Source organism: Mycobacterium sp. 4858 (assembly GCF_900240975.1).
Classification (GTDB): Bacteria; Actinomycetota; Actinomycetes; order Mycobacteriales; family Mycobacteriaceae; genus Mycobacterium.
Genome location: NZ_LT968776.1, coordinates 1,908,825 through 2,023,140, shown reverse-complemented (window position 1 = coordinate 2,023,140; position 114,316 = coordinate 1,908,825). Strand labels below are relative to the sequence as shown.

At 68.7% G+C, this 114,316-nt stretch carries 109 protein-coding genes and 4 pseudogenes (2 of these 113 only partly in view); 75 read left to right on the top strand and 38 right to left on the bottom strand.

Annotated features, from left to right (window positions below):
- Positions 1-131 carry the 5' portion of a TetR/AcrR family transcriptional regulator gene (locus C1737_RS18050; protein WP_102419086.1) on the bottom strand. Its footprint begins 445 nt before the window's first position, so only the first 131 of its 576 coding nucleotides appear in the window; it begins with the start codon at positions 129-131; its stop codon lies off the left edge, out of view.
- A 28-nt stretch (positions 132-159) separates the two neighbouring features.
- On the opposite strand from C1737_RS18050, the gene C1737_RS18045 reads away from it, so the two are divergent.
- Together C1737_RS18045 and C1737_RS18040 are read left to right on the top strand one after the other, a co-directional pair.
- Positions 160-1,395, top strand: coding sequence for a sulfotransferase (locus C1737_RS18045; RefSeq protein ID WP_102419085.1), 1,236 nt, complete (start codon positions 160-162; stop codon positions 1,393-1,395).
- A gap of 29 nt (positions 1,396-1,424) precedes the next feature.
- The gene (locus C1737_RS18040) at positions 1,425-2,315 is read left to right on the top strand and encodes an alpha/beta fold hydrolase (RefSeq protein WP_102419084.1); all 891 of its coding nucleotides are present in this window, start codon (positions 1,425-1,427) and stop codon (positions 2,313-2,315) included.
- Positions 2,316-2,327: 12 nt separating this feature from the next.
- Here C1737_RS18040 and C1737_RS18035 read toward each other — a convergent pair whose 3' ends face one another.
- Genes C1737_RS18035 through C1737_RS18025 form a run of 3 tightly spaced genes read right to left on the bottom strand, consistent with a single transcriptional unit; the run spans position 2,328 to position 4,232 of the window.
- Positions 2,328-3,371 (bottom strand): zinc-binding dehydrogenase, encoded by a 1,044-nt coding sequence (locus C1737_RS18035; RefSeq protein WP_102419083.1) that lies wholly within the window; start codon positions 3,369-3,371, stop codon positions 2,328-2,330.
- A gap of 3 nt (positions 3,372-3,374) precedes the next feature.
- Positions 3,375-3,587, bottom strand: coding sequence for a molybdopterin-binding protein (locus tag C1737_RS18030; RefSeq protein WP_067923119.1), 213 nt, complete (start codon positions 3,585-3,587; stop codon positions 3,375-3,377).
- 39 nt (positions 3,588-3,626) lie between these two features.
- Entirely contained in the window at positions 3,627-4,232 is a 606-nt protein-coding gene (locus C1737_RS18025; RefSeq protein ID WP_102419082.1) for a TetR/AcrR family transcriptional regulator, read from the bottom strand.
- Between the two features lie 132 nt (positions 4,233-4,364).
- On the opposite strand from C1737_RS18025, the gene C1737_RS18020 reads away from it, so the two are divergent.
- Positions 4,365-5,690 (top strand): cytochrome P450, encoded by a 1,326-nt coding sequence (locus C1737_RS18020; protein ID WP_102419081.1) that lies wholly within the window; start codon positions 4,365-4,367, stop codon positions 5,688-5,690.
- Between the two features lie 12 nt (positions 5,691-5,702).
- Here the strand turns inward: C1737_RS18020 and msrA are convergent, their stop codons facing one another.
- Positions 5,703-6,215 (bottom strand): peptide-methionine (S)-S-oxide reductase MsrA, encoded by a 513-nt coding sequence (msrA, locus tag C1737_RS18015; RefSeq protein WP_102419080.1) that lies wholly within the window; start codon positions 6,213-6,215, stop codon positions 5,703-5,705.
- Between the two features lie 73 nt (positions 6,216-6,288).
- Here msrA and C1737_RS18010 point away from each other — a divergent pair, with 73 nt between their 5' ends.
- From C1737_RS18010 to C1737_RS17995, 4 genes are read left to right on the top strand one after another with little or no spacing between them, the layout of a single operon-like run.
- Entirely contained in the window at positions 6,289-6,795 is a 507-nt protein-coding gene (locus C1737_RS18010) for a nuclear transport factor 2 family protein (protein WP_067923108.1), read from the top strand.
- Entirely contained in the window at positions 6,792-7,817 is a 1,026-nt protein-coding gene (locus C1737_RS18005) for an NAD-dependent epimerase/dehydratase family protein (RefSeq protein ID WP_102419079.1), read from the top strand. Before C1737_RS18010 ends, C1737_RS18005 begins: the two co-directional genes overlap by 4 nt.
- A 51-nt stretch (positions 7,818-7,868) precedes the next feature.
- Complete coding sequence (locus tag C1737_RS18000) at positions 7,869-8,651, top strand: class I SAM-dependent methyltransferase (RefSeq protein ID WP_102419078.1); 783 nt, start codon at positions 7,869-7,871, stop codon at positions 8,649-8,651.
- A gap of 58 nt (positions 8,652-8,709) precedes the next feature.
- On the top strand, positions 8,710-9,090 hold the full coding sequence (locus C1737_RS17995) for a DUF427 domain-containing protein (protein WP_067923102.1): 381 nt from the start codon (positions 8,710-8,712) through the stop codon (positions 9,088-9,090).
- On the opposite strand, the gene C1737_RS17990 is transcribed toward C1737_RS17995, so the two are convergent.
- On the bottom strand, positions 9,087-9,482 hold the full coding sequence (locus C1737_RS17990; protein WP_067923099.1) for a nuclear transport factor 2 family protein: 396 nt from the start codon (positions 9,480-9,482) through the stop codon (positions 9,087-9,089). The two genes, C1737_RS17995 and C1737_RS17990, sit on opposite strands and share 4 nt — an antisense overlap.
- A 54-nt stretch (positions 9,483-9,536) precedes the next feature.
- On the opposite strand from C1737_RS17990, the gene C1737_RS17985 reads away from it, so the two are divergent.
- Together C1737_RS17985 and dps are read left to right on the top strand one after the other, a co-directional pair.
- Complete coding sequence (locus C1737_RS17985; RefSeq protein ID WP_067923096.1) at positions 9,537-10,448, top strand: DNA-3-methyladenine glycosylase; 912 nt, start codon at positions 9,537-9,539, stop codon at positions 10,446-10,448.
- Positions 10,449-10,542: 94 nt separating this feature from the next.
- Positions 10,543-11,091 carry a DNA starvation/stationary phase protection protein Dps gene (dps, locus tag C1737_RS17980; protein ID WP_067923093.1) on the top strand — a complete coding sequence of 183 codons (549 nt, stop codon included), beginning with the start codon at positions 10,543-10,545 and terminating at the stop codon, positions 11,089-11,091.
- Here the strand turns inward: dps and C1737_RS17975 are convergent.
- A complete protein-coding gene (locus C1737_RS17975; RefSeq protein ID WP_102419077.1) occupies positions 11,088-12,530 on the bottom strand; it encodes a chloride channel protein in 1,443 nt (480 codons plus the stop codon). The genes dps and C1737_RS17975 overlap by 4 nt on opposite strands.
- A gap of 136 nt (positions 12,531-12,666) precedes the next feature.
- On the opposite strand from C1737_RS17975, the gene C1737_RS17970 reads away from it, so the two are divergent.
- The 6 genes from C1737_RS17970 (at position 12,667) to C1737_RS17945 (ending at position 18,811) form a co-directional block, all read left to right on the top strand.
- The gene (locus C1737_RS17970) at positions 12,667-13,650 is read left to right on the top strand and encodes a pirin family protein (RefSeq protein WP_102419076.1); all 984 of its coding nucleotides are present in this window, start codon (positions 12,667-12,669) and stop codon (positions 13,648-13,650) included.
- 2 nt (positions 13,651-13,652) lie between these two features.
- Positions 13,653-14,288, top strand: a complete 636-nt coding sequence (locus tag C1737_RS17965; RefSeq protein ID WP_082972949.1) for a TetR/AcrR family transcriptional regulator — start codon at positions 13,653-13,655, stop codon at positions 14,286-14,288.
- 64 nt (positions 14,289-14,352) lie between these two features.
- Positions 14,353-15,294 (top strand): class I SAM-dependent methyltransferase, encoded by a 942-nt coding sequence (locus C1737_RS17960; RefSeq protein ID WP_068096309.1) that lies wholly within the window; start codon positions 14,353-14,355, stop codon positions 15,292-15,294.
- 49 nt (positions 15,295-15,343) lie between these two features.
- Complete coding sequence (locus C1737_RS17955; RefSeq protein ID WP_199182985.1) at positions 15,344-16,276, top strand: class I SAM-dependent methyltransferase; 933 nt, start codon at positions 15,344-15,346, stop codon at positions 16,274-16,276.
- Positions 16,277-16,468: 192 nt separating this feature from the next.
- Entirely contained in the window at positions 16,469-17,899 is a 1,431-nt protein-coding gene (locus C1737_RS17950) for an aldehyde dehydrogenase family protein (protein ID WP_102419074.1), read from the top strand.
- A 51-nt stretch (positions 17,900-17,950) separates the two neighbouring features.
- On the top strand, positions 17,951-18,811 hold the full coding sequence (locus C1737_RS17945; protein WP_067923075.1) for an SDR family oxidoreductase: 861 nt from the start codon (positions 17,951-17,953) through the stop codon (positions 18,809-18,811).
- Positions 18,812-18,819: 8 nt separating this feature from the next.
- On the opposite strand, the gene C1737_RS17940 is transcribed toward C1737_RS17945, so the two are convergent.
- Both C1737_RS17940 and C1737_RS17935 read right to left on the bottom strand, forming a co-directional pair.
- A complete protein-coding gene (locus C1737_RS17940) occupies positions 18,820-19,647 on the bottom strand; it encodes a tyrosine-protein phosphatase (RefSeq protein ID WP_067923072.1) in 828 nt (275 codons plus the stop codon).
- A complete protein-coding gene (locus C1737_RS17935) occupies positions 19,640-20,857 on the bottom strand; it encodes an acyl-CoA dehydrogenase family protein (protein WP_102420005.1) in 1,218 nt (405 codons plus the stop codon). Before C1737_RS17935 ends, C1737_RS17940 begins: the two co-directional genes overlap by 8 nt.
- A 146-nt stretch (positions 20,858-21,003) precedes the next feature.
- Here C1737_RS17935 and C1737_RS17930 point away from each other — a divergent pair, with 146 nt between their 5' ends.
- From C1737_RS17930 to C1737_RS17915, 4 genes are all read left to right on the top strand, one after another.
- Positions 21,004-21,465 (top strand): nuclear transport factor 2 family protein, encoded by a 462-nt coding sequence (locus C1737_RS17930; protein WP_102419073.1) that lies wholly within the window; start codon positions 21,004-21,006, stop codon positions 21,463-21,465.
- Between the two features lie 142 nt (positions 21,466-21,607).
- The gene (locus tag C1737_RS17925; RefSeq protein ID WP_102419072.1) at positions 21,608-22,705 is read left to right on the top strand and encodes a Re/Si-specific NAD(P)(+) transhydrogenase subunit alpha; all 1,098 of its coding nucleotides are present in this window, start codon (positions 21,608-21,610) and stop codon (positions 22,703-22,705) included.
- A complete protein-coding gene (locus C1737_RS17920) occupies positions 22,706-23,032 on the top strand; it encodes an NAD(P) transhydrogenase subunit alpha (protein ID WP_067919175.1) in 327 nt (108 codons plus the stop codon). It begins immediately after the preceding gene.
- On the top strand, positions 23,029-24,456 hold the full coding sequence (locus tag C1737_RS17915; protein WP_067919177.1) for an NAD(P)(+) transhydrogenase (Re/Si-specific) subunit beta: 1,428 nt from the start codon (positions 23,029-23,031) through the stop codon (positions 24,454-24,456). Before C1737_RS17920 ends, C1737_RS17915 begins: the two co-directional genes overlap by 4 nt.
- Before the next feature lie 6 nt (positions 24,457-24,462).
- On the opposite strand, the gene C1737_RS17910 is transcribed toward C1737_RS17915, so the two are convergent.
- Positions 24,463-24,588, bottom strand: coding sequence for a hypothetical protein (locus tag C1737_RS17910; RefSeq protein ID WP_007167223.1), 126 nt, complete (start codon positions 24,586-24,588; stop codon positions 24,463-24,465).
- 162 nt (positions 24,589-24,750) lie between these two features.
- Here C1737_RS17910 and C1737_RS17905 point away from each other — a divergent pair, with 162 nt between their 5' ends.
- Complete coding sequence (locus C1737_RS17905; protein ID WP_067919179.1) at positions 24,751-25,374, top strand: TetR/AcrR family transcriptional regulator; 624 nt, start codon at positions 24,751-24,753, stop codon at positions 25,372-25,374.
- Between the two features lie 110 nt (positions 25,375-25,484).
- Here C1737_RS17905 and C1737_RS17900 read toward each other — a convergent pair whose 3' ends face one another.
- On the bottom strand, positions 25,485-26,384 hold the full coding sequence (locus C1737_RS17900) for an alpha/beta hydrolase (RefSeq protein ID WP_102419071.1): 900 nt from the start codon (positions 26,382-26,384) through the stop codon (positions 25,485-25,487).
- 108 nt (positions 26,385-26,492) lie between these two features.
- Between C1737_RS17900 and C1737_RS17895 the strand changes: the two genes are divergently transcribed.
- From C1737_RS17895 to C1737_RS17880, 4 genes are read left to right on the top strand one after another with little or no spacing between them, the layout of a single operon-like run.
- Positions 26,493-27,593 carry a diacylglycerol kinase gene (locus tag C1737_RS17895; RefSeq protein ID WP_102419070.1) on the top strand — a complete coding sequence of 367 codons (1,101 nt, stop codon included), beginning with the start codon at positions 26,493-26,495 and terminating at the stop codon, positions 27,591-27,593.
- Positions 27,594-27,609: 16 nt separating this feature from the next.
- Complete coding sequence (locus C1737_RS17890) at positions 27,610-28,350, top strand: glucose 1-dehydrogenase (RefSeq protein WP_067919184.1); 741 nt, start codon at positions 27,610-27,612, stop codon at positions 28,348-28,350.
- Between the two features lie 22 nt (positions 28,351-28,372).
- The gene (locus C1737_RS17885; protein WP_102419069.1) at positions 28,373-29,713 is read left to right on the top strand and encodes an FAD-binding oxidoreductase; all 1,341 of its coding nucleotides are present in this window, start codon (positions 28,373-28,375) and stop codon (positions 29,711-29,713) included.
- 34 nt (positions 29,714-29,747) lie between these two features.
- On the top strand, positions 29,748-30,098 hold the full coding sequence (locus C1737_RS17880) for a hypothetical protein (RefSeq protein WP_068092968.1): 351 nt from the start codon (positions 29,748-29,750) through the stop codon (positions 30,096-30,098).
- Here the strand turns inward: C1737_RS17880 and C1737_RS17875 are convergent, their stop codons facing one another.
- From C1737_RS17875 to C1737_RS17865, 3 genes are read right to left on the bottom strand one after another with little or no spacing between them, the layout of a single operon-like run.
- Positions 30,099-30,638 (bottom strand): TetR/AcrR family transcriptional regulator, encoded by a 540-nt coding sequence (locus tag C1737_RS17875; RefSeq protein ID WP_102419068.1) that lies wholly within the window; start codon positions 30,636-30,638, stop codon positions 30,099-30,101.
- A gap of 28 nt (positions 30,639-30,666) precedes the next feature.
- Positions 30,667-31,503: a thioesterase family protein gene (locus C1737_RS17870; protein WP_102419067.1), complete on the bottom strand. Its 837-nt coding sequence runs from the start codon at positions 31,501-31,503 to the stop codon at positions 30,667-30,669.
- A 14-nt stretch (positions 31,504-31,517) separates the two neighbouring features.
- Entirely contained in the window at positions 31,518-32,336 is an 819-nt protein-coding gene (locus C1737_RS17865) for an SMP-30/gluconolactonase/LRE family protein (protein WP_102419066.1), read from the bottom strand.
- A 184-nt stretch (positions 32,337-32,520) separates the two neighbouring features.
- Between C1737_RS17865 and C1737_RS17860 the strand changes: the two genes are divergently transcribed.
- The 5 genes from C1737_RS17860 (at position 32,521) to C1737_RS17840 (ending at position 37,115) form a co-directional block, all read left to right on the top strand.
- Complete coding sequence (locus C1737_RS17860; RefSeq protein ID WP_102419065.1) at positions 32,521-33,405, top strand: acyl-CoA thioesterase II; 885 nt, start codon at positions 32,521-32,523, stop codon at positions 33,403-33,405.
- Between the two features lie 16 nt (positions 33,406-33,421).
- Positions 33,422-34,342 (top strand): LLM class F420-dependent oxidoreductase, encoded by a 921-nt coding sequence (locus C1737_RS17855; protein ID WP_068096726.1) that lies wholly within the window; start codon positions 33,422-33,424, stop codon positions 34,340-34,342.
- Entirely contained in the window at positions 34,342-35,523 is a 1,182-nt protein-coding gene (locus tag C1737_RS17850; RefSeq protein ID WP_102419064.1) for an acyl-CoA dehydrogenase family protein, read from the top strand. Before C1737_RS17855 ends, C1737_RS17850 begins: the two co-directional genes overlap by 1 nt.
- A gap of 82 nt (positions 35,524-35,605) precedes the next feature.
- Positions 35,606-36,334 carry a ZIP family metal transporter gene (locus tag C1737_RS17845; protein ID WP_102419063.1) on the top strand — a complete coding sequence of 243 codons (729 nt, stop codon included), beginning with the start codon at positions 35,606-35,608 and terminating at the stop codon, positions 36,332-36,334.
- A gap of 118 nt (positions 36,335-36,452) precedes the next feature.
- A complete protein-coding gene (locus C1737_RS17840; protein ID WP_102419062.1) occupies positions 36,453-37,115 on the top strand; it encodes a nitroreductase family protein in 663 nt (220 codons plus the stop codon).
- Here C1737_RS17840 and C1737_RS17835 read toward each other — a convergent pair.
- The 4 genes from C1737_RS17835 to C1737_RS17820 all read right to left on the bottom strand — a co-directional run bounded on the left by C1737_RS17835 (position 37,097) and on the right by C1737_RS17820 (position 40,650).
- Positions 37,097-37,780, bottom strand: a complete 684-nt coding sequence (locus tag C1737_RS17835; protein WP_102419061.1) for a DUF427 domain-containing protein — start codon at positions 37,778-37,780, stop codon at positions 37,097-37,099. The two genes, C1737_RS17840 and C1737_RS17835, sit on opposite strands and share 19 nt — an antisense overlap.
- Positions 37,781-37,830: 50 nt before the next feature.
- Positions 37,831-38,553 carry an SDR family NAD(P)-dependent oxidoreductase gene (locus C1737_RS17830; RefSeq protein WP_369807534.1) on the bottom strand — a complete coding sequence of 241 codons (723 nt, stop codon included), beginning with the start codon at positions 38,551-38,553 and terminating at the stop codon, positions 37,831-37,833.
- Positions 38,554-38,761: 208 nt separating this feature from the next.
- Positions 38,762-40,111, bottom strand: a complete 1,350-nt coding sequence (locus C1737_RS17825; protein ID WP_068091523.1) for a neutral zinc metallopeptidase — start codon at positions 40,109-40,111, stop codon at positions 38,762-38,764.
- A 2-nt stretch (positions 40,112-40,113) separates the two neighbouring features.
- Positions 40,114-40,650, bottom strand: a complete 537-nt coding sequence (locus C1737_RS17820) for a DUF4333 domain-containing protein (RefSeq protein WP_067922716.1) — start codon at positions 40,648-40,650, stop codon at positions 40,114-40,116.
- Positions 40,651-40,916: 266 nt separating this feature from the next.
- Here C1737_RS17820 and C1737_RS17815 point away from each other — a divergent pair, with 266 nt between their 5' ends.
- On the top strand, positions 40,917-41,312 hold the full coding sequence (locus tag C1737_RS17815) for a hypothetical protein (protein ID WP_067922715.1): 396 nt from the start codon (positions 40,917-40,919) through the stop codon (positions 41,310-41,312).
- Between the two features lie 4 nt (positions 41,313-41,316).
- On the opposite strand, the gene C1737_RS17810 is transcribed toward C1737_RS17815, so the two are convergent.
- Positions 41,317-44,382, bottom strand: coding sequence for an AfsR/SARP family transcriptional regulator (locus tag C1737_RS17810; protein WP_102419060.1), 3,066 nt, complete (start codon positions 44,380-44,382; stop codon positions 41,317-41,319).
- A gap of 126 nt (positions 44,383-44,508) precedes the next feature.
- Between C1737_RS17810 and C1737_RS17805 the strand changes: the two genes are divergently transcribed.
- From C1737_RS17805 to C1737_RS17755, 11 genes are all read left to right on the top strand, one after another.
- The gene (locus C1737_RS17805) at positions 44,509-45,678 is read left to right on the top strand and encodes a CaiB/BaiF CoA-transferase family protein (RefSeq protein ID WP_102419059.1); all 1,170 of its coding nucleotides are present in this window, start codon (positions 44,509-44,511) and stop codon (positions 45,676-45,678) included.
- 136 nt (positions 45,679-45,814) lie between these two features.
- Complete coding sequence (locus C1737_RS17800) at positions 45,815-46,405, top strand: hypothetical protein (RefSeq protein ID WP_102419058.1); 591 nt, start codon at positions 45,815-45,817, stop codon at positions 46,403-46,405.
- Positions 46,405-47,109 carry an NIPSNAP family protein gene (locus C1737_RS17795; protein ID WP_068091511.1) on the top strand — a complete coding sequence of 235 codons (705 nt, stop codon included), beginning with the start codon at positions 46,405-46,407 and terminating at the stop codon, positions 47,107-47,109. The genes C1737_RS17800 and C1737_RS17795 overlap by 1 nt, the downstream gene beginning before the upstream one ends.
- A gap of 17 nt (positions 47,110-47,126) precedes the next feature.
- Positions 47,127-48,338 carry a cytochrome P450 gene (locus C1737_RS17790; RefSeq protein ID WP_102420003.1) on the top strand — a complete coding sequence of 404 codons (1,212 nt, stop codon included), beginning with the start codon at positions 47,127-47,129 and terminating at the stop codon, positions 48,336-48,338.
- A gap of 1 nt (position 48,339) precedes the next feature.
- A complete protein-coding gene (locus C1737_RS17785; RefSeq protein ID WP_102419057.1) occupies positions 48,340-49,308 on the top strand; it encodes a zinc-binding dehydrogenase in 969 nt (322 codons plus the stop codon).
- On the top strand, positions 49,305-50,066 hold the full coding sequence (locus C1737_RS17780) for an HpcH/HpaI aldolase/citrate lyase family protein (RefSeq protein ID WP_102419056.1): 762 nt from the start codon (positions 49,305-49,307) through the stop codon (positions 50,064-50,066). The genes C1737_RS17785 and C1737_RS17780 overlap by 4 nt, the downstream gene beginning before the upstream one ends.
- Positions 50,063-50,797 (top strand): SDR family NAD(P)-dependent oxidoreductase, encoded by a 735-nt coding sequence (locus C1737_RS17775; RefSeq protein WP_102419055.1) that lies wholly within the window; start codon positions 50,063-50,065, stop codon positions 50,795-50,797. Before C1737_RS17780 ends, C1737_RS17775 begins: the two co-directional genes overlap by 4 nt.
- 80 nt (positions 50,798-50,877) lie before the next feature.
- Positions 50,878-52,071 (top strand): enolase C-terminal domain-like protein, encoded by a 1,194-nt coding sequence (locus tag C1737_RS17770; protein ID WP_102419054.1) that lies wholly within the window; start codon positions 50,878-50,880, stop codon positions 52,069-52,071.
- A 7-nt stretch (positions 52,072-52,078) separates the two neighbouring features.
- The gene (locus tag C1737_RS17765; protein ID WP_102419053.1) at positions 52,079-53,386 is read left to right on the top strand and encodes a hydroxyacid-oxoacid transhydrogenase; all 1,308 of its coding nucleotides are present in this window, start codon (positions 52,079-52,081) and stop codon (positions 53,384-53,386) included.
- 3 nt (positions 53,387-53,389) lie between these two features.
- Positions 53,390-53,863, top strand: a complete 474-nt coding sequence (locus tag C1737_RS17760; RefSeq protein ID WP_102419052.1) for a thioesterase family protein — start codon at positions 53,390-53,392, stop codon at positions 53,861-53,863.
- A gap of 52 nt (positions 53,864-53,915) precedes the next feature.
- The gene (locus tag C1737_RS17755) at positions 53,916-54,356 is read left to right on the top strand and encodes an SRPBCC family protein (protein ID WP_067922674.1); all 441 of its coding nucleotides are present in this window, start codon (positions 53,916-53,918) and stop codon (positions 54,354-54,356) included.
- A 40-nt stretch (positions 54,357-54,396) separates the two neighbouring features.
- Here C1737_RS17755 and C1737_RS17750 read toward each other — a convergent pair whose 3' ends face one another.
- Entirely contained in the window at positions 54,397-55,083 is a 687-nt protein-coding gene (locus C1737_RS17750; protein ID WP_082972876.1) for a GntR family transcriptional regulator, read from the bottom strand.
- 161 nt (positions 55,084-55,244) lie between these two features.
- Here C1737_RS17750 and fadD5 point away from each other — a divergent pair, with 161 nt between their 5' ends.
- The 14 genes from fadD5 to C1737_RS17680 all read left to right on the top strand — a co-directional run bounded on the left by fadD5 (position 55,245) and on the right by C1737_RS17680 (position 70,840).
- Positions 55,245-56,885 carry a fatty-acid--CoA ligase FadD5 gene (gene fadD5 / locus C1737_RS17745; RefSeq protein WP_068095124.1) on the top strand — a complete coding sequence of 547 codons (1,641 nt, stop codon included), beginning with the start codon at positions 55,245-55,247 and terminating at the stop codon, positions 56,883-56,885.
- A gap of 248 nt (positions 56,886-57,133) precedes the next feature.
- On the top strand, positions 57,134-57,949 hold the full coding sequence (locus C1737_RS17740) for an ABC transporter permease (protein ID WP_067922748.1): 816 nt from the start codon (positions 57,134-57,136) through the stop codon (positions 57,947-57,949).
- 1 nt (position 57,950) lies between these two features.
- Positions 57,951-58,820 carry an ABC transporter permease gene (locus C1737_RS17735; protein WP_067922669.1) on the top strand — a complete coding sequence of 290 codons (870 nt, stop codon included), beginning with the start codon at positions 57,951-57,953 and terminating at the stop codon, positions 58,818-58,820.
- A gap of 5 nt (positions 58,821-58,825) precedes the next feature.
- A complete protein-coding gene (locus tag C1737_RS17730; RefSeq protein WP_102419050.1) occupies positions 58,826-60,127 on the top strand; it encodes an MCE family protein in 1,302 nt (433 codons plus the stop codon).
- The gene (locus C1737_RS17725; protein ID WP_067918818.1) at positions 60,124-61,164 is read left to right on the top strand and encodes a virulence factor Mce family protein; all 1,041 of its coding nucleotides are present in this window, start codon (positions 60,124-60,126) and stop codon (positions 61,162-61,164) included. The genes C1737_RS17730 and C1737_RS17725 overlap by 4 nt, the downstream gene beginning before the upstream one ends.
- Positions 61,161-62,753: a virulence factor Mce family protein gene (locus tag C1737_RS17720; RefSeq protein ID WP_102419049.1), complete on the top strand. Its 1,593-nt coding sequence runs from the start codon at positions 61,161-61,163 to the stop codon at positions 62,751-62,753. Before C1737_RS17725 ends, C1737_RS17720 begins: the two co-directional genes overlap by 4 nt.
- A complete protein-coding gene (locus C1737_RS17715; RefSeq protein ID WP_102419048.1) occupies positions 62,750-64,363 on the top strand; it encodes a virulence factor Mce family protein in 1,614 nt (537 codons plus the stop codon). Before C1737_RS17720 ends, C1737_RS17715 begins: the two co-directional genes overlap by 4 nt.
- 158 nt (positions 64,364-64,521) lie before the next feature.
- Positions 64,522-65,682: a virulence factor Mce family protein gene (locus C1737_RS17710; protein WP_102419047.1), complete on the top strand. Its 1,161-nt coding sequence runs from the start codon at positions 64,522-64,524 to the stop codon at positions 65,680-65,682.
- Positions 65,676-67,226: a virulence factor Mce family protein gene (locus C1737_RS17705; RefSeq protein WP_067918810.1), complete on the top strand. Its 1,551-nt coding sequence runs from the start codon at positions 65,676-65,678 to the stop codon at positions 67,224-67,226. Before C1737_RS17710 ends, C1737_RS17705 begins: the two co-directional genes overlap by 7 nt.
- Positions 67,196-67,963, top strand: a complete 768-nt coding sequence (locus tag C1737_RS17700) for an Mce protein (protein WP_102419046.1) — start codon at positions 67,196-67,198, stop codon at positions 67,961-67,963. Before C1737_RS17705 ends, C1737_RS17700 begins: the two co-directional genes overlap by 31 nt.
- Positions 67,960-68,928, top strand: a complete 969-nt coding sequence (locus C1737_RS17695) for an RDD family protein (RefSeq protein ID WP_102419045.1) — start codon at positions 67,960-67,962, stop codon at positions 68,926-68,928. Before C1737_RS17700 ends, C1737_RS17695 begins: the two co-directional genes overlap by 4 nt.
- Positions 68,925-69,479 (top strand): mammalian cell entry protein, encoded by a 555-nt coding sequence (locus tag C1737_RS17690; protein WP_067918804.1) that lies wholly within the window; start codon positions 68,925-68,927, stop codon positions 69,477-69,479. Before C1737_RS17695 ends, C1737_RS17690 begins: the two co-directional genes overlap by 4 nt.
- Positions 69,446-70,147 carry an Mce protein gene (locus C1737_RS17685; RefSeq protein ID WP_102419044.1) on the top strand — a complete coding sequence of 234 codons (702 nt, stop codon included), beginning with the start codon at positions 69,446-69,448 and terminating at the stop codon, positions 70,145-70,147. The genes C1737_RS17690 and C1737_RS17685 overlap by 34 nt, the downstream gene beginning before the upstream one ends.
- Before the next feature lie 18 nt (positions 70,148-70,165).
- Entirely contained in the window at positions 70,166-70,840 is a 675-nt protein-coding gene (locus C1737_RS17680) for a YoaK family protein (RefSeq protein ID WP_068098668.1), read from the top strand.
- Here the strand turns inward: C1737_RS17680 and C1737_RS17675 are convergent.
- The 4 genes from C1737_RS17675 to C1737_RS17660 form a co-directional block, all read right to left on the bottom strand.
- Positions 70,833-71,942, bottom strand: coding sequence for a phosphodiester glycosidase family protein (locus C1737_RS17675; RefSeq protein ID WP_102419043.1), 1,110 nt, complete (start codon positions 71,940-71,942; stop codon positions 70,833-70,835). The two genes, C1737_RS17680 and C1737_RS17675, sit on opposite strands and share 8 nt — an antisense overlap.
- Positions 71,943-72,021: 79 nt before the next feature.
- Entirely contained in the window at positions 72,022-73,398 is a 1,377-nt protein-coding gene (locus C1737_RS17670) for a YhgE/Pip domain-containing protein (RefSeq protein ID WP_102419042.1), read from the bottom strand.
- A 26-nt stretch (positions 73,399-73,424) separates the two neighbouring features.
- Positions 73,425-74,159 (bottom strand): pirin-like bicupin family protein, encoded by a 735-nt coding sequence (locus C1737_RS17665; protein ID WP_102419041.1) that lies wholly within the window; start codon positions 74,157-74,159, stop codon positions 73,425-73,427.
- A 21-nt stretch (positions 74,160-74,180) separates the two neighbouring features.
- Positions 74,181-75,005, bottom strand: coding sequence for a MarR family transcriptional regulator (locus tag C1737_RS17660; RefSeq protein WP_102419040.1), 825 nt, complete (start codon positions 75,003-75,005; stop codon positions 74,181-74,183).
- 108 nt (positions 75,006-75,113) lie between these two features.
- On the opposite strand from C1737_RS17660, the gene C1737_RS17655 reads away from it, so the two are divergent.
- Complete coding sequence (locus C1737_RS17655) at positions 75,114-76,256, top strand: dihydrodipicolinate reductase (protein ID WP_102419039.1); 1,143 nt, start codon at positions 75,114-75,116, stop codon at positions 76,254-76,256.
- Here C1737_RS17655 and C1737_RS17650 read toward each other — a convergent pair.
- Both C1737_RS17650 and C1737_RS17645 read right to left on the bottom strand, forming a co-directional pair.
- Positions 76,253-77,662 carry an alpha/beta hydrolase domain-containing protein gene (locus tag C1737_RS17650; protein WP_102419038.1) on the bottom strand — a complete coding sequence of 470 codons (1,410 nt, stop codon included), beginning with the start codon at positions 77,660-77,662 and terminating at the stop codon, positions 76,253-76,255. The genes C1737_RS17655 and C1737_RS17650 overlap by 4 nt on opposite strands.
- A pseudogene (locus C1737_RS17645) lies at positions 77,659-78,789 on the bottom strand (sigma-70 family RNA polymerase sigma factor). The gene C1737_RS17650 and the pseudogene C1737_RS17645 overlap by 4 nt, the downstream one beginning before the upstream one ends.
- Here C1737_RS17645 and C1737_RS17640 point away from each other — a divergent pair.
- Genes C1737_RS17640 through C1737_RS17625 form a run of 4 tightly spaced genes read left to right on the top strand, consistent with a single transcriptional unit; the run spans position 78,782 to position 83,007 of the window.
- On the top strand, positions 78,782-79,576 hold the full coding sequence (locus tag C1737_RS17640; RefSeq protein WP_369807565.1) for a lysophospholipase: 795 nt from the start codon (positions 78,782-78,784) through the stop codon (positions 79,574-79,576). The pseudogene C1737_RS17645 and the gene C1737_RS17640 sit on opposite strands and share 8 nt — an antisense overlap.
- Positions 79,577-79,613: 37 nt before the next feature.
- On the top strand, positions 79,614-80,363 hold the full coding sequence (locus tag C1737_RS17635; protein ID WP_102419036.1) for a DUF2786 domain-containing protein: 750 nt from the start codon (positions 79,614-79,616) through the stop codon (positions 80,361-80,363).
- The gene (locus C1737_RS17630) at positions 80,360-80,872 is read left to right on the top strand and encodes a TIGR04338 family metallohydrolase (RefSeq protein ID WP_067924992.1); all 513 of its coding nucleotides are present in this window, start codon (positions 80,360-80,362) and stop codon (positions 80,870-80,872) included. Before C1737_RS17635 ends, C1737_RS17630 begins: the two co-directional genes overlap by 4 nt.
- The gene (locus C1737_RS17625; RefSeq protein ID WP_199182868.1) at positions 80,869-83,007 is read left to right on the top strand and encodes a beta-glucosidase; all 2,139 of its coding nucleotides are present in this window, start codon (positions 80,869-80,871) and stop codon (positions 83,005-83,007) included. The genes C1737_RS17630 and C1737_RS17625 overlap by 4 nt, the downstream gene beginning before the upstream one ends.
- 139 nt (positions 83,008-83,146) lie before the next feature.
- Here C1737_RS17625 and mymT read toward each other — a convergent pair whose 3' ends face one another.
- On the bottom strand, positions 83,147-83,293 hold the full coding sequence (mymT, locus tag C1737_RS17620) for a metallothionein MymT (RefSeq protein WP_073877879.1): 147 nt from the start codon (positions 83,291-83,293) through the stop codon (positions 83,147-83,149).
- A 146-nt stretch (positions 83,294-83,439) separates the two neighbouring features.
- Here mymT and C1737_RS17615 point away from each other — a divergent pair, with 146 nt between their 5' ends.
- Complete coding sequence (locus C1737_RS17615) at positions 83,440-84,096, top strand: O-methyltransferase (protein ID WP_102419035.1); 657 nt, start codon at positions 83,440-83,442, stop codon at positions 84,094-84,096.
- Here the strand turns inward: C1737_RS17615 and C1737_RS17610 are convergent.
- On the bottom strand, positions 84,093-85,076 hold the full coding sequence (locus C1737_RS17610) for a nitronate monooxygenase (protein ID WP_102419034.1): 984 nt from the start codon (positions 85,074-85,076) through the stop codon (positions 84,093-84,095). The genes C1737_RS17615 and C1737_RS17610 overlap by 4 nt on opposite strands.
- 159 nt (positions 85,077-85,235) lie before the next feature.
- Here C1737_RS17610 and C1737_RS17605 point away from each other — a divergent pair, with 159 nt between their 5' ends.
- On the top strand, positions 85,236-85,676 hold the full coding sequence (locus tag C1737_RS17605; protein WP_102419033.1) for an SPW repeat protein: 441 nt from the start codon (positions 85,236-85,238) through the stop codon (positions 85,674-85,676).
- Between the two features lie 34 nt (positions 85,677-85,710).
- Here the strand turns inward: C1737_RS17605 and ilvD are convergent, their stop codons facing one another.
- Entirely contained in the window at positions 85,711-87,426 is a 1,716-nt protein-coding gene (gene ilvD / locus C1737_RS17600; RefSeq protein WP_102419032.1) for a dihydroxy-acid dehydratase, read from the bottom strand.
- 129 nt (positions 87,427-87,555) lie between these two features.
- On the opposite strand from ilvD, the gene C1737_RS17595 reads away from it, so the two are divergent.
- The 4 genes and pseudogenes from C1737_RS17595 to C1737_RS26735 all read left to right on the top strand — a co-directional run.
- On the top strand, positions 87,556-87,846 hold the full coding sequence (locus tag C1737_RS17595; protein ID WP_067925010.1) for a metal-sensitive transcriptional regulator: 291 nt from the start codon (positions 87,556-87,558) through the stop codon (positions 87,844-87,846).
- A gap of 133 nt (positions 87,847-87,979) precedes the next feature.
- Complete coding sequence (locus C1737_RS17590; protein ID WP_067925013.1) at positions 87,980-89,212, top strand: MFS transporter; 1,233 nt, start codon at positions 87,980-87,982, stop codon at positions 89,210-89,212.
- Between the two features lie 118 nt (positions 89,213-89,330).
- A pseudogene (locus C1737_RS17585) lies at positions 89,331-90,201 on the top strand (L,D-transpeptidase family protein).
- Positions 90,192-90,488, top strand: a pseudogene (locus tag C1737_RS26735) (molybdopterin dinucleotide binding domain-containing protein); the annotation flags it as partial. The pseudogenes C1737_RS17585 and C1737_RS26735, both read left to right, overlap by 10 nt.
- On the opposite strand, the gene C1737_RS17575 reads toward C1737_RS26735, so the two are convergent.
- Positions 90,472-92,457 (bottom strand): M13 family metallopeptidase, encoded by a 1,986-nt coding sequence (locus C1737_RS17575; protein ID WP_102419031.1) that lies wholly within the window; start codon positions 92,455-92,457, stop codon positions 90,472-90,474. The pseudogene C1737_RS26735 and the gene C1737_RS17575 overlap by 17 nt on opposite strands.
- Before the next feature lie 41 nt (positions 92,458-92,498).
- Between C1737_RS17575 and C1737_RS17570 the strand changes: the two genes are divergently transcribed.
- A complete protein-coding gene (locus C1737_RS17570) occupies positions 92,499-93,158 on the top strand; it encodes a hypothetical protein (protein ID WP_102419030.1) in 660 nt (219 codons plus the stop codon).
- Positions 93,155-93,838 (top strand): hypothetical protein, encoded by a 684-nt coding sequence (locus C1737_RS17565; protein ID WP_102419029.1) that lies wholly within the window; start codon positions 93,155-93,157, stop codon positions 93,836-93,838. The genes C1737_RS17570 and C1737_RS17565 overlap by 4 nt, the downstream gene beginning before the upstream one ends.
- 3 nt (positions 93,839-93,841) lie before the next feature.
- On the opposite strand, the gene C1737_RS17560 is transcribed toward C1737_RS17565, so the two are convergent.
- Together C1737_RS17560 and C1737_RS17555 are read right to left on the bottom strand one after the other, a co-directional pair.
- A complete protein-coding gene (locus C1737_RS17560; RefSeq protein WP_067918931.1) occupies positions 93,842-94,363 on the bottom strand; it encodes a hypothetical protein in 522 nt (173 codons plus the stop codon).
- Positions 94,360-97,389 (bottom strand): MMPL family transporter, encoded by a 3,030-nt coding sequence (locus tag C1737_RS17555; protein WP_102419028.1) that lies wholly within the window; start codon positions 97,387-97,389, stop codon positions 94,360-94,362. The genes C1737_RS17560 and C1737_RS17555 overlap by 4 nt, the downstream gene beginning before the upstream one ends.
- Before the next feature lie 328 nt (positions 97,390-97,717).
- Here C1737_RS17555 and C1737_RS17550 point away from each other — a divergent pair, with 328 nt between their 5' ends.
- On the top strand, positions 97,718-98,251 hold the full coding sequence (locus tag C1737_RS17550) for a hemophore (protein WP_102419027.1): 534 nt from the start codon (positions 97,718-97,720) through the stop codon (positions 98,249-98,251).
- Here C1737_RS17550 and C1737_RS17545 read toward each other — a convergent pair.
- Entirely contained in the window at positions 98,248-99,417 is a 1,170-nt protein-coding gene (locus C1737_RS17545) for a TIGR00374 family protein (protein ID WP_068096485.1), read from the bottom strand. The genes C1737_RS17550 and C1737_RS17545 overlap by 4 nt on opposite strands.
- A 189-nt stretch (positions 99,418-99,606) precedes the next feature.
- On the opposite strand from C1737_RS17545, the gene C1737_RS17540 reads away from it, so the two are divergent.
- The gene (locus C1737_RS17540) at positions 99,607-100,764 is read left to right on the top strand and encodes an AI-2E family transporter (protein WP_067918935.1); all 1,158 of its coding nucleotides are present in this window, start codon (positions 99,607-99,609) and stop codon (positions 100,762-100,764) included.
- A gap of 6 nt (positions 100,765-100,770) precedes the next feature.
- Here the strand turns inward: C1737_RS17540 and C1737_RS17535 are convergent.
- From C1737_RS17535 to trmB, 3 genes and pseudogenes are all read right to left on the bottom strand, one after another.
- Positions 100,771-103,636, bottom strand: a pseudogene (locus C1737_RS17535) (MMPL family transporter).
- A 60-nt stretch (positions 103,637-103,696) separates the two neighbouring features.
- Positions 103,697-104,404, bottom strand: coding sequence for an NYN domain-containing protein (locus tag C1737_RS17530; protein WP_369804433.1), 708 nt, complete (start codon positions 104,402-104,404; stop codon positions 103,697-103,699).
- A gap of 3 nt (positions 104,405-104,407) precedes the next feature.
- Positions 104,408-105,187: a tRNA (guanosine(46)-N7)-methyltransferase TrmB gene (gene trmB / locus C1737_RS17525; protein ID WP_197516365.1), complete on the bottom strand. Its 780-nt coding sequence runs from the start codon at positions 105,185-105,187 to the stop codon at positions 104,408-104,410.
- A 171-nt stretch (positions 105,188-105,358) separates the two neighbouring features.
- On the opposite strand from trmB, the gene C1737_RS17520 reads away from it, so the two are divergent.
- The 5 genes from C1737_RS17520 to C1737_RS17500 all read left to right on the top strand — a co-directional run bounded on the left by C1737_RS17520 (position 105,359) and on the right by C1737_RS17500 (position 112,563).
- A complete protein-coding gene (locus tag C1737_RS17520; protein WP_102419026.1) occupies positions 105,359-106,453 on the top strand; it encodes a hypothetical protein in 1,095 nt (364 codons plus the stop codon).
- Entirely contained in the window at positions 106,450-108,027 is a 1,578-nt protein-coding gene (locus C1737_RS17515; protein ID WP_102420000.1) for a hypothetical protein, read from the top strand. Before C1737_RS17520 ends, C1737_RS17515 begins: the two co-directional genes overlap by 4 nt.
- Before the next feature lie 148 nt (positions 108,028-108,175).
- Positions 108,176-110,005 (top strand): phosphoenolpyruvate carboxykinase (GTP), encoded by a 1,830-nt coding sequence (locus C1737_RS17510; protein WP_102419025.1) that lies wholly within the window; start codon positions 108,176-108,178, stop codon positions 110,003-110,005.
- Positions 110,006-110,094: 89 nt separating this feature from the next.
- Positions 110,095-111,612: a fatty-acid--CoA ligase FadD4 gene (gene fadD4 / locus C1737_RS17505; RefSeq protein ID WP_102419024.1), complete on the top strand. Its 1,518-nt coding sequence runs from the start codon at positions 110,095-110,097 to the stop codon at positions 111,610-111,612.
- 3 nt (positions 111,613-111,615) lie between these two features.
- Positions 111,616-112,563 (top strand): enoyl-CoA hydratase/isomerase family protein, encoded by a 948-nt coding sequence (locus tag C1737_RS17500; RefSeq protein WP_102419023.1) that lies wholly within the window; start codon positions 111,616-111,618, stop codon positions 112,561-112,563.
- Between the two features lie 17 nt (positions 112,564-112,580).
- Here C1737_RS17500 and C1737_RS17495 read toward each other — a convergent pair whose 3' ends face one another.
- Positions 112,581-113,045, bottom strand: a complete 465-nt coding sequence (locus C1737_RS17495; protein ID WP_102419022.1) for a CD225/dispanin family protein — start codon at positions 113,043-113,045, stop codon at positions 112,581-112,583.
- Between the two features lie 117 nt (positions 113,046-113,162).
- On the bottom strand, positions 113,163-114,316 hold the 3' portion of the coding sequence (locus C1737_RS17490) for an acyl-CoA dehydrogenase family protein (protein ID WP_199182867.1). Its footprint extends 7 nt past the window's final position; the window shows 1,154 of its 1,161 coding nt (coding positions 8-1,161); the start codon falls outside the window, past its right edge — the gene reads right to left on this strand; it ends in the stop codon at positions 113,163-113,165.

Here is a 114,316-nt window from a genome sequence, read left to right as displayed (position 1 = left end):
GTGCCGGCGCGTTCGGCGATCGCGGACACCAGCAGCCCGGCGTAGCCGGTCTCGGCGAGCAGTTCCACGGTGGCGCTCAGCACCGCGCCGTCGATGCGTGGGTCACGGGGCCGGCCAAAATCCACTACCATTACGAAACCGAGAGTAACATAAGTCGCCGTGACCGACGCCGTTCTCCTTGACGACCTCGCCCGGCCCCGCTTCAGCCCCGAGGCGCAACAAATCCTCGACATGATGGCCTCGCTCGCGCCGGACTGCCCGCTGGATGCCGACGCGCTACGCGCGCGGGCCGCCGCCGACACCGGCCTGGACGACTTCGGTCCGTCGGACTATCGGGAGCGACTCGAGGCCTACCTCGCCGCGCTGCGCGACATCGAAGGGGTGCACGGGGCCGGGGTCGTGAACTTCTACGGGCAGCTGCTGCAACTGCTCAAGAACCGGCTGCTGCTCACCGACCTGCTGCGGCGGCATCCCGAGATCGACGACATCGAGCTGCAGCCGCCGGTGGTGATCGCGGGGCTGCCCCGCACCGGCACCACCCACCTGCACAACATGCTGGCCGTCCCGCCCACGTTCCGCAGCATGCCGTATTGGGAAAGCGTCGAACCGTTCCCGCTGCCGGCCGAGGCCGGGATCGAGCCGGACCCGCGGCGCGCGCGGATGGACGTCGCGATCGGCGTGATCAACACCGTGATGCCCCACTTCCCGCTGATGCACGAGATGACCACCGAGCACGTCCACGAAGAGATCCAGCTGCTCGCCAACGACTTTTCGACCATGCTCTTCGAGACGCTGGCCCACGTGCCGCGCTGGCGTGACTACTACCGGGCCCACGACCAGACGCCGCACTACGAATACCTCGCCCGGCAACTCAAAGCCATGCAGTTCCTGCGGGGCGGGCGGCGCTGGCTGCTCAAGTCGCCCCAGCATCTCGAGCAGGTGCCGGTGCTGAGGCGTGTCTTCCCCGGCGGCATCGTCGTGTTCACGCACCGCGATCCGGTGCCGGTGGCGCTGTCGATGATCGCGATGATCACCTACTCCGCGCGCATGCACCGAACGCCCGTGCCGGTGGCCGAGATCGCGGCCTCGTGGATCGACCGCCTGGACGACATGCTCTCCGCGCTCGTTCGCGACCGCGACACCATCGGCCCGGACCGCTCGATCGACATCCGTTTCGACGACTTCATGGCCGACGAGCTCGGTGTGGCCGAGCGGGTGTACGCCCTGGCCGGTGAGCCGTTCACCGACGAGGCCCGAACCGCGATCGACGCCTACCTGGCCGGCCATCGCCGCGGCCGGCTGGGCAATGTCGCGACGTCCTGCGAGATGTTCGGATTGGACGAGGCCGACTTGCGTGACCGGTTCGCGCCCTATGTCGAGCGGTTTCTGGCCTAACCCGCGGCAGCCCGCTAGCTTCTTTTGGCATGGTGACCATGCCCGCGCTGGACGGTGTCGAACACAGGTATGTGGATCTGGGAAGCGGGGTGACGATCCACGTCGCGGACGCGGGTCCGGCCGACGGGCCGGCGGTGATGCTGGTGCACGGCTTCCCCCAGAACTGGTGGGAATGGCACAACCTGATCGGGCCGCTCGCCGCCGACGGCTACCGGGTGCTGTGCCCCGACCTGCGCGGCGCCGGCTGGAGTTCGGCGCCGCGCTCGAGCTATACCAAGGCCGAGATGGCCGACGATCTGGCGGCCGTCCTGGATCGCTTGAACGTGAAGACGGTCAAGCTCGTCGCGCACGACTGGGGCGGGCCGGTGGCCTTCATCATGATGCTGCGCCACCCGGAAAGGGTGACCGGCTTCTTCGGGGTGAACACCGTCGCGCCCTGGGTGAAGCGGGGGCTGTCGACGGTCCGCAACGTCTGGCGGTTCTGGTACCAGATCCCGATTTCGTTGCCGGTCGTCGGCCCGCGGGTGATCAGCACTCCCAACTCACGCTTCGTCCGCCTGCTGGGATCCTGGGTCGGCGGCGGCTTCACGCTGCCCGACGACGACGTCGCCATGTACCTCGAGTGCATGCGCCAGCCCGGCCATGCCGAAGCCGGTTCGCGGTGGTACCGCAGCTTCCAGACCGGCGAGATGCTGCGCTGGATGCGCGGCGAGTACGACGACGCTCGCGTCGAGGTACCCGTTCGCTGGCTGACCGGCACCGAAGACCCGGTCATCACGCCCGACCTGACCGACGGATATGCCAACCACATCAGCGATTTCAAGGTGGAGCTGGTCGACGGCGTCGGCCACTGGATCGTCGACCAGCGCCCGGAGCTGGTGCTGGACCGGGTCAGGGCTTTCCTGCGCGGCGAAGGTTGAGCGTCCGCGCGCTCAGGGCCGCACCAGGATCCGGATGGGGTCGCCCTCCTGCCGCTCGAGCATCTCGATGCCGTGCGCCACGTCTTCCAGGGCGACGATCCGGCTGATCGACCGTGAAAGGTCAAGGCGCCCGGCCGAAACCAGCTTCGCCAGGGTTTCGATGTCGACGTTCTGATAGCCCAGGTGGCCCAGCACCTGCTTGCGGGTCAGACCGAACAGCGCGGTCGGTCCCACGGTCGGCGCCTCGGCGCTCATCCCGACGCCCACCAGCCGGCCGCCCGAGGTGAGGCAATCGAGGGCCTGCTCGAACGTCGCCTTCAGGCCGACGGCGTCGAAGGCCACGTCCAGCAGGCGGCCGCCGGTGACGTCCGCGATCTTGTCCCGCAGCCCGTCTTCGCGGGAGTCGAACGCGTAGTCCGCGCCTACGGCCAGTGCCCGCTCCAACACGGCGGGGTTGATGTCGACGGCGACGATCGGCACGGCGCCCACCAACCGCGCGAGCTGGACGATGTGCGTGCCGAGGCCGCCGACGCCCCAGACGCCGACCGACTCGCCGACCGCCACCTTGCCCGTGCGGACGACGGCGCCGAACGGCGTGGACACCGCGTCGGCCAGGATCGCGGCCTGCTCCAGCGGCACGTTGTCGGGCACCCGGGTCAGGCCCGCCGCCTGCGCCACCGTGTACTCGGCCCACGCCCCGTCGTAGGCGAAGGCCATCAACTGGATACGCAGGCAATTGACCACGTCGCCGCGCCGGCAGTTCGCGCAGCGTTGGCAGGGCCGGCCGGCGGCGACCACGACGCGGTCCCCCTCGGCCCAGCCGGCCACCTCCGGGCCCAGTTTGGCGATGGTGCCCGAGGCTTCGTGTCCCTGGGTCACCACGGGTTGCTGCGCCGGGAAGGTGCCGTTGATCAGGCTCAGGTCGGAGTGGCAGATGCCGCAGAAGGCGACCTTGACCAAGACCTCACCGGGGCCGGGCTCGGGTATTGGAACATCTTCGAGCGCAACCCTTTTGGTGTCGGCGTAGAAGCGCTCGGCGCGCATCGTCGTTGCCATGGGCTAGTCGACGCCGATGGTGACTTCCGTGGACTTGATGAACACGGTCGCCGGTTGGCCGACCTTGAGTCCGAGATCGATCGCGGCGTCCTTGGTCACCGACGACGTGACGACCTGATCGCCGCCGTCGAGCTTGACCTTCACGATCGCCATCACGGTGCCGAGGTCAACCTCGGTGATCGTCCCTTTGAGCTGGTTTCGGGTGGACAGCCGCATCGTGAGTCCTCCGTCTGGTTGAGGGGTCTGCGAGTGACTTTAGTGTCGCGGGCCGAGCAGGGCTATGGAGGCGTCTACGGCCGGCTCGACGATTCCCCGCACCGGGTTTCCGTCTTCGACGGCGAGGGCGGTCAATTCGCGCAGACCGCCCAGCAGGATGACCGCCAGCGGGGCGGTCAGCGGGGGCAGCTCGGCCCGCCGGAAGCCGGGGCTGGCACTGAGGTCGATCAGCAGGCTGGACAGCAGCCGCAGCCCGCGCCGCTGCACCGGGCGGGCGGCGGCGCCGAGGGACGGGAGCTCCCGGATCCAGCTCAGCGTGAGGGCGGGCCGCGACTCGATGTGACCGACGTAGGCCTCAACGGCCTGACGAATCTGCTGATGCCAGTCGGCCTCGGGATCGACCGCCGCCGCGATGCACTCGCCCAGCTTTTCGACGTCGGAACCCAGCAGCTCCAGGAAGCACTCCTCCTTGCTCGCGAACTGGTCGTAGAAGGTGCGCTTGGACGTCCGCGCGTGACGGACGACGTCGGCGACGGTGCTGGCCCGGTAGCCGCGCTCGGCGATCGAGGTGGCCAGGCCGTCGAGCAACCGGACCCGGAACGGGTCGCCGAGAACCGCGACCGTTGCCGTCGTCGGTGATGTCACGGCCGGCGCCCCCTTTCGATGGGTGCGGCACCCTTGTCAGGCTGTGGTACCACAGAGTACCGTATCCCCGAAAGGTCTGGTACACCACGGTACCACCCCCGGTGCCCGGGGTGAACAGGGGAGCAGCCCACCATGAGTGAAGTCGTCACCGCCCCGCCGGCCGCTGCCGCCGTCAGGTTGCCCCCGGCGACCCGGTTGCCGAAGTTGTTGCAGGGCCTGGGTTTTGCGGTGTCGCGGCGGGCGATGATTCAGCGGCTGGCGCGCCGGTACGGCGACGTCTTCACGCTGAAGCTGCCGATCTACGGCCCGGTCGTGGTGGTCGCCGACCCGCAATTGGCCAAGCAGATCTTCACCACCAGCCCGGACGAACTCGGCAACATCCAGCCCAACCTGAGCCGGTTGTTCGGCTCCGGCTCCGTGTTCGCGCTCGACGGGGAGGACCATCGCCGCCGGCGGCGGCTGCTGGCGCCGCCATTCCACGGCAAGAGCATGAAGAAGTACGAGGCGATCATCGAGGAAGAGACGCTGCGGGAGACCGCGGGCTGGCCGGAGGGCGAGGCGTTCGCGACGCTGCCGTCGATGATGCGTATCACCCTGAATGCCATCCTGCGCGCCGTGTTCGGGGCCGAGGGCGCCGAACTCGACGAGCTGCGCCGGCTCATCCCGCCGTGGGTCACGCTGGGTTCGCGAATGGCCACCATGCCCAAGCCGAAACGCAGTTACGGCCGCTACACCCCGTGGGGACGGCTCGACGAATGGCGGCGCCAGTACGACCTCGTCATCGACAGGCTGATCGAAGCCGAGCGGGCCGACCCGAACTTCGAGGAACGCACCGACGTGCTCGCCCTGATGCTGCGCAGCACCTACGACGACGGTTCGGTGATGTCGCGCAAGGACATCGGCGACGAACTGCTCACGCTGCTGGCCGCCGGTCACGAGACCACGGCCTCCACGCTGGCCTGGGCGTTCGAGCGGCTGACGCGCCACCCCGACGTGCTGGCGGCGCTGGTCGAGGAGGCCGACGGCGACGGTCAGGAGTTGCGTCAGGCGACCATCCTGGAAGTGCAGCGGTCCCGCACGGTCATCGATTTCGCCGCCCGGCGCGTCTACCCGCCGCGCTATCAGCTCGGGGAGTGGGTCATTCCGCGCGGCGAATCACTGTTGGTGAGCATCGCGCAAATCCACGAGAACCCCGACGTGTTCCCGAATCCGGAACGCTTCGATCCGCAGCGGTACATCGGGACCAAGCCGTCCGCGTTCGCGTGGATTCCGTTCGGCGGTGGCACCCGTCGCTGTGTGGGCGCCGCGTTCGCGAACATGGAGATGGACGTCGTGCTGCGAACGGTATTGCGGCACTTCACCATCGAGACCACGACGGCGCCGGGGGAGCGGTGGCACGGCCGGGGGGTCGCCTACACGCCCAAGGACGGCGGCCGGGTCGTGGTACACCGGCGCTGAGCTGCGCTCCGCCTACTGGTCCGCGGTGGCCCGGCGCGGCAGTTTCCAGCCCGGCCGGATGTAGTGGCAGGTGTACCCGCTCGGGTAACGCTGCAGGTAGTCCTGATGCTCGGGCTCGGCCTCCCAGAAGTCGCCGGCCGGGCTGACCTCGGTCACGACCTTGCCGGGCCACAGCCCGGAGGCTTCGACGTCGGCGATGGTGTCCAACGCGATGCGCTTCTGCTCCTCGTCGAGGTAGAAGATGGCCGACCGGTAGCTGGGGCCGCGGTCGTTGCCCTGCCGGTCCTTCGTTGTCGGATCGTGGATCTGGAAGAAGAACTCCAGCATCGTGCGGTAGTCGGTGACGGCCGGGTCGAAGGCGATCTCGATCGCCTCGGCGTGCGTGCCGTGATTGCGGTAGGTGGCATTCGGGACGTCGCCGCCGGTGTAACCGACCCGGGTGGAGACCACGCCTGGCTGCTTGCGGATGAGTTCTTGCATGCCCCAGAAACACCCGCCGGCAAGTATCGCTTTTTGGGTTGCCATTGCTCGTCCTCCTTAACCGGCCGCAATGCCGCCCAGGCTACACTCCGCCGATGAGCAGCAACGGTGCCGCGAAGTGACCACCCGTTCGTTCTCCCGCAGCGAACTGGCCGCCGCCTTCGAGAAATTCGAGGAAACGGTCGCCCGGGCCGCCGAGACCCGCGACTGGGACGCCTGGGTCGAGCAGTACACGCCCGACGTCGAGTACGTCGAGCACGCGGCCGGCACCATGCGGGGCCGCGACGAGGTGCGCGAGTGGATCAAGCAAACGATGACCACCTTCCCCGGCAGCCACATGATCGCGTTCCCCACGCTGTGGTCGGTGATCGACGAGCCCACCGGGCGGGTCATCCTCGAACTGGACAATCCGATGCGCGACCCGGGCGACGGCAGCGTCATCAGCGCTACCAACATCACGATCATCACCTATGCCGGCGACGGCCAGTGGAGCCGTGAAGAGGACATCTACAACCCGCTGCGCTTCCTGCGCGCCGGGATGAAGTGGTGCCGCAAGGCCCAGGCGCTGGGCACGCTCGACGACGACGCCGCCCGGTGGATGCAGCAAAACGGAGGATCTCAGTGAGCACCAGACCCAAACTCGTTATCGGCGCCAACGGATTCCTGGGTTCGCACGTAACCCGGCAACTCGTGGCCGACGGTCACCAAGTGCGGGCCATGGTGCGTCCGAACGCCAACACCCGCTCCATCGACGACCTCGAGCTGACCCGGTTCCATGGCGACGTTTTCGACGACGCCACCCTGCGCGAGGCGATGGACGGCGTCGACGACGTCTATTACTGCGTCGTCGACACCCGCGCGTGGTTGCGCGATCCGGCTCCGCTGTTTCACACCAACGTCGACGGCCTGCGCAACGTCCTCGATGTCGCTGTCGACCAACCCGACTTGCGCCGGTTCATCTTCACCAGCACCTACGCGACCGTGGGCCGGCGCCATGGGCACGTGGCGACCGAAGACGACGTGATCAGCCCGCGGGGGTTGACGCCGTATGTCCAGTCCAGGGTGCAGGCGGAGAACCTGGTGATGCGGTACGTGGCCGACGCCGGGCTGCCCGCCATCGCGATGTGCGTGTCAACGACCTACGGCAGCGGTGACTGGGGCGGCACGCCGCACGGTGCCTTCATCGCCGGCGCCGTCTTCGGGAAGCTGCCCTTCGGAATGAACGGCATTCGGCTGGAAGTCGTCGGCGTCGACGACGCCGCGCGGGCCATGATCCTGGCCGCCGAGCGCGGCCGGATCGGTGAGCGATACCTGGTCTCCGAGCGGATGATCGCGCTGAACGACGTGGTGCGGATCGCGGCCGACGAGGCCGGGGTGCCGCCGCCGCAACGCTCGATCTCGGTGCCGATGCTCTACGCCCTGGCGGCGGCGGGCACCCTCAAAGCGCGGCTCACCGGAAAGGACTCCGAACTCAGCCTGGCCTCGGTGCGCATGATGCGCGCCGAATCCGACGTCGACAGCAGCAAGGCGAAGCGCGAATTGGGTTGGCAGCCACGCCCGGTCGAGGAGTCGATCCGGGAGGCCGCCCGGTTCTGGGCGGCGATGCGGACCCCGCGGAAGAACGCTCCGGCCGCGCAGTCCGAATAGGCCCGGCCGGTGGACCGCATACGCGTCGATCTCCACGGGCCGCCACAGACGATGCTGGCGACGCTCTACGCCAAGGCGCTCGACGCTGACCTGCCGAACCCGATCCTGGGTGACCGTTATGCCAAGGAGGTCGTCGAGCGGATCGAGTACGACTGGGCGCAGACCACCATCACCGCGCGCAGATCAGCGTCGGTGACGACCCGCACCGCGCACTTCGACATCTGGGCTCGCCAATTCCTCGACGCGCATCCGAACGCCGTTGTCCTGCATGTGGGCTGCGGACTGGATGGCCGATACTTCAGGCTCCAGCCGGGCCCGCTGGTGGAGTGGTACGACATCGACTACCCCGACGTCGCCGAACTGCGCACCCGGCTCTACCCCGCTGCCCCGCACTGCCACGTCGTCGCCGCGTCGGTTACCGATCCGGCCTGGCTCGCGGAGATACCCAACGACCGGCCTGCGCTGATGATCGCCGAAGGGCTGACCATGTATCTATCCGAACAGAACGGCACAGCGCTGCTGCAACGGATCGTTGACCACTTCGAACACGGCGAGCTGCAATTCGACGCCTTCAACCGGACGGGTATCAAAACGCAGTGGATCAACGCGGTGGTGCGCAGATCGGGATCCAAGTTGAGCTGGGGCATCGACGGCCCGGACGAGATACTCGCGGCGGTGCCCGGAACTCGACTGCTTTCCTGGGTGCGGTGGTTTGAATCGGCCACCTTCGAGCGGCTTCCGCGGGCCTACCACCTGATGGGCAGGGCCATGTCCCTGGTTCCGGCCATGGCCAACATGGCGCAATATCACCGCTACGCATTCGGACCGCCCTGATCGGGAAGCGTCGGGCCCCGGCCCGTGTTGGACCGGTTATCGGCGTCTAGGAGGAACCATGAGCCATCCCGAAATCAAAGAGCCGAATGCCGGCCACCCGATCACCATCGAGCCGACCCGGGGTCGGGTGCAGGTCCGCGTCAACGGCGAGCTGGTCGCCGACACGACGGCCGCCCTCGAATTGCGCGAGGCGACTTTGCCCGCGGTGCAATACATTCCGATGAGCGACGTGGTGCAGGACCGGCTGACTCGCACGGACACCAGCACCTACTGCCCGTTCAAGGGGGAGGCCAGCTATTACAGCGTGACCAGTTCCGCCGGAGATACCGTCGAGGACGTGATCTGGACCTATGAGCAGCCCTACCCGGCGGTCGCGGCGATCAAGGGGCACGTCGCCTTCTACCCCAACAAGGCCGAAATCAGCGTCTCGGCGTCCTAGCAGATCCACCCGGGCAGAGCGGCCTCGTGAGCCCGGGTGTCGCTGTACAAACGCATCGAGACGATCAACCCGTCGCGGGTGTCGAAGATGCAGACGAACGGGCTGTCGTATTCGACGCCGCCGGTGGTGGTCCCGTTGGCCTGGGCCTCGACCACCACGGTTTCGCCCTCGTTGACGCAGCGCACCAGGTCGATGGTCAGCTCGAGTTCGGACTTGCGCCGCTCGACCGTTCGGCGGAAGGTCTCCTTGTCGCAGGAGTTGCGCGTGACCAGTGACCAGTAGGTGAAGTCGTCACTGAGCAGCGCGAAGCCTTCGTCGAGGTCGCCCCCCTCGCTCGTGCTTTGGAGGAACATCCAGGCCAGTTCGCCCTGCGGGTCATCGAACGGCGTCATCACACCGCAATATTGACTTGGCACCTCGTTAACGGTCAATTGGAGAGTCGGTCGGTGGAAGTCGCGCGCACGGTCACGTTCCCCGGGGCGGTCAGCTTCGGACACACGTTGGCGCCGCTGCGCCGCGGTTTCGGGGATCCGTGTTTCCAGGCGTCCGGTGACGGCGCGATCTGGCGGACCAGCTTGTTGCCGACCGGTCCCGTCACCGCCCGGATCAGCCGCGCTGCCGTCAACGCCGCCCATTGCCTGGCGTGGGGTGGCGGGGCTCCGGAGTTCGTCGAACGGCTACCCGCGCTGCTGGGCATGCACGACGACGCTTCGGATTTCGCGCCCCTGAATCCGGTGGTCGCCGACGCCCAGCGTCGGATTCCGCACTTGCGCCTGGGGCGCACGGGGCTCGTGCTGGAGGCCCTGATCCCGGCGATCATCGAGCAGCGGGTGCCCGGTGCCGACGCGTTCCGGTCGTGGCGCCTGCTGGTGTCCAAGTACGGCTCGCCGGCCCCGGGCCCGGCGCCGGCGCGGATGCGGGTGCCGCCATCGGCCGAAGTGTGGCGACGCATCCCGTCGTGGGAATTCCACCGCGCCAACGTCGATCCGAGGCGTGCGCAGACGCTGGTGGCGTGCGCGCGGCGGGCCGATTCGCTGGAACGGTTGATGGACCGTCCGGCCGCGCGGGCCCGAGAGGCGATGATGTCGTTGCCCGGGGTGGGGGAATGGACGGCCGCCGAAACGGCCCAGCGGGCGTTCGGCGACGCCGACGCGCTGTCGGTGGGCGACTATCACGTCCCCAAGATGATCGGCTGGACGCTCCTGGGCCGCCCCGTCGACGACGCGGGCATGCTCGAACTGCTCGAGCCGATGCGCCCACACCGCCACCGCGTGGTCCGGTTGCTCGAGGCCAGCGGGTTGGCATACGAGCCCCGGCATGGCCCCCGGCTGCCGGTGCAGCACATCAGCGAACTCTAAACGTGGTCATGGCCTCGCCGGGGCGGCGTTTTCAGCACCGGCCATCGGGTAACCCACAGCGAAGACGTGACCGTGTGCGAAACGGAGGAAATCGATGACACAGTTCACCATCCCGGGGCTCACCGACAAACAGGGAGCGCGGCTGACCGAACTGCTGCAGAAGCAACTGAGCACCTACAACGATCTTCACCTGACGCTCAAGCATGTTCACTGGAATGTGGTGGGACCCAACTTCATTGGTGTGCACGAGATGATCGACCCGCAGGTCGAGGCGGTCCGTGGCTTCGCCGATGACGTCGCGGAACGCATCGCGGCCCTGGGCGGCTCACCGCAGGGCACGCCCGGCGCGATCATCAAAGACCGCACCTGGGACGACTATTCGGTGGGCCGCGACACGGTCCAGGCCCACCTGGCCGCGCTGGACCTCGTCTACACCGGTGTCATCGAGGACATCCGCAAGTACATCGAGGAGACCGAGGAGCTCGACCCGGTCACCCAGGACCTGTTGATCGATCAGGCCGGAAACCTGGAGAAGTTTCAGTGGTTCGTCCGCGCGCACCTGGAGAGCGCGGGCGGGAAGCTGACCCACGAGGGTTCGACCACCGAGAAGGACGCCGCCAGCAGCGCGCGCGGCGCTTCCTAATCGCCGTCTTCGGTCCGACATTCGCGCTCGGCCGCGGCGGTATCGCGGTTCAGGCGCTGTGATTCGTAGATCGTGACGTTGGTGCGCGACATCAGCAGCGCGGCGATGCCGACGGAGAGGATCGCCCCGGGCACGACCGAGAACGAACCGGTCATCTCGGCGACCATGATCATGATCGCGAGCGGCGCCCGCGCCACGCTTCCGAAGCACGTCATCATGCCGACCACGACGAAGATCCCGGGATCGTGCGGAACACCGGGCAGGCCGGATAGCTCGCCCAGGCGCCAGACCGCGGCCCCGACGAAGGCGCCGATCACGATTCCCGGCCCGAAGAGTCCACCGGAGCCGCCGGTGCCGATCGACAGTGACGTGGCGACGATCTTGGCGACCGGCAGCACGACGACTATCCACAGCGGGATGGCCAATAGTGACCCCCGGTCGGCCGCCAGCTGCGCCCACCCGTAGCCGCTACTGAGGATCTGGGGAATCACCAGCCCCAGCAATCCGACGAGAAGCCCGCCGCTCGCCGGTTTCAGCACCGGGCCGCCTGGCAGTCGGCGGGTGAGGCGCACCGCGGCGTGGAATGTGCGCGCGTAGAGGTAACCGACCGCGAAAGCCGCCAGGCCGATGACGACGAACCACAGCAGGGGCCATGCCCTCTCGAATCGGTACTCGGCATCGATGTAGCCGAAGAGCGGATCGAAGCCGAGGAACGCGCCCAGCACCGCGTAGGCCGTGCCGGAGGTGATGAATCCCGGTAGCAGACAGCGATAGTCGAAATCGTCGCGGTAGGTGATCGACGCGGCCAGCACCGCCCCTCCGAGTGGCGCGGCGAAGATCGCCCCGATGCCGGCGCCGATACCCAGCGCCACCGCGATGCGGCCGTCCTCATCGGACAGGTGGAGCCGCCGAGCGAGTAAAGAACAGAAGCCCGCGGAGATCTGCGCCGTCGGACCCTCGCGCCCGGCCGAACCGCCCGATCCGATCGTCAGCGCGCTGGCCACCATCTTCACCAGCACCGCGCGGAAGCGGATGGCGCGCGGATCACCGTGCACGGCCTCGATGGCCTGGTCGGTCCCATGGCCGGTGGCCTCCGGGGCGAGCTTCGCGACGATGAAGGCGGAAATCAACGCCCCACCCGTCGTCACCAACGGGATGGCCCAGGCGCGGCGGAAAGTGGAGTCCCCGCGGCCGCCGCCCTCGCCCACGGGCGTCGGGATGTGGTAGCCCCCTAGATAGCCGAGTAGGAACTCGCCGGTGTACCTCAGCGCCAGATAGAAGACGACGGCTCCCAGGCCGGCGACGAAGCCGATCGTGACCCCCAGCAGCAACCACTTCTGCAGGTAGCCGGACCTCCTGATCGAGGCCCCGAATCGTCCGCCGGCGCCGGGGGTCGACGCCGCCGCGGGCTGGGTTTCGTCATCCGTCTGTTCGGTCACGGCGCGTTGCCGTCTCCCGGTCGTGGCACGCGTCCCCCGGACATCAAGCCATCCTATGCAGCCGCGCCGCACCACACCGCCGGAATAATCGGACCGCGGTCCGGTTATACGGGTAGTTCTCACTACGGAGGTTCACATGCCCGCCATCACCGCAAACACCCTCACATTGCCGCGCGTCGGAGCAGCCGCGCCCGCCGACATCGAGCGGCCGGTCCGATCGATCACCACCGGGCCGCGAGGCTACGAGGGCGAGGGCTTTCCGGTCGTCCGGGCCTTCGCCGGGGTCAGCGCCGCCGCCCTGGATCCCTTTGTGCACATGGACCAGATGGGCGAGGTGGAGTACCAGCCGGGCGAGCCGAGGGGAACGGACTGGCACCCGCACCGCGGGTTCGAGACCGTCACCTACATGATCGACGGCAAGTTCGCCCACCAGGATTCGCACGGCGGTGGCGGCCTGATCACCGACGGCGCGACGCAGTGGATGACCGCCGGTTCGGGCATCCTGCACATCGAGACGCCGCCCGCCGAACTCGTCGACAGCGGCGGGCTCTTCCACGGGATTCAGTTGTGGGTGAACCTGCCCAAGCGGGACAAATTCGCGGCGCCCCGGTATCAGGCCATCGAGGGGGGCGACTCGGCGTTGATCACCTCCGACGACGGCGGGACGCTGGTCCGCATCATCGCGGGCGAGATCGACGGTCACCGCGGGCCCGGCGTCACCCACACGCCGATCACGCTCGCGCACGCCACGATCGAACCCGGCGCCCGCATCAACCTTCCGTGGCGACGCGATTTCAACGCGTTGATCTATGTGCTGTCGGGCAGCGGATACCTCGGCCCGGTCGCTCATCCGATTCACGCTGGGCAATTGGCGGTGCTCGGGCCCGGAGATCGGATCACCGTGGGCGCCGACCGGGCACAGCAATCGGCGCGCATCACGGCCATGGATGTCCTGCTGCTGGGGGGCCAACCCATTCGCGAGCCGGTATTTCACTACGGGCCTTTCGTGATGAACTCCCGCGCGGAATTGGTCGAAGCATTGGAGGACTACCAGGCAGGCAAATTCGGCAGTATTCCGCCAAATGCGCTGATGCCGCACCATGGCGGTGGCACACTTTAACGGTGTCTTCACGGGTCAGCCGTCGGCCGGGACGGCCCCCTGCCGCAAAGGCGGACGAGACGCGACAGCGGATCATGCGGGCGGCTCGGCTGGTGTTCAGCGAACGCGGCTACGACGGCGCGACTTTCCAGGCCATCGCGGCCCGCGCCGACCTGACGCGTCCGGCGATCAACCATTACTTCTCCAGCAAGCGGGTCTTGTACCGAGAGGTGCTGGAGCAAACCAACGAAGCCATTATCGGGACCGGGATCAGAGAGGCCGAGCGGGAAGCCACGCTGCCGGCGCAGCTCGCCGCGTTCATTTCTGTTGCGGTGCGCGCCAATTCCGACACTCCCGCCGGGTCGGCGCTGATTATCACCGGAGTACTCGAGTCGCAGCGCCATCCGGAATGGAACACGACGGAAAACGATTCTGTCCGGATCGTCCGGGAGTTTTTAGTCCGGGCCGTCGATGCTGCAATCGGGCGGGGTGAGGTCCCGGCCGACTTCGACGCGTCGGCGTTGGTCGAGGCACTGGTCGTCCTGATGTGCGGGGTGGGTTTGTACGCCGGCTTCGTCCAGACCCCCGAAGCCCTGCTGGCCATCACCGGGATGATGCGCCGACTGCTTGAAGGCGCCTTCCGCGTGCCCGACGCGTAGCCGCAGTGAAGTTGCCCACAAAGCGTATAGGCTAACTAACTTATCCGGGTAGCATGGGCGGGTCATGACTGACCTGGACGCGTCGATACCGCCTTCTTTGAGATCAGCCGGGGACACCTGGACCATCACCGAACTCGTCGGTGCCACCGCGCTCGGCGTCGCTGCGTCGCGCGCCGCGGAGACGGCGGGAAACGATCCGCTGATCCGCGATCAGTTCGCCGGCCTATTGGTCTCGTCGGCCGGTCCGGCATGGGCCCGGCTTGCCGACCCCAACTTGGCCTGGCTCGACGGCGACGAGCAGGGACGCCGGGCGCACCGCATCGGTATCGACTACCAGGCCGTGCGGACGCACTTCTTCGACGAATACTTCGACGAGGCCGTCAAGGCCGGGATCCGGCAGGTGGTCATCCTGGCGGCCGGGCTGGATTCCCGGGCCTATCGCCTGAACTGGCCGGACGGCACCGCGGTGTACGAGATCGACCAGCCCAAGGTGCTCGAATACAAGACCGGAATCCTGCTGCAGCACGGCGCCGTTCCCACGGCGAGTCGCCGCCCGGTTCCCGTCGACCTGCGCGACGACTGGCCGGCGGCGTTGGCCGCGGCCGGATTCGACCGCACCCAGCCGACCGCCTGGCTTGCCGAGGGCCTGCTGCCGTACCTGCCGAGCGACGCGCAAGATCGCCTCTTCGAGATGTTCACCGCTCTCAGCGCCCCGGGGAGCCGGGTCGCCATCGAGGCGTTCGGCTTGAACTCCCGGAGCAATTCGCAGCGCTGGCTGCGGATGCGGGAACGGCTCGGGCTGGACGTCAACGTGCAGGCGCTGACCTACCACGAGCCGGACCGTTCGGACGCCGGCCAGTGGCTGAGCGACCACGGCTGGCAGGTGGAGACCGTCGACAACCGCGACGAGATGGCCCGGCTGGGCCGCCCGGTACCCGAAGACCTGGCCGAGGAGGCCGTGCGCAGCACGCTGCTGCGGGCGCGTCTCGGTGGGCCGGCCTCGTAAGACTTTCACCCTTTCGTCCCACGACCCGAGGAGCAACGCGATGAGCTCACTGCGCACCCACGACGACACCTGGGACATCAAGACCAGTGTCGGCAGCACGGCGGTCATGGTGGCCGCGGCCCGGGCCGTCGAAACCGAACGGCCAGACGCCCTCATCCGCGATCCCTACGCCAAGCTTCTGGTGACCAACGCCGGCGCGGGGGTGTTGTGGGAGCACATGCTCGACCCCGACGTCGCGGCCAAGATCGAAGCTCTCGACGCCGACTCCGCGGCGCAGCTCGAGCACATGCGCGGCTACCAGGCCGTGCGCACCCACTTCTTCGACACCTACTTCAAAGACGCCGTCGCCGCCGGAATCCGGCAGGTGGTGATCCTGGCGTCGGGCCTGGATTCGCGCGCGTACCGGCTCGACTGGCCTGCGGGCACGGTGGTGTACGAGATCGACCAGCCCCAGGTGCTCGAGTACAAGTCCGCGACGCTCGCGGAAAACGGCGTGACCCCGTCGACCGACCGCCGCGCGGTGGCCATCGACCTGCGGCAGGACTGGCCGGCCGCGCTGCGCGCGGCGGGCTTCGACCCGACGGCGCCGACCGCGTGGCTGGCCGAGGGCTTGCTGATGTACCTGCCGGCCGAGGCGCAGGACCGGCTGTTCACCCAGATCGGCGAGCTCAGCCCGGCGGGGAGCCGCGTCTCGGCCGAGACCGCGCCCGCGCACGCCGACGAGCGCCGCCAGCAGATGCGTGAGCGGTTCCGCAAGGTCGCCGACGAGCTCGGCATCGAAGAGACGGTCGACGTCGGGGAACTGATGTACCGCGACGAGCATCGGGCGGACGTCACGCAGTGGCTGAACAACCACGGCTGGCGGGCGCACGCGCAGCGCTCGACGGACGAGATGCGCCGGCTGGGCCGCTGGATCGCGAACGTCGCGCTGGCCGACGACGACGACGCCTTCTCCGACTTCGTCGTGGCCGAGCGGCTGTAAGTCTCCGCCCGCGGACAACTCCCGCTGCCTGACGATCTTCCGAGCCGCCGGCGGCTGCGCGACGGTCGTGGGGGTCGGCCGGATCCTTTCTACTGCTCTCCCAACCGGATGGTTAGGATCGCGGTTATCACCCACGAGCGTCGCGGGCCGCGAGCGCGGACGCCTCCGGGATGACCGAAGCAGGGAAGGACAATGATGACCACCGAATCGGTTACACCCACGACATCCGCCACCAATGGGGCGCCGGGCTCTCAGCCGGCGAACGTGCCCGCGACGGTGGAGCGGCTGCGCAAGACTTTTGCCACCGGCCGCACCCGCGACATCGAGTGGCGCAAACGGCAGTTGCTGCAGCTGGCCAAGCTGATGGAAGAGAACGAGGCGGCCATCGCAGACGCCCTCGCCCAGGATCTGGACCGCAGCCCGTTCGAGGCGTTCATCGCCGACGTCGCGACCACGGCCGGCGAGGCGAAGTATGCGGCCAAGCGGGTGCGCAGGTGGACGCGCCGCAAGTACCAGCTGCTCGAGATGCCGCAGCTGCCCGGCCGCGGCTGGATCGAATACGAGCCGTACGGCACGGTGCTGATCATCGGCGCGTGGAATTACCCGTTCTACCTGACGCTGGGTCCGGCGGTCGGTGCGATCGCCGCGGGCAATGCCGTCATCCTCAAGCCCTCGGAGATCGCCGCGGCGTCCGCGCACCTGATGGCCGAGCTGGTGCCCAAATACCTCGACAACGACGCGATCGCCGTCGTCGAGGGTGACGGTTCGGTCAGCCAGGAGCTCATCGCGCAGGGCCTGGACCGCGTGCTGTTCACCGGCGGCACCGAGATCGGTCGCAAGGTCTACGAAGGCGCCGCACCCCACCTGACGCCGTGCACGCTGGAGCTCGGCGGCAAGAGCCCGGTGATCGTGGCGGCCGACGCCGACGTGGACGTCGCGGCCAAGCGGATCGCCTGGATGAAGCTGCTGAACGCCGGCCAGACCTGCGTCGCCCCTGATTATGTGTTGGCGGACGCCAAGGTTCGCGACGAGCTGGTGAGCAAGATCGGCGCGGCCATCACCAAGTTCACCTCCGACAAGCCCAACGGCATGCGGATCGTCAACCAGCGTCAGTTCGACCGGATCAGCGGCTACCTGGCCGGCGGCGACGGCAACGTCATCGTCGGTGGCAAGTGCGACCCGTCGAGCCTGCGGATCCAGCCCGCCGTCGTGGTCGACCCCGACCCGGACGGCCCGTTGATGCAGAACGAGATCTTCGGGCCGGTGCTGCCGGTGATCACGGTCCAATCCCTGGACGACGCAATACGTTTCGTCAACTCGCGACCCAAGCCGCTGTCGGCCTACCTGTTCACCAAGACGCGGGAGACCCGCGAGCGGGTGATCAAGGAGGTGCCGGCCGGCGGCATGCTGGTCAACCACCTGGCCTTCCAGGTGTCGACGGCCAAGCTGCCGTTCGGCGGTGTCGGCGCGTCGGGGATGGGTGCCTATCACGGGCGCTACGGTTTCGAGGAGTTCAGCCACCGCAAGTCGGTGTTGACCAAGCCGACCCGGCCCGACCTGTCGAGCTTCATCTACCCGCCGTACACGGCGCGGGCCTTCAAGATGGCCCGCAGGATGTTCTGAGACCTCGAAATCGCTTGCTAGGACATCGTTTTCACCTTAGAGAGGAACCTGATGCCAGGAGTGCAGGACCGCGTCATCGTCGTCACCGGAGCCGGTGGGGGACTGGGGCGTGAATACGCCCTGACCCTCGCCCGTGAGGGCGCCAGTGTCGTCGTGAACGACCTCGGCGGCGCCCGCGACGGCACCGGCGCCGGCCACAACATGGCCGACCACGTCGTCAACGAGATCAAGGAGGCGGGTGGCCGGGCCGTCGCCAACTACGACAGCGTCGCCGAACCCGAGGGCGCGGCCAACATCATCAAGACGGCGCTCGACGAGTTCGGCGCGGTGCACGGCGTGGTGAGCAACGCGGGCATCCTGCGCGACGGCACGTTTCACAAGATGACCTACGAGAACTGGGACGCCGTGCTCAAGGTGCACCTGTACGGCGGCTACAACGTGCTGCGCGCCGCCTGGCCGCATTTCCGCGAGCAGAGCTACGGCCGGGTCGTCGTTGCCACCTCCACCAGTGGCCTATTCGGCAACTTCGGGCAGACCAACTACGGGGCGGCCAAGCTCGGCCTGGTCGGCATGATCAACACGCTGGCGCAGGAGGGGGCGAAGTACAACATCCACGCCAACGCCGTCGCGCCGATCGCCGCCACCCGGATGACCGAGGACATCCTGCCTAAGGAGGTGCTCGAGAAGCTGACGCCCGAGTACGTCGCGCCGGTGGTGGCCTACCTGTGCACCGAGGAAAACGCCAACAACGCATCGGTTTTCGTCGTCGGCGGGGGCAAGGTGCAGCGGGTGGCGCTGTTCCAGAACGAGGGCGCCAACTTCGACAAGCCGCCGACGGTCGAGGATGTCGCCTCGCACTGGGCCGAGATCGACGACCTCTCCGCGGCCAAGCAGGCCAACTTCAAGCTGTAGCGGCGGGATCAGGCGAGCAGTTCGTTGCGCAGGCGGTCGACATCCGCCTGCGCAATACCTGCGTCGCGCAGGTATTCGTCCAGCGAGCCGTGCGCCTCATCGATGGCTTGGCGCGCGGCCTCCAGGTACTCCGGCCGGACGCCGAGGACACCGTCAGCTAGCCGCGCCTTGGTGAACGTGACGACCTCCGGGGTCAGATCGACGTCGGAACGCTGTTGGATCATCTCGTAGATGTGGTCTCGCAGTTGCGGTACCGCGGCGTTGCTGCGCAGGTAGTCGGCGACGATGGTGTCGCGGTCGATGCCGACCGTTTCCAGCACCGTGGCGATCACAAAGCCGGTGCGGTCCTTGCCCGCAAAGCAGTGGGTGAGCACCGAATGCCCGGCCGCCAATAACGAAAAGACATGCCGCACAGCGCGTTGCGCTCCGTTGCGAAACGGGAATTGCCGATATTCGTCGATCATGTGGCGGACGGCGGCCTCGTTGACGGCCTCGTCGGATTGGTCGGGATCGCCCTGGAACAGCCGCCGAAACGCGGTTTCGTGTGGCGCGTCGTCGTCGCTCGGCTGGTCCTCGTCACCGAGGTCTGGGAACGGCAGTAGGTGGACGTCGACGCCGTCGGGAACCAGTCCCGGGCCGCGGCGTGCGACCTCCCGGGCGGCGCGCAGATCGGCCACGTCGGTGATACCCAACTCGCGCAGCGTCGCGCGGCCGGCGTCGTCGAGACGGCTCAACTCGCCGGAGCGGAACACCCGCCCGGGGCGAAGCCCGGGCGTCTCGTCGGCGACATCGCGAAAGTTCCATGCGCCGGACAGTTCCCGCAGTGTTTCAGTCATGTGTGACCGCCGCGGCGAGCGGAGACTTCTCCGCGCCGAGTTCGGCGCGCGCGATGGTCCGCATGTGCACCTCGTCGGGGCCGTCGAACAGGCGCATGGCCCGATGCCAGCCGTACGACCGGGCCAGCACCGTGTCCTCGCTGACCCCGGCGGCACCGTGCACCTGGATGGCGCGGTCGATCACATTGCAGGCCACCTGCGGCGCCACCGCCTTGATCTGCGACACCAACGTGTGCGCGGCCTTGTTGCCGTGCTGGTCGATTGTCCACGCCGCCTTGTGGCATAACAGCCGCGCCTGGTCGATCTCGTTGCGCGACTTGGCGATCGCCTCTCGCACCACGCCCTGTTCGGCCAGCGGGCGGCCGAACGCCACCCGATTCTGCACCCGGTCCACCATGAGGGCCAGCGCGCGCTCGGCCCCGCCGAGCGCGCGCATGCAGTGGTGGATGCGGCCCGGCCCGAGCCGGGCCTGGGCGATCGCGAAACCGCCGCCCTCCTCGCCGAGCAGGTTGGTGACCGGCACCCGCACGTTGTCGTAGATGATCTCGCAGTGGCCGGGCTGGTCCTGGTAGCCGAAGACCGTGGTGGAGCGGACGACCGTCACGCCGGGGGTGTCGATCGGCACCAGCACCATCGACTGCTGCTGGTGGCTCGCCGCGTCCGGGTTGGTGCGGCCCATGACGATCAGGATCTTGCAGCGCGGGTCCGACGCGCCGGAGGTCCACCACTTGCGGCCGTTGATGACGTAGTCGCCGCCGTCGCGCACGATGGAGGTCTCGATGTTGCGCGCGTCGCTGCTGGCGACCGCCGGCTCGGTCATGGAGAAGGCGCTGCGGATCTCGCCGCCCAGCAATGGCTCCAGCCACTGCTTGCGCTGTTCCTCGGTGGCGAACAGGTGCAGCGTCTCCATGTTCCCGGTGTCGGGCGCCGCGCAGTTGAGCGCCTCGGGCGCAATCTCCAGGCTCCATCCGCTGATCTCGGCCAGGGGAGCGTATTCCAGATTCGTCAGGCCCGACTCGGCCGGCAGGAAAAGGTTCCACAGCCCGCGCTCTTTGGCCTTGGTCTTCAGTTCCTCGACGATCGGCGGGACGGTGTGGTCGTCGGGGCCGGCCTCGTCCCGGTACTTGTCGTATTCGGCCTCGGCCGGGAAGACGTACTCGGTCATGAAGTCGGTCAATCGCTGGTGGTAATCGTTGGCTTTGTCCGACATCGCGAAGTCCATGCCGTCACGATAGGACACGTGTCGAGACGCCCTAGATGGCGAGCCTCATTGGTCACCTTCGCGACACTGAAACCACACACACGACACGCCGCGACGGGTGTGCGTGGATGCAGTCTCGCGGTAGACATGGCGCCATGACCGAATCCCGTCCGCCGTTCCCGCCGTTCACCCTGGAGACGGCCCTGCAGAAGGTGCAGGCCGCCGAGGACGCGTGGAACACCTGCGACCCGCACCGCGTCAGCCTCGCGTACACGCCCGACTCGCAGTGGCGCAACCGGGACGAGCACGTGGTCGGGCGCGACCAGATCGTGGCCTTCCTGACCCGCAAGTGGCAGCGCGAGCTCGACTACGCGCTGCGGAAAAGCCTGTGGGACTTCCACGACAACCGCATCGCCGTGCGGTTTCAGTACGAGTGCTACGACGCCAGCGGCCAGTGGTACCGCAGCTACGGCAACGAGCTGTGGGAGTTCTCCCCGTCCGGCTTGATGGCGCGCCGCGAGGCCAGCATCAACGACCTGCGCATCGACGAGTCCGAGCGGCGTTACTTCGGGCCCCGGCCGCCCGCGGAGCACGGCCAAGACATCCCGCTCTGGTAGCCGGCGGGCCACAACCCGGGGTATCCCGGCCCGGTCGGTCGCACGTCCGGGGCGGAATCCGGCAGGCGTTAAGGTAGCGAAGCGTGCGGCCCTAGCGGCGGCACATCCAAACGGCAGGAAAGTGGAAGCGGATGTACGCGCCATGACAGATGCGCAGACGACGGTAGGGGTGGTCGCCGAGTCCGGGGCCGACGAACGGCGGGTCGCGCTGGTGCCCAAGGCGGTGGCATCGCTGATCGGCAGCGGTGTGGCGGTGGTGGTCGAGTCCGGCGCGGGCGAAGGCGCGTTGCTGCCCGATCAGCTGTATACCGAGGCCGGCGCCAGCATCGGGGACGCCTGGTCCGCCGACGTCGTCGTGAAGGTGGCGCCGCCGACCAAAGAAGAGGTCGCCAGGTTGCGCCGCGGGCAGACCCTGATCGGCTTCCTGGCGCCGCGCAACGCCGACAACTCCATCGGCGCGCTCACCGAGGCCGGCGTGCAGGCGTTCGCGCTCGAAGCCATTCCGCGGATCTCGCGGGCCCAGGTCATGGACGCGCTGTCGTCGCAGGCCAACGTCGCCGGTTACAAGGCCGTGCTGCTGGCCGCCTCGGAGTCGACGCGATTCTTCCCCATGCTGACGACCGCGGCCGGCACCGTGAAGCCGGCCAGCGTGCTGGTGCTCGGCGTCGGGGTGGCCGGGCTGCAGGCGCTGGCAACGGCCAAACGGCTGGGTGCTCGAACCTCCGGATACGACGTGCGGCCCGAGGTGGCCGACCAGGTCCGTTCCGTGGGGGCGCAGTGGCTCGACATCGGCATCGACGCGGCGGGTGAGGGCGGGTACGCGCGCGAGCTCACCGAGGAGGAACGTGCCCAGCAGCAGCAGTCCCTGGAGAAGGCGATCGCCGGCTTCGACGTGGTGATCACCACCGCGCTGGTGCCCGGGCGGCCCGCGCCGCGCCTGGTGACCGCCGCGGCGGTGGAGTCGATGAAGCCCGGCAGCGTGGTGGTGGACCTGGCGGGGGAGACCGGGGGCAACTGCGAGCTGACCGAGCCGGGGCGCACGGTCGTCAAGCACGACGTGACCATCGCCTCGCCGCTCAACCTGCCGGCGACGATGCCGGAACACGCCAGCGAGCTCTACAGCAAGAACATCACCGCGCTGCTGGACCTACTGATCAAAGACGGCAAGCTCGCCCCGGACTTCGACGACGAGGTCGTCGCGGCGGCGTGTGTCACCCGTGCCGGGAAAGAAGGCGCATAGATGTACGACGAGCTATTGGCCAACCTGGCGATCCTGGTGCTGTCCGGGTTCGTCGGCTTCGCGGTCATCTCCAAGGTGCCCAACACGCTGCACACGCCGCTGATGTCGGGGACCAACGCCATCCACGGCATCGTGGTGCTGGGCGCGCTGGTGGTGTTCGGCGAGGTTGAGCACCCGTCGCTGGCCGTGCAGATCATCCTGTTCGTCGCGGTGGTCTTCGGCACGCTGAACGTCATCGGCGGCTTCATCGTCACCGACCGGATGCTGGGCATGTTCAAGGGCAAGAAGCGGGCGCCCGCCAAACTCGAGGAGCCCGCGGCGAAATGAACTACCTCGTCACCGTTCTTTACATCATTTCGTTCGCCCTCTTCATCTACGGCCTGATGGGCCTGACGGGCCCCAAGACCGCGGTGCGCGGGAACCTGATCGCCGCCGTGGGCATGGCCATCGCCGTCGCCGCGACCCTGATCAAGATCCGCCACACCGAATCCTGGGTGCTGATCATCGCCGGCCTCGTCGTGGGTGTGCTGCTGGGCGTTCCCCCGGCCCGGTTGACCAAGATGACCGCCATGCCGCAGCTGGTGGCGTTCTTCAACGGCGTCGGCGGTGGCACCGTCGCGCTGATCGCCCTGGCGGAATTCATCGAAACGAAGGGCTTTTCGGCCTTCCAGCACGGCGAATCGCCGACCGTGCACATCGTGGTGGCGTCGCTGTTCGCCGCGATCATCGGGTCGATCTCGTTCTGGGGCTCGATCATCGCGTTCGGCAAGCTGCAGGAGATCATCTCCGGGGCGCCGATCGGTTTCGGCAAGGCGCAGCAACCGATCAACCTGCTGCTGCTCGTCGGCGCGGTCGCGGCCGCCGTGGTCGTCGGGTTGCACGCGCACCCCGGCACCGGCGGAGCATCACTGTGGTGGATGGTCGGCCTGCTGGCCGCCGCCGGTGTGCTCGGCCTGATGGTGGTGCTGCCGATCGGCGGCGCCGACATGCCGGTGGTCATCTCGCTGCTCAACGCGATGACCGGGCTGTCGGCCGCCGCGGCCGGCCTGGCGCTCAACAACACCGCGATGATCGTGGCCGGCATGATCGTCGGCGCCTCCGGTTCGATCCTGACCAACCTGATGGCCAAGGCGATGAACCGCTCCATCCCGGCGATCGTCGCCGGGGGCTTCGGCGGTGGGGGCGTGGCCCCTGGCGCCGGCGGCGACGGTGGCGACAAACACGTCAAGGCGACCTCGGCCGCCGACGCCGCGATCCAGATGGCGTACGCCAACCAGGTGATCGTGGTCCCCGGCTACGGCCTGGCCGTCGCGCAGGCCCAGCACGCCGTCAAGGACATGGCCAGCCTGCTCGAGGAGAAGGGCGTGCCGGTGAAGTACGCGATCCACCCGGTCGCGGGCCGGATGCCCGGGCACATGAACGTCCTGCTGGCCGAGGCCGAGGTGGACTATGACGCCATGAAGGACATGGACGACATCAACGACGAGTTCGCCCGCACCGACGTCGCGATCGTCATCGGCGCCAACGACGTCACCAACCCGGCGGCCCGCAACGAGCAGTCCAGCCCGATCTACGGCATGCCCATCCTCAACGTGGACAAGGCGAAGTCGGTGATCGTGCTCAAGCGGTCGATGAACTCCGGGTTCGCGGGCATCGACAACCCGCTGTTCTACGCCGACGGGACGACGATGCTGTTCGGGGACGCGAAAAAGTCGGTGACCGAGGTCGCCGAGGAACTGAAGGCTCTCTGACCAGCTCTAGACGGGTGGGTAGGCGGGCGGCGGGTAGCCGTTGCCGTCGACCACCCCGCGCAGGCCCCACGGAACGTAGCGGAAGAAGAACTCGATCTCGTCGCTAGCGTCGTAGTCCGGACTCGGATCCATGAGGCCACCCCTCCAGTCGCGACTTGAGCTTTGACGGCGAGTCTAGTCCCATCCTCGTCGGGGCGACACCTGGCGTTTGCCTAAACTGTCCAACCAGTTGATTGATAATTGGCCGACCCCGGCATCCCGGCAACGGACGGGTAATGACGATAGCGAGTACCGATGGCATCCGAGAACGGACGAACGCGCCGCGAGGAGCTGCTGGCTGTGGCCACCAAGCTGTTCGCCGCGCGCGGTTATCACGGCACCCGGATGGACGACGTCGCCGACGTGATCGGGCTGAACAAGGCGACGGTGTACCACTACTACGCCAGCAAGTCCCTCATCCTCTACGACATCTACCAGCAGGCGGCCGAGCGCACCCTGGCCGCCGTCCACGACGATCCCTCGATGACGGCGCGGGAGGCGCTCTACCAGTACACCGTGCGCCTGCTCGACCAGATCGCCGCCAATCCCGAGGGTGCCGCGGTGTATTTCCAGGAGCAGCCCTACATCACCGAGTGGTTCACCGAGGAACAGGTCGCCGCGGTGAGGGAGAAGGAAACCCAGGTCTACGAGCACGTGCACGGCCTCATCGACCGGGGGATCGCCAGCGGCGAGTTCTACCAGTGCGACTCCCACGTCCTGGCGCTCGGGTACATCGGCATGACGCTCGGCGCCTACCGGTGGTTGCGGCCGAGCGGGCGCCGCAGCGCCAAGGAGATCGCCGCCGAATTCAGCACCGCGCTGCTGCGCGGCCTGATCCGCGACGAAGCGATCCGCACCAGTTCCCCGCTGGGTCCCTAGGTCCGACGGGGCGACCCGCTTCGCCCGGCTCCGCCGCGCTCGCGATCGCCCCCAGTTCCGATGGGGCGACCCGCTTCGCCCGGCTCCGCCGCGCTCGCGATCGCCCCTAGTTAGGCCCCCGCGCCTTTCAGGTGCCTGTCGAGGAAGGCGAGCTGGTCGGCGACGACACGGTCGAACGCCTCGTCGACGTAGATCGCGAAGTGCCCTTCGGGATACAGCTTGACCTCGCCGTGCGGGGCGTTGGCCGCGTAGCGCAGCGTCGGCGCCGCCGGTGCCACCGAGTCGGCTTCGCACACGCAGAACAGGATCGGACAGGGGATTCTCGCGGTGTCGCGGCCGGGGCGGTAGGCCATGATCGTCAACGCAATGCGGGCCGCCACCTCGTTGGTCAGTTCCTCACCTTCGGGCACGAGCCTGAGATAGCCGGGGTACGCGTCGGGCGTGGTCATCAACGCGACGTCCCCGGGTCTTCCGACCGTCGGCACCATCACCGGAGGCTTGCGCAGTCGGGCGGCCACCAGGTCACGTGCCGCCAGGAGGCCGACCCGCGCAAAGACCAGCGGGTTGCTGATCGTGCGCGCCGACGCGATGCCGTCGGTGAAGGGGCATTGGACGACTGCGGCGGCGATGCCCGGCAGCCGGGCCGCCGTGGCGATCACATGGCCGCCGGCAAAAGAGGTGCCCCACAAGGCGATTCGATTGGTGTCGATGCCCGGCAGGGTGCGCGCGTAGGTGACCGCGGCGGCCCAGTCGGCGAGCTGCAGGCCCACATCCAGCACCTGGCGCGGCTCGCCCTCGCTGTCGCCGAAATTGCGGTAGTCGAACACCAGGCAGGCGTACCCGGCCGCGCTGAACCGTTCGGCGTAGGCGTCGAGGCGCATGCTGCGCACCCCGCCCAGCCCGTGCGCCATCACCAACAACGGCGCGGGCGCGTCGCCGGCCGGACGGTAGAGCCATGCGCTGATCAGGTCGCCGCCGGACGAGAACCGGACGTCTTCTCGTTGTGTCATCAGCGAGCTATTCTGCCTGGGCCGCGGCGATCCGTCCGCCGGTATGTGCCACGGTTTTTATGGACTAGTGTCTAGAAACGTTTGAGCGCTCAACGAACGGAGACTCCCATGGCGATCCGCGTCGCGCACGTCGGTACCGGAAACGTCGGGGGGTTGGCCCTCACCGAGCTGATCACCAACCCGCAGTTCGAGCTGACGGGTGTGTGCGTGTCCACCCCCGAGAAGGTGGGTCGGGACGCCGGCGACCTGTGCGGAGTAGGCCTGGAACCCGGTGTCGTCACCGGCGTCACGGCCGTGGGAGACCTGGATGCGCTGTTGGCCACCAAGCCCGAGTGCGTCGTTTACTGCGCCATGGGCGACACCCGGCTGCCGGATGCCATGGCCGACGTCATGCGCATCCTGGCCGCCGGCGTCAACGTCGTCGGGTCCTCGCCGGGGCTGCTGCAATACCCGTGGGGCGTGATGCCCGACAAGTACATCGACCGCGTGGAAGACGCTGCCCGGCAAGGCAATTCGAGTATCTTCATCACCGGCGTCGACCCCGGGTTCATCAACGACCTCATCCCGTTCGCGCTCGCGGGCACCTGTCAGAGCATCGAACAGGTGCGTTGCATGGAGATCGCCGATTACGCCACCTACGACGGCGCGGAGGTCATGCACTACATGGGATTCGGCCGGCCGCTCGACGAGGTGCCGATGCTGCTGCAGCCGGGCATCCTCGGCATCGCTTGGGGGACGGCGATCCGTCAGCTGGCGGCGGGACTGGGCATCGAGGTCGACGAGATCACCGAGTCCTACCAGCGCGAGCCGGCGCCGGAAGACTTCGACATCGCGGTGGGGCACGTCGCCAAGGGCACCATGGCCGCGCTGCAATTCGAGATTCGGGGCATGTCCAACGGGCGGCCGGCCGTCGTCATCGAGCACATCACCCGGCTGCGGCCCGACCTGCGACCGGACTGGGCCCAGCCGGCCGCCGGTGGCGGCTCCTACCGCGTCGAGATCACCGGCGAGCCCTCCTACGCCGTGGACATCGTTCCCAGCAGCCGCAAGGGCGACCACAACCACGCCGCGATCGTGGGTGCCGCCGGGCGCATCGTCAACGCGATTCCCGCGGTGATCGCCGCGCCGCCAGGCATCCTTACCACGCTCGACCTGCCGCTGGTGACCGGGAAAGGCCTTTACGCACCAACCACTTTGGTGAGCACCTAAATCGAAAGGAGTCCCTGTGGGACGGGTAGAAGGCAAAGTCGCACTGATCAGTGGCGGTGCCCGCGGGATGGGCGCCGAGCACGCGCGGCTGCTGGCGGCCGAGGGCGCCAAGGTGGTGATCGGCGACATCCTCGACGACGAGGGCAAGGCGGTGGCGGACGAGATCGGCGACTCGGTGCGCTACGTCCACCTCGACGTCACGCAGCCCGATCAGTGGGACGCCGCCGTCGAGACCGCGGTCGGCGAATTCGGCAAGCTCAACGTATTGGTCAACAACGCCGGCACCGTCGCACTCGGCCCGTTGCGGAGTTTCGATCTGGCCAAGTGGCAGAAGGTGATCGACGTCAACCTGACCGGAACCTTCCTGGGCATGCGGGTGGCCGTGGACCCGATGATCGCCGCGGGCGGCGGCTCGATCATCAACGTGTCCTCGATCGAGGGGCTGCGCGGCGCGCCGATGGTGCACCCCTACGTCGCCTCCAAGTGGGCGGTACGCGGCCTGGCGAAGTCCGCGGCCCTGGAGTTGGCGCGGCACAACATCCGGGTCAACTCCGTGCACCCCGGGTTCATCCGCACCCCGATGACCAAGCATCTACCCGACGACATGGTGACCATTCCGCTCGGCCGCCCGGCCGAGTCGCGCGAGGTCTCGACGTTCATCCTGTTTCTGGCCAGCGACGAGTCGTCCTATGCCACCGGCAGCGAATTCGTCATGGACGGCGGGCTCGTGTGCGACGTGCCGCACAAGCAGTTCTAGCCGCGGTGCTATAACGGCGAGCATGCTGCGCCGCTTGGCCGATGTGGTGGGGTCCAACCACGTGGTCACCGATCCCGACGTGCTCGCGGGCCGCGGTGTCGACCACACCGGGCGCTACCGCGGGCGGGCCAGCGCGCTGGTGCGCCCGGGTTCGGCCGAGCAGGTCGCTGAGGCGCTGCGGGTGTGCCGGGACGCTGGAGCGCACGTGACGGTGCAGGGCGGCCGGACCTCGCTGGTGGCGGGCACTGTGCCCGAACACGACGACGTGCTGCTGTCCACCGAGCGGCTGCATGCCGTCGATGACGTCGACACCCTCGAGCGCCGCGTCCGCGCCGGCGCCGGCGCCACCCTGGCCGCGGTGCAGCGCGCCGCGGGCGCCGCGGGCCTGGTGTTCGGGGTCGACCTGGCGGCCCGCGACACCGCGACGGTCGGGGGGATGGCCTCGACCAACGCCGGCGGCCTGCGCACAGTCCGGTACGGCAACATGGGCGAACAGGTCGTCGGCCTTGAGGTGGCGCTGCCCGACGGGTCGCTGCTGCGCCGGCACAGCCGGGTGCGCAGCGACAACACCGGCTACGACCTGTCGGCGCTGTTCGTCGGCGCCGAGGGCACCCTGGGCGTCATCACCGCCCTCGACTTGCGGCTGCACCCCACCCCGTCGCGGCGGGTCACCGCGCTGTGCGGGTTCGCCGGGCTCGACGCTCTGGTGGACGCCGGCCGGACTTTCCGGGACGCGGACGGCATCGCCGCGCTGGAGATGATCGACGGCCGTGCCGCCGCGCTGACCGGCGAGCACCTCGGGGTGGGCTCGCCGGTCGAGGGTGACTGGCTGCTGCTGGTGGAGCTGGCCGCCGACCACGACCAGACCGAACGGCTCGCCGAGCTGCTCGACGACGCGCGGATGTGCTCCGAGCCCGCCGTCGGCGTGGATGTCGCCGCGCAGCAACGGCTCTGGCGGGTGCGGGAGTCGCTCGCCGAGGTGCTCGGCGTATACGGGCCGCCGCTCAAGTTCGACGTCTCCCTGCCGCTGTCATCCATCGACGGATTCGCCAGGGAGGCAGGCGAATTGATCGGCGCGCAGGCCCCGGAGGCGCTGCCGGTGCTGTTCGGCCACGTCGGGGAGGGCAACCTGCACCTCAACGTGCTGCGCTGCCCGGCCGACCGGGAGCATGCGCTGTACGAGCCGATGATGGAGCTCATCGCGCGGTCCGGCGGCAACGTCAGCTCCGAGCACGGCGTCGGCACGCGCAAGCGGCATTACCTGGGCATGTCCCGGGAGTCCGCGGACATCGCCGCGATGCGGACCATCAAGGCCGCGTTGGATCCGACGGGCTATCTCAACGCGGCCGTGCTGTTCGACTGATCGGACTTGCGCCGTCCGACATACGCTGGGATCCATGGCATCCGGAATCTTCAACACGCCCATTGTCGGAATCGTCAACAATCTATTCGGTGGCATGATCGATGCACCCGTCGTCGGACCGCTGGTACGACGCGGGCTGATCAAAATTCGCTACGTCGGCAGGCGTTCGGGTAAGACGATCCAGACCCCGGTCGGGTACCGCCGCTCCGGCGACGGCGTCGTCATCCACGTCATGTCGCCCGATAGCAAGACATGGTGGCGAAACTTTCTCGGCGAGGGCGGGCCGATCACGCTGCTCAACTTCGACGGCGCCGATCGCACCGGACACGCGATCGCCAGCCGCGACGAGAAGGGCCGCGTCAATGTCGCGGTCCAGCTCGACTGATCAGGAGCCGCCCTTGATTCCGACCGCGTGCCGCAGCTGCGCCAGGAACTGGTCCGCGTCGTCGCTGCGGACGATGTAGTGCGAGATGGCGATCCGGATCACGGTCGCCGCCTTCACCGCGGCGTTCGGCCCGGGCATATGCCGCTGCAGGCCCTCCCGCATCTGCGGGATCACCCACGAGAACTGGGCGATGGTGTGCTCGGGCTCGACGTCGACCATGCGCACACCGGAGTAGGAGTGCTGGTATTCGACGATGAACCGCAGCACCGCGTCGAGCTTGTCGACCCCCTTCAGGCCCGCGGTCGCCCGCACCAGGCCGCTTTCGAAGATCTGCCGCTCGTAGGCCGAAAAGGCCGACAGCAGTTCCTCTTTGGAGGCGAACCAGCGGTACAGCGTCGGGCGGGACACCCCGGCCTGGGCGGCGACGTCGGACAGGCTGAGCTTCGTCTTGCCGTTGCGGCCGAGGACCTCGGCGGTGGCGTCGAGGATGCGCTGACGCGTCGAGGTGTCGTGTTCCGCGGTCTGGGCCGGCCGGCTCATAGGTGCAACTCTACGAAGTGGTTCACCGTTATTTCGCTTCCCGGCCAGACTTGCCCGGGCGCGGCCGCACCAGCACCGACTGCTGGATGGAGCCGACCGCGCCCTGCTCGTCGAACAATGTGCCGATCGTGGTGCCGACACCGTCCGGGCCGTAGCTGGTCTCGGCGCGGATGCCGATCCAGTTGCCGTCCGGAACCCGGAACACGTGCACGGCCAGGTCGGTGTTGAGAAACGTCCACCGGGTGATGTCCAGCTTGCTGCCGATGCCGTTGGCGCAGTCGGCCACCGCGAACAGGCGCTCGAGCGGTGTCATGCTCTCGCCGGTGACCAGATCCACGGTCGGGTGGATCCACGATTCGCCGGGGCCCTTGCTCAGCGGCTCCGTCAGCCACAGCCAGTCCAGGCTGTGCACGTAGTTGCGGTCCCACTCCCGCGCCTTGAGGTTGCGGTTGCGCGCTTCGCTGCGCGGCCCGGGCATCGGGGCGGCGGCGTGGGCCAGCGCCCGCGTGTCCAGCGTCTGCAACCGCCACCCGCTCGCGCGCGCCACGGGCCGGGGCCGGCCATCGGGGCCGGGGGCCAGCATCTCGGCGCTGACCAGTTCGATCTGTTTCCCGCCGCGCTGCACCTGCGCGTTGACCCACAGGTCGCCCTCGGCGGGCACCCCGCCCAGCAGGTCGATGACGACGCGGGACAGGCGGGTGTCCTCGCGCTGCTCGCAGCGCTCCAGCGCCCGCACCAGCAGCGCCGACACCGGCCCGCCGTGCTGGATCGACGCCGACCAGGTACCCCGCGCCAGGTCGGTGGCCCGGAACTTCTCTCCCAACGGGTCGGTGCCGTCGATGAGCTCGTAGTAGGAGTCCGACATCGTCAACCTCTTCCTCAGGGCAGGCCGGCGCCGGGAGTGGTCACCGTGACGGCGTCCAGCCGCGACAGGCGGGTGCCGATCAGGCGCTGAGGGGACGCCTCGGTGCTCGACAACAAGAACAGCGTCCGGCGCTCCGGGCCGCCGAGCGCGCAAGCGATGGCGACGCGCTCGCCCATGTCGATGCGGTCGGTGACGGCGCCGCCCTCGACGACCCGCTCGAATTGGTGGGCCAGCGTCATCGCCGCCCACACCGCGCCGTCCGCGTCGAGCGCGATGCCGTCGGGTGGCCCGTCCAGGCCGTCGGCGAACACGCGCCGGCCGGTCAGCCCGCCGTCGGCGCCGACGGTGAACGAGGTCAGCCGCCGGCCGACCGACTCGGCCACGATCAGCGTTCGGCCGTCCGGGGTGATCACCATGCCGTTGGGAAAGTCGAGGTCCTCGGCCACGACCGTGGCGGGGCCGTCGGGATCCAACCGGATGATCGCGCCGCCGCTTCGCGCCTGGCATCCGATGTAGGCGCGGCCCGCGTCGTCGATGACCATGTCGCCGAGATCGGCCGGCGCCAGGCCGCCGAGATCGGCGATGGTGTCGACGGTTTCACCGTCGTAACGCAGCACGGTGCGGTCCTCGGCCGAGACGATCAGCAGCGATCCGTCGGGGCGGAAACCCAGGCCCGACGGGGCGTGCCCGGGCAGCGGCAACGTGGTCAGGGACCCGCCCATGGTGGAGGTGTGTACCGCCTCGCCCAGCATGTCGGAGAACCACAGGAGGCCCTCGAACCAGCGTGGCCCCTCGCCGAAGCAGAAGCCGTTGGCCAGCGGTTCGGGAATCATGCCCCGATGCCCTTCACCCCAGCTCCCGCTTTACAAAACACCGCCAAAGTGTCAGGCACCGCGGGTACCGGTGTCAATCGCGCAACCGGGGGATCGGTGTTGTTAGCCAAGCTTTACAAATCCTAGGCAAAGTGTCACGCTGGGCCGTGAGCTGCCGGCGCGAGAGGTGGAGTGCGAATTGACCATGGCTTCCGAGGAATCTGAGCAGACCGAGTGGACCGTGCAGGGCCTGCTGGATCTGTTCGACGTGCGCCCCGACAGGCAAGACCGGTACATCGGCGACACGGGCATCGCCGTCGGCGACGAACGGCAGGTCGTGGAAGGCACCCAGGTGCTCGCGCAGGCGATTGTCGCCGTGGCCAAACGATTCCCGGACAAGTCGGTGCGCTCGGCGCACGCCGTCTTCTCCCGCGCCGTCGCCGTCGGCCCGCCGATCGAACTCGTCCTCGACGTCGTCGCCGAGGGCCGGACCACCGCCACCGCGGTGGTCGCAGTGCACCAGAACGGTCGGCGCTGCCTGAGCATCACGGTGCTGGCCGACGTGCCGACCGGTGACGTCATCCGCCACCACCTGCCGCGCCCCGACGTGGCCCCGCCCGCCGAGGCCGTCCACTCATCGATGCCGATGGTCGGACGGGAACTTCGGCTGGTCGATGTGGTCGACGTCAACAGCCCCGACGAGGTCGGGCCGCCGGAGCTCTACGCGTGGCTGCACTACGACCCGATCCCCACCCGGGACGACCTCGCGAAGGCGCTGCTGGCGTACTTCACCGGGCACCTGGGGATCTCCACCACCATGCGGCCGCATCCCGGCATCGGCACCGCCCAGGCGCATTTGACCGTGTCCACCGCACCGATGAGCATCTCGGTGGCCTTCCACGAGCCGGTGCGCTGGGACGGGTGGCTGCTCTACACCCACGAAAGCACCCAGGTCGGCGCGGGAATGTCCTACGTGCGCGGCACGGTGCATTCCGAGGAGGGCGAGCTGCTGTGCTCGTTCGCCCAGGAGGCGCTGATCCGGCCGCTGCGCACCACCGACACGGCCATCGATTCGCGCGCACGGTTCTAGCGGACTGGTCGCGTCCATGCGCTTCACCATCACCCACCCGATGCACAGCCATCCGTACAACGCGGAGCTGGTGAGCGGGGACGGCATCGGGAAGGTGGCGGCGGCCACCGAGGCGGCCGGCATCCACGGGTTCGGCTTCACCGACCACCCGGCCCCGTCGCAGCGGTGGCTGGAGGCCGGTGGGCATGACGCGCTGGACCCCTTCGTCGCACTGGGTTTCGCGGCGGCGACGACGAGCACGCTGCGGCTGATTCCCAACATCGTGGTGCTGCCGTACCGAAACCCGTTCGTGGTGGCCAAGTCCGGCGCCACACTGGACCTGCTCTCCGGTGGCCGGTTCACGCTCGCGGTGGGCGTCGGTTACCTCAAGCGGGAGTTCGCCGCGCTGGGGGTCAGCTACGACGAACGGGCGGAGCTGTTCGAGGAAGCCCTGCAGGTGATCCGGGCGGTGTGGACCGGCGACGACATCACCTACGAGGGAAGGCATTTCACCGCGCGGGGGATCACCGCGCACCCCCGCCCCCTGAGCGACCCGCATCCACCGATCTGGATCGGCGGCAACACGTCGTCGGCGCGCCAGCGGGTGGCGCAATACGGTGACGGCTGGTGCCCTTTTCCCGCCCCGCCGCAGCTGGCGCAGACAGCCGGCACGGCGGTGATCGACTCGGTGGCACGCCTCACCGACGGCATCGACGATCTGCGGCGCCGGTGCGACGCCGCGGGCCGGGACTGGTCGGGGATCGACGTCACCTTCACCAACTTCGAGGGCGGCAGCCCCGCCAGCGACGAATTCAACGCCGACGCCTACCTCGACGGCCTGGAGAAGCTGGCCAAGGTGGGTGTGACATGGGTGAGCGTTCACCTCCCCGGCGACAGCATGGCCCACGCGCTGGAGACACTCGACCGGTTCCGGACCCACGTGATCGACGCGGCCTGATGGACTTCTCCCGCGTCGACCTCTCACCCGAGGACCAAGCCTTCCGCGACGAGACTCGCGCATTCATCGCGAAGCACGTGACCGAAGAAGTGCTGCACCGGCAGCTGGAGTTCGGCGAAAACTTCGACGAACACGTGCATTTGGCGCTGGGCGAGGCCGGCTACCTGGCATCGGACTGGAAGCCGGAGTCCGAGGGCGGATTCAGCCCGGTTCGGCGCCGCATCTTCCAGCTCGAGATCGCCCGGGCCCATACGCCGTGGTATCACTGGGGCACCACGTCCGTCGTCGCCCGGCTGGTGCGCCAATTCGGGGCGCCGGAGCTCGCCGACGGGGTCCTGCCCGGTGTGCTCGCCGGGGAGATCCGGCTGTGCCTGGGCTACACCGAGCCCGAGGGTGGATCGGACGTCGCCACGTGCAAGACGCGCGCCGTTCGGGAAGCGGATGGATCGAGCTGGATTATCAATGGCTCCAAGATGTTCACGTCGAACGCGCAGAACGCCCGCTACGTCTTCCTGCTCACCAACACCGATCCGCAAGGCCCGAAACACCGGAACCTGACCATGTTTTTGGTGCCGCTCGACTCGCCGGGCATCGACATCCAAGGCCTCCGCACCCTGGACGGTGACCGCACCAACATCGTCTACTACAGCGACGTCCGGGTCGACGACCTCTACCGGATCGGCGAGGTCAACGGCGGCTGGACCGTGATGCGCGCGGCGCTGGACTCCGAGCACGGCGTCGTGGATCCGGAAGACCATGGCCTGCAATACATTGCCGCGATGTCGGCGCACGGTGACCTGATGGCCGAAGTCGTCGACGCCGTCGCGGCGGTCGTCGCCCACCCCGGACCGGACGGCCGGCGGCCGCTCGACGACGACTCGGTGACATATCGGCTCGGGCGCGACGTCGCCCGGACGGAAGCGGCGCTATCCACACCCGGAATGTTTGGGCGGGTCGCGATCGCGCAGACGATGCGTGACATCACCCCTGACCTGATGGACATCCTGGGCACCGCGTCGGCGTTGCCCACCGAAACCCCCGGATCCGCGACCGACGGCGCGGCAGAACACCTTTACCGGCTGGCGCTGCCGCTGGGGATCTACGGCGGGACGCTGGAAGTATTCCGCAACATGATCGCCCAACATCAACTCAAGCTGGGACGGCCCAGTTACGGCGGCTGACTTCGGCGCGTTCAGGTGCGCCAACCTTCCCCGAGAGCGCTACCTTTTCACCGAGTACCGGTCGCAGAGAGGTAGGCCCGCAGTGGTTGTTCTCGTGGCTCTGGGCTCGTTCATCACCACGCTGATGGGCGGTTATGCCGCGCTGCGTATCGGTTCCTACCGCTATCTGGTGCTCGGGTTGGCGGCCGGGTTGATGCTCGGCGCGGTGGCCTTCGACCTGCTGCCGGAAGCGATGGGCCGGCAGTACTGGGTCCTCTTCGGCGTACCGGCTCCGCTGCTCGCGTTCGTCCTCGGCTTCTTGGTCCTGCACGTCATCGAGCACACGGTCGGCATCCATCGCGGTGACGGGTCGGGTGAGGCCGGTGATCTGGATGCGCCCGGCGTCGGGATCCTCGCCGCGTCGGGGCTGATCGGCCACAGCGTCATGGACGGGTTCGCCATCGGGGCCGCCTTTCAGGCGGGAGCCGCCGCGGGCGCGGTGGTGGCTGTCGCGGTGATTGGCCACGACTTCGCCGACGGCTTCAACACCTACACCGTCACGTCGCTCTATGGAAACGACCGGCGGAGGGCGCTCGCGCTGCTGGGCGCCGACGCCGTCGCACCGGTGGCCGGGGCCGCCCTCACACTGGCCGTGACGATTCCCCATCGCCTCCTCGAGGTGTATCTGGGATTTTTCGCGGGTTTCCTGATGTATCTGGCCAGCGCCGACATCCTGCCGAGGGCGCACGCCGGGCACCGCACCGCCGCGACCCTGGCCTGCACGCTTGGCGGGGTGCTGTTCATGCTGGCGATCGTCGGGCTGGCGAGCTAGGCGAGGCGGACAAGGGCCGAAAGGCTCTAGCTTCGCGAAGGCATCGGCGAATAGCGTTCCGAAACGCTTAGTTTCGTCCCGAAACACCTTCTGCCATCAGCATTTCGGGGGACAACCTATGGACGCCGCAAGAGAAGCCGTTGCCGGCAACGCCGCTGACGAGGGGTGGCTGCCACTTCCCGCCCCGGCCCGCGACCCCGACGATGCGATCGTCGCCGCATTCATGCGGAGGAAGACCACCAGGGAATCCGGTCCCGAACCGCTCTCGATCCGGGACCTCTCCGACCTGCTGTGGTCAGCGTACGGCGTCAATCGGGAAGCGGGTCCGTTCGGTGCGCCGGGACGCACGGCGGCGTCGGCCAGCAACTCTCAAGAGATCGATCTGTATGTCGCACTCGCCGATGGGACCTATCGGTACGACGGGCCCCGTCATCGCTTGGCGCGCATCACCGGTGGCGATGTCCGCGCCAGCGCCCTGACGCCGGGTGAGCCGGGCGTCACGGTGGCCCCGGCGATGCTGATCTACGTCGTCGACGTTGACCGGCTCACCCATACCGCCGGCTTCGGCGAGCCGGGACTTCACGACCCGGAAGTGCAGAAGTCTTACTACTACGTCGACGTCGGGCTGATCGCCGGGAATGTCTACCTTTTCGCCGCCGCCCACGGCCTCGCGGCCTGGTTTCACAACTGTGACAGGGCCGGGCTCACCGAGCACCTTGGATTGAAGGTCCACCAACGAGTCCTGTTCGCGCAGTCGGTCGGCTACCTACCGGCGGACTGATCGCCGCCTGGCAGGTCGGCAACGACGTCCGCTCGGGTGGGGTCGAAGCTGAGAAACCCTTTGATGGGCAGGCTTTCCGGCGGCGGGTCCGCGTAGCTCCACGCGACGTCGTCGGCATCACCCGCGGACCAGTACGTCGCGAAACCCTTGTAATTGCAGTAGCTCGACGTCTGTGAGCGGCTCAGCAGGTCGGTGCGTACGTGCGCCGGGTCAACGTAAAGTCTTGGCTCTAAAGCCGTTTCGAAAACGATCACGGTCTGGTCGGTGTCGACCAGCACGGTGCCCGCGACCGAGACCCGCAGGCGCCGCTTGGTGGGCCGGCAGTCGACGCGGTGGTAGGGATTCGGCGGGTAGTGCACGAGTTCGCGGCCCTCTTCGAGCCAGGTGTCGACGGCGTCCCAGGGCACATGCACGAAGCCCGGGGCTTCCGGCTCGGGCTCGGCGGGCAAGTCGCCGACCTCGCCGGCCCGGAAGGCATAGCCGAGCGGGTGGCCCCGCCGGTGCACCATCAGCGCCCCTTCGGTGTCGATCACCAGGCGCCCGTCCCGCCACGCCTGCACGCGGCGCGGATGAGGCTCGATGAAGACGACGTCGGCGGGCAGCGGGGGTGAGAATCGCCCGGCCGGATCACTGCTGAGTGGACCACGTCCGGCTACCAGGCTCATGGTGTGAGGCTAGACCTCTGTGCGCCGAGCCGGTACGCGCCGGGAGCGGGTCAGTCGTCCGCACCGAGCAAACCCGCGTACTGGCGCTCGAGCACCTTGGCGGAGCCACGCTCCCAGCCCGCGGCCAACGACCCGGACAACTGGTCGGGGAAGATCTCGTCGTCGTCGTTCTCCACCCCGTCGAAGATGGCTTGCGCCACCGATTGCGGCGACGATTTGGGGATGTCGAGGTCGCGGGTCATCTCGGTGTCCACGGGCCCGGTCAGCACCGCATGAACACGCACCCCCTGCGGCGCCAGGATGACACGCAACGATTGCGTCATGGAGAACGCGGCCGCCTTCGAGACGGAGTAGGCCGGGATGATCGGCAACGGGGCCAATGCGTTCACCGAAAGGTTGTTGACGATCGATCCCGCGGATCGCACCAACAGTGGCAAGAAGGTTTGGATCACGGCGTAAGTGCCGAAAAGGTTGACCTCCAGGTGTCGTTGGAGCGCGGAGGGGTCGCTCAAGTCGTCGTACAAAGCAAGGCCGGCGTTGTTGACGAGGATGTCGAGAGCATCGACCTGCTCAGCCGCCGCCCGACGATGCGCGGCGTTGGTGATGTCCAGGGTCAGCGGCGTCACTCGGGAATCACCGTTGTCCGCCAAGGCCTTTCGGGTACCCACGTACACGCGCCGAGCGCCTCTGTTCAATGCTTCCACGGCGAGCGCCCGCCCGATGCCGCGATTGCCACCGGTGATCAGAAGTGCTTTGCCTGAGACTGTCGCCACGAAGACCAACTCCTTCTCGTTTGGCGTTAACGGCAGACCGCACATCCTGTGCGGCTTACCGTGGCGAGCCATCGGGGCCCGCATGTATTCCGATGCACCGGGGCGTGCGGAATCATCGATCCGCAGATCAGGGCGCCGACCAGGCGCGCCATCCGGTCGGTGAGAGAGGGCGAGCGCTGGCGGGTCCGCGGGGCGGATGCGGGGCGGTTCAGTGAACCATGCAGGCTTGGGCCCCGTTGTAGACGCCGTCGCGGTAGGCGTCGATCCGGGCCGCGCCTTGCCCCTGTCGGGCCACATCGCCGTTGCCGCGGAACAGCAGTAGGGCGGCCACACCCTTGTCCAGGTCTCCGGGGGAGAGCCGGTAATTGCTCTCGGGGCGGTTCTGCAAGAGGATGCTTGCCGCCCACGCGCCGGCCATACAGTCGGCCCGCAGCGACACTTTCTTGTCGGCTGGATCTTGCCCGTCGCGGTACAACGCGGCGAGTCCATACTGTGTAGCGATCAGGGTGGCGACCGCGAAGTCACCGCCCTCAGCGTAGATCTTCGGCATCGCGGTGACGTTGTCGAATCCGACGTAATCCTCAGGCACGCAATAGAACAGCACATATCCGGCCGTCGATTGACCGGCACAGTCCGGCTGGCCCGCCGGTGCGAATGGCCGGGCCGGTGCCAGCGGGGCCCACGGCCTGCCGGTCAGCTGCGGGAAGACCTGCGAGTAGTAGTCCTCGAGGTCTGTTGGGACATTGTTGACGATGTCGTCGTATGGCGCATTGCCGCCAGCGGCCATGTCGGCGGCGTTGTTGAACGGAATCTCCACGACGACCGGGTCACGGTCGTTGTAACCCTTGCACGCCGCCGCCCCGTTGTCGAAGCCCCGACGGAAGGAGTTGACACGGTCGAATCCGCTGCCGTGGGCACGGGGATCCTGTTTCGCCGTGCCCGGCTCGTCGCGCAGGAAGAGGAAACCCGCCAGCGCCTGATCCAGCTCGTCGGCGTTCGGCCTGAACGTGTCGGCCTTTGCGTGCGCCGCCCACGCCCCGGCGAAGCAGTCGGCCTGAATCTCCTTGGTCACCGTTTGTCCGGTGAAGTTGGCGCGGGCCTGGACCGCGTGCCCCCACTCGTGGGCGAGGACCACCGGAATGACGAAATCACCGAATCGTTTACGCAAGCTCGGCAGCAATCCTTCGGAGTCCCAGGCTACGTCATCGGCTTTCGCGCAGTAGAAGGCGTTGCCGGCGACGTCGTCGGCCGCCGCCGCGCAGGGTGGCAGTGGCCCGGTTGATGGCCGGACCGCATAGAAGCCGCCCTTGACCGGTGCGTAGTCGCGGCCGTACAGCTTGGGAAATTCACCGGCCCAGTAGGTCTCGATGTCGGCGATGGCCTTCGCGGCGAGCGCGTTCGCCGGGTCGGAACCGTCACCGTGGATCTGCACCTGGGGCGCCGGGTTGAACGTGGGCACCGTCGCGGAGTGGGTGGACCTGCCGCCGCACCCGTCGCATGTCAGTACCGCCACCATCACGACGGCTGTCGCGCGGAGCCGCCATCGCCTGTCTGCCATCGTTATTGGATGGGCTTGTCGTCCACTTTGAAGTGGAAGTTCACGTCGGAGCCCTGCACGGTGTTGACGGTCACGGTGACGCCGTACTTCTGTCCGCTGTCGACGAGTTCGCAGCGCAGCGTGGCGCCCTCGGTGCCTTTCAGGTTGTCGGGGCACGTCACGGAGTCGGGTTTGGAACCGAACTGCTGCGTCAGCTGATCGCTGATTTGGCTGGCCACTTGGTTCTTGTCGATGGTGTTGACCATGTCGAATTTGACCTGGCTCCCGTCGACGGTGCTGACCGTTACGTTGACGGTGCTGGTTTGACCGTTGACCTTCATCGTGCAGTTGGTCTGCGCACCGACCTGAGCCTTGAGATCATCGGGACACGTCACCGACTCGGGCTTCTGTCCGTTGGGTGACGTCATCTTCGTGCTGATCTGGTTGGCGACATCTCCTTTGCTCACCACCTTGGGGCCACTCGAGCATGCGCCCACGCTCGCTGCGACCCCTGCGACCGCGCATGCCAAAACGACCTTCTGCCCTAACGAATTAGCCATGACACCAGCCTTCCGCGTTCACGTGACGGCCCAACCCCAGACCCGAGGCAGGGATGACACGTCCTCTTCACATTGCCGCCGGGAAAATTACTCACCGGTGTTGGAATTGGATTGGAACGTTCCTCCGACGGGGCGAGGACGGTCGGACCGTCCGTTTTCAAACGAATTCCAAACTGCCTCCATTAGGTTGACGTTCGGTCAGATCAGGGCCGGGTCGCCGGGCGGCTACCCGGTCGACATTCCGGCTTGGAATTGGAGCAGACGAAATGGCGAGTGCCCCACCGCATACCAAGGCTTACTTGTTGAAGAACCGCGGCAACTCGTGGTGGGTCAACGTCGAGCTCCATCTCACGGCCGCCAGTTTGCGGTGCACTGCCTCGGAGTACTCGAAGTGGGTCGACGAGGAGCTCGGCCTGACCGATTTCAAAGCGAAACTGTCCTCGGGTGAGCCGGTGGTGGTCTTCGACTTTCGCCGCGACGAGCTGACGATCAAATGGCTGCGGCAGTTCTACCGCGGTGGGTTCCGGGTGAGCAGGGGCGATTCCCGGCAGTGGTTGGTCTCGCTCGTCTACCCGAGCGGGTTCGGGACCCTGCTCGACCTGATGACCGACCGGGCAGTGTGGCGCCAGTGGCGTGAGGCGCTACCCGACACGCCCGGCTGAGCGTTCACCCCGGCCGGTCGGTTACCCGTGACAGGCCGGCCAGTCTTGCGGCGATCAGGGAGTCGGAGGCGTGTTCTCCCGTCGCATCGGCCACGCGCTGCGCCCTGCCCAGCAATTCCCGGGCGTTGTCCGACCGGCGATGGTGATTTTCGATGTCGGCCAGCAGGGCGAGAAAGAAGGGGGTCATCGCGGTGGACCCGTCACTGGTGAGCGCGCCGAAGGCCTCAAACGCGGCGTTGCGGTCGCCCTCCCCGTTCTCGAGGGTGCGTGCCCACACGCTGATGATCCTCGCCGCGGCCCCCCACTGCTGGCCGCCGGCCGCACAGAATTCGCGGTCCACGGCGTCGGCCAGTTCGGCGGTGCCTTCGACGTCACCCAGGATCGCGGCGCATTCGACGAATGTCAGCTTCGCCGCAAGGATATTGAATACGTCGCCGCGACTCTGTGCGAGATGTAATGCCCGTCGGTGATATTCCCGCATTGCGTCGCGGTCCCCGCGGATCGCCTCGCCCAGCGCCATCCAGCAGTACACCCGGGGGTGGAAGAAGTGCATCGGGTCGGTGACCGTCTCGGGAGGCGGGAACGTGTCCATCATGTGGCGGCCAGTGGCGATGAGCGCTTCAACATCACCGCGCAGGGAATACACCATGATGTGCGCGAAGTCATTGACGACACCGATATCGGGATCCCCTGTCAGGTCGTATTGCTCCCGGAGCCCGTTGGCAATGATGTGCGCCTCGTCGATGCGCCCGTGCCCACACAGCATGAGGCATTGCAGCGCGATCGCCCCGTAGAAGCTTCGGCCCTTGACCTGACTGCCGATCTCGAAGGCACGTTGCACGGCATCCGCCGCGGCCGCGCTGGTCTGGCCCTCGAGGATGCCCTTGGCTCCGGCCAGATGCAGCCAGAGGGTGGCTTGACGTTCGAGCTCTTCGGGTTTGGCCGGGAGCTTGCGACAGATCTGTAGCGCATGGTCGGCGAGGCTGGCTACGTCGTCGTAGGCGGAGCGGGTCAGGGCCCGCTGAATGACCGTTTCGTGCAGCTCCAGGGCTGTCTCGGGGTGCAGCTCCGTGCCGGCGCGCCACGCGTGATCGGCCGCGGCGATCCCGTCTTCATACGCGGCCGCCGCCAGCCCGGCCGCGCGCGCGGTGGCGACCGCGGCGTGCACGGTGGTGCGTTCCGTGGTGTCGAGCTGTGCGAGCAGCGCGTCGCGGAGAAGTCCATGACTGAAGCGGTACATACCCGGCCGGCCGGGCACTTCGTCGAGCAAGCCGGCCTGGTAGGCCGGGCGGAGTCGGCGCTGCACGGCGGAACTCGTCAAGTCGACGACGTCGGCCAATTCGGCGACGTCAAACTCGGGGCCGATGACCGCCGCCGCGGCGACGAGGCGCCGGGACGCCCGTTCCAACGCGGCCAGCCGGCGCCCGACGACGCCGACCACAGCGTCAGACAGGTTGGACGACGCGATGTCGGCTCCACCTCGACCGGCGCTGGCGGCCTGGAGAGTGCGGGCAATCTCCTTGAGGTAGAAGGGATTACCGCCAGCCTGCTGCCACACTTGTTCCGTAACGGCGCGGGAGGTCGCGACGCCGGCTATCGAGTCGACCAGCAGCGCGGCGGCCTCGCGGTCGATACCGTTGAGGTGCACCACGCTGGTGTCATTCGATCTGATCAGGCGCTCGAACGATGAGCGGTTCACCGGTCGATCGACCCCGTGATAGGTCCAAGTACCGATGACTTGAATCGGTACCCGGGGGAACATCGCCGCCAGCAATGACAATGCGTTCCGTGAGGTGCCGTCGGCCAGCTGCAGGTCGTCGAGGACGATCAGGAGCGGTTTGATCGACGACAGGGCCTCCAGCGCCGTGACGATACCTTCGACCACCGCAAATCCCGTCGCGGCGACCCGAGTGGACGGCGCGAGCGGTTCGATGTCATTCCATTCGGGAACAAGTGTGTCGACGACCCCGGGCGCCGCCCGCTTTACCGCCCGGCGTCCGGCGTCGCCCAGGTCGGCGCCCAACTGTCGCAGGAGTTGGATCCAGGTCCACAACAGCGGCAGCTTGATGGCGCTGGGGTGACTGGCCCACGACACGGCTACGTCGTCCGCGCGGACCTGGTCCGCAACAGTTTGTGCTAAAGCGGTTTTCCCGATTCCACTTTCGCCGGTGATCAGGGTCAGCCCGCCAACGCCGGCGGCGGCCAACCGGGCCGTCGAGAGGACCGCGCCAAGTTCCGCGTCGCGGCCGACCAATCCCGGGACCGCCAACCGGCCGGACGCGGCGCGTGCCCGGCCCGCTGGCCACTCATCCCGAATCTCGTTCGGCTCCGCACTGATTCGCCGGAAGAGATTCTGCAGGTCCTCTCCCGGCCGGGCGCCGATCTCGCGCTCAAGCGTGGCACTGGCCCGATGGAATGCACGTGTTGCATCGGCGGTTCGACCGGCGCGGTGCAGAGCACGCATCAGGTGTTCCCACAACCGCTCCTGCAGCGGGTATTGCGCCAACGCCGCCTCGATCTCCGGGATCAGCTCGGTGCCGGAACCGAGCCGCAGCGCAGCATCGAAGCGAGCCTCGATCGCGGTGGTCCGCAATTCGGCGTAGCGCAAGGCGTCGGGCGCGGCGAAGTCTCGATAGGTGAACTCGCCGAACGGGTCTCCGTGCCACAACGAAAGGGCAGCGCCGAAGGCCTCGACCGCGCACGTGGGGTCATCGCGCAGCAGGGCTGACCGGCCCAGCGACACCCGCTGTTCGAAGTGGTGCAGATCAATGGAATCCCCGTCGAGCAGGTTCAGCTGGTAGCCATAGGGCCGCGACTGCAACCGCTGTTCAGCAGCGTCGGCCGGCCCCAGCGTTCGGCGCAGGTTGGCGACGTAGGAGCGTAGCGATGCCAATGCCTTCGGCGGCGGGTCGTCCTCCCACACCGAATCGATCAGCCGGTCGATGCTGACGACAGCTCCGATGTTCGCCAAGAGCACCGCGAGCACACACCGCTGCTTCGGGCCACCGAGCGCCGCCCTCGCGCCGTCGACACGGGCCTCCACGACGCCCGACAGGAAGTACTCGACCACCTCACCCGACCCTTAGCAAACCTTTGCTCACGTCAGACAATAGCTTTGGCTGCCAGGACGCGTGGGCGGAAATCGATCGGCAACCCGGCTTCCGACCCCGGGGCGGCACGGAGTAGGAACGTAGCCATGGCGGGACCGATGGAGGGCGTCAAGGTTGTCGAGCTCGGGGTGTGGGTCGCCGGACCCGCCACCGGCGGCATCCTGGCCGACTGGGGTGCCGACGTCGTCAAGATCGAACCGCCGAACGGCGACCCGGGCCGGATGTTCGGCAAGATGCTGGGCTGCGACCTGGGGGTGAACCCGCCTTTCGAAATGGACAACCGCTCCAAGCGCAGCGTCGTGCTCGACCTCGCGGAGGAGGCGGGGCGCGAAACGGCGTTCGAATTGCTCGCTGACGCCGACGTTTTCGTGACCAACGTCCGGCCGGCCGCGCTACAGCGGCTGGGGCTGGACTTCGAGTCGGTCGCGGCCCGCAACCCCCGCCTGGTCTACGGACTGATCACCGGATACGGCGAGACCGGGCCCGACGCCGACCGGGCCGCCTACGACGTGGCCGCCTTCTGGTCGCGCGCCGGCGTCGCGCACCTGCTCACCCGGCCCGGCGACACCCCGCCCTTCCAGCGCGGCGGCATGGGCGATCATTCGGCCGGCATGACGCTGGCGGCCGCCGTGTGTGCGGCGCTGGTCGCCCGCGCCCGCACCGGCGCCGGCCAACTGGTGAGCACCTCGCTGTATCGCCAGGGCGCCTACACCGTGAGCTTCGACCTCAACACCTATCTGCTGACCGGCCAGCCGATCGCGATCGGGCAACGCGAATCGATGGGCAACCCGTGCATGAACAACTACGCGACCGCCGACGGGCGCCGGTTCTGGATCGTCGGGCTCGAAGGCGATCGGCACTGGCCCCCGCTGTGTCGCGCCGTCGGCCACCCGGAATGGCTGACCGACCCCCGGTTCAGCGACGCGTACTCGCGGTTCGTCAACGCGGTCGAGCTGATCGCCGAGCTGGACGCGGTCTTTGCCACCCGCACCCTCGACGAGTGGGCTCAGGCGTTCGCCGCCGAGCCTGATTTCTTCTGGTCGCCGGTGAACAGCCTCGAAGACGTCGTGGCCGACGAGCAATTCCACGCCGCGGGCGGCATCGTCGACGTCCCGGACGGGCAATCCAGCGTTCCGATGGTGGCCACGCCGGCCGATTTCCACGGCACACCGTGGGCACCGCGTTCTCCGGCACCGGAACTCGGGCAGCACACCGAAGAAGTGCTCGCCGAACTCCGGGCGCGCCGCGACTCGTGACCAGCGGTCGTACCTTTACAAATTTGCTCGCAAGTGTCACGCTGTCCGATGTGTCGCGCTAGCGGCGCCAGCCCAGGACAAGCGTTGCGGTAAACGCCAATGCACCGATTCGGTGCGGCGGTGAGGAACGGATTCAATGGTCACGTCAACGTTCGACATCAGGGAAGGCAGCCGGGTCGGCGCCCGAGCGGGCCGTGCTGACCGGGAGTGTCTGCGATACCGGCTCGACGTCATCGCGGTGAGCGCTCTCGACGTGGTCCGGTCGGCAGGAGGTTGGCTCTACGACCGGGCGATGGCCGGCTGGCAGGTGACGGTGCTGCTGCCGAGCGGCGGCGACGCCCTGTCCCTGCGGATCCTCGGTGTGCAGGGGGTGGACTTCGAGGATCACTTCGCCGCGGCGGGTCCGGGCTCGATGAGCCAGAGCCTGGCGGTGAGCGCCGAGGCGTTCGCCGCCGATGCCCGCGTGCGTGACAAGGTGCTCGCGTCGCTCGACGATCGGCTGACCGAAGTCGCTCTGTGGGGCAGGGCGCCCTCCGGGTGGCCCCTGCGGGTGGATCGGGGGGTGGCCAAGGCGCAGTACGTGCCCAGCGCCGCCGCGCGCAGATTCAAGGGCCATGCGCTGGCTGCGGCCGGGATCGACTGCGCCGCAGTCTATTCCACCGAGACGCTGCTCTGTGATCTGGCGACCTGTGAGCGCGGTGATTCGGGGCTGGTCCGGCTCGACTGATGAAGAAGTACTACCGGCACACGCTGCTCTATCTGCACGAGACCATCTCGCTCGGCTCCGGGCGAAGCGAATGCTTCACCGAGGTCTTCACCGACACCTACCGGCCGATGATGGACGAGCTCGGTGCGCGGCTGTTCGCGATCTGGGAGACCACGCCCTACAACGGTCACTGGCCCCAGGTGACGATCATCTGGGAGATCGACGGGTTCGCCGACTACGCCCGGATCGGGGCCGCCCAGGCCCGCGGCGGCAGTCACGAGGCCGCGGCGGGGAAATGGTCGGCCTTTCTGGCCGACATCGGCGCGGCCGGGGAGGGCCGGATCATGTACCCCGGGCCCAGCAACAAGACCCTCGCCCAGCTGCGTGAGGCCAATTTCACTGCGCCGCTGGTGATTCAGGAGATCATGCAGACCAAGCCGGGGCGTCAGGACGACTACATCCGCGAACTGGAGCGGCTCTACGTCCCCTGGTCGGAACGCACCGGTAAGCGCTGGCTGGGTTCGTTCACCACGACGTTCCGCTATAACGAGGTCATCCACTACTGGGCGCTGGACGGCGGCTGGCAATGCTTCGCCGACCACTACCCCTCGTGGAAGGACAGCCCGCCCGCCGAGATCGTCACCTGGATGAGTGTGGCGCCCGCGCTGCGCGACGGCTGGGAGGATTCGATCCTGCAGGCCCTACCGCCGTCGCCGCTGCAGTGATGCGGCAGCAAGAGGCCGTGAACTTCGCCTACGACCCCTTCGACGCGCAGGTGATGGCCGATCCGCTGCCGTACTACCGGATCCTGCGCGACGAGTATCCCGTCTACTACATGCCCCAGTGGGACACCTTCGCGCTGTCCCGCTTCGAGGACATCTGGCAGGTGCTGGAGGTCAACGACGGGACGTTCGTCGCGTCGGAAGGGACCCTGCCGGCCGCATCCGTCCTGGCCAAGCACAACACCGGACCGGTCGCCGACCCGCCGCTGCACCCGCTGCCGTTCCACGCCGTGTTCGACACGGACCTGTACGCGGAGATCCGGCGCGCGCACTCCCAGCCGCTGCGCCCCAGGGCCGTCACCGGCTTGGAGGCCCGGATCCGCGAGCTGGCCAACGAGCGCCTCGACGAGTTACTGCCCCGCGGTTCGTTCGACCTGACGCAGGATTACGGCGGCATCGTGGTGGCGTCCGTGGTATGCGAACTTCTCGGCATACCAGTCGATTTCGCGCCACAGGTGCTGGCCGCGGTCAACGCCGGCAGCCTCGCCGAGCCCGGCGTCGGGGTGGACACCGCCGAGGCGCGGCCCAACTATTTCGAATACCTGCTCCCGGCGGTCCGGCGCCGCCGCGCGGACCCCTCCGGGCGGCCGCTGGCCGTCGTGGACGGCCTGCTCGCTTACCGTCTGCCCGACGGCAGTCCGCTCGACGACGTCGAGGTCGCCACCCAGATGCTGTGCATCTTCATCGGCGGCACCGAGACGGTACCCAAGATCGTCGCGCACGGGCTGTGGGAGCTCGGCCGCCGGCCCGACCAGATGGCCGCGGTCCGCGCCGACCCCGAGAACACCGTGCCGACCGCGCGCGAGGAGATGATCCGGTTCTGCGCGCCGGCGCAGTGGTTCGCCCGAACCGCGCGCAAGCCGTTCACCATTCACGGCGAGACCATCCGGCCGGGGCAGCGTGTCATCACGCTGCTCGCCTCGGCCAACCGCGACGAACGCGAGTACCCCGAACCCGACGAATTCCTCTGGGACAGGCCCATCCGTCGCTCGCTTGCGTTCGGCCGCGGCCAACACTTCTGCATCGGCTACCACCTGGCCCGGCTGGAAGTCGCTGTGCTGCTGCAGGAGTGGCTGCGCAGGGTGCCCGATTTCGCGATCCAGTCCGACGCCGCCCGGCGGCTCCCCTCCAGCTTCCAATGGGGATGGAACACCATCCCGGTGGAGGTCTGACGTGTGGTCCTACCGGATCGTCGCCCCCTACATGTTCGAGCGGACAACGATTCCCGAGAAGACACCCGAGTGCCTCGCCGACGGCGAGGTGCTGCTGCGATTCACGGCGGCCGGCGTCTGCGGCAGCGACCTGCCGGCCTTCCACGGCGCCCGCGGCCGGCTTCCGGGCGATGACGGCGCCAACGCGGCCGAGAAGGACGGCTTCCCGATCCATGAGGTCGCCGGCGAGGTGATCGCCAGCCGGCACGCCGACCACCGTCCCGGTGACCGCGTGGTGGGCTGGGCTTCCGGGTTCGACGGCATGATGGAACGCGTGATCAGTGACGGCGACGGGCTGGCGCCCTACGACCCGGCGCTGACCCCGGCGCAGGCAGTCGGCCTGCAACCGCTGGCATGCGTCCTGTACGCCCTCGAGCAACTGCCGGACCTCGCCGGCAAACACGTCGCGATCATCGGCCAGGGCTCCATCGGCCTGCTGTTCTCCTGTGTCGCCAAGGCGGCCGGCGCGCGTCGCGTCACCGGCGTCGACCCCGTCGACCGGTCAAGTCTGGCAGCGGCATTCGGCGTCGACGACGCGGTACGCGCCACCAGCGACCGCTGGGTGAGTCAGCTCGCGGCCTCCGACCGGGCCGACGTCGTCATCGAGGCCGTCGGTCACCAAGTGGCCACGCTGGGCCACGCCCTCGCGGCCGCCGCGCCCGGCGGCACGGTCTTCTATTTCGGCGTCGCCGACGACGACGCCTATCCGATCAGCATGCGCACCATGCTGCGCAACAACCTGACGCTGAAATCCGGTGTCACACTGGACCGCCGGCGGATGCTGGAGTTCGCGGGGAAGTTCGTCGCCGAACATCCCGAACTGCTCGCCACCTACCTGACGCACACGTTCGGCGTCGACGACGTCCAGGCCGCCTTCGAGTTGGCCTGCCGCCCGGTCCCCGAGCGCGTCAAGATCGCGATCGCGCAATGACCGACGACTCGCGGAGCGCTTTGCGGCGGGCGCTGAACCGGGCCACCCCGATCTGGGGCGGCTGGATCACCGGGCCCACACTGCTCGGCCCCGAGGAATTCGCGCGCGCCGGTTACGATTACGTGGGTTTCGACGCCCAGCACGGCTACCTCGACGACGCCGACATCGCCGGCATGCTGCGCCAAACCGAACACCTGCCCATCGGCACCGTGGTGCGGTTGCCCAACGCCGACGCCGCGCCGATCGGGCGCGTGCTCGACGCCGGAGCCGACGCCGTCGTCATCGCCATGATCGAGTCGGCGGACCAGGCCGCCGCGGCGGTGGCCGCCACCCGCTACCAACCCACGGGCATCCGCAGCTTCGGTCCGCTGCGCGCCGGCCTGGGCCGCGACACCGCCGCGCTCGAGTCGCGGGTCAGCGTGTTCGCGATGATCGAGACGACCGCGGCGCTGTCCGGCCTCGACCAGATCTGCGCCGTCGACGGGCTCGCCGGGCTCTACGTCGGGCCCGCGGACCTGGCCCTCTCGCTGGGTGTGGGCGTGGACGGCGCGACCAGAGATCCTGCCGTCCTGGATGCCATCGTGCGAATCCAGCGGGCCGCCAACGAGGCCGGGCTGGTGACCGGCATTCACGCCGGGAACGGCACTACGGGGCGCGCCATGGCGAAGCTGGGGTTTTCCATGATCACCCTGACCGCCGAATCGCACGCGCTGCGGCGCGGGGCCGCCGAGCACCTGCGAGAGGCGACGGAACCATGAGCGCCGATCGACGCGTCGCACTGGTGACCGGCGCGGCCGGCGGCCAGGGCTGGGCCATCGCCAAACGCCTACGCGCCGAAGGCTATTCGGTGGCCGCCTGCGATCGGCGCGCGCACGAACTTGCCGCCGCGGTCGACGAATTGGGCGACGAAGAGGTGATCGCGGTCGAGCTCGACGTCACCTCGGAGTCAGGGTGGCAGTCGGCCGTCGACACCGTGATCGACCGCTTCGGGGCGCTGACCACGCTGGTCAACGGCGCCGGCGTGCTGCACCGGGCATCGCTGGCCGACGAGACCGCGGAGGGCTTCGAGAGTTCCTGGCGGGTCAACTGTTTCGGGGCCTTCCTGGGTATCCACGCGGCCCTGAATCACCTGCGCGCCGCGCAGCACGCCGCGATCGTCAACATCTGCAGCACCGGGGCCATCCGCCCGTTCCCGCACCACGCCGCCTACGGTTCGGCGAAGTGGGCCCTGCGCGGCCTGACCCAGAACGCGGCCGCGGAACTGGCGCCGCTGGGCATCCGGGTCAACGCCCTGTTCCCCGGGCCGGTCGCGACCCCGATGCTCGACGACGCCACTCAACTGCGGCTCGCCGCGTCGTCGGCGTTCGGGCGCATCGGCCGGCCGAGCGAGATCGCCGACGCCGTGGCGTTCCTGGTCTCCGAGCAAGCGTCGTTCATCACCGGCTCGGAACTGGTGGTCGACGGCGGCCAATGCGTGCAGATCCGGTGACGGCCCCCACAATGGCGATCCTCGGCGCGGGACCTTCGCCCCTACTCTGAGCGCGCGGGCCCTCGGCAGAATGTGTTGCCATGAAGATCACCGGCCTCGAGGTCGTGCCGTTCGAGTCGTTCGTCGATCGAATCTCGTTCGGCCAGCTGATGACCGACTACCGCGTGGTGCAGACCGTGACCAAGGTGCTGACCGACGAGGGGATCGAGGGCTACTACTTCGGCGGCCACTTCCATGGCGACCAGGACGGCCTGCTGCCCGGGGATCAGGCGATCATCACCCAATTTCTGAGCCCGCTGCTGGCCGGCCATGACCCGTTCGACCGCGCGGAGATCTGGCGGCAACTGTGGGCGGCGAAACTGCCCGAAAACGTTTGCAGCGTCATCGATCTCACGCTGTGGGACCTGGCCGGCCGGGTGGCCGGGCTGCCGGTGCACAAATTGCTGGGCGGTGCTCGGGACCGGGTCAAGGCCTACGCCAGCAGCTTCAACAACCTCGGATCTCCCGACGCATACGCCGCCCACGCCGTCGAATGCAAGCGGCAGGGCTACGCCGCCTACAAGATTCACCCCTACCACTACTGGAACCCCGCGACGGGCGAGCCCGCCCTGCCGCGGCCCTCCTATGTGGACTGGGACATCCGGGTGTGCCGCGAGGTCCGCGCCGCGGTGGGCGACGAGATGGTGCTGATGTTCGACCCCTGGGGCACCTACCACACCTATGAGGACGCGCTGCGCGTCGGCCGCGAACTCGAGCGGCTGGGCTTCTACTGGTACGAGCACCCGATGCCGGAATACCGCGTCGAGGCCTACCGGCGGCTGGGCGACGAACTCGACATCCCGATCTGCTCTCCCGAGATCGCCGAGGGCGGCATCTACACCCGGGCCGACTGGATCCTGCGCGGCGCCTCCGACATCAGCCGCATCGACGTCCTGCGCGGTGGAATCACCGGCGTGATGAAGCTGGCCGGAATGTGCGAGGCCGTCGGCATGCGGTGCGAACTACACATGAGCGGCTTCGGCAACCTGGCGGTCCTCGGCGCCACCAGCGAAGACGTCTGCCAATACTACGAGCGCGGCCTGCTCGGGCCGGGGGCCCGCTACGACACCGCGCCTCCGTACCTCAAGGCGCCGTGCGACCCGCTCACGTCGGACGGATTCGTCGAGATACCGTCGGCGCCCGGGCTCGGCTACGACATCCGCTGGGACTACATCGAAGCTCACCGCCTCCCGGATGAGGTGGTGGAACCCGTCGCGCCGCTGCACCCGAGATAATGGCCGGATGGCGTGCTGTGATTACCCGACTCCCTCAGCAGGCTGCGACGGGGCCTTCACCGTCGACGCGTCACGGGTGACGTTCGGGCGCGGCTGCCTCGCGGAGGTGGGTGACCGCGCCGCCGCGCACGGAGTGCGGCGGGTGGCGCTGTTCTCCGACGCCGGTGTGGCCGCGCTGCCGGTCTTCGCCAAGACGCGCGACTCGCTCGCCGCCGCCGGACTGGACGTGGTCACCTACACCGACGTCCACGTCGAGCCCACCGACGCGTCCTTCCGGGACGCGGCGGATTTCGCCCGAGAGCTCGAGCCGGACGGCTACGTGTCGCTGGGCGGCGGCTCGGTGATCGACACGTGCAAGGCCGCCAATCTGTATGCGACCTATCCCGCCGACTTCCTGACCTACGTCAACGCGCCCGTCGGTGACGGCAAACCCGTCCCGGGTCCGCTCAGGCCGCACATCGCGTGCCCCACCACGGCCGGCACCGGCAGCGAGGTGACCGGCATCGCGATATTCGATCTGGTGTCGCTCTCGGCGAAGACCGGCATCGCCTCTCCCGCGTTGCGTCCCACGCAGGCGCTCGTCGACCCCGACTGCACGGCGAGCCTGCCGGCCGAGGTCGTCGCCTCGGCGGGCCTGGACGTGCTGTCTCACGCGTTGGAGTCCTACACCGCGCGACCCTACGTCCGGCGTCCCGCACCCGAGCGGCCCAGCCTGCGGCCCATGAGCCAGGGCGCCAATCCCTGGAGCGATCTCGGTTGCCGCGAGGCGTTGGGCGTGCTGGGGCGGTTCTTGGAGCGTGCGGTAGACGACCCCGCCGACAGTGAGGCACGCGAGCAGATGATGTGGGCCGCAACGCTTGCGGGCATCGCGTTCGGCAACGCGGGCGTCCACGCGCCGCACGGGATGGCCTATGCGGTGGCGGGGCTGGTGCAGGGCTTCCGTCCGACGGGCTACCCGGGCGACGAGCCGCTCGTGCCGCACGGCATGGCAGTCATCCTCAATGCGCCGTCGTCGTTCCGCTTCACCGCCGAAGTCAGCCCGGAGCGGCACCTCGAGGGTGCCAGGCTGCTCGGCGGCGACACCCGCGGTGCCGGCCCCGAGGATGCGGGCGAGGTGCTCGCCGCCGAACTCATCCGCATCATGCGGGCGGTCGGCATGCCCAACGGCCTTGGCGGGGTGGGTTACACCGAAGACGACGTGGTGGCGCTGACCGAGGGCGCCCACCCTCAGCAGCGCCTCCTGCAGAACGCCCCGAGGGAGATGAGCAAACCGGTTCTGGCGGAGCTGTTCCGGCAGGCGATGCGGTACTGGTAGACCATGACTTCAGCTCCCGCGGTCCCGACCCCGCCCGACGGGCTTACCAGCGACGACTTCCCGGTGCGCTGGCCGGTGGGTACCCGGTGGGCCGACAACGACATGTTCGGCCACCTCAATAACGCCGTGTACTACCAGTTGTTCGACACCGCGATCAATGCGTGGATCAACACCGGCACCGGGCTGGACCCGCTCACCACGCCGGCACTGGGCATCGTCGCCGAATCCGGCTGCCGGTACTTCTCGGAGCTGCATTTCCCCGAAAGCCTCGCCGTGGGCGTGGCGGTGACCCGGCTGGGCCGCAGCAGCGTCACCTACCGCCTCGGCGTGTTCCGGGCGGCCCGGGGCGAGCGGGCGCAGCCGATCACCGCGCTGGGCCACTGGGTGCACGTCTACGTCGACCGGGTCAGCCGCAAGCCGGTGTCGATTCCCGATGCCGTCCGCACCTTGCTGTCGACGGCGGTCGTCGACCGGTAGGCCGAGATCGCCCGTCGCAGCGGCTCTTTCGCGCCCCGGCTATGCTTCGCCAATGCCAGTTATGAGCAAGACCGTCGAGGTCCGCGCCGACGCCACCAGGATCATGGCGATCGTCGCCGACTTCGAGGCCTACCCGCAGTGGAACGAGGAGATCAAGGGCCTGTGGGTGCTCGCCCGCTACGACGACGGGCGCCCCAGCCAGCTGCGGCTCGACACCGACTACCAAGGCATGCAGGGCATGTTCATCCAGGCCGTCTACTACCCGGGGGAGAACCAGATCCAGACCGTGCTGCAGCAGGGGGACCTCTTCACCAAACAGGAGCAGCTGTTCAGCGTGGTGGAGCTGGGCGACTCGAGCCTGCTGACCGTGGACCTGGACGTCGAGACCTCGATGCCGGTGCCCGCGCCGATGGTCAAGCAGCTGCTCAACAACGTTTTGGACCACCTCGCCGAGAAGCTCAAGCAGCGCGCCGAGCAGCTGACCGCGGGCTAGGTCCGATGGCGGCGACCCGCTTCGGCCGCGCTCGCGATCGCTAGGGGCCGGTGCGGTCCCGCATCTCGGTCAGCCGGGCCGCCGCGTCGGTGAACTGCCAGACGGTGTGCTCGATCACCGCCGCGGCGTCCCGCCGCCGCAGCGCGGCGATGAGCTGCCGGTGATTCTCGACGGCGGCCGCACCCCACTGCTGATCGGCCGCATACACCAGCACCGGCATGTAGCGCGCGGCGTTGAGCAGGAACCAGGCCAGCTTGATCCGGCCGCTCGCCTGATTGAAGACCCGATGGAACGCGAACTCGATGCCCGCGATGGTCTCGGCGTCGCTTGACCCGACGGCCGCGGCGAGGGACTCGTTGATGCGCTCGAGCTCGCCGATCTCGGCGTCGGTGATGTGGTCGGTGGCGGCGGCCGCCAGCTCCCTGGCGATGGTGGCCTGCAACCAGAAGATGTCCTCGATGTCCTGGCGCGTCAGAGGAAGCACGACGTGACCGCGGTGCGGTTCGAGTTGCACCATGCCCTCGCCGCGCAGCTTCAGCAGGGCCTCGCGCACCGGCGTGACGCTGACGCCGAGCTCGGCCGCGGTCTCGTCCAGGCGGATGAAGGTGCCCGGCCGCAGGGTCCCGGACATGATCGCCGCCCGCAGGTGTCCCGCGACCTCGTCGGACAACTGGGCCCGGCGCAGTGGCCGTCGGCTCCTCAGTCGCGTGGATATCGGTGCGTTCACGGGGGCTGCCAGGGCTTTCGGGGCTTCGTGGAGGTCGGTCTGAAACTTTTGTCGGGGCTTGTCAGCAGGGCCTTAAGGCCATAATGTGACCCAGACAACACCATGTTTTATCAAATATCAACCTGGCGCAAGCGGTGCGCGAGTGAAGGGGAAGGGTTGACTTGACCGCGCAATTGGCGAGCCATTTGGCACAGGGAACCGAACAGCCGTATCTGGCCAGGCGACAGAACTGGGTGACCCAGCTCGAGCGGCACGCCCTGATGCAGCCCGGCGCGACGGCGTTGCGGTTCCTCGGGAAAACCGTCACGTGGGGGGAACTGCGGGACCGGGTGGCGGCGCTGGCCGATGCGTTGAGCCGTCGGGGAGTCGGCTTCGGCGATCGCGTCATGGTCCTGATGCTCAACCGCACCGAATTCGTCGAGTCGGTGCTGGCGGCCAACATGCTCGGCGCCATCGCCGTCCCCCTGAACTTCCGGCTCACCGCCGCCGAGATCGCCTTCCTGGTTCAGGATTGCCAGGCGCGCGTCATGATCACCGAGTCGGTGCTCGCCCCGGTGGCCACCGGGGTCCGCGACGTCGAGCCCCTGCTGGGCACGATCGTCGTGGCCGGCGGCCCGACCGACGGCAGCGTGCTGGGCTACGACGACCTGATCGACGAGCCCGGGCCCTCGCACCGGCCCGTCGACATCCCGAACGATTCGCCGGCGCTGATCATGTACACCTCGGGCACCACGGGCCGCCCGAAGGGCGCCGTGCTGACCCACACCAACCTGACCGGCCAAACGATGGCCGGGCTGTACACCAACGGCGCCGACATCAACAGCGACGTCGGGTTCGTCGGCGTCCCGTTCTTCCACATCGCGGGCATCGGCAACATGCTGACCGGGATGCTGCTCGGCACGCCGACGGTGATCTACCCGCTCGGCGCGTTCGACCCGGGGCAGCTGCTCGACGTGCTGGCCGAGGAGAAGGTCACCGGGCTCTTCCTGGTGCCCGCGCAGTGGCAGGCCGTCTGCGCCGAGCAGCAGGCGCGCCCGCGCGACCTGAGGCTGCGGGTGATGTCGTGGGGGGCCGCGCCGGCGCCCGACGCGCTGCTGCGCGAGATGTCAGCGACATTCCCCGGAACCCAGATCCTCGCCGCGTTCGGCCAGACCGAGATGTCGCCGGTCACGTGCATGCTGCTGGGCGAGGACGCGATCCGCAAACGTGGATCGGTCGGCAAGGTGATCCCGACCGTGGCCGCCCGCGTGGTCGACGAGAACATGAATGACGTGCCGGTCGGCGAGGTCGGCGAAATCGTTTACCGCGCACCAACTTTGATGAGCGGCTACTGGAACAACCCGCAGGCCACCGCGGAGGCGTTCGCCGGCGGCTGGTTCCATTCCGGAGACCTCGTCCGGATGGACTCCGAAGGCTACGTGTGGGTGGTGGACCGCAAGAAGGACATGATCATCTCGGGTGGCGAGAACATCTACTGCGCCGAGGTGGAAAACGTGCTGGCCAGCCATCCGAACATTGTCGAAGTCGCAGTGATCGGGCGTTCCCACGACAAGTGGGGCGAGGTGCCGATCGCGGTGGCCGCCGTCGCCGGCGACTCGCTCCTGCTCGACGAGTTGGAGGAATTCCTGACCGAGCGGCTGGCGCGGTACAAGCATCCCAAGGCGCTCGAGATCGTGGACGCGCTGCCGCGCAACCCCGCCGGCAAGGTCCTCAAGACTGAGCTACGGATTCGTTACGGGTCCGCAAATATCGACGAAAATCGTTCCACTACAAAAGGTTTCACTGCCAGAGAGGAAAGCTGACGGAAACTGTAACGTTTGCCCGTTGTTGACGAAGGGTTAATTGTGCAGATGCAGTTCACACGTGCATGGCCATCGGGTACATTCCTGTGGTCTCCGTTACTACTTGCCAGTAGGGAGCCGATGGTCACACACGGTGGTTGGGGCGAGGCGGGGGCATCCCTCGACCGCGAAGCGGCAAGGGGGCGAGGCGTGCGACACGACCCGCCGTGGCGCCGGGAGGCGCGCGGTACCAGCTGGAGGGGGCAGCGGTGACTTCAACGTCGGCTAGTCGGCAGGGCCCCTATTTGGTGGGTTACCTGCGCGACCAGCTGCAGACACCGCTGACGCTCATCGGCGGGTTTTTCCGGATGTGCGTGCTGACCGGACGGGCGCTGTTCCGCTGGCCGTTCCAGTGGCGCGAGTTCGTCCTGCAGTGCTGGTTCATCATGCGGGTGGCATTTCTGCCGACCATCATGGTGTCGATCCCGCTGACCGTCCTGTTGATCTTCACGCTCAACGTGCTGCTGGCGCAGTTCGGCGCCGCCGACCTCTCGGGCGCGGGCGCGGCGATCGGTGCCGTCACCCAGCTCGGTCCGCTCACCACGGTGCTGGTGGTGGCCGGCGCCGGTTCGACGGCGATCTGCGCGGATCTGGGTGCGCGCACCATCCGCGAGGAGATCGACGCGATGGAGGTGCTCGGCATCGACCCCATCCACCGGCTGGTCGTCCCCCGGGTGATCGCCGCGACGCTGGTCGCCACCTTGCTCAACGGCCTGGTGATCACCGTCGGCCTGGTCGGCGGCTACCTGTTCGGCGTCTATCTGCAAAACGTCTCGGGTGGCGCCTACCTGGCGACCCTGACCACCATCACCGGCCTGCCGGAGGTGGTCATCGCGACGGTCAAGGCAGCGATCTTCGGTCTGATCGCCGGGCTGGTCGGCTGCTACCGCGGGCTGACGGTGCGCGGCGGCTCCAAGGGCCTGGGCACCGCCGTCAATGAGACCGTCGTGCTCTGCGTCGTCGCGCTGTATGCGGTCAACGTGGTGCTGACGACCATCGGCGTGCGGTTCGGAACGGGCCACTGACATGTCGACCGCTGCCGTATTACGCTCCCGCTTCCCCCGGGCGGCCGAAAACCTCAACCGCTACGGCGGTGCCGCGGGGCGCGGCCTCGACGACATCGGCCAGATGGCCTGGTTCGGGGTGGTGGCCCTCGGGCACATCCCGCACGCGCTGCGCAACTACCGCAAGGAGACACTGCGGCTGGTCGCCCAGATCGGCATGGGCACCGGCGCGATGGCCGTCATCGGCGGCACCGTCGCGATCGTCGGCTTCGTCACCCTGTCAGGTAGCTCCCTGGTCGCCATCCAGGGTTTCGCCTCGCTGGGCAACATCGGCGTCGAGGCGTTCACCGGCTTCTTCGCCGCGTTGATCAACGTGCGCATCGCCGCCCCGGTCGTCACCGGCATCGCGATGGCCGCCACCGTCGGCGCGGGCGCGACGGCCGAGTTGGGCGCCATGCGTATCAGCGAAGAGATCGACGCCCTGGAAGTCATGGGCATCAAGTCGATTTCGTTCTTGGCGACCACCCGGATCATGGCCGGTCTGGTGGTCATCATTCCGCTTTACGCGCTCGCGATGATCATGTCTTTCCTGTCCCCGCAGATCACCACCACGGTGCTCTATGGGCAGTCCAACGGCACCTATGAGCACTACTTCCGGACGTTCCTGCGTCCCGACGACGTGTTCTGGTCGTTCCTCGAGGCCATCATCATCACGGCGGTCGTGATGATCACCCACTGCTTCTACGGCTACAACGCCGGCGGCGGGCCCGTCGGCGTCGGCGAGGCCGTCGGCCGATCGATGCGTTTCTCGCTGGTGTCGGTGCAGGTCGTTGTTCTGGCTGCCGCGTTGGCGCTCTACGGCGTCAACCCCAACTTCGCGCTCACGGTGTAGCCGCCATGACATCGCCAGTGAAGGTCAACGCCCCCCGGAAGCCGCCGTACAAGCTGGCCGGCGCCGCGGCGCTGATCATCGCCCTGGTGGCGCTGGCCCTGGTCTACGGGCAGTTCCGGGGGAACTTCACGCCCAAGACCGAGTTGACGATGTTGGCGTCGCGGGCCGGGCTGGTGATGGATCCGGGTTCGAAGGTCACCTACAACGGGGTGGAGATCGGCCGGGTGGGCAACATCGCCGAGACGGTGCGCGATGGCAAGCCGGCCGCCAAGTTCACCCTGGAGGTCTATCCGCGGTACCTGTCGCTGATTCCGTCCAACGTGAACGCCGATATCAAGGCGACCACGGTGTTCGGCGGCAAGTATGTGTCGCTGACCACCCCGAAGAATCCGTCGCCGCAAAAACTCAGCCCGCACACGGTGATCGACGCGCGGTCGGTGACCACCGAGATCAACACGCTGTTCCAGACCGTCACCTCGATCGCGGAGAAGGTGGATCCGGTCAAGTTGAACCTGACGCTGAGCGCGGCCGCGCAGGCGCTGACCGGGCTGGGTGACAAGTTCGGGCAGTCGGTGGTCAACGCGAACGCGATCCTCGATGACGTCAATCCGCAGATGCCGCAGGCGCGTCATGACATCCAGCAGCTGGCCGGGCTGGGCGACACCTACGCCAACGCGGCGCCGGATCTGCTGGACTTCTTGAACAATGCGGTGATCACCTCGCGGACGATCAATGCGCAGCAGAAGGATTTGGACCAGGCGTTGTTGTCGGCGGCCGGGTTCGGCAACACCGGCGCCGACATCTTCAATCGGGGCGGGCCGTATCTGGCGCGCGGGGCCCAAGACCTGGTGCCCAGCGCCCAGCTGCTGGACACCTACAGCCCCGAGATCTTCTGCACGCTGCGCAACTACCACGACATCGAGCCCAAGGCCTCCTCGTTCCTGGGCGGCAACGGCTACTCGCTGGTCGCCCACACCGAGGCGCTGTCCGGGCTGGGGTTGCTGGCCAACCCGGTGTCGGCGGTGGCCACCCTCGCCAGCCTGGTCGGCGGGCTGGCCGGCGTGGTCGGCGGTGCACCCAACCCGTACACCTACCCGGAGAACCTGCCGCGGGTGAACGCGCGCGGCGGGCCGGGGGGCGCCCCCGGCTGCTGGCAGCAGATCACCCACGACCTGTGGCCCGCACCCGAATTGGTGATGGACAGCGGCAACAGCATCGCGCCGTACAACCACCTCGACACCGGTTCCCCGTACGCCATCGAGTACGTCTGGGGCCGCCAAGTAGGGGATAACACGATCAACCCATGAAAATCACCGGAACCATCGTCAGGCTCAGCATCTTCTCGTTGGTGCTGCTGATCTTCACTGTGATGATCATCGTCGTGTTCGGTCAGATGCGTTTTGACCGCACGACCTCGTACTCGGCCGAGTTCGCCAACGCCAGCGGGCTGCGGGCGGGCCAGTTCGTCCGCGCCTCCGGGGTGGAGATCGGCAAGGTCGACTCGGTCGAGCTGGCCGACGGCGGCAAGCGGGCGCGGGTGAAGTTCAACGTCGACCGCTCGGTGCCGCTGTACCAGTCGACGACGGCGCAGATCCGCTACCTCGACCTGATCGGTAACCGCTACCTCGAGCTCAAGCGTGGCGAGGGCGAGGGCGCCGACAAGATCCTGCCCAAGGGCGGCTTCATCCCGATGTCGCGGACCTCGCCTGCGCTGGACCTGGACGCCCTGATCGGTGGTTTCAAACCGCTGTTCCGCGCTCTGGACCCGCAGAAGGTGAACACCATCGCGACGTCCCTGATCACGGTGTTCCAGGGACAGGGCGGCACCATCAACGACATCCTCGACCAAACCGCGCAGCTGACCAACCAGCTCGGTGAGCGCGACCAGGCCATCGGCGAGGTCATCAAGAACCTGAACATCGTGCTGGACACCACGGTCCGCCACCGGCAGCAGTTCGATCAGACGGTCAACAACCTCGAGGTGCTCATCACCGGGCTGAAGGATCACGGCGACCAGTTGGCAGGCGGGACCGCGCACATCAGCAACGCCGCCGGTACGGTTGCCGACCTGCTCGCCGAGGACCGCGGGCTGCTGCACAAGACGCTCAACTACCTGGATGCGATCCAGCAGCCGCTCATCGACCAGCGCGACGGCCTCGACGACTACCTCAAGAGGGTGCCCACCGCCTTGAACATGATCGGACGCGCCATCGGCTCCTACGGCGACTTCGTGAACTTCTACGCCTGCGACATCACGCTCAAGATCAACGGTTTGCAGGGCGGCGGCCCGGTCCGCACGGTCCGGCTATTCCAGCAGCCGACGGGTAGGTGCACGCCGCAATGAGAACACTGGAACCGCCCAACCGGGTTCGCATCGGGCTGATGGGCATCATCGTGACCCTGCTCGTCATCGGCGTGGGTCAGAGCTTCACCAGCGTGCCCATGCTGATGGCGAAGCCGCACTACTACGGCCAGTTCACCGATACCGGGGGCATCGGGGTCGGCGACAAGGTGCGCATCGCCGGCGTGGACGTCGGCAAGGTCGAGGCCATCAGCATCGAAAACGACCACATCCTGGTCAAATTCAACCTCGGGACCGCGTCCATCGGCACCGAGAGCCGGCTGGCGATCAAGACGGACACGATCCTGGGGAAGAAGATCCTCGAGGTCGAGAACCGGGGCAATCAGCAACTGAGGCCAGGAAATTCGTTGCCGATCGGGCAGAGCACGACGCCCTACCAGATCTACGACGCGTTCTTCGACGTCACCAAGGCCGCGCAGGGCTGGAACATCGACACGGTCAAGGAATCGCTGCACGTGCTGTCGCAGACCATCGACCAGACCTACCCCCACTTGAGCGCGGCGCTCGACGGGGTGGCCAAGTTCTCCGACACGATCGGCAAGCGCGACGAGCAGGTCAAGCACCTGCTGGCCCAGGCCAACCAGGTGGCCAGCGTGCTGGGTGACCGCAGCGAGCAGGTGGACCGGCTGCTGGTCAACACCAAGACGCTGCTGGCCGCCTTCAACGAGCGCGGGCAGGCGATCAACGCGTTGCTGGCCAACGTCGCCGCCTTCTCCGAGCAGGTCAAGGGCTTCATCAACGACAACCCGAACCTCAATCACGTGCTCGAGCAGTTGCGTCAGGTCAGCGACATCCTCAAGGAGCGCAAGGACGACGTCGCCGCGGGGCTCACCGAGGTCGGCAAGTTCCTGCCGTCGCTGAACGAGGCCATCGCGTCGGGGCCGTTCTTCAAGGTGGTCTTGCACAACCTCGCGCTGTACCAGATCATCCAGCCGTGGGTGGACGCCGCGTTCAAGAAGCGCGGCATCGACCCGGAGAACTTCTGGCGTAGCGCCGGCCTGCCCGAGTTCCGGTGGCCCGACCCCAACGGCACCCGGTTCCCCAACGGCGCACCGCCGCCGGCGCCACCGGTGCTCGAGGGCACGCCGGAGCATCCGGGGCCGGCCGTCCCGCCGGGGTCGCCCTGCTCCTACACCCCGGCCAACCCGGGCGGCAACGTCACCGTCGGCGACGAGGGCCTGCCGCGGCCATGGAATCCGCTGCCGTGCGCAGGTGGGGGTATCGGTCCGTTCGGCGGCCCGGGCTTCCCGGCACCGGTCGACGTGATGACCTCGCCGCCCAACCCGGGCGGTCTGCCACCGACGCCGGGCATCCCGATCGCCGGACGGCCGGGTGACCCGCCGCCGGATGTTCCGGGGACGCCCGTTCCGTTGCCGGCCCAGGCGCCGCCGGGTGCGCGCACCGAGAACCTGGCGCCGGCCGGACCGACGCCGCCGCCGTCGACGTTCGCGCCCGGCCTCCCGCCGGGGCCGGCGGCACCACCCGGGCCCGGCGAACAGTTGCCGGCACCCTTCATCAACCCCGGCGGATCGGGAGGCAGCGGCGCAGCCGGGGGAGGTAGCCAGAATTGAGCACCGCCTTTGACATCCGGAACATCCGGCTACCGAAACTGACCCGGGCGACCGTCATCCTCGGCTCGCTGGTGATCGTGCTGGCCATCGTCGTCGGGTTCGTCGGGTGGCGGCTCTTCGAGAAGCTGACCAACAACACGGTGGTGGCCTATTTCCCGGCGGCCAACGCGCTGTACCCGGGCGACAAGGTCCAGATCATGGGCATGCGGGTGGGCGCGATCGACAAGATCGAGCCGGCCGGCGACAAGATGAAGGTCACCTTCCACTACGAGAACAAGTATCGGGTGCCGGCGAACGCCAACGCGGTGATCCTGAACCCGACACTGGTGGCCTCGCGGGCAATCCAGCTGGAGCCGCCCTACAAGGGCGGCCCGGTGCTGGCCGACAACGCGGTGATCCCTGAGGAGCGCACCCAGGTCCCGGTGGAATGGGACCAGTTGCGCAACAGCATCACCAACATCATCTCCAAACTGGGCCCCACGCCGGAGCAGCCGACGGGACCATTCGGCGAGGTCATCGAGTCCTATGCCAACGGGCTGGCCGGCAAGGGCAAGGAGTTCAACACCACGCTGAGCAACCTGTCGCAGGCGCTCACCGCGCTCAACGAGGGCCGCGGTGACTTCTTCGCCGTGGTGAAGAGCCTGGCGCTGTTCGTCAACGCGCTGCACAAGGACGACCAGCAGTTCGTCGCGCTGAACCAGAACCTGGCGGAGTTCACCACGCGGCTCGCGCACAACGACAGCGACCTGTCGAACGCCATCGAGCAGTTCGACGGCCTGCTGTCCACGGTGCGCCCGTTCCTGGACAAGAACCGCGAGGTGCTGACCTACGACATCAACAACCTGGCGACCGTGACGAACACGATCCTGCAGCCGGATCCGCTCAACGGGCTGGAGACCGCGTTGCACGTCCTGCCGACGGCGGCGGCGAACATCAACCAGATCTATCACCCGTCGCACGGATCAGTGGTCGCCATCCCGGCGATCACGAACTTCGCCAACCCGATGCAGTTCATCTGCAGCTCGATCCAGGCGGGCAGCCGGCTCGGCTATCAGGAGTCCGCGGAGTTGTGCGCGCAATACCTGGCGCCGATCCTCGACGCCATCAAGTTCAACTACCTGCCGTTCGGCGCCAACCTGTTCAGCACCGCCGAGACCCTGCCCAAGGAAGTGGCCTATTCGGAGGACCGGCTGCACCCGCCGAACGGATACAAGGACACCACCGTGCCCGGCATCTGGGTCCCGGACACCCCGACGTCGCACCGCAACACCCAGCCCGGCTGGATCGTGGCGCCGGGGATGCAGGGCCAGCAGGTCGGGCCGATCACCGCGGGCCTGATGACGCCGGATTCGCTGGCCGAACTCATGGGAGGCCCCAACATCGCGCCGGTCCAGTCGAACCTGCAGACCCCGCCGGGACCGCCGAACGCCTACGACGAGAACCCGATCGTGCCGCCCATCGGCCTGAACGCGCCGGTGCCGATCCAGCCGCCGCCCCCGGGACCCGGCGTGGCCCCGGGCCCGGTGGCCCCAACGCCGGCGCCGGTCGCGGCGCCCGCACCCAACGCGGGTGGGCCGGCGGTGCCGACTGACGTCGGGGGTGGCCAGTGAGGCGCGAGACGAGCGCGGAACGCGCGAGGAACAAGCCGAACCGTCTAGCACTGAGGCGCGAGACGAGCGCGGAACGCGCGAGGAGCAAGCCGAACCGTCTAGCACTGAGGCGCGAGACGAGCGCGGAACGCGCGAGGAGCAAGCCGAACCGACGGCCAGTGAGGTCGTTGAGTCTGGTTCGCCGCGGGGCCTGGCAGGGGTTGGTGCTGCTCGTGGCCGCGCTGGTGTTGAGTTCGTGCGGCTGGCGTGGGATCTCCAACGTCGCGATCCCGGGTGGCCCCGGCAGCGGCTCGGGTGCCATGACGCTCTACGTGCAGGTCCCCGACACGCTGGCGATCAACGGCAACAGCAAGGTGATGGTGGCCGACGTCTTCGTCGGGTCGATCAAGAAGATCGAGCTGAAGAATTGGATTGCCACGCTGACCCTGGGCATCGACAAGAGCGTCAAGCTGCCCAAGAACGCCACCGCCAAGATCGGCCAGACCTCGCTGCTGGGCTCCCAGCACGTCGAGCTCGCCTCGCCGCCGAACCCGTCGCCGCAGCTGCTCAAGGATGGCGACACCATCCCGCTGAAGAATTCCTCGTCGTATCCGACCACCGAGCAGACCTTGGCGAGCCTGTCGCTGATCCTGCGCGGCGGCGGCATCCCCAACCTGGAGGTGCTGCAGAACGAGGTCTACAACATCTTCAACGGCCGCGGCGAGGCGATCCGGTCCTTCCTGGGCAAGCTGGACACCTTCACCAGCCAGCTCAACGAGCAGCGCGACGACATCACCCACGCGATCGACTCGACCAACCGGCTGCTGGGCTACGTCGGCAACCGGGCCGACGTCCTCGACCGGGTGCTGACCGACATCCCGCCGCTGGTCAAGCATTTCGCCGACACCAAGAACCTGCTGATCAACGCCGTCGACGCGGTGGGACGCCTCAGCCAGGCCGCCGACCAGTACCTGTCGGAAGCCCGCGGGCCCCTGCACACCGACCTGCAGGCGCTGCAATGCCCGCTCAAAGAGCTGGGCCGCGCCTCGCCGTATCTGATCGGTGCGCTGAAGCTGATCCTCACGCAGCCGTTCGACATCGACACGGTGCCGAAGATCTTCCGCGGCGACTACATCAACATCTCGCTGACGCTCGACGTGACCTACAGCTCCGTAGACAACGCGTTCCTCACCGGCACCGGATTGTCGGGGGCCCTGCGCGCGCTCGAGCAGTCGTTCGGGCGTGATCCCGAGACGATGATCCCCGACGTCCGCTACACGCCGAACCCGAATGACGCGCCCGGCGGGCCACTGGTGGAAAGGGGGGACAGGAATTGCTGACTCCTTTCGTCAGACGCCAGCTGATCGCGTTCGGGATCCTGACCGTCATCTCGCTGCTCGTGCTCGGGGTGTACTACCTGCAGATCCCGAGCCTGGTCGGCGTCGGCCGGTACACGCTGAAGGCCGAGCTGCCCGCGTCGGGCGGCCTGTATCCGACGGCGAACGTGACGTATCGCGGCATCACCATCGGCAAGGTCACCGACGTCGAACCGACCGAGCGGGGCGCCGAGGCGACGATGAGCATCGACAGCCGCTACAAGATCCCCACCGACGCGACGGCCAACGTGCACTCGGTGTCGGCCGTCGGTGAGCAGTACCTGGACCTGGAGTCGACCGGGAACCCGGGCAAGTTCTTGTCGGACGGTCAGACGATCACCAAGGGCACGGTGCCGGCCGAGATCGGTCCGGCGCTGGACACGGCCAACCGCGGCCTCGCCGTGCTGCCCAAGGACAAGATCGCCCAATTGCTCGACGAGACAGCGCAATCCGTGGGCGGACTGGGTCCGGCCCTGCAGCGGCTGGTGGACTCCACTCAGGCGATCGTCGGTGATTTCAAGACCAACATCACCGACGTCAACGACATCATCCAGAACTCGGGACCGATCCTGGACAGCCAGGTCAAGTCCGGTGATGCCATCGAGCGCTGGGCTCGCAACCTGAACAGGCTGGGCGCGCAGTCCGCCCAGGAAGACCAGCACGTGAAAAGCGTGCTGCGCCAGGCGGCGCCGACGGCCGACCAGGTCAACGAGGTGTTCAACGACGTGCGGGATTCGTTGCCGCAGACGCTGGCCAACCTCGAGGTGGTGTTCGACCTGCTCAAGCGGTACCACACCGGCGTCGAGCAGGTACTGGTGTTCCTGCCGCAGGGCGCGTCGATCGCCCAGACGGTGGCGGCGCCGTTCCCGAACATGGCGGCACTGGACCTGGCGTTGTCGATCAACCAGCCGCCGCCGTGCCTGACCGGCTTCATCCCGGCATCGGAATGGCGGTCCCCGGCCGACACCAGCATTCAGCCGTTGCCGTCGGGCACCTACTGCAAGATTCCGATGGACACCCCGGCCAACAGCGTGCGCGGGTCGCGCAACATCCCGTGTACGGACATCGAGGGCAAACGGGCGGCCACACCGCGGGAATGCCGCGACCCCAACCCGTACGTTCCGGCGGGAACCAACCCCTGGTACGGCGATCCCAATCAGATCCTGACCTGCCCCGCGCCCGCGGCCCGCTGTGACCAGCCGGTGAAGCCGGGCCAGGTGATCCCGGCGCCGTCGATCGACACCGGCCTGAACCCGGCCCCCTCGGACCGCGTCGCCGGGACCCCTCCGCCGACCAGCGACCCGTTGTCGCGGCCGGGGTCGGGTACGGTGCAGTGCAACGGCCAGCAGCCCAACCCGTGTGTTTACACGCCCAGCGGGCCACCAGTGGCGACCTACAGCCCCCAAAGCGGTGAACTGGTAGGGCCAGACGGGGTTAAATACTCTGTCGAAAACTCGGCCAGAACAGGAGACGACGGATGGAAGGAGATGCTGGCACCAGCCGGCTGAACCCCCCACCGATGCCGAAGTTTCCCCGTCTGGGCAGACGGCGTCCGAAGAACGAGGACACGGCGGCCGCCGCCGAACCGACCAGCCCTGAGGTGAGGGCCGAGGATTCGCCGGAATCCGAGGGCGGAGCCGAACCGACCAGCCCCGCGGTGACGACCGAGGAGCCCGCCGAACCGGAGGACGCAAGCGAGGAGACCGGTCCCGAGGCCGCACCCGAAGAGGCCGCCGCCGCACGCCGCCCGTCGCGGTTGGGGCGGGGCTGGCTGGCCGGCATCGCTGCGGTGCTCGTGCTCTGCGCCGCGGCCGCCGGCGCCGGCGGCTACTTCGCGTTGCGCTACCACCACGAAAGCCAGGCGATCGCCCGCAATGACGCCGCGGCGCTCAAGGCCGCCGTCGACTGCGTCTCGGCGACCCAGGCCCCCGACACCAACGCGATGGCCGCGAGCGAACAGAAGATCATCGACTGCGGCACCGACGCTTTCCGCTCCCAGGCGCTGCTCTATACCAGCATGCTCGTCCAGGCGTATCAGGCCGCCAACGTCCATGTCCAGGTGTCCGACATGCGGGCCGCGGTCGAACGCAACAATCCCGACGGTTCCGTCGATGTGTTGGTGGCGGTGCGCGTCAAGGTCGCCAACGATCAGACGCAGAACGAGACCGGCTACCGGCTGCGGGTGAAAATGGCTCTGGCCGAAGGCCAATACAAGATAGCCAAGCTCGACCAGGTGACGAAGTGACGGTGGTGGTCGAGAAGCCACCGGCTACGGCCGCCCAGGAGCCCACGCCGAATGCCTTGGCGCCCTGGCATCTTCGTGCCGGTGCGTTCGCCGTCGACGTGCTGCCGGGTGCCGCCGGGGTGGCCACGCTGGCGCTGGTCTTCTTCACCGTTCCGCCGCGAGGCGTGTGGTGGTGGCTCTGCGTCGCGACCATCGGGATCGTAATCCTGCTGGTGTTGGCGAACCGGCTGCTGTTGCCGACGGTCACCGGCTGGAGCGTGGGGCGGGCCCTCTTCGGCGTGGCGGTCGCGCGGCGCGATGGCGAGCCCGTCGGGCCGTGGACGCTGCTGCTGCGCGACCTGGCCCACCTGCTCGACACCGTCTCGGTGGTGGGATGGCTTTGGCCGCTGTGGGATTCGGGGCGCCGCACCTTCGCCGACATGCTGTTGCGCACCGAGGTGCGACGTCGGGAACCCGCCGAGCCGGCATTCGGCGTGTGCCGGTGGACGGCCGTCGTGGTGCTGGGCGCGACCGCGCTGTGCATCGCCGGCGCGGCGATCAGCTACGCGGCGGTGTTCGCCCCCGATCGGGCCACCGACCGGGCCCGGGCCCAGCTCGACACGCAGGGGCCCAAGATCGTCGCGCAAATGCTGACCTACGACCCCAAGTCGTTGCACGATGACTTCGCCCGCGCCCTGGCGTTGGCGACCGACAAATACCGCAAGCAGCTGGCCGCCCAGCAGGACATGGTGCAGAAGGGCACCCCGGTCATCAACGAGTACTGGGTGACCGACCACGCGATCCAGTCGGCGTCGCCGGATCGGGCGACGATGCTGATGTTCATGCAGGGACGGCGCGGCGCCGCACCCGACGAACGCTACATCTCCGCCACCGTCCGGGTCACCTTCACCAAGGACGGCGGCCGTTGGCTCGTCGACGACCTCACCGTGCTCACCAAGCCCAAACCGGCCGGGACCGAAAAGTGAGCCCGCGCCGCAAGTTCACGCCGGACGAGCAACCCCTGCTGGTCCCGAGCCCGGTGCCGCCGGGGCGGCCCTGGGGCCTGGCGTGGGCCAGCGCCGTCGCCGCCGTTTTCATGGCGGCCGCGATCACGGTGTGCAGCCTGATGCTCGCCGACCATGAATCCCGCGAGCGCGCCGCGTCGAGGAACCGGGAGGTGCTCAGCTACGTGACCGGCTTCATGACGCAGTTCACCTCCATCGACCCGTTCCATGCCAACGACTACGTGACACGGGTTCTCGCCCAGGCGACCGGCGACTTCGCCAAGGAGTACCGCGACAAGGCGAACGAGATCCTGCTACAGGTGGCCCGCGCCGAACCGGCCACCGGCACCGTTCTGGACGCGGGGGTGGAGCGATGGAACGACGATGGCAGCGCAACAGTCATCGTGGCGACCGCGGTCAGCACCAAATCGCCTGACGGTAAACAAGTTTGGGAAAACGCCAACCGGTGGACGGCGACCGCCGCGCAGGAAGGGAAGCAGTGGAAGATCAGCAACCTGCAGCAGGTGATCTAGCCGCCGACGAGACCGCCCCGGAGGGGTCGGCCTCGGAGGGGCGCGCGGATTCGCCAAACGCCGACGAAGCCGCCTCTGTCGCACAAGAATCCACGACGGACGTCGATGCCGCCGCCGATGCGCGACCCGGCGGTCGCACGAAGCGGCGATGGCTGGCCGGCAAGCGGCTGGCGATCGCCGTCGTCGCGGCCGCGGTGCTGTTCGTTGGATCGGCGGCATTCGCTGGTGCGACCGTGCAGCCCTACCTGGCCGATCGTGCCGCCGCGGCAACCAAACTCAAAGTGGCGCGGACCGCGGCCGAGGCGATCACCACGCTGTGGACCTACACGCCCGAGAACATGGACACCCTCGCCGACCGCGCGTCGCGCTACCTCAGCGGGGATTTCGAGGCGCAGTACCGCAAGTTCGTCGACGCCATCGTGGCGCCCAACAAGCAGGCCAAGATCACCAACCACACCGACGTCACGGGCGCGGCCGTCGAGTCGATCGATGACGCCAACGCCGTGGTCATCGTGTACACCAACACCACATCCACCAGCCCGTTGACCAAAAACGTGCCCTCGCTGAAGTACCTGTCCTACCGGCTGTTCCTCAAGCGCGCCAACAACCGGTGGCTGGTGACCAGGATGACGACCATCACGTCGCTGGATTTGACGCCGCACGTCTAGCGCGGTCTGCTACGACCCATGGCCGTTACCTCGCCGGTGTCGGAGCGCTCGACCGTCGCGGCTCTGCTGTTGTTGACCTTCGCCACCGGCCTGGCGGACGCGATCAGCATCCTGGTGCTCGGACACGTGTTCGTGGCCAACATGACGGGAAACGTTATCTTCCTGGGCTTTTGGCTGGCGCCTCGAACGAGCATCGACCTGACTGCGGTCGTGGTAGCCCTGCCCACCTTCGTCTGCACCACGATCCTCAGCGGCCGGGTGTCGCGGCATTTCGCCGACCGGGCGCGGGCGTGGATCACCACCGTATTGGCAACGGAGATCGCCCTTTTGCTGGCGTTGGCGACGCTGGCCGGCACCGGCATCCTGCGGTATCACGACAACACCAAGCTGGTCATGATCGGCATTCTCGCGGTCACGTTCGGCCTGCAGCACTCCAGCGCGCGCCAGTTCGGCATCCAGGAATTGTCCACCACCGTGCTGACGTCGACGATCGTCAGCCTCGGCCTGGACAGCCGCCTGGCCGGCGGCACCGGCGCCCGTCAGGCGTTGCGCCTCAGCGTCGTGTCGACGATGTGCGCCGGCGCGTTCCTGGGCGCGACCATGTCACGATTCGTCGTCGCGCCGGTCTTCGCGGTCACGGCGGCCGTGGTGGCGGCCAGCCTGTTGATCTTCCGCTTCGGGCCGGCTAGTTGAAGGCCAGCCAGCTGGGCAGCGCCCGTTCGTGCGAATCGCAGAGCACCTGCCGGGTGTCGCACGACCCGCGCGGCGAGCCCGCGCCGGCCCACATGCCGCCGGTGTCGCGGCGCAACACGATCGCCGACGACCCGCCGCCGTCGAGCAGGACGGCGTTGTCGCTGCCAAGCCCGCGGAACAGGTCTTGCATGTTGTCCGGTGTGTAGCTGCCGCCCTCGAAGATGTACATCTCGTCTTTCTGCCTCGAATACGCCAGGGCCGTTCGCGCGGCGCTGGGTCCCCCGTCGTGCAGCTGCCCATTCTGGCCGGGGGCCAGCAGCCCGATCCCGGACACCGCGACGAACCGCTCGTTCTTGTTCAGCAGGTCGGCGACCACGGGCGTGGCGGAGTCGTAGTCGTTCTTGGTCCTCGGCCACACCACGTACGGCGCCCCGCCGGACGGCAGGATCATCGTCGTCAGCGCGCTCCAGCTCTCACCGCCGCCCGAGAGGCCTTGCTTGCCGGGGTAGGCGACGGTGCCGGTGACGGCCTGGTTGGCGCGGCCCTGGCCGTGGGTGTTGTCCACGAAGGCGCCCAGCGGTGAGCTGCAGCCGGTCTGCCGCCACGAACCGCCCTTCTGGCCGCGCACGTCGAAGAAGTTGGCGTTGATCGCGATCGTGGGCTGGCCCATTCGCTGCCACGCCTGCAGCGGCGCGTAGAGCTCCGACGCCTGCCACAGCCCCTCGGCGGTGCGGGCGCCGGGATTGCTCTCGCAGCGCGCCTGATCCCCTTGGTGGGTGTCGACCAGCAGGTGGGGCGACAGCCGCCCGGCAGCGTTCTTGATGATCATCAGGTGGCCGCCGTTGTTCATCTCATACCAGCTGCCGCCGGCGTTGAGCATCGGCGCGGGGTGACCGGGCCCGAAGTTGTAGACCAGGTACGAACCCTTGGTGGTGTCGATGGCGTTGGCCAGCAGGTCGCGGCCGTCGGCGGCGCGCGCCACCGGCAGTCCGGTGCTGTTCGCGAGGGCGACGCACGCGACCATGGCGGTGCAGCCGGCCACCAGCCGGCGCAAACTGGCGCGTCGGGTCAGCACGATCGCCCTTTCGGCCCGGATCTGGATGCAACATCAACATCATCAGTCACACCAGTCACACTGTCAATCTAGATAACGGGCCGATGACGCTCGGGCGGCGTTCGAATTACGTTTTCTCGCTTGAGCTTTCGGGCTCAGGCTCGGTCGCGTCGGTCCGCTCGTGCTTGCCCTGGCGCGCCTGGTGTTCCATCGCGATCGCCATCTCGGCCGCCCCCGCGACCCGGTGGTAGCCCTTGCGGTCGTAGAGGTGGGTGATCACGCCGCCCAGGAGCAGCCCGATGACGAGGCCGATCGAGGTCATGACCAGCGCCTGCGATATCCCGGTGTCCGCGCGCCCGTGGAAGTACAGCAGCGACCGGGTGCCCAGGAAGACCTGGTGCATGGGCTCGAATTCGGCCAGCCAGCGGAAGAAGGGCGGCGTGGCCTCCAGGGGCACGGTGGCGCCCGCCGACGGCAGCCCGAGGATCACGAAGATCAGCATGCTGACCAGCAGGCCGCCGGTGCCCAGCACCGAGAGCAGCGAACTGGAGGTGATGCCCACCGCGACGATCGCGAACATCCCGTACGCCCAGAGCTGCCAGCCGAGATCGATGGGCATGCCCAGCCCGTGGGCGATCGCCAGATACACCGCCGAGGTGAGCAGCCCGAGCAGCACCATGATGGCCCACTTGAGCAGCAGCGTCTGGAAGCGCGAGATCCTGACCTGTTCGGCGAAGCGGTACACCGGCCCGAATTCGGCTGGTACGTAACCGAGCAGGGCGTCGACCAGGGTGCTGACCACGATGCTGCCGGTGAACCCCGCGAGCAGGAGCAGGAGGGCGTAGTAGAAGGCCGACAGCCCGTTACCGGTGCCGTCGGGCAGCGGGTTGTACACGGTCGATTCGATCTCGATCGGAGTGGACAGGCCCTCTTCGGCGGCCCCGGCGAGCGGGGCGCCGCCGGTCTGCGCCTTGACCTGCGCGAGAAGTCGTTCGCCCACTTCGCCATTGGCCACGCCCATCGCCATGTTCAGGGTCTGGCCGGCGATGCTGGCGCCCAGCGTGCCCGCGCGCGGATTCGTCGAAATCGTGATCACCGGCCGCTCCGCGGGACCGGGAAGCACCGCGCTGGCGCCCAGATCCCGCAGCTTCGACGAGAAGCTCGGCGGTATCAGCACCGAACCGTATACGTGTCCCGTCTCCAGCTGATGCTTGGCGGCGTCGCGGGTGAGCACGCGGACGTCGAACTTGTTCTTGTCCAGGCCGTTGACCAATCGACCCGTCAGCTCCGCCCCCGCCGGCCCGGCGTCCTCGTTCACCACGGCGATGGGGAAGTGCCGCAGGTTGGTCATCGGGTTCAAGATCCCGCCGAGGTAGAGCGCGCACAACGCCGACATCAGGGCCAGCGTGATGACCAGCGGCGCGGCCCAGAATCGCACCGTGCGGACCGCCTTGATGCTCCGGTCGGGGTTGGGCGCCGCGTGCTGCGGCCGCGATTGAGACATGCCGGCTCCTGTCTGTCACGCCCACTCTATGGGCTCGGGGCGCCCAGCTCAGCGTGCATCTCCCAGACCAGCAGCTCCGACGGTTCGGTCGCGGTGACCAGCCGGCCGCCGGCGTCGGTGAACCGGACGGCGTCACCCTCCCGCAGCTCGCCGACGCCTTCGCACGTGACCGCGCCGCGCGCGACGAACAGGTGCAGGTAGGGCGCCTGCGGAAGGGTCACCGCGGCGCCGGCGGGCAACCGCGTGGCGTGCAGCGCGGCGTTGCGGTTGTGCAGGGCGATGGCTCCGGGCCGGCCGGGGATGCCCGAGGCGATCGTCACGAGTGCGCCCTCCAGCGCGTCCGCCTCGATCTCGTGCTGTTCATAGGCCGGGGTGATGCCGGCCTGGTCGGGTACCACCCACATCTGCACGAAATGCACTGGCTCCGTGGTTGACTCGTTCTTCTCCGAATGCAGGATTCCGCTGCCCGCCGACATGCGCTGGGCCAGGCCGGGATAGATCACGCCGCGATTACCGATGGAGTCCTCATGCGCCAGTTGGCCCTGCAGGACCCAGGTCACGATCTCCATGTCCCGGTGCGGATGCGTGCCGAATCCGGTTCCGGGCGCGACGATGTCGTCGTTGTTGACCAGCAGCAGCCCGTGATGGGTGTTGTCCGGATCGTAGTGGTCGCCGAACGAGAACGAGTGCCGGGAGGTCAGCCACGGCGTCGTGGTGACGGCACGTTCGGCCGCACGCCGAACGTGCGCGTGGGCGGACATGTGCTCACTGTAATCGGGTGGTCAGGCCACTGTCGCGGCGAGCAGCCCCTGCGCGTGCCGCAGTGCGGCGTCGAGTTCGGGCAGGGTCAGTCCGGGGGAGCGGCCCAGGTGGATCTCGACCTGGTACTCCGGCTGGCCATCGTGGGCGAAGATCGGCAACACCACGAATTCGGCTGCGGCCAAGTCGGTTTCGAGCACATCGGTGACCGACTGCAGCGTCACCATGGTCATCAGCGTGGTGAGCTGGCGGGTGACCTGGGCCGTCGGCTCCAGCGAAGCGAGCAGGTCGGTCAGCCGGTCGTGCAATGACTGGTGGGTGTCGTCGAACCGCCAGGCGCCGTACCCGCGGTCCCGGATGTCGGCGAGCACCCGCTGGTGTTCGGCGATCTCCGTCCGGGTCAGCCGTGGCGTCACCCGCTGCAGCCACGCGTGGACGAATTCGTCGTCGCGCCAGGCCATCGCGACCAGACCGAACGGCGGGTCGATGGGGAAGCGCTGACCCACGGCCTGCCCGCCGTCGGTGCCGTGACCGACCGCGTCCACGGTGGTCAGGTGCCGCCGGCCGATCTTCGACATCGAGCAGCCCGCGCCGAGCGTCTCGTGCAGGAACCGCAGCGCCTCGCGGCCGCGGTCGAGCAGCGGGAACTGCAGGCGCAGCCCATGCACCAGACCGAACAGGCCACTGCCCAGGACGTAGCGGCGATCTTCGCGGCGCGCCACCCAGGCGCGGCCCTCCAATTCGGCCAGGACGAGGGCGCAGGTGGAGGTGCTGATCGCGCAGCGCTTGGCCACCTCGGCGGACATCAGGCCGGTTGGCGAATCCGCAAGAGCGGCAAGCACATCCATTACCCGGGCGGTCGGCGGTGATTTGGCGGTTGACGTGCTGATGTCCACCTCCCTACGATCCGTCCAAAATACAAGGATAACCGTCCTAATATTAGGAGATGGTCCAAAGTGATCAAGGTGGGAGTGTGGGGGCCGGGTTCCATGGGCGTGATCGCCTTACGCGGCGTGATCGACCACCCGGAGTTGGAGCTGGTTGACCTCGTCGTGCACAGCGCCACCAAGGCGGGCCGCGACGCCGGGGAGCTGTGCGGAACGACGCCGGTCGGGGTGGTGGCCACCCAGGATCCGGCGGCGCTGCTCGCCGGCGACGCCGACGCGGTGGTGTATGCCGCCGGTGCCAACCTGCGGCCGCTGGAGGCGGTCGAGGACATGGCCTCGATCTTGCGGGCCGGAAAGAACGTGGTGTCGTGTTCGGTGGTGCCGCTGGTGTTTCCGGACGGCTTGGGTCCGGCGGGCGCGGTGTTCACCGATCCGCTGCGGCAGGCCGCGCTGGACGGCGGGGTGTCGTTCTTCACCACCGGCATCGACTCGGGCTTCGCCAATGACGTTCTGCCGCTGGTGCTCACCGGCGTTGCGCGGGCCATCGACTGGGTGCGAGTGACCGAGATGTTCAACTACGCCACCTACCCGGACCGGGCCGCCGTGTACGAGATCCTCGGGTTCGGCCAGCCGCCGGAATACCAGGCGTTCGCCGCCCAGCCCGGAATGTTCACCTTCGGCTGGGGCCCTGTCCTACATCAGCTCGCGGCCGGCTTGGGTGTCACGATCGACGACATCGAGGAGAGCAACGAACGCATTCCCGCCGCGGAGTCCTTCGACGCGCCCACCGGCCACGTCGCCGCCGGCACCATCGCGGCCATGCGCTCCACGCTGACCGGATACGTGGGCGGCAAGCCGACTTTCGTCCTCGACCACGTGACCCGGATGCGCGACGACATCGCCCCGGACTGGCCGCAGCCCCACATTTCGATCCCGCCGAAGGACCTCGGCTACGGGCAGGCCTCCGGCCGCGGCCTCTACCGGGTGGAGATCGAGGGATCGCCGACCATGCGCTGCGAATTCGAGATGGCCGAAGACCACGACCACGACCTGGGTGCGCGCATCGCGGGGGCATCCCGGATGGTCAACTCCATCCCGGCGGTCTGCGCGGCCCCGCCCGGGCTGCTCTCGGCGCTGGACCTGCCGCTGGTCACCGGGGCCGGACTGGTCCGCCCGGTGGCGGGGCCGCCGCCGGACAGCCGGCTGTTCTAAGGCCGGTCGCCGGGATAGGCCGCGGCGGCCAGCTCGAGGATCTCGGCCCGGTCGGCGGCCAGGATGAAGCCTGATCGGATCGACGCGTCGAGCGCGGCGGTGAAGCGTTCCAGGTACTCGGCGACGCCGCCCGGGTAGAGCAGGCGCAACGTGTCGACGTCGAAGAGTTCCCCGGAGCCGAACAGCGCGGCCATGACGCCTTCGTCGCCGCCGCGACCCGAGGTTCGCGCCACCGGCACGTCCACCCACGGAGTTCTGACGCCGCCCTGAGCCAGGCCGTTGGCATCCGGAACGGGTTGCGGCCCATAGGCATCGCGCACCTGCATGGGCGCCGCTCCGGGCGCGGGCGGGCCGCCGCGCACCCACGTGTTCAGCGCGGCGAGCGCCGCCTGCACCACGTAGTGGTGTTGCGGGGCGAAGTTGATGTGATGTGAAAGTTGCTGGCCCATCAGCGTGTTCGTGGGCGCGTACGCGGCGACGAGGTCCGCCAGCGGCGCCGAGCCGCTGTCGATGGGTGCCACCTGGATGGTGTAGTTGTCGGCGTGCGCGGCCCCGGGAATCTCCCAGACCCGCAGCCATGGGTTGTCGGGCTGACGCGCGAAGTAGTAGCCCTCCCGGGCGCCACCGAACAGGTCGGTTTCGGTGATGATCGTCAGCAACGGCACCCGCAGGTCCGGGCGAAATGCGACGGCCTGCGGTGCGCCGGCGTCGTCGAAGATGGACGCCCCGTCGAGCGGGGCCGCGGGGCCGAAGCGGGAGTGAACGAAAAACCCGTCGTACGTCTGGGCCAACGGGTCGACGGCGTTGACGTAGGTGGTCAGGAACATGGCGGACTGCGACTCGCCCAGCGCGATCACGCGTTGGGCGCGCAGCTCACCCAAAACGCGGGTGTCCCAGGCGGTTTGGACGAGCCCGCCGACCTGGGAGAAGATGTCGTAGGCGAAGGCGTCGCCGGGGTGGTGCAGCGGCGCGTAGCGGGCCGGGTCCTGGCTTTTCAGCGACATGTCCACGCCGAGCAGGCTCGCGCCGCCGTCAACGCCCACCTTCTGCGCCGAGACCGCGAGGTACGCGTAACCTGCGCGCACGATTTCCCGGTGCCCCATCATCCACACCGCGGGCGCGTCGATGCCGCCGCTCACGTTGAGCCACTCCACCAGCGCCGTGCCGTTGAACCGCGCCGGATCCGTCGGCGTCAGCACCACGACTCGGGTGGTGTAATCCGCCGTGCCCGAGGGCGACACGCTCCACTGCCCGTCGTGCGCGAGCGGCGCCGTGGGCGCGTAGGAGGTGGCCGTCCCGGACACGAAGAACTCCCTCGCCGTGTAGCCCACCTCGGCGAGGGCGTACGAGCCCAACAACAGGCGCGGCCGCCCGGGCGCGGGTGTGATCTCGGGCGCATCCGTCACAGCGAACCGGGCAGCCCGAACTTCGCGAACAACGCCTCGTCGAGGAACGCCACCACGTGCGACACCCGGTCACCCCGCACGTCGAGCACGTGCAATTGGAAGGGCACGTGGATTTCACCGGCGCGCATGTACATGGCGGCGCCGGGCTGGCCGTTGGCGACCAGCGGCAACAGCCGCATGTCGCCGGGGGACTCGGCGGGGCATTGTTGATGAATGAGGGTGACGATGTCCCGCGCGCCCCGGTACCAGCCGGCGTACGGTGGCATCTCCCAGATCGCCTCGGCGGTGAACAATTCCACCAGGCGGTCGATGTCGTAAGTCTCGAAGGCGGCGATGTAGCGGGCCAACAGATCCTGCGTTTCCGGGGAATCCGGCGCGTCCAACCGGTCGCCCTGGCTGGGGCCCACCGCGTCGAGCTGGGATCGGGCCCGCTGCAGCAGGCTGTTGACGGCGGTCGTGGTGGTGCCGATCGCCTCGGCGACTTCGGCGGCCCTCCACTGCAGCACGTCGCGCAGCAACAGCACCGCCCGCTGCCGGGGCGAAAGGTGTTGCAGCGCAGCGACGAAAGCCAACCGCACCGACTCACGCGACCCGACAATGACCGACGGGTCGGCCGGGTCGTTGGCCAGGTCCGGCAGCGGCTCCAGCCAGGGCACCTCGCGGCGCTCGTGGAGCTCGGCGGTCGGGTCGGAACTGGGTGCGCCCAGGCCGGTCGGCAGCGGCCGGCGTTGCCGCCCCTCCAGCGCGGTCAGGCAGGTGTTGGTGGCGATGCGATGCAGCCACGTCCGCATCGAGGACTTGCCCTCGAAGCGGTCGTAGGCCTTCCACGCCCGCAGCAACGTCTCCTGAACCAGATCCTCCGCGTCGTGCAACGACCCGGTCATCCGGTAACAGTGCGCCAGCAGCTCACGACGGTACGGCTCGGCGTGTGCCGAGAAATCCCCGCCCGCCGCGGGGACGAGTTCTGAGTCGGCGGTATTTTGCGCAAGCAGCCCCACAATGGGAGAGCCTACGACAGTGTCTGGCGGGGCGACCTGCGCCGAGAGCCATTACGCTGCCCCTAATGACTAGGACCGTGCAGTGAACCGCGACGAACGGAACTTCGACGGATTCGGCGGCGTGCGCATCGTTTACGACGTCTGGACGCCCGACACGGCGCCGCGGGCGGTGGTGGTCCTCTCCCACGGCCTCGGCGAGTACGCCCGCCGCTACGACCACGTCGCACGGTGTTTCGGTGCGGCGGGCCTGGGTACCTACGCGCTGGATCACCGTGGGCATGGCCGCTCGGACGGCAAGCGGGTGCTGGTGCGGGACATCTCCGAGTACACCGCCGACTTCGACAGCCTGGTCCGCATCGCCACCCGCGAGCATCCGGGCCTCAAGTGCGTCGTGCTCGGGCACAGCATGGGTGGCGCCATCGTGTTCGCCTACGGCGTCGAGCGCCCGGACGACTACGACCTGATGGTGCTGTCGGGCCCCGCCGTGGCGGCCCAGGATCAGGTGTCGCCGCTAATGGTCCTGGCCGCCCGGGTGCTCGGCGCGGTGGTGCCCGGGCTGCCGGTGCAGGAGCTGGACGTCGACGCGATTTCCCGGGACCCCGAGGTGGTGGCGGCCTACAAGAGCGACCCGCTGGTCTACCACGGCAAGGTCCCGGCCGGGATCGGCCGGGTCCTGTTTCAGGTCGGCGAGACTATGCCGCAGCGCGCGCCGGCGCTGACCGCGCCGCTGCTGGTGGTGCACGGCTCCGAGGACCGCCTGATCTCGGTCGCGGGCAGCCGGCGCCTGGTCGAGTGCGTGGGGTCGACGGACGTCGAACTGAAGGTCTACCCGGGGCTTTACCACGAGGTCTTCAACGAGCCGGAGCGCGAGCAGGTGCTGGGCGACGTCGTCTCGTGGATCACCGCGCGGCTCTGAGGCGAAGCTGTCGTATCGCTTGAGTAGTTTGGCGCACATGACCGACGACAAAATGCTGGCCCGCATCGCCGCACTGTTGCGTCAGGCCGAGGGCACGGACAACCCGCACGAGGCGGACGCTTTCATGAGCGCCGCCCAGCGGCTGGCGACGGCGTCCTCCATCGACCTGGCGGTGGCGCGGTCCCATGCGGCCACCCGCTCGCCGGCCCAGGCCCCGACGCAGCGCACCATCACGATCGGAAACGCGGGCACCAAGGGTCTGCGCACGTATGTGCAGCTGTTCGTGCTGATCGCTCGTGCGAACGACGTGCGCTGCGACGTGGCGTCCAACTCGACGTTCGTGTACGCCTATGGGTTCGCCGAGGACATCGACGCCACCCACGCGCTCTACGCCAGCCTGGTGGTCCAGATGGTGCGGGCGTCGGACGCCTACCTCGCGTCGGGCGCGCACCGGCCCACACCGACCATCACCGCGCGGCTGAACTTTCAGCTGGCCTTCGGGGCGCGGGTGGGCCAGCGGCTGGCGGAGGCGCGCGACGAGGCCCGGCGCGAGGCCACCAAGGATCGTCGGCGCCTACCGGGCACCGCTATTGCGCTGCGGGACAAGGATGTCGAGCTGCACGACTACTACCGGGGCGCTTCGAAGGCGCGCGGCACCTACCAGGTCAGTCGGGCGACGGCCGGCTACTCCTCGGCGGCGCGGCGCGCGGGTGACCGGGCGGGCCGGCGGGCGCGGCTGGGCAACAGTCCGGAACTGCCCGGCGCGCGCACCCCGCTGGGCCGGTGAGCCCCGGGCCGTCGGCTACGCGGGACTCCCAGCGAGCGAAGGTGTACGCGGCCGAGGAGTTCGTCCGGACGCTGTTCGACCGCGCCGCCGAGCACGGGTCGCGCGCCGTGGACTTCTTCGGTGCGCAGCTCACCCTGCCGCCTGAGGCGCGATTCGGCTCCGTTTCGGCCGTGCAGCGCTATGTTGACGACGTGCTCGCGTTGCCGTCGGTGCGCCGGCGTTGGCCCTCCGTCCCGCCGTTGCGCGTGCGGCCGCGGCGGGCCGCGACGGCGGCCCATTACGAATACCGCGACGGCGCAGGGGTTATCGCGGTGCCCGACCGCGACACCGCCGACTGGGCGCTGCGCGAGCTGGTGGTGCTCCACGAAGTCGCGCACCACCTGTGCCAGGTCGAGCCGCCGCACGGGCCGGAGTTCGTCGCGACCTTCGGCGAACTGGCGGAGCTGGTGATGGGCCCCGAGCTCGGGCACGTGCTGCGCGTCGTCTACGCCAAAGAGGGTGTGCGGTGAGCTCGTCCGGCGACGCCGACGCCCGGGCGCGCGAGGTCGAAGCCCGGCTGACCGATGACGAGCGATTCGCGCTGCTGGTCGGCGTGATGGGCGCGGGGGAGATGTGGCCGCTGCGCGACGGGCGCATCCCGCCGGACGTCCCGATGAGCGCGGGTTACGTCCCCGGCGTGCCCCGCCTGGCCGTCCCGGCGTTGCTGATGAGCGACGCCGGCCTCGGGGTGACCAACCCGGGCTACCGGCCGGGCGACACCGCGACCGCGCTGCCCGCCGGTCTGGCGCTGGCCGCCAGTTTCGACCCGCCCCTCGCGCGCGCCGCGGGCGAGGTGATCGGCCGGGAGGCCCGCAGCCGCGGGTTCAACGTGCAGCTCGCCGGAGCCATGAACCTCGTGCGCGACCCGCGCAACGGCCGCAACTTCGAATACCTGTCCGAGGACCCGCTTTTGACCGCGACGATGGCCGCGGAATCGGTCCACGGGATCCAGCAACAGCAGGTCATCTCGACGGTCAAGCACTACTCCCTGAACTGCAACGAGACCAACCGGCACTTCCTGGACGCGGTCATCGATCCCGGTGCGCATCGCGAATCCGACCTGCTGGCCTTCGAGCTGGCCATCGAGCGTTCGCAGCCGGGCGCCGTGATGACCGCCTACAACAAGGTCAACGGCACGTATGCCGCCGCCAACGACGTCCTGGTCAACCAGGTGCTCAAGGGCGCCTGGGGGTACCGCGGCTGGGTGATGTCCGACTGGGGGGCCACCCCGTCCTGGGAGTGCGCGCTGGGCGGGCTCGACCAAGAATGCGGGGCCCAACTCGACGCGCTGCTGTGGCAGGCGGAGGCGTTCGGGGCGCCCCTGCGTGCCGCCCATGCCGACGGCAGGCTGACCGGCGAACGGCTCTCGGACATGGTCCGGCGGATTCTGCGATCGATGTTCGCGGTCGGCATCGACCGGGCCGAAGACCGGGCCGAAGTCGCGCCCGTACCGGACATGGCCGCCCACAACGAGATCGCGTTGCGGATCGCCCGGCAGGGGATCGTGCTGTTGACCAACCGCGGGCTGCTGCCGCTGGCGCCGGAGGCGTCCGCCCGGATCGCCGTCATCGGCGGATATGCACACGTCGGGGTGCCGGCCGGCTACGGGTCGAGTGCCGTCGTCCCGCCGGGCGGCTACGCGGCCGTGATACCGATCGGCGGCGCGGGACTGGAGGCCGGCCTGCGCAAGCTGCAGCTGTTGCCGTCGAGCCCGCTGGACGAGCTGCGCAAGCAATTCCCGCATGCCCGAATCGATTTCGATCCCGGCATCAACCCCGCGGAGGCGGCGCTGGCGGCGCGCAACGCCGACATCGCGCTGGTGTTCGCCGTCCGCGCCGAAGGGGAGGGGTTCGACATTCCCGACCTGACGCTGCCGTGGGGGCAGGACGAGGTGATCACCGCCGTGGCCACCGCCAATCCCAACACCGTGGTGGTGCTCGAGACCGGCAATCCGGTGACCATGCCCTGGCGGGACTCGGTGCAGGCGATTGTGCAGGCCTGGTATCCGGGGCAGGCCGGCGGCCGGGCGATCACGGAAATCCTTGCCGGCCAGGCCAACCCGTCGGGCCGGTTACCGATCACGTTTCCGGTCGACCTGGGACAGACGCCCCGCCCGGAGCTGCCGGGCCTGGGCGCCGAGTGGGGCGAGCCGACCACGATCGACTACACCGAGGGATCGGATGTCGGCTACCGCTGGTTCGCCGCCACCGGCGAGGCCCCGATGTTCGCCTTCGGTCACGGGCTGTCCTACACCGACTTCGACTACCGCGATCTGGTGGTGGGCGGCGGGAACACGGTCACCGCGAGTTTCACCGTCGTCAACGTCGGTGACCGCGCGGGCGCCGACGTCCCGCAGCTGTACCTGACCGCGGCCCCGGGCGGGCGATGCCTGCGGTTGCTGGGGTTCGAGCGGGTCGAGCTCGAGCCGGGCGCCGCCCGCCGGGTCACCATCGAGGCGGACCCGCGCCTGCTCGCGCGCTACGACCGCGGCGTGGGTGGCTGGCGTATCACCGCGGGCGATCACCGGGTGGCGGTGAGCGCCTCGGCGGTCACCCCGCGGCTGGAGGCGACGGCCGAGCTCGCCGGCCGTACGTTCGGACGCTGATCGGCGACCGCCGTCGAGTGTGCGTGCAGGGCTTTGGCTGTGCGCTCAGGGTGGGGTTCCCCGGCGTGTCGCCGCCCTGGACGCACACTCGACGCTGAAGCGCGAAGGATCCGGCCCGAACGGACGACCGGCGCGCGGACTACTTGACCGGCGTCAGCTCGTCGCCGCAGGTGCAGCGGTACGGCTCACCCGAACCGGAGCAGTGGCAGGGCACCTCGATACGAACGCGACACCCGCAGCCCTCGTGGCCACAGGTCAGCTCCGTGCCTGCTTCGTAATTTGCCATTTCGCTCACCTTTTCCTTGTCGTGGACTTCTGCGGCTGTGATCGGCCACGCCGCCCACTTTATACCCCCCATGGGTATCTGGTAAATGGCCGTGACCGCTCCGATACCGATCGCGCCGTCGGCTCCCGCGCGGCTAGCGTTGTGGCATGACCCAGAAACCAACCCCCCAAGACGTCGACGACTTCCTCAACGACACCGTGGTCGGCGACGACCCGGCCCTGAGCGCGGCGGTACAGGCCAGCGACGCGGCCGGCCTGCCGCAGATCGCCGTGTCGGCCCAGCAGGGCAAGTTTCTGAGCCTGCTGGCCGGTGCCATCCAGGCGCAGCGCATCCTTGAGATCGGCACGCTGGGCGGCTACAGCACCATCTGGCTGGCGCGCGGCGCCGGCCCGCAGGGCCGGGTGGTGACCCTGGAATACGAGCCCAGGCACGCCGAGGTGGCCCGGGCCAACTTGGAGCGGGCGGGCCTCGCCGACCGGGTGGACGTGATCGTCGGCGCCGCACTGGACACGTTGCCGACGGTGGACGGCGGTCCCTTCGACCTGGTGTTCATCGACGCCGACAAGGAGAACTACGTCGCGTACCTGGACTGGGCGGTCCGGCTGGCCCGTCCCGGCGCACTCATCGTGGTGGACAACGTAATTCGAGAGGGCCAGATCCTCGAGCCGCAAGGCAACGCCCAGGCGGACGCGGTGCGCCAGACGTTGCAGCTGATGGGTGAGCACCCACGGCTGGACACGGCGGTGATCCAGACGGTCGGCGCCAAGCGCTGGGACGGTTTCGCGCTCGCGCTGGTGCGCTAACGCGGGCTGAGCTCGGCGACCGCCTGTGCGGCGGAGGTGAGTTCGCGGATGCGAAGCGCGGTTTCACCGGCGTACAGCGCCGAACGGTCCACCCATGCATCGGGCATGGTGGCGAGCGGCGCGAGCGGCGTGAGCAACGGCCGGGTCGGCGACTGCAGACGCATCAAGGCGCCGGCGTCGAAGTAGCCCAGCGCGGTCAGGGGGCGGCTGGCCGAGTTGATGGCCGCCGGTAAGGCCTTCGCCCAGCCGTCGTCGCGGCACCAGCGCAGCGTTGCGGCGTTGGGCACGACGCGATGACGCAGCGGCCAGCTCAGGCCGAACAGGTTGGTCTCGATCGTCTTGTCCGCGTTGGCCACTCGCCGCTGGTATTCCCGGTTGGCGTTGGCCTCGTGCGTCATGAGGAACCGCGTACCCGCGACGACCCCACCCGCGCCCGCGGCCAGGGCGGCCGCGGTGTCGGCGCCGGTGGCGATGCCGCCGGCGAGAAAGACGGGGCGGCGGCCGGCCGCCGCGAGCGCCCGCGGCAGGAACTGCAGCGCCGGCATGGTCCCGACGAGGTGGCCGCCGGCCTCGCGGCCCTGAGCGATCAAACCGTCAGCGCCCCAACCGATCGCGGCGCCCGCCTGCGCCGCGGTGCCGACCATCACGAACACGAAGATGCCGGCGTCGCGAAGGTGCGCGACGAGCCCCCGCTTTTCGCCGAACGCCAGCACGACCACGTCGACGCCGGTCTCGACACAGACCGCAACGTGCGCGCGGTGAACGAAGGGCATCAACAGGTTCACCGCGACCGCGCGGCCCCGGGCCCGCTCGCGGACCTCGTCGATGGCCGCGCGCAGCTGGCGGGGCGTGGCCAGGCCCAGGGTGCCCAGGCCGCCCGCTTCGGCGACCGCGGCCGCCAGCGCCGCACCCGCCAGCCCACCGCCCATGCCGGCCTGCGCCACCGGAACGTCAAGGCGCAGGCGGTCGGCGATGTCCATGTCTTACGACGCTACGCGGCCGGTCAATTTCCCCTCGGCGGCCGGCTCCGGACGGCGCGGATGTCATTGCTGGCGCGCACCGGCCGGGCGTAATCTTGATCGCAGATGGATGGGTGCAGCCGGCTCAAAAGGCTTGCTGCATAACAGAAAGGTCACAAAATGAGTACAGTCCATTCATCAATCGATCACCACCCGGATTTGTTGGCTCTGCGGGCGGGCTACGACCGCGCCGCCGAGTCGATGAGTGCGCACGTCACCTTCGGGCTGGCGCTGCTGACGGGCCTGTACGTGGCCGCGTCACCGTGGATGGTGGGCTTCGGCGCGACGGCATCGCTTGCCACGTCCGACCTGATCGTCGGGATCGCGGCGGCGTTCCTGGCGTACGGGTTCGCAACGGCGCTAGACCGCGCACACGGCCTGACCTGGACGATGCCGGCGCTCGGCGTGTGGGCCATCGTCTCGCCGTGGATCCTGCGGGACGTCGCGCTGACCGCCGGCACGTTGTGGTCGAACGTCGTCGCAGGTGCGTTGCTGACGGTGCTGGGCCTCAACGCCACCTACTTCGGTAGGCGCACGCGCGCGGCGGCCGCCCACGCATAATCGCCAAACCCGTTGAGCCAGGCGGCGATCGGGACTATCCGCAGACCGCGCCGATCGCCGCCGAGCTCACCAGCTTGACGTACTTGGCCAGTACGCCCGTCTTGTAGCGCGCCGGTGGAGGGGTGAAACCCGCTCGGCGGGAATCGAATTCGTCCGGATCGACCAGCACGTCGAGCACCCGGTTCGCGACGTCCAGGCGGATCGGGTCGCCGTCGCGCAGGAATGCGATCGGCCCGGCGTCGACCGCCTCGGGCGCGATGTGCCCCACGCACAGGCCGGTCGTTCCGCCGGAGAAGCGGCCGTCGGTCAGCAGCAGCACGTCCTTGCCCAGTCCGGCGCCCTTGATCGCGCCGGTGATGGCGAGCATTTCGCGCATGCCGGGCCCGCCCTTGGGGCCCTCGTAGCGGATCACCACGGCGTCGCCCTTGGTGATCGTCCCGTCCTCGAGGGCGTCCAGCGCGGCCCGCTCGCCGTCGAAAACCCTTGCCGTGCCCTCGAACACGTCAGAGTCGAAGCCGGCGGACTTGACCACCGCGCCCTCGGGTGCCAGCGACCCGCGCAGGATCGTGATGCCGCCGGTCGGGTGGATGGGATTGTCCAGCGCCCGCAGCACCTTGCCGTCGGGGTCGGGTGGGTCGATCGCGGCCAGGTTCTCGGCCACGGTCTGGCCAGTCACCGTCAGGCAGTCCCCGTGCAGCAGGCCCGCGTCCAGCAGCGCCTTCATCGCCACCGGCACACCGCCGATCTGGTCGACATGCGACATGACGTGGCGGCCGAACGGTTTGACGTCGGCCAGGTGCGGAACCTTCGACCCGATCCGGCTGAAGTCGTCGAGCGTCAGCTCGACGTCGGCCTCGTGCGCGATCGCCAGCAGGTGCAACACGGCGTTGGTCGAGCCGCCGAACGCCATCACCACCGCGATGGCGTTTTCGAACGCCTCCTTGGTCAGGATGTCGCGGGCGGTGATGCCGCGCCGCAGCAGCTCCACGACAGCCTGGCCGCTGCGCCGGGCGAACCCGTCGCGGCGGTAGTCGGTGGCCGGGGGCGCCGCGCTGCCGGGCAACGACATGCCGAGGGCCTCCGCGGCGCTGGCCATCGTGTTGGCGGTGTACATGCCGCCGCAGGCACCCTCACTGGGGCAGATCGCGCGCTCGATGGCGTCGACGTCCTCGCGGGGCATCAAGCCGCGGGCGCACGCGCCCACGGCCTCGAACGCGTCGATGATGGTGACCTCGCGCTCGGTCCCGTCGGACAACTTGGCCCGCCCCGGCAGGATGGAACCTGCGTACAGGAAGACTGCCGCCAGGTCCAGGCGCGCGGCGGCCATCAGCATGCCGGGCAGGGACTTGTCGCAGCCGGCCAGCAGCACCGAGCCGTCGAGGCGCTCGGCCTGCATCACGGTCTCGACGCTGTCCGCGATCACCTCGCGCGACACCAGCGAGAAGTGCATGCCCTCATGGCCCATCGAGATCCCGTCGGACACCGAGATGGTGCCGAACTCCAGCGGGAAGCCGCCGGCCGCGAAGACCCCCTCCTTGACCGCCTTGGCGAGCCGGTCCAGCGAGAGGTTGCACGGCGTGATCTCGTTCCACGACGACGCCACCCCGATCTGCGGCTTGGCGAAGTCCTCGTCACCCATGCCTACCGCCCGCAACATGCCGCGGGCGGCGGCCTTCTCCAGGCCGTCGGTGACGTCACGACTGCGGGGTTTGATGTCGGTGACTGCGCTCGTATCGCGTGCTGTGGCCATCGTGTAAGTATGCGTGACCTGGCCCGACGGCAAATGCGCGGGTCATACCCGGGCGGGGTATAAAGTGGTTGGGGTGACGCCGGCCCGGCACGCGCGGCGGGCGCGCATAGGGGCAGAGGTGAAGGACGGATGACGAACGCGCACGGATATTCGCAGCAGAAGGACAACTACGCCAAGCGGCTGCGGCGCATCGAGGGACAGGTGCGCGGCATCGCGCGGATGATCGAGGAAGACAAGTACTGCATCGACGTCCTCACCCAGATCAGCGCCGTCAACAGCGCGCTGCGGTCGGTCGCGTTGAATTTGCTGGACGAGCACCTGAACCACTGCGTCACCCGGGCCGTGGCCGAGGGCGGGGACGACGCCGATGAGAAGCTCGCCGAGGCCTCCGCCGCCATCGCGCGGCTGGTCCGTTCCTGATTGGTACCTAGTTGAGACCTGCGTTCCGGCCCTGACAAGGGGGGAGCCGCAGTTGCGGTCCGTACGGTAAGGCAGTGTGATCGCATTAGGCGCGACAACCCAAGAATTGGGTAGCCCGGCCGATACCGACGCCATGACTGCCGAAACGAATGCTGCCGCGCGAACGTGGACCCCACGGATCGCGGCTCAGCTCGTTGTGCTGGCCGCCGCGGCCTTCACCTATGTCACCGCCGAGATCCTGCCCGTCGGCGCTTTGCCGGCCATCGCCCGCAACCTGCACGTCAGCCTGGTCGTGGTGGGCACGCTGCTGTCCTGGTACGCCCTGGTGGCCGCCCTGACCACCATCCCGCTGGTGCGCTGGACCGCCCATCTGCCGCGCCGCCGGGTGCTGGTGGCGAGCCTGACCTGCCTGACCGTCTCGCAGCTGATCTCGGCCGTGGCGCCCACCTTCGCGGTGCTGGCCGCCGGCCGGGTGCTCTGCGCGATCACCCACGGCCTGCTGTGGTCGGTCATCGCCCCGATCGCCACCCGCTTGGTGCCGCCGAGCCACGCCGGCCGCGCGACGATGTCGATCTACGTCGGAACGAGCCTCGCCCTGGTGGTCGGAAGCCCGCTGACCGCGGCCATGAGCCTGATGTGGGGCTGGCGCGTGGCGGTGGTGTGCGTGACCGTGGCGGCCGCCGTCGTCACGGTGGCGGCCCGGGTGATGCTGCCGGAGATGGTGCTCACCGAGGACCAGCTCAAGTGTGTTGGCCCGCGGTCGCGGCACCACCGCAACCGCCGGCTGATCATCGTCAGCATCATCACCATGGTCGGCGTGACCGGCCACTTTGTCTCCTACACCTACATCGTGGAGATCATCCGGGAAGTCGTCGGTGTGCGCGGCCCGAACCTGGCGTGGGTGCTGGCCGCCTACGGCGCCGCGGGGGTGCTGGCTGTCGGCCTGGTGGCGCGGCCCCTCGACCGTCGGCCCAAGGGCGCGATCATCGGATGCATGGCCGGTTTGACGGCCGCGTTCGTCGTGCTGACCGCGCTGGCGCTGGGGGGCCGGCCCGCCGCCGTGGCGGCCCTGATCGGGACGGCCGCGATCGTGCTCTGGGGAGCGATGGCCACCGCGGTCTCGCCGATGATGCAGTCCGCGGCGATGCGCAGCGGGGCCGACGATCCCGACGGGGCGTCGGGGCTGTACGTGACGGCGTTCCAGGTGGGCATCATGGCGGGCGCGCTGGCGGGCGGCCTGCTCTATGAACGCAACGTCGTCCTCATGCTGGCCGCGTCGGCCGGCTTGATGGCGTTGGCGCTGGTCGGCACGGCGGCCAACCGTCACGCGTTCGACGTTGCGCCGACAAGCTCACGCGATTCATAGCTGGGCAGTTCAACGGCGCAAATGCCGGTGCAACCGGCCGCCGCGCGGCGTCGAATTTGTTAGCTGGCGTGCCCCCTGTGCCACACTGTGTCAGGAACTCGAGCGTGGAGGGATGCATATGTCGGGCTGGACGCGAGGGAGGCTTTCGGCCGCCCTGACCGCAGCCGGATTGGCTTCTGTGACGGGGCTGGCGCTGGTGTTGAGCGCGGCTTCGGCGGTGGGCGCAGCCGGCGGCGGCCTCGGCCGACGGGCAGAACCCCACCCCGTTCACCGGCACGGCGCCGTTCGGGCCGCCCTCTTTCGTGCCCAAGGGCGGCTCGACCGTGGGGGTGGGCCAGCCGATCATCATCAACTTCCCCGGACCCGTGGACGACGCCGGCGCCGCGATCGCCGCCGTGCACGTCTCGTCGGTCCCGCCGGTCCCGGGCAAGTTCTACTGGATGACGCCGACCCAGCTGCGCTGGCGCCCAATCAATTTCTGGCCCGCGCACACCGCGGTGACCGTCGACGCCGGCGGCACCGTGACCAACTTCCAGACCGGCGACACGCTGATCGCCACGGCCGACGACTCCACCCACCAGTTGACCATCACCCGTAACGGCACCGTGGAGAAGACCTTCCCGATGTCGATGGGGATGACGTCCGGTAACCACCAGACCCCCAACGGCACCTACTACGTGCAGGACAAGAAGGCGTCGGTGGTGATGGACTCCTCGACCTATGGGGTTCCGGTCAACTCGACCTACGGCTACAAGGTGACGGTGGAGGACGCGGTCCGCTTCGACAACGTCGGCGACTACGTGCACAGCGCGCCCTGGTCGGTGGACGATCAGGGCAAGCGCGACGTCAGCCACGGCTGCATCAACATCAGCCCCGCCAACGCCAAGTGGTTCTTCGACAACTTCGGTCCGGGCGACCCGATCGTCGTAAAGAACTCCAGCGGCGGCAACTACAAGAAGAACGACGGCTCCGCCGACTGGATGAACTAGCCCTGGGACTCGTCGAGGGATGCCGGGCCCGCATCAGCACCGCGGCCGGAAGCGCCGAGGCCACCGTCGAGATCACCGAGACCATGCTGGCCGGACATGCAGCCCTGCCCAACTGGGTTTGGGCTCGACTATGTCGACGGCGACGGGCATACCCTGGTTGCGGGCGTCGCCCCCAACGCGCTCACCTCGACCCAATGGGGCGTGACCCTTACGCGGGCACGCCGTGGCACAAGCACGTGCCCGCCAGGATCGAGCCGGTGGACGTAGCCGTCAGTTCCAGATCCTGACCCGGCGCTGCGGTTCGAGGAACAAGGCGTCGTCCTCGGACACCTCGAAGGCGTCGTAGAAGGCGTCCATGTTGCGGATGACGCCGTTGCAGCGGAACTCGGGCGGGGAATGGGGATCGGTGGCCAATCGCCGGATCGCCTCCGCCTGACGGGATTTGGTGCGCCACACCTGGGCCCAGCCGTAGAACACGCGCTGCACGCCGGTGAGGCCGTCGATGACGGGTGCGGGCCGGCCGTTGAGCGACAGCTGGTAGGCCAGCAGGGCGATCGACAACCCGCCCAGGTCGCCGATGTTCTCCCCGACGGTGAACGCGCCGTTCACGTGGTGGCCCTCGCCCAACGCGCGGGGGTTGTATGCGTCGTACTGCTCGATGAGAGCCTTGGTGCGGGCGCCGAATTCGGTGCGGTCGGCGTCGGTCCACCAGTCCACCAGGTTGCCATCGCCGTCGTACTTGGCACCCTGGTCGTCGAAGCCGTGCCCGATCTCGTGCCCGATCACCGCGCCGATCCCGCCATAGTTGGCGGCGTCGTCGGCCTCGGGGTCGAAGAACGGCGGCTGCAGAATGGCTGCGGGAAAGACGATTTCGTTCATCCCGGGGTTGTAGTAGGCGTTGACCGTCTGGGGCGTCATGAACCATTCGTCCTTGTCGACCGGCCCGCCCAGCTTGGCCAGCTCGCGGTCGTGGTTGACGGCGTAGCCGCGCTGGAAGTTGCCGTAGAGGTCGTCGCGGTCGATCTCCAGCTTGGAGTAGTCACGCCACTTCGCCGGGTAGCCGACTTTGGCGACGAACTTGTCCAGCTTGGCCAGCGCCCGTTCCCGGGTCTGCGGCGTCATCCACTCCAGCTCGTTGATGGACTGGCGGTACGCGGCCTTCAGGTTGTCGACCAGCGCGTCGATGCGGGCCTTGGCGTCCGGCGGGAAATACCGCTGCACGTAGAGCTTTCCCACCGCGTCGCCCATCAGGCTCTCCACCAGCGACACCGCCCGCTTCCAGCGTTCCCGGATCTGCTCGGCCCCGGTGAGCAGGCGGCCGTAGAAGTCGAAGTCCGCCGCGACCAGCTCGTCGGTCAGCCAGGCAGCGCGGGCGCGGATCAACCGCCACCGGGCCCAATCCTTCCAATCCGCCAGGTCGCCGCCGACCCACAGGGTGGCAAACGCGGTGAGGTAATCGGGTTGGCGCACAACGACTTCCGCCAACTCCTGCGGTGTGCCGCCCAACGCGTTCACCCAGCCGCCCCAGTCGAAGCCCTTGCCCTCGGCCTGCAGATCCGCGAAGGTCCGCAGGTTGTAGCTGAGGTCGGCGTCGCGGCGCTTGACCACATCCCAGTGCGCGGCCGCCAGCTTGCCCTCCAGCGCGACGATGCGGGCCGCGGTTTCGGCGTGCGCTTCGGACGGGCCGCCGTACACCAGCCCGAACATCCGAGCAATGTGGCCGGGGTAGGCCGCGAGCACCTCGGCGTGCTGTTCATCGCGGAAGTAGGACTCGTCGGGCAACCCGATGCCGGACTGGGTGAAGTGCACCAGATACCGGGCCGAGTTCTTGGCGTCGGTGTCGATGTAGAGCGCGACGCCACCGCCCACCCCGGTGCGCTGCAGCGCACCCATCGCCGCGGCCAAGGCGTCCGTGTCGGCGGCCGCGTCGATGGTGGCCAGCTCGTCGAGCAGGGGCCGCAGGCCGCGGCGCTCGATGGCGGCCTCGTCCAGGAAGCTGGCGTACAGGTCGCCGATGCGTTGCTCGTCGCTGCCCCGCGCGGCGCCCGTCTCGCTGGCCTCGATGATCAGGTCGCGCACCTGCTCTTCGGCGCGGTCGAACAGGTGGCGAAACGCGCCGTCGGTCGCCCGGTCCGCCGGGATGTCGTATTCGGCCAGCCAGCGGCCGTTGACATGGCCGAACAGGTCGTCTTGGGGGCGGGTCTCGGCGTCGACGTGGCTCAGGTCGATGCCCGAGCGAATGGCCTCTACAGTCACCCCGCCATCCTTCCATCTTTGTCGGATGCAACGATCGGGCCATGTCCGACGGCCAGCCCACCGAGCCAACGACCCCGGAAGAGGCGGAAGTCGCCGGCCCCGACGACGCCCTCGACGAGGACTCCGACGAGCCCGACACCGCGGGCGGCCCGATGTTCTCCCCCTACGGCATCGCGTCGGCCGTGCTGGGTGCGCTGTCGGTGGCGGCGATCGTCTTCGGGTTCTTCCTGTGGTCGGGGCACCGCGACGACACCGCCGAACGCCGTTACCTCACCCGCGTCATGCAGACCGCCGCGGACTGGACGGGTGTGCTGATCAACATGAACAGCGGCAACGTCGACAGCAGCCTGCAGCGACTGCACGACGGGACGGTTGGCGAACTCAACACCGACTTCGACGCCGCCATGCAGCCGTACCGCCAGGTGGTGGGGAAGCTGCAGTCCAAGAGCGTCGGCCGGATCGATGCGGTGGCCGTCGAGACCGTCCACCGCGACCTGGACACCCAGCCCGGTGTAGCGAGGCCCGTGGTGACGACCAAGTTGCCGCCGTTCGCGAGCCGGATGGACTCGGTGCTGCTGGTCGCGACGTCGGTCAGCGAGAACGCCGGCGCCAAACCGCAGACGGTGCACTGGAATCTGCGGCTCGACGTGTGCAACGTGGACGGCAAGCTGATGATCTCGGGTCTGGAGTCGATCCGATGAGAAACATCTGGCGCCTCGTCGCGTTCGACATCCTGGCCCCGCTGGCCGCTATCGCGGCATTGCTGGCGATCGGGCTGGTGCTCGGCTGGCCGCTGTGGTGGGTGTCGGTGTGCTCGGTGCTGGTGCTGCTGATCGTCGAGGGCGTCGGTGTCAATTTCTGGCTGCTGCGCCGCGATTCGGTCAGCGTCGGAACCGACGACGACGCGCCGGGCCTGCGGCTGGCCGTCGTCTTCCTGTGCACGGCGGCGCTGGTGGCCGCGGTGGTCACCGGATACACCCACTGGACGCGGTCGGACCGGCAATTCAAGGACGACTCCCGCGACGTGGTTCGCGTTGCCACGGGGATGGCGGAGGCGATGGCGTCCTTCACCCCGGGAGCACCGGACAGCTCCATCGACCGGGCGACGGCGCTGATCGTCCCGGAGCACGCCGCCGCCTTCAAGGAGCAGTACGCGAAGTCCAGCGCCGAGCTGGCCCAGCACAACGTCACCGCGGAGGCCAACACCCTGTCGGCCGGGGTCGAGGCCCTGGGGCCGTCGGCGGCCAGCGTGGCGGTGATCCTGCGGGTCACCCAGAACACGCCGGGGCAACCGCCCAGCCAGTCGGCGCCGGCGCTGCGCGTGGCGCTGACCAAGCACAACGACGCTTGGCTGGTGGCGGACGTGCTGCCGATCAGGTGACGATCAGTTGGACTCGGCCGAACGCGCCGACTTCACCTTGACGAACCGGTCCGACAGTCGCCGCATCCGGATCATCAACGCGGCCGACGGGCTGGTGCTGCCGTCCAGATAGGCGGTGAGCTCCTCGGCGGCCACCCCGATGCGGGAGGCGAACTCCCGCTCCGCCAGGCCCGATCGGTCGATCAGCAGGCGCACGTGGCGGGCCACCTCGGCGCGTTCGTTGGCCTCCAGGTGGGTGCGGGCCCGTTCCAGCACCTCCCACAGCGCCTTGGAGATGCCGTAGGGCCGGGTGCCCTCGAGCACCTCTTCGACCTGGCGCGCGGTCCGGCCGTACGGATCGCGCTTCAACGCGGCGGCGATGCGCTTCCAGGTGGCGATGTCGCCGCCCTGCAGCGCGGCGCGAATGGCGGAGGTCGGCCAGAATTCCACCGGCTGGTCGAGGTCCTGGTTGGGCGCGGCGTCGCGACCACGCGGATCGGTTGCCCGCTGCGGCGGCGCGGGGCGTCGGTCAGGTGCCAACGTCACCTCGCCTCCTCCAGCATCGCCACGGCCACCGACAGGCAGCGCTGCCTGATCTCCTCCCAGTCCGAGTGGGCGTCGGCGTCGGACCCCTGCTCGTCGTTGAAATCCCAGGGATCGGGATCAGCGAGTCGACGCACCAACTGGCTGGCGATCCACTGCCGCCTGGGCGACTGACAACAGTAGTACCTGTCCATTCCGGACAGCACCACAGCGGCGGTCTCGGGCTCCAACGTTTCAACCATATCGGCAAAGTCGGCGTAATCGCGGCGGCTGTTACGGCACATGATGAGGTAGCCCTTGAGGCGCAGCGTCTCGGCGCCGGTCGGGACCAGCAACCGGTCTCCCGTGGGCAGCTGCACGTGGGTGGTCTCCACCGGGCTCAGCCGCTCGTACACCGGCCGGTCCGCGGCGTCGGTGTCGCTCTCCAGCGCGTCGATGGCGACCGAGAGCCGGCCCCGCCACAACGTGACCGGGTGGACGGGACGGTCCGTCCCGACGATCGCCTTGGCGATGCCGTTGCGTGACGTCAGCCCGGCGGCCCGCTTCTTGGCGCCCGAGGCGCCGTTGGTGTGGCCGTTGGTCTTCCGGTCGCCGGCGCCCGCCTTCTCGTCCTCGATGTTGACCTGATGCGGAATCTCGCCGGGATCGCGGCCCCGGTCCTGGTCGGGCGACTGCAGCAGGGTGCCCTGCCGCTGGCTGCCGTTGCGGCCGCAGCCGGTGAAGGCCAGCGGGTCGGTCACGCAGATGGCGTCGGGCGCGAGGTGCTTGAGCTTGGCCGCCGACTTGATCACCATCCGCAGGTCGGCGTTGGGCGCCGTCAGCGCCGATATGTCGTCGGGGATGACGACCACGTCGGCCAGGTCGACCGCGGGCAACGGCCGGTCGAAGTCGACCGACGGCAGGACCCGGGACAGCCACGGCGGCAGCCACCAGTTCCACTGGGCGAACATCGCCATCAGCGCCGGCACCAGCACCAGCCGCACCACGGTGGCGTCCACCGCGATCGCCACCGCACACGCCACGCCGATCTCGGCGACCAGCGGCATGCCGGCGAAGGCGAAGCCGACGAAGACGGCGATCATGATCAGGGCCGCGCTGGTGATGGTGCGGGCGCTGGTGCTCACGCCGTAGGCCACCGCGTCGCGGGTGTTGCCGGAGTGCAGGAAGCGTTCCCGGATGCGGGTCAGCAGGAAGATCTCGTAGTCCATCGACAACCCGAACGTCATCGCCAGCACCAGCGGCGGGACTGTGCTGTCGATCGAGCTGATCTGGGCGAAGCCGAGATCCTTCAGCCAGCCCCACTGGAACACCATCACCAGGCTGCCGTACGCGGCCGCGACCGACAGCAAGGTCATCAGGACGCCCTTCAGCGCCAAGAACACCGAGTGGACCGAGACCAGCAACATCACGAACGCGATGAGCGCGACGATCGCCAGTACCAGCGGCTCGGTCTTGGACACCTGGTCGTCGAAGTCCTTGATCAGCGCGGTCGGGCCGCCGACGTCGACTCGCGCCGTCCCGCGGTCGGGCACCTTGGGCAGCTGCGCGCGCATCCAGCCGACGGTCTCGCGGGCGCGCATGTCCTCCGGGTCGACCGACAACACCGCCGACAGCAGGGCGCTGCCGTTGTCTTCGGCGAATTGCGGCGGCGCCACCGAGACGATGTTGGGCGCCTGCGCCATTCGTTGCCGGATCGCGACGATGGTCTGGCCGTGTTCGGGGGAGGCGGCGCCGCCGTCCGGGAAGGTCACCAGCACCCGGATCGGGCCCAGCGCGCCGGGGCCCAGTGCCTCGGCCGCGGCGCCCACTCCGGCACGGATCTCGTGCGCCGAGTCGAACTGGCGCAGCAGGCTGTTGCCCAGCACCATCGAGGACGCCGGCGCGGCCATGACCAGCAGCACCAGCGCCGCCGCCAGCGCCGAGATCCACGGCCGCCGCATCACCCAGCCGATCCAGCGGTTCCAGAACCGGGACTGGCCGCCCTCGGGCCCCCGCGACCAGTGCAGCAAGGCCGACCTCTTGGCGGCCGACCGGCCGAACGTCGCCAGCGCGGCCGGGGTCAACGTGGTCGACGTCAGCATCGCGACGGCGACAGCCAGAATCGCTCCGGTCGCCATGGATTTCAGCGCCGGGGTATTGATCACGTAGATCCCGGTGAGCGAGGCGACGACGGTCGCCCCGGACAGCACCACCGCCAGCCCCGAGGTGGCCATGGCGGCGTCGACGGCTTCCCGCGGCTCGCGGCCGGAGCGCAGCTCCTCACGGAACCGCATCAGAATGAACAGCGAATAGTCGACCGCGAGCGCGATCCCGAACATGGACACCGTCGACGTCACGAACACCGACATGGTCGTGTAGGCCGACAGCAGATAGACCAGGCCCATGGTGACCACGACCGTGCAGACGCCCAAGGCGAGGGGGATCGCCGCGGCGGCCAGCGAGCCGAACACGGCCAGCAGGACGATCAGGATCACCGGCAGGTTCCACCGCTCGGCCGCGGCGATGTCGTGCTTGGTGTTCTGCGCCGCCGCGGCGCTCAGCGCGCCCTGCCCGATCACGTACAACCGCACCCGGCCGTTCGCGGTCTGGCCGGCCTGATCACCCTTGACGCCGACCTTGGTGCGCAGCTGCTTGGCCACGTCGCTGGTGTTCCGCGAATCCAGCCGCAGGGACAGCACGTACGGTCGGTCCGGCTGCGGGGGCCGCTGGGCGGGGTTGGGCACCTCCGAGACGCCGGGTAGCTCGGCGGCGGTCCGCCGCAGCAGTGCGACCGCATCGTTGATGTCGGAATAGCTGGCGTCCGGGCGGGGGGCTGCGACTAACGCCAGCGAGGATGAGCCCTGATCGTGGTAGAGCTCCTCGAGCTGGTCGTGCACGAGCAGCGACTGCGAACCGGCCACGTCAAAACCGCCGCCGGTCAGGTTCCCCGACTGCGTCAGGGCCAGATAGACCGCCGGAACCAAAGCCAGCAACCAGCCGCCGAAGACCAACCAGCGGTACTTACGCAGGCTGCGGCTGAGGCGCATCATTAACTGCTGGATTTCTCCACTCCCCGTGTGTCGCTTACGCGTGCTGGCGAGGATACCGCAGCGGCCTGTGGATCATGTGTGCTTTCTGGCAGCTGAGCTGCAACGACGGGCTTGTTGCCAAGACGCTGCCAAGTAGTTGTGAACCGGTTACCGGGCGGGATTTTCCTCACACGTGCTCACGCGGGCTGGCAGGGGCGCCGACGGCGATGGCAGGATGTCGGATGGCCCGCGGGGCCCTGGGAACTCCGCGATCGTTGAGGCCGTCTATTGCAGCCGTTTGCGAGGCGCCGGTGCTGCGCGCGACGTCGCAAACCGTGAAGGAGTTTCCATGACGAGAGGCACCGCGACCGGGCGCCGCAGAATCTTCGCCGGCCTGATCGCCGCCACCCTGCCGGGTGCCGCGCTGGCGGTCCTGGCGGGTCCACCGGCGACCGGCGCCGGCGACCCGTGCGCGGCCAGCGAAGTCGCTCGGACGATCGGTTCGGTGTCCAAGTCGATGGGCGACTACCTGGACTCGCACCCGGAGACCAACCAGACGATGACCTCGATGCTGCAGCAGCAGGCGGGACCGCAGTCGATGACCGGTTTGAAGTCCTACTTCGAGGCCAACCCCAAGGTTGCCGGCGACATGACGTCGATCGCCCAGCCGCTGACCAACCTGTCACTGCAGTGCAAGCTGCCGATCTCGCCGCCCCAGGCGATGGGCATGATGCAGCAGGCGCGGGGCGCGGCCGGTGGCCTGCCCGCCCTGCCGGGCAACGCGGCGGGGGCGCTGCCGCTGGCCGGCCCGCCGGCCGCCACGGGTCCCGCCGCACCCGCCAGCCCGCTGTCGGGTCCGCCGCGCGGCAACACCGCCGGCTAGCTTTCGGTTTCCGCGGTCCGGTCGGGCGGCAACGGGCCCTGCAGGGCGGTCTCCGTCGGATCGCCGGCGGGCCGGCCCTGAGGCGCCGTCGGTTCGGCCGCCGGCGCGGCCTCCTCGTCATCCGGGACGGCGACGTTCTCGGTGCGGAACACGAAGAAGAACACCACCCAGCCGATGGCGGACATGAGCAACCAGCTGATCAGCCGGTAGATCAACATGGCCGAGATCGCGTTGGGCAACGACATGCCGCTGGACACCAGCCCGGGCACCAGCACCGCCTCCACCACCAACAGCCCGCCCGGCATCAGCGGTATCGTGCCGACGGCGCGGGCGGCCGCGTAGGCCACCGTGAGCCCGGCGACCGACGCGTGATCCCCGGCGGCGTACGCCGCGAAGCCGAGGCAGGCCACGTCGGCGACCCAGTTGAACATCGACCAGCCGAACGCCACCCCCAGGTCGCGCCGGCCCAGGCTCACCGATTCGAGCTGCATCAGCGTCTGGCGCCACCTGTCCAGACCGGCGTCGGCGGGCCGGCCCCGGACGGAGTTGACCCAGGACAACACCCGGCAGCCGATGCCGTCGATGAGCTCCGGCCGCGATGCGACCGCCTGGGCGAGGATCAGCAACGCGACGAAGCCGCCCAGGGTGAACAGCAACGAGAACGGGTTGTTCTTCGCGCCGAGGAAGAACGCCCCGCCCAGCCCCAGTAGCGCCAGTCCCACGGCCTGCAGGACGCCGCCCATCACCAGCTGCCACGACGCCACCACCGTCGAAGCGCCCCAAAGCCGTTGCTGCCGAAGCAAAAACGTCGCCGACAGCACCGGCCCCCCGGGCAGCGTGGTGCTCAGTGAGTTGGCGGCATAGATGGCGGCCTCGGACCGCAATTGCTTGACGTGCACGCCGGCCGATCGGAGCAACGTGCGCTGGATTTGCGCGAAGCTGTGCATCGACGCGGCCGACGCCACCACCGACGCCAGCAGCCACCACCAGTTCGCCTCGTACAGGCTCATCCAGGCCTTGGCCAGCTGATGCCAGCCCAGCGCGACCTCAACGGCAAGCACGATCGCGACGATGCCGAGGATCACCCATCGGACCCACCAGTACTTCCCGCGCGGGGCCTCTTCGCGCGGGAAGTCGAGATTGCGGGCGGGTGCGTCGTGCGACACGTGATTTAGGGTAACGGTGCAGGTGGCGCGGGGATCGCCGCGCGCCTCCGACCGTGTCTTGGAAGTTCCGGGGTCGTAACCGGATCGTGCCGAGTCGTAACCGGATCGTGCCGACCCGCACCCGCCCGCCCGGTGTCGGGGCGGGTCTTCGCAGGTTTGGCGGTGCCTCCCGCCGGATAGGCTCACCCAATGCCGGCAAACACCGACGACGCTTCGGTCGAACCCCTTGTCCGTAAGACCGCAGCCTGGGCCTGGCGTTTGCTGATCATCCTCGCCGCGCTGATCGCGCTGCTGTGGGTGGTGAAGAGGCTCGAGGTCATCGTCGTCCCGGTGCTGGTGGCGCTGCTGCTCAGCGCGCTGCTGCTGCCGGTGGTGGACTGGCTCGACCGGCGCGGCCTGCCCCGCGGTGGGGCGGTGACGTTGGTGCTGCTGGGCGGGTTCGGGATCCTGGGCGGCATCCTCGCGTTCGTCGTCATCCAGTTCATCGACGGCGTGCCGGGCCTGACCGAACAGGTAACCCGCAGCATCGAGTCCACCCGGCGGTGGCTCATCCACGGCCCGGCCCACCTGCGCAGCGAACAGATCGACAACGCCGGAAACGCCGCCATCGAGGCGCTGCGCAACAACCAGGCGAAGCTGGAAAGCGGCGCCTTGTCCACCGCGGCCACCATCACCGAGTTGGTCACCGCGGCGGTGCTGGTGCTGTTCACGCTGATCTTCTTCCTCTACGGCGGCCGCAACATCTGGGCCTACGTGTCCAAGATTTTCCCGGCCGACGTCCGCGACCGGGTGAGCGAGGCGGGCCGCGCCGGCTACGGGTCGCTGACCGGCTACGTGCGCGCGACGTTCCTGGTGGCCCTGACCGATGCGGCCGGCGTCGGGACGGGCCTGGCGATCATGGGCATCCCGTTGGCGCTGCCGCTGGCCTCGCTGGTGTTCCTGGGCGCGTTCATCCCGCTCGTCGGTGCCCTGATCTCGGGCCTGGTGGCGGTGGTGGTCGCCCTGCTGGCCAAGGGCATCGTGTACGCGCTGATCACGCTCGGCCTGCTGATCGCGGTGAACCAACTCGAGGCCCACGTGCTGCAGCCGCTGGTGATGGGCCGCGCGGTGTCGATCCACCCCCTCGGGGTGGTGCTGGCGATCTCCACCGGCGGCGTGCTCGGCGGAATAGTCGGCGCGCTGCTGGCCGTGCCTACGGTCGCCTTCCTCAACAACGCCATGCAGGTGCTGCTCGCCCCGGATCCGGCCGCCGAGGCCGAGAAGCAGACCGAGGAGGCCGGATCCGGCGGCGCGATCCTGCAGGCGGAACCAGACGAGCCCGAGGCGAAGTCGGGCTCGGGCCGCTAGCCGGTTTTAGAGCCGTCCCTCGCGGCGCAGCAGGTCCTGGGCGGACAGGCCGCCGCCGGAGCGACGGCGCTGGCGCGCATCGCCGTTCTCGCTCTGCCCGGGGGAGTTCAACTTCTCGGTGGCCGCGTCGGAGTCGGCACCCTCCGGCCGCATCGACGGGAACGCGGTGGTGGGTTCGGCCGCATCGGCGGGGTCGTCGGTGCGGTTGGTGGGCACCGGAATCGCCCGGGTCTGGCCGCCCGACGGTGGTGGCGGCGGCGCGGCCGGGCCCGGGGGTGGCTCTTATAAACATTTGACGGTGCCGGAGAATAGAGAGGGGGGGAGATTGCGGGTCCGTCGGCTGACCGGGCCTGGTTTGCAGGCGGGCGGTGCCGGCGGCGTCGGCCGGGGGGGCCGCGGCGCGCGTGGGCACATCCGGAATGGGCTTGGGCTCCGCCGGCCCCGGACGCGTCGCGCGCGACGGCTCGAGGGCGGCGGGGTGGGTGGGGTCGTGCGGCGCGCGTGGCGCGGCGGCGACCAGGCTGGCCCCGACCGGCGGCCGCGCGGGCCGCCCGTTGAGGGTGGGCCGCTTGCGCTCGTCGGGCAGGTCGATCTCGCCCAGCCCGATCCTGTTCTGCAGCCGCCGGGCCCAGCGGGGGGCCCACCAGCAGTCGTCGCCGAGCAGCTTCATCACCGAGGGCACCAGGAACATGCGAACCACGGTGGCGTCCAGCAGCAGCGCCGCCATCAGGCCGAATGCCAGATACTTCATCAGCACCAGGTCGGAGAATACGAACGAGCTCGCCACCACGGCCAGCACCAGGGCGGCGGCCGTGATCAGGCGCCCGGTTGTCGCGGTGCCGATCCGGATCGCTTCCGCCGTCGACATGCCGCGTTCGCGCGCCTCGACCATGCGCGACACCAGGAACACCTCGTAGTCGGTGGCCAGGCCGAAGCCCACCGCGACCACCAGTGCGATCACCACCACCATCAGGGGGGTCGGGGTGAAGTTGAGCACGCCCGACAGGTGGCCGTCGACGAAGATCCACGTCAGGATGCCCATCGTCGACCCGAGTGTCAGCGCGCTCATCAGCACCGCCTTGACCGGCAACACCACCGATCCGAACGCCAGGAACATCAACAGCAGCGTGGCGCCCAGCAGGAACACCAGCATCAGCGGAGCCTTGTCGAACAGGCTGTGGATGCTGTCCTGCTCCAGGGCGGGGGTGCCGCCGACATAGAGGTTGAGGCCCTTCGGCGGATTTATCGCCCGGAGCTCGCTGATCTTCTTGGCGGCGTCGTTCTTATTGAGCAGGCCGTTCTGAATAACGCGCACCGAGCCGTCCTTGGGCACCGTGGTCCCGTTCGGTCCGGCGACGCAGGGGTTGCCCGCGACGGTTGGGCACGGCCGCTCCTCCCAGGTCTTGTCGGTGAACCCGCCGATCGAGGAGATCCGGTTGCGGATGTCGGCGACCTGCTGGTCGGTGACCTTGCTGCCGTTGGTGCTCTGGATCACCATCGTCAGCTGCTCGGTGCGGTAGCCGGGGAAGAGCTTGTCGAAGTGTTCCTGCGCCTGGCGCACGGAATTGGTTGGCGGCAGGTACTTCTCGCTCATGCCGCCGAACGACAGGTTGCTCAGCGGGATGACGAGGAGGATCATGCCGACGGCGATCGGGATGGCGAACGCCAGCGGCCGCTTCATCACCCAGTTGACCAGCTTGCCCCAGAAGCCGGCCTCCACCTCTTCGCGGGTCTTGGTCTTCTGCAGCCGGTCGGCCAGCCAGTTCAGGTAGGCCCGCGACCACCTCCAGTTCCGCAGGAACGGCACCCGGAATGCGGTCCGCACGCCCAGCGCGTCGACGTGGCGCCCGAGGATACCCAGGCAGGCCGGCAGGAAAGTGATCGACAGCAACGCGGCAAGTCCCACCGCGGCGAAGATCGCGTAGGTCAGCGAGTGCACGAAGCCCTGCGGCAGCACCAGCAGGCTGGCGCTCGACGCGATGATCAGGACCGCCGAGAACGTCACGGTGCGCCCGGCCGTCATCACGGTGCGCCGCACGGCGGTCTCGGTGTCGTAGCCCTCGGCGATCTCCTCCCGGAACCTGCTCACCACGAAAAGCCCGTAGTCGATCGCGATACCCAGGCCGATCAGCGACACCACCGGCTGGGCGAAATAGTGCACAGGCCCGAACACGGCGACCAGTCGCAGGATGCCCAGCGAGCCCGCGATGCTGAGCCCACCCACGATGGCGGGCAGGCCCGCTGCGACCGCGCCGCCGAACACCAGGAACAGGACCACCGCCACCATCGGGACAGCAAGGACCTCCATGCGGCGCTGGTCCGTGGCGATGGTGCCGGTCAGGGCGTTGGCGATGGGCTCGAGGCCGGCCAGCTGCACGGTGCCGCCGTCGAGCTTCTGCAAGTCGGGCGCGATGGCCTTGTAATTGTTGAGGATGCTGTCGTCGTCGTCACCCTTGAGCGGGATGGACACGAAGGTGTGCTTCTTGTCCTCGCTGACCATGCCCTTGATCAGGGGGTTCGTGCTGTCGGGGGCCGCCAGCCAGCCGGCCCACCCGACGACCTGGTCGGGGTGGTCGGCCTTGAACTTGTTGAGCTCGGAGACGATCTTGTCGCGCCATGCCGCGTCGTCCACCGTTTTGCCCGGCGGGGCGGTGAAGGTGGCGACGATGTGGCTGGTGCGGTCGCGGCCGTAGGTCTGGTCGCCCAGCACCGAGGCCTTCACGGATTGGCTGCCCTCGTCGTAGAAGCCGCTCTGTGTGACATGCTTGCCGAGGCTCATCCCGAAAACCCCACCCAGCAGGCACAGAGCTACCGTGACCCCGATCACGATGTACCGGTACCGGTACACAGTTCGACCCCACCAGGCGAACACGCAAGCTCCTTACTGGATCGTTAACGACCCGCGTGGTGTCTTTCGGTTTCCAAGCCAGTGTCACACACGCGCGGTCAACAGAGCGGACAGCGGCCGGAACGGCTGCAGCCATGCTCCCTGGTCAGGCAGCGAATCCAGGCCGATTCGCGGCAATGGCTCCCGGAATACACCGCTGATGTCTTCCAGGTCGACGAAGTCCAAGGTATCCGACGCTAGCGCCCAACTCGCATGTTCGCGAAATCCGATGACCTGGACGGCGACTCCGCTGCGCGCTATCTCCTCCAGCGGTTGACGAAACGCCTGCCCGTCGGCCGAGGCCACCACCAGCGCCGCCAGCCCTTCGCTGCGCCGCAGTTCGATGTGGGCGAGCATGTCGCGGTCGACGTCGCTGTCCTCGTCGATCTTCGGCTTGGCGAACACCGCGAACCCTACGTTGCGCAGGGCGTCGACCCAGGGCCGCACGACTTCGGCGCTGCCCGGTGCGATGTTGGTGAAGACGGTGGCCTCGGGCTCGACCACGACACCCGGCCGGGCGGCGCTGACCTCGGCCGTGCGCGCCAGCAGCCAGCGTCCCAGGGCGTCGAACCGCGGACGCTCCAGGGCGGTGGGCCGCCGGCCCAGGATCGAGCCGAGCCCCATGTCGAGGTTGGGTGCGTCCCACACCAGCAGGACGCGCCCGCCCGGCGGCGAGAAGCCGCCCAGCGAGTCGTCGGGCAACGCCGCCAGGGGATCTGCCGCGGTCTGTTCTTCCGCCAGGCTCATAGTCATCGCCTACTCGTGTCGTAGCCAGATGAATTCGGTCACGGCGCTGCCCGCTTCGTGGGCCTTTGACTCGTATTTGGTGGTCGGCCGCACCACCGAGATCGGCAGCCCGGCGCCGGGACCGGCGCGACGCAGCCGCGGCTCGGCATCGCCGCAGGCGCCGATGTGTTCGGCGTAGCCGGGGTGGTCCGTCGCGACGTGGAGGACACCACCAGGGAGTAACCGGTCGGCGATCAGGCCAATCGTGCCCGGCTGCAGAAACCGGCGCTTGTGGTGACGGGCCTTCGGCCAGGGGTCGGGGAAGAAGACCCGCACCCCGGTCAGCGACCCGGGCGCGATCAACCGCTGCAGCACATCCAGCGCGTTGCCGCGGATCAACCGGATGTTGCCCACGTGCTCACGGTCGATCGCGCACAGCAGCTGAGCCAGGCCCCGCTTGTAGATCTCCACCGCGAGCACATCCACCCCCGGCTCTTCCTTCGCCATCGACAAGGTCGATGTGCCACTGCCGCAACCGATCTCGAGCACCAGCGGCGCGCGGCGACCGAACCACGCCCGGGTGTCCAGCGGCGGCTCGGCGCCTTCGGGCGCCGGGGCGCCCAGGGACAGGCCCAGCTCCGGCCACAGCCGTTCCCAGGTCCGGCGCTGGGCGTCGGACAGGGCGGAACGTCGGGAGCGGAAGGTCGATGCAGGAAGATGGCGCTGGTTGCGCGTCCCATCCGACTGCTCCGGCGCGTCGGGACACACTTCCACCCCGGGTTGCGCATGCATTTGTCCATGGTGGCCCATAAACCGGTGATGTAGCCGCCCCTGGTCCAGATTGATACCCAACAGTTGCCTTCAGCTGGTAACAGTCAAACGGTGGCTCGCATCAAAGTGACGCAGGTGCCACCATTCGCTGGAACCCGATCGGCCCCCGGGTCGGGCCCGTCGAACCGCATGCAGGACATTTGAGGGGATATGAGGGGACAAGGACACCAGGATTTCGTCGACGAGCTGGCACGCTTCGCCGCCGGCCACGCCGACCCGCGCGTCACGGAGATCGCCGAGCGAACGGCCGCCGCGCTGCGCGTGCTCGTCCGGGGGCGGCCCGGCGTGGGCCGTGGCACGGTGGCCCGCGCGCTGGGCGGCGCCGGAGCCGCCGCGGGCGTCTCGGTGACAACCGCCGACGACCGCGACGCCGACCTGCTGGTGTACGTGACCGCCGAGGTGGTCAAGCCCGAGGACGTCGACGCGATCGGCGGCGCCGGACGCCCGGTGGTGGCGGTGCTGAACAAGGCCGACCTGACCGGGTCCCTGTCCCGCGGCGACGGGCCGATCGCGGCGGCGCGAACCCGCTGCGCCGAACTGGAGGCCGTGCTGGGCGCCCCCATGGTCCCGATGACCGGCCTGCTCGCGGCCGCCGCGCTCGACGACCTGGACGCCGCGTTGTGGGCGGCGCTGCGGACGCTGGCCGCGCACCCGGGCGCGGCGACCGCGCTCGACGGTTCGTTCGCCGGGTTCCTGGCCGCCGACAACCCGGTCACGGCCGACGTGCGACGGCGCCTGCTGGACACCCTGGACCTGTTCGGCATCGCGCTCGCAGTCGCCGCGATCCGGCAGGGCAGAACGGTCCCGCAGGTGCGGGCCCTGCTCCGTCGGACGAGCGGTGTCGACGCCGTCCTGTCCCACATCTCGATCGCCGGCGCCGAGGCGCGCTACCAGCGGGTGCTGGACGCCGTCGCGGACCTGGAGGCGCTGGCCGTCGGCCCGGGTGAATCCGCCGAGCGGATCGGTGCGTTCCTGTCCCACGACGACACCGTGGTCGCGCGGATGGCGGCCGCCGTCGACCTGGCCGAGGCGGCCGGGCTGGACCCTGACAACTCGGGACGCGCCGACTGGAACCGCGACCCGTCCGCGCACCTGCCGCGCGCGGTGCGGTGGCAGCGCTACAGCCGCGCGTCGGTCAGCGACCTGCACCGCGCCTGCGGCGCCGACATCGCTCGGGGATCGATGCGGTTGTGGTCGCAGGCCTGCGGATCGCTGCCCACCCCGCCGCCGGGGGACTGGCGGTGAACGGGGAGGCGCACGACGATCCGGTGGCCGCGGTCGACGCGCTGGTGGCGGGCATCGGACCGGAGCTGGACGCCCCCGCCGTCCACCGCCGCGACGTGGTGCTGGTGACCGGACCGTGGATGTCCGGGGTCAGCGCGGTGGCGGCGGTGCTGACCGAACGGCTGCCTGACCAGAAATTCGTCGAGTCGGCGGAGCTGGGTCCCGGCGAGGTGCCGACGGCGGTGGTGTTCGTCGTCTCGGCGGCCGCCCAGCTCACGCCGTCCGACTGCGCGTTGCTGGACGCCGCCGCCGCACACACCGACGTGGTCGTCGGGGTGGTGTCCAAGATCGACGTGCACCGCGCGTGGCGCGACGTGCTGGCCGCCAACCGCGAGACGCTGGCCGCGCACGCGCGGCGGTACGGCGGCGTGCCCTGGGTGGGCGCGGCCGCGTTGCCCGACGTCGGCGAACCAGACATCGACGAGCTGGTGGAAACCGTATCGGCGCAACTGGCCGATCCCGCACTGGCGCGCCGAAACAGGTTGCGGGCGTGGGAATTCCGGTTGGAGACCGTCGCGCAGCGGTTCGACCGCGACGCCGACGGCGCCGGGCGGCGGGCCCGGGTCGACGCGTTGCGCGACGAGCGCAGCACGGCGCTGCGGCAGCGGCGGGAGGCCAAAACCGAGCGCACGATCACGCTGCGCGGCCAGATCCAGCAGGCGCGCGTCCAGCTGTCCCACTTCGCGCGCAACCGCTGCTCGTCGGTGCGCACCGAGCTGCAGGAGGACGTCGCGGGATTGTCCCGGCGCGACATGCCCGGCTTCGAGGCGCACACCCGCGGCCGGCTGGGCGAGGTCGTCGCCGAAGTGAACGAGGGCACCGCCACCCAGCTCGCCGACGTCGCGCAGGTGGTGGGGGTCGCGACGACCCTGCCGGCCCTCGAGGAACTGCCGACGGTCGACGTCCCGCCGCCGCCGCTGAAATCCCGCCGGCACGAAACCTGGCTGCTGATGCTGCTGGGCGCCGGCTTCGGCCTGGGTGTGGCGCTGACTTTGAGCCGCCTGCTGAACGGGCTGGCCGCGCGGCTCAGCCCCGCGCTGTCCGTCGTCACGGCGGTGACATGCGTGGCGGTCGGGCTGGCGGTCACCCTCCTGGTGATCAACATCCGCAGCCTGCTGCGCGACCGTGCGCTGCTGGACCGCTGGGCGGGCGACGTGACGTCATCCCTGCGGTCGGTGGCCGAGGAATTGGTCGCCACCCGCGTCCTGGTGGCCGAGTCGGTGCTGAGCAAGGCGGTGCTGGCCCAGGACGAGGTGGAGAACGCCGAGGTGAGCGAGCAGGTCAGCGCGATCGACCGCGAACTGCGTGCCCACGCCATGGCCGCGTCGCGGGCCGCCGCCGCGCGGGACCGCGAGATGCCCACGGTGCAGGCGGCCCTCGACGCCGTGCGTGCAGAACTCGGTGAAGCGGGTATTCCGCCCGTCGGCGGCTCCGCTTCGGACGCGGAGCAGGACGGCGAACACGAAGTAACCGAAAAACCGGCTTCTAGGAGCGGTGATGGCGATTCTGCGGAGTCTTCTGAATCGTTGTTGTGAGAAGGCTTATACCTGCCCGAGACTTCCCCGACAAGATCCTCACGATAACCTGTAGTTAACGCCACCATGTCAACCGTTGTGTGGGCGACCGCATACGCGATAGGCACCCAAAGAAGCCCGAGTACGACGAAGAATTCAGGAGACTTCGATGACCTCAGCGACCATTCCCGGTTTGGATACCGCGCCCACTAAACATCAAGGGCTGCTGTCGTGGGTGCAGGAGGTCGCCGAGCTCACCCAGCCCGAGCGGGTGGTCTTCGCCGACGGTTCCGACGAGGAGTGGCAGCGGCTGACGGATCAGCTCGTCGAGGCGGGCACCTTCAAGCGGCTGAACCCGCACAACCACCCCAACTCCTTCCTGGCGCTGTCCGACCCTTCCGACGTGGCCCGCGTCGAGTCCCGCACCTTCATCTGCTCCGAACGCAAGGAAGACGCCGGGCCGACCAACAACTGGATGGACCCCGCCGAGATGCGGTCCACCCTGACCGACCTGTACCGCGGCTGCATGCGCGGGCGCACCATGTACGTGGTGCCGTTCTGCATGGGCCCGCTCGGCGCCGAGGACCCCAAGCTGGGCGTGGAGATCACCGACTCCGAATACGTCGTCGTCTCGATGAAGGTGATGACCCGGATGGGCAAGGCCGCGCTGGAGAAGCTGGGCGACGACGGGTTCTTCGTCAAGGCCCTGCACTCCGTCGGCGCGCCGCTGGAGCCGGGCCAAGAAGACGTGCCGTGGCCGTGCAGTGACACGAAGTACATCACCCACTTCCCCGAGACCCGCGAGATCATGAGCTACGGGTCCGGCTACGGCGGCAACGCCCTGCTGGGCAAGAAGTGCTACTCGCTGCGCATCGCGTCGGCCATGGCCCACGACGAGGGCTGGCTGGCCGAGCACATGCTGATCCTCAAGCTCATCTCCCCGGAGAACAAGGCCTACTACTTCGCCGCGGCGTTCCCGTCGGCGTGCGGCAAGACGAACCTGGCCATGCTGCAGCCGACCATCCCCGGCTGGCGTGCCGAGACGCTCGGTGACGACATCGCCTGGCTGCGGTTCGGCAAGGACGGCCGCCTGTACGCCGTCAACCCCGAGTTCGGGTTCTTCGGTGTCGCCCCGGGCACCAACTGGAAGTCCAACCCCAACGCCATGCGCACCATCGAGGCCGGCAACACCGTCTTCACCAACGTCGCGCTCACCGACGAGGACGAGGTGTGGTGGGAGGGCCTGGAGGGCAGCCCCGAGCACCTGATCGACTGGAAGGGCAACGACTGGTACTTCCGTGAGACGGAAACCACTGCCGCGCACCCGAATTCGCGCTACTGCACGCCGATGTCGCAGTGCCCGATCCTGGCGCCGGAGTGGGACGACCCGCAGGGCGTGCCGATCTCGGGCATCCTGTTCGGCGCGCGTCGCAAGACCACGGTGCCGCTGGTGACTCAGGCCCGCAACTGGCAGCACGGCGTGTTCATGGGGGCCACCATGGGCAGCGAGCAGACCGCCGCCGCCGAGGGCAAGGTGGGCACCGTGCGCCGCGACCCGATGGCCATGCTGCCGTTCCTGGGCTACCACGTCGGCGACTACTTCCAGCACTGGCTGGACCTGGGCAAGAACTCCGACGAGTCCAAGCTGCCGCAGGTGTTCTTCGTCAACTGGTTCCGCCGCGACGCGGACGGCGACTTCCTGTGGCCGGGCTTCGGCGAGAACAGCCGGGTGCTGAAGTGGATCGTCGACCGCATCGAGCACCGGGCCGGCGGCCAGGACACCCCGATCGGCATCGTGCCGACCGCCGGCGACCTCGACCTGGACGGGCTCGACGTCGGCAGCGACGCCGTGACCCAGGCGTTGGCCGTCCGTGCCGACGAGTGGCGCAAGGAGCTCCCGTCGATCGAGGAGTGGTTCGAGTTCATCGGCGAGCGGCTCCCGACCGGCGTGAAGGACGAGTTCGAGGCGCTCAAGCAGCGGCTGGGCGACGCCGACTAGGTCGGGCTAGCCACCGGCCCCTCGGCGCGGCGCGACCGGCACCGTGACCACTTGACACCCGTCAAGTTTTTCGGCGGTACAGTCTGCGCATGCAGATTCGCGAGCATTGCGGCGCCGATAAGCCCGCCGTCATTCTTCACCCGTCCGGCACCGTCGTCACCTTCGATGAGCTGGAGGCGCGGGCCAACCGGCTGGCGCACCATTTCCGGCGCGCGGGCCTCACCGAGGGCGACGTCGTCGCCGTCCTCATGGAGAACAACGAGCACATGCACGCGGTCATGTGGGCGGCACGCCGCAGCGGCCTGTACTACGTGCCGATCAACACCCACTTGACCCCGGCCGAGGCCGCCTACATCGTGGACAACAGCGCCGCCAGGGCGATCATCGGGTCGGCGGCGCTGCGCAAAACCTGCGAGAACCTGGCCGAGCACCTGCCGGGCGGCCTGCCCGAACTGCGGATGATCGCAGACGACGAATTAGACGGCTGGCAGCGCTACCCCGAATGCGTTGCCGCCGAGCCGGACACCCCGATCGACGACGAGCTCGAAGGCGACCTGCTGCAGTATTCGTCGGGGACCACCGGCCGGCCCAAGGGCATCAAGCGCGCATTGCCGCACGTGCCGCCGGCCGAGGCGCCGGGCATGATGTCGGCCCTGGTCAGTTTCTGGATGAACCCCGATTCGGTCTATCTGAGCCCCGCCCCGCTGTACCACACCGCCCCGTCGGTGTGGTCGATGAGCGCGCAGGCCGGCGGGATCACCACGGTGGTGCTGGAGAAGTTCGATCCCGAAGGCTGCCTGGACGCCATCGAGCGCTACCGCGTCACGCACGGCCAGTTCGTCCCGGCCATGTTCACCCGGATGCTGAAACTGCCTGAAACCGTGCGTAATTCGTACGACCTGTCCAGCCTGCAGCGGGTGATGCACGCGGCGGCGCCGTGCCCGGTGGAGATCAAGAAGCAGATGATGGACTGGTGGGGGCCGATCATCGACGAGTACTACGCCTCCTCCGAGGCGATCGGCTCGACCCTGATCAGCGCCGAGGAGTGGCTGGCGCACCCGGGCTCGGTCGGCAAGCCGATGGCCTGCGAGATCCACATCCTCGACGAGAACGGTGACGAGCTGCCGCCCGGCCAGGCCGGCGAAATCTATTTCGCCGGCGGCTATTCCTTCGAGTACCTCAACGACGAGGCGAAGACCGCCGCGTCCCGCGACACGCACGGGTGGGTGACCGTCGGCGACGTCGGTTATGTGGACGACGAGGGCTACCTGTACCTGACCGACCGCCGCCATCACATGATCATCTCGGGTGGGGTGAACATCTACCCGCAGGAGACCGAGAACCTTCTGGTCACCCACCCGAAGGTGTTGGACGCGGCCGTCTTCGGCGTCCCCGATGACGAGATGGGGCAACGCGTGCTGGCGGCCGTGCAGACCGTCGACCCCGCCGACGCCACCGACGAGTTCGCCGACGAGCTGCTGACCTGGCTACGGGATCGCCTGGCGCACTACAAGTGTCCGCGGTCGATCGCGTTCGAGGCGCAGCTGCCGCGCACCGACACCGGCAAGCTCTACAAGAACGGGCTGATCGAGAAATACTCGGTGTGACCCATGCTCCGGGTGGTCCCGATCTGCAGCCGACCGGATCCCGGTTCGGCCTCGCCGCCGGGCGTCGTCGTCGCCTACGGCTCCGCCGCCGACATCGCCGCGGGCGAATCCTGGCTTCAGGAAGCGACTTTCACCCTTACTGAGGATGAGTGCGCCGATCGCAAGGTCATCACCGTGCGGTCGGTCCCCGACGCCCTGGCCGAGCTGACCGAGCGCTGTCGGCGCTGGCCGCACGCCAGTAGCGTCTGCGACGACGTGTTGCGCGCGGTCGATCCGGACGGCCCGGCGCTGACCGCGGTGGTGACCGAGTCGCTGGCGTACTCGACCCTGCAGGCCGGCCCGGAATTCGCGCGCTGGCTGACCGAGCGCGGCCCGGCCCGGATGCCCGACATCGTCGATCCGGTGCGGGCCGAACGCGACGGCGACACGCTGCGTATCGCGTTCAACCGGCCGCAACGCCACAACGCGTTCTCCACCGACGCGCGGGCCGCCCTGCTGGAGGCGCTGGCCGTCGCGCAACTGGACCCGTCGGTGACCGGGATCGCGTTGAGCGGCAACGGTCCGTCGTTCTGCAGCGGCGGAGACCTCGCCGAATTCGGCACCTTCGCCGACCCGGCGAGCGCGCACCTGGCGCGCACCCGGCACAGCCCCGCCCTGGCCCTCGACGCGCTCACCGCCCGGCTCGGACCCGCCTGCAGGGCGGAGGTGCACGGCCGGGTGCTGGGCAGCGGGCTCGAGATGGCGGCGTTCTGCGGATGGGTGGGCGCGCGCGACGATTCGGTTTTCGGGCTGCCCGAATTGCAGCTGGGGCTGATCCCCGGCGCCGGCGGAACGCTCAGCGTCACCCGCCGGATCGGCCGGTGGCGCACCGCCTATCTCGTGTTGTCGGGCCGCACCATCGGCGCCGACACCGCGCTGGCCTGGGGACTGGTCGACGCGATCCGCGACTGAAAGGGCCTAAAGCGTTGTCAGAAGCCCGAATACGTGGTGGTCGTGGTCGACGGCAGGTGGGAGACGGCGAAGACGCCGATGGCAACGTAGACGAGCACGAGGATGACGGCGAAGACGGCCCCGACAATGGCGCCGATGATGGCCCACTTCTTGGCGTTGTTGGCCGCCTCCTGGGCCTCGGCGTATCGGCCCTGGGCCCACAGCCCGGACACCTTGGTGGAGTAGACGATCGAGACGATCCCGAGCGGCAGACAGCACAGCACGGTGCACAGGATGGCCCAGACGAGGTAGTTCTCGGGTTCCGGCTGGCCCGGCCAGCCCGGCTGGGGCGGCGGCCAACCCGGTTGCTGACCCGGCCAGCCCGGGGGCTGGCCCTGCCAAGCCGGCGGTTGGCCCTGCCAAGCCGGCGGTTGGCCCTGCCATTCCGGCGGCTGACCCTGCCATTCCGGCGAGCCTTCATGCGGCCCTGGGGGATAACTCATGGCAGCCGACTTTCTTTCGTTGCAGTAACTTTTGCTCCCGCGCCGCTTTGCTGGTGGGAGAAGTCAGGCAAGGATACAGGACCCGTCGGCGTCAAGCCCGCACATTCGTGCTCGCGCTCAGATACCACCCCGCGCGACCAGTTGCCCGGCGATCACGTTGCGCTGAATCTCATTGGTGCCCTCGCCGACAATCATCAGGGGGGCGTCACGGAAGTAGCGCTCCACGTCGTATTCGCACGAGTAGCCGTAACCGCCGTGAATCCGCACGGCGTTCAGGGCGATCTCCATCGCCACCTCGGAGGCGAACAGCTTGGCCATGCCGGCCTCCATGTCGCAGCGTTCGCCACTGTCGTAGCGTTCGGCGGCGTAGCGGGTGAGCTGCCGGGCTGCGGTCAGTTTGGTGGCCATGTCGGCCAGGTAGTTGCCGACCGACTGGTGCTTCCAGATCGGTTGGCCGAAGCTCTCCCGTTGCTGCGCATAGGCCAGCGCGTCCTCGAGTGCCGCCGTGGCCACGCCCAGGGCGCGGGCAGCCACCTGGATGCGCCCGGTCTCGAGCCCCTTCATCATTTGCGAAAAGCCTTCGCCCATGCGGCCGCCCAGCACCGCCGACTGGGGCGCACAGAAGTCGTCGAAGGACAGCTCGCAGGACTCGACGCCCTTGTAGCCCAGCTTCGGCAGGTCCCGCGATACCGTCAGGCCGGGACCCGGCTGGACGAGCACGATCGAGATGCCCCGGTGCCGCGGTGTGGCGTTCGGATCGGTCTTGCACAGCAGCGCGATCAGCCCGGACCGCCGCGCGTTGCTGATCCACGTCTTGGCGCCGTTGATCCGCAGGCCGCCGGGGGTGCCGTCCGCGCCCTTAACGGGCAAGGCCGTCGTCGTCATGTTCTGCAGGTCCGAGCCGCCACCCGGTTCCGTCAGCGCCATGGTGGCGCGCAGCTCGCCGGTGGCCATCGCCGGCAGGTAGGTCCGCTTCTGCTCCTCGGTCCCGAACAGCGTCAGCAGCTTGGCCACCACGGTGTGCCCGCCCATCGCGCCGGCCAGGCTCATCCACCCGCGCGCCAGCTCCTCGGTGACCCGGACGTAGCACGGCATGGACACCGGCGACCCCCCGTATTCCTCGGGAATCGCCAGGCCGTAGATGCCGATTCGCTTCATCTGCTCGATCCACGCCTCGGGATAGGTGTTGGCGTGCTCGACCTCGCGGACGGTGGGCTTGACGTCGCGGTCGATGAACGCCCGCACCGTGGCCACCAGCATCTCTTCTTCGT

Coding starts and splice junctions, on each gene's coding strand:
- C1737_RS18040 (WP_102419084.1), top strand. CDS start 1,425: ATGGTGACCATGCCCGCGCTGGACGGTGTCGAACACAGGTATGTGGAT.
- C1737_RS18035 (WP_102419083.1), bottom strand. CDS start 3,371: ATGGCAACGACGATGCGCGCCGAGCGCTTCTACGCCGACACCAAAAGG.
- C1737_RS18030 (WP_067923119.1), bottom strand. CDS start 3,587: ATGCGGCTGTCCACCCGAAACCAGCTCAAAGGGACGATCACCGAGGTT.
- C1737_RS18020 (WP_102419081.1), top strand. CDS start 4,365: ATGAGTGAAGTCGTCACCGCCCCGCCGGCCGCTGCCGCCGTCAGGTTG.
- msrA (WP_102419080.1), bottom strand. CDS start 6,215: ATGGCAACCCAAAAAGCGATACTTGCCGGCGGGTGTTTCTGGGGCATG.
- C1737_RS18000 (WP_102419078.1), top strand. CDS start 7,869: ATGCTGGCGACGCTCTACGCCAAGGCGCTCGACGCTGACCTGCCGAAC.
- C1737_RS17995 (WP_067923102.1), top strand. CDS start 8,710: ATGAGCCATCCCGAAATCAAAGAGCCGAATGCCGGCCACCCGATCACC.
- C1737_RS17990 (WP_067923099.1), bottom strand. CDS start 9,482: ATGACGCCGTTCGATGACCCGCAGGGCGAACTGGCCTGGATGTTCCTC.
- dps (WP_067923093.1), top strand. CDS start 10,543: ATGACACAGTTCACCATCCCGGGGCTCACCGACAAACAGGGAGCGCGG.
- C1737_RS17970 (WP_102419076.1), top strand. CDS start 12,667: ATGCCCGCCATCACCGCAAACACCCTCACATTGCCGCGCGTCGGAGCA.
- C1737_RS17960 (WP_068096309.1), top strand. CDS start 14,353: ATGACTGACCTGGACGCGTCGATACCGCCTTCTTTGAGATCAGCCGGG.
- C1737_RS17950 (WP_102419074.1), top strand. CDS start 16,469: ATGATGACCACCGAATCGGTTACACCCACGACATCCGCCACCAATGGG.
- C1737_RS17945 (WP_067923075.1), top strand. CDS start 17,951: ATGCCAGGAGTGCAGGACCGCGTCATCGTCGTCACCGGAGCCGGTGGG.
- C1737_RS17940 (WP_067923072.1), bottom strand. CDS start 19,647: ATGACTGAAACACTGCGGGAACTGTCCGGCGCATGGAACTTTCGCGAT.
- C1737_RS17935 (WP_102420005.1), bottom strand. CDS start 20,857: ATGTCGGACAAAGCCAACGATTACCACCAGCGATTGACCGACTTCATG.
- C1737_RS17930 (WP_102419073.1), top strand. CDS start 21,004: ATGACCGAATCCCGTCCGCCGTTCCCGCCGTTCACCCTGGAGACGGCC.
- C1737_RS17925 (WP_102419072.1), top strand. CDS start 21,608: ATGACAGATGCGCAGACGACGGTAGGGGTGGTCGCCGAGTCCGGGGCC.
- C1737_RS17920 (WP_067919175.1), top strand. CDS start 22,706: ATGTACGACGAGCTATTGGCCAACCTGGCGATCCTGGTGCTGTCCGGG.
- C1737_RS17915 (WP_067919177.1), top strand. CDS start 23,029: ATGAACTACCTCGTCACCGTTCTTTACATCATTTCGTTCGCCCTCTTC.
- C1737_RS17910 (WP_007167223.1), bottom strand. CDS start 24,588: ATGGATCCGAGTCCGGACTACGACGCTAGCGACGAGATCGAGTTCTTC.
- C1737_RS17905 (WP_067919179.1), top strand. CDS start 24,751: ATGGCATCCGAGAACGGACGAACGCGCCGCGAGGAGCTGCTGGCTGTG.
- C1737_RS17900 (WP_102419071.1), bottom strand. CDS start 26,384: ATGACACAACGAGAAGACGTCCGGTTCTCGTCCGGCGGCGACCTGATC.
- C1737_RS17895 (WP_102419070.1), top strand. CDS start 26,493: ATGGCGATCCGCGTCGCGCACGTCGGTACCGGAAACGTCGGGGGGTTG.
- C1737_RS17885 (WP_102419069.1), top strand. CDS start 28,373: ATGCTGCGCCGCTTGGCCGATGTGGTGGGGTCCAACCACGTGGTCACC.
- C1737_RS17880 (WP_068092968.1), top strand. CDS start 29,748: ATGGCATCCGGAATCTTCAACACGCCCATTGTCGGAATCGTCAACAAT.
- C1737_RS17875 (WP_102419068.1), bottom strand. CDS start 30,638: ATGAGCCGGCCGGCCCAGACCGCGGAACACGACACCTCGACGCGTCAG.
- C1737_RS17870 (WP_102419067.1), bottom strand. CDS start 31,503: ATGTCGGACTCCTACTACGAGCTCATCGACGGCACCGACCCGTTGGGA.
- C1737_RS17865 (WP_102419066.1), bottom strand. CDS start 32,336: ATGATTCCCGAACCGCTGGCCAACGGCTTCTGCTTCGGCGAGGGGCCA.
- C1737_RS17860 (WP_102419065.1), top strand. CDS start 32,521: ATGGCTTCCGAGGAATCTGAGCAGACCGAGTGGACCGTGCAGGGCCTG.
- C1737_RS17855 (WP_068096726.1), top strand. CDS start 33,422: ATGCGCTTCACCATCACCCACCCGATGCACAGCCATCCGTACAACGCG.
- C1737_RS17850 (WP_102419064.1), top strand. CDS start 34,342: ATGGACTTCTCCCGCGTCGACCTCTCACCCGAGGACCAAGCCTTCCGC.
- C1737_RS17840 (WP_102419062.1), top strand. CDS start 36,453: ATGGACGCCGCAAGAGAAGCCGTTGCCGGCAACGCCGCTGACGAGGGG.
- C1737_RS17835 (WP_102419061.1), bottom strand. CDS start 37,780: ATGAGCCTGGTAGCCGGACGTGGTCCACTCAGCAGTGATCCGGCCGGG.
- C1737_RS17825 (WP_068091523.1), bottom strand. CDS start 40,111: ATGGCAGACAGGCGATGGCGGCTCCGCGCGACAGCCGTCGTGATGGTG.
- C1737_RS17820 (WP_067922716.1), bottom strand. CDS start 40,650: ATGGCTAATTCGTTAGGGCAGAAGGTCGTTTTGGCATGCGCGGTCGCA.
- C1737_RS17815 (WP_067922715.1), top strand. CDS start 40,917: ATGGCGAGTGCCCCACCGCATACCAAGGCTTACTTGTTGAAGAACCGC.
- C1737_RS17805 (WP_102419059.1), top strand. CDS start 44,509: ATGGCGGGACCGATGGAGGGCGTCAAGGTTGTCGAGCTCGGGGTGTGG.
- C1737_RS17800 (WP_102419058.1), top strand. CDS start 45,815: ATGGTCACGTCAACGTTCGACATCAGGGAAGGCAGCCGGGTCGGCGCC.
- C1737_RS17795 (WP_068091511.1), top strand. CDS start 46,405: ATGAAGAAGTACTACCGGCACACGCTGCTCTATCTGCACGAGACCATC.
- C1737_RS17780 (WP_102419056.1), top strand. CDS start 49,305: ATGACCGACGACTCGCGGAGCGCTTTGCGGCGGGCGCTGAACCGGGCC.
- C1737_RS17775 (WP_102419055.1), top strand. CDS start 50,063: ATGAGCGCCGATCGACGCGTCGCACTGGTGACCGGCGCGGCCGGCGGC.
- C1737_RS17770 (WP_102419054.1), top strand. CDS start 50,878: ATGAAGATCACCGGCCTCGAGGTCGTGCCGTTCGAGTCGTTCGTCGAT.
- C1737_RS17765 (WP_102419053.1), top strand. CDS start 52,079: ATGGCGTGCTGTGATTACCCGACTCCCTCAGCAGGCTGCGACGGGGCC.
- C1737_RS17760 (WP_102419052.1), top strand. CDS start 53,390: ATGACTTCAGCTCCCGCGGTCCCGACCCCGCCCGACGGGCTTACCAGC.
- C1737_RS17755 (WP_067922674.1), top strand. CDS start 53,916: ATGCCAGTTATGAGCAAGACCGTCGAGGTCCGCGCCGACGCCACCAGG.
- C1737_RS17735 (WP_067922669.1), top strand. CDS start 57,951: ATGTCGACCGCTGCCGTATTACGCTCCCGCTTCCCCCGGGCGGCCGAA.
- C1737_RS17730 (WP_102419050.1), top strand. CDS start 58,826: ATGACATCGCCAGTGAAGGTCAACGCCCCCCGGAAGCCGCCGTACAAG.
- C1737_RS17725 (WP_067918818.1), top strand. CDS start 60,124: ATGAAAATCACCGGAACCATCGTCAGGCTCAGCATCTTCTCGTTGGTG.
- C1737_RS17720 (WP_102419049.1), top strand. CDS start 61,161: ATGAGAACACTGGAACCGCCCAACCGGGTTCGCATCGGGCTGATGGGC.
- C1737_RS17700 (WP_102419046.1), top strand. CDS start 67,196: ATGGAAGGAGATGCTGGCACCAGCCGGCTGAACCCCCCACCGATGCCG.
- C1737_RS17680 (WP_068098668.1), top strand. CDS start 70,166: ATGGCCGTTACCTCGCCGGTGTCGGAGCGCTCGACCGTCGCGGCTCTG.
- C1737_RS17670 (WP_102419042.1), bottom strand. CDS start 73,398: ATGTCTCAATCGCGGCCGCAGCACGCGGCGCCCAACCCCGACCGGAGC.
- C1737_RS17665 (WP_102419041.1), bottom strand. CDS start 74,159: ATGTCCGCCCACGCGCACGTTCGGCGTGCGGCCGAACGTGCCGTCACC.
- C1737_RS17660 (WP_102419040.1), bottom strand. CDS start 75,005: ATGGATGTGCTTGCCGCTCTTGCGGATTCGCCAACCGGCCTGATGTCC.
- C1737_RS17635 (WP_102419036.1), top strand. CDS start 79,614: ATGACCGACGACAAAATGCTGGCCCGCATCGCCGCACTGTTGCGTCAG.
- mymT (WP_073877879.1), bottom strand. CDS start 83,293: ATGGCAAATTACGAAGCAGGCACGGAGCTGACCTGTGGCCACGAGGGC.
- C1737_RS17615 (WP_102419035.1), top strand. CDS start 83,440: ATGACCCAGAAACCAACCCCCCAAGACGTCGACGACTTCCTCAACGAC.
- C1737_RS17610 (WP_102419034.1), bottom strand. CDS start 85,076: ATGGACATCGCCGACCGCCTGCGCCTTGACGTTCCGGTGGCGCAGGCC.
- C1737_RS17605 (WP_102419033.1), top strand. CDS start 85,236: ATGAGTACAGTCCATTCATCAATCGATCACCACCCGGATTTGTTGGCT.
- ilvD (WP_102419032.1), bottom strand. CDS start 87,426: ATGGCCACAGCACGCGATACGAGCGCAGTCACCGACATCAAACCCCGC.
- C1737_RS17595 (WP_067925010.1), top strand. CDS start 87,556: ATGACGAACGCGCACGGATATTCGCAGCAGAAGGACAACTACGCCAAG.
- C1737_RS17590 (WP_067925013.1), top strand. CDS start 87,980: ATGACTGCCGAAACGAATGCTGCCGCGCGAACGTGGACCCCACGGATC.
- C1737_RS17570 (WP_102419030.1), top strand. CDS start 92,499: ATGTCCGACGGCCAGCCCACCGAGCCAACGACCCCGGAAGAGGCGGAA.
- C1737_RS17565 (WP_102419029.1), top strand. CDS start 93,155: ATGAGAAACATCTGGCGCCTCGTCGCGTTCGACATCCTGGCCCCGCTG.
- C1737_RS17555 (WP_102419028.1), bottom strand. CDS start 97,389: ATGATGCGCCTCAGCCGCAGCCTGCGTAAGTACCGCTGGTTGGTCTTC.
- C1737_RS17550 (WP_102419027.1), top strand. CDS start 97,718: ATGACGAGAGGCACCGCGACCGGGCGCCGCAGAATCTTCGCCGGCCTG.
- C1737_RS17540 (WP_067918935.1), top strand. CDS start 99,607: ATGCCGGCAAACACCGACGACGCTTCGGTCGAACCCCTTGTCCGTAAG.
- C1737_RS17530 (WP_369804433.1), bottom strand. CDS start 104,404: ATGACTATGAGCCTGGCGGAAGAACAGACCGCGGCAGATCCCCTGGCG.
- trmB (WP_197516365.1), bottom strand. CDS start 105,187: ATGGGCCACCATGGACAAATGCATGCGCAACCCGGGGTGGAAGTGTGT.
- C1737_RS17520 (WP_102419026.1), top strand. CDS start 105,359: ATGAGGGGACAAGGACACCAGGATTTCGTCGACGAGCTGGCACGCTTC.
- C1737_RS17510 (WP_102419025.1), top strand. CDS start 108,176: ATGACCTCAGCGACCATTCCCGGTTTGGATACCGCGCCCACTAAACAT.
- fadD4 (WP_102419024.1), top strand. CDS start 110,095: ATGCAGATTCGCGAGCATTGCGGCGCCGATAAGCCCGCCGTCATTCTT.
- C1737_RS17500 (WP_102419023.1), top strand. CDS start 111,616: ATGCTCCGGGTGGTCCCGATCTGCAGCCGACCGGATCCCGGTTCGGCC.
- C1737_RS17495 (WP_102419022.1), bottom strand. CDS start 113,045: ATGAGTTATCCCCCAGGGCCGCATGAAGGCTCGCCGGAATGGCAGGGT.